This is a genomic window from Streptosporangium sp. OZ121, assembly GCF_051918885.1.
In the GTDB taxonomy this organism is placed as follows: domain Bacteria; phylum Actinomycetota; class Actinomycetes; order Streptosporangiales; family Streptosporangiaceae; genus Streptosporangium.
In genome coordinates this window covers 114073-229415 of record NZ_JBPXMC010000002.1, presented here as the reverse complement: position 1 = coordinate 229415, position 115343 = coordinate 114073, and the positions used below count along the sequence as shown (strand labels likewise).

Sequence of the window (115343 nt, the reverse complement as noted above, 5' to 3'; positions counted from 1 at the left end):
AGGAGATGGCGGCGTTCCGCGCCGCCCTGGAGGAGATTCTGTGAGCAGCATCACCGGCGGCGGTATCGCGACCGCGCCGCGTCGCGGTCGCGTCGAGCGTGTCACCAAGGAGACCTCGGTGCTGGTCGAGGTCGACCTCGACGGCACCGGAAACGTCGAGGTGTCCACCGGTGTCGGGTTCTTCGACCACATGCTGAACCAGCTCGGCAAGCACGGCCTGTTCGACCTGACCGTGAAGACCGAGGGCGACCTGCACATCGACGCCCACCACACGATCGAGGACACCTCGCTCGCGCTGGGGGCGGCGTTCCGCGAGGCTCTGGGCGACAAGTCGGGGCTGCGGAGGTTCGGCAACGCGTCCTGCCCGCTGGACGAGTCGCTCGCGGAGGTCACGGTCGACCTGTCGGGGCGCCCCTACCTGGTGCACAGCGAGCCCGAGGGCATGGCTCCCATGATCGGCCCGGAGTACGACACGACGATGACCAGGCACATCCTGGAGTCGTTCGTCGCCCAGGCCGCGATCTGCCTGCACGTGCGCGTCCCGTACGGCCGCAACGCCCACCACATCGTGGAAGCGCAGTTCAAGGCGCTGGCCAGGGCGCTGCGGGCGGCCTCGGAGCGCGACCCGCGCGCCACCGGGGTGCCCAGCACGAAGGGCGTGCTGTGACCGTCTCCCGTGCTGTGACCGTTTCCCGGGAGGGGAGGAGGACGCGCCGGTGAGTGACAACTGGACGGCCGTCGCGATGGCCTTCGTGGCCCTGTTCCTCGTCGGCGGGATCGTCTCATTCCTCAAACAGGGTCTGAGGAAGGGCGCGCTGCTGCTCGCCGCCCTCGCGGCCCTGGCGACCACGGCGGCGGTGCTCTGGTGGTGAAGAAGAAGGTGACCGTTCTCGACTACGGCTCGGGCAACCTCCGCTCGGCGGAGCGCGCGCTGGCCCGGGTCGGCGCGGAGGTCACGGTGACGGCCGACTACGAGGCGGCGATGGAGGCCGACGGCCTCGTCGTGCCGGGCGTGGGGGCGTTCGCCGCGTGCATGGCGGGGCTGCGCGCCGTGCGCGGCGAGCGGATCATCGCGCGGCGCCTGTCGGCCGGGCGGCCGGTCCTCGGCATCTGCGTCGGCATGCAGATCCTCTTCGAGACGGGCGTCGAGCACGGCGTCACGACCGAAGGCTGCGGGGAGTGGCCGGGCACGGTGGAGCGCCTGGAGGCTCCGGTCCTGCCCCACATGGGCTGGAACACGGTCAAGGCGCCCGCCGAGACCGTGCTGTTCGCCGGGCTCGAGGCCGACACGCGCTTCTACTTCGTGCACTCCTACGGCGTGCGCTCCTGGGAGCTCCAGGCGGGGCCGGGTTTCGCCGATCCGCTGGTCACCTGGTCCGAGCACGGTGTGCCGTTCGTCGCGGCGGTGGAGAACGGCCCGCTGGCGGCCACCCAGTTCCACCCGGAGAAGTCGGGCGACGCCGGAGCGCAGCTGCTCACGAACTGGCTCGGGACCGTCACGTGATCTCGCGGGCCGCGGGTGGGTTTCCGGCCGGAGGTCCGGCCGGGGTCTCGTCCGGGTTTCCGGTGCGCCCGGTGAGTTCCCGATGAGCAAGGAGCGGGCCAGGCGCAGGGCCGAGCGGGAGGCCGAGCAGGCGCGCCAGGCGGCTCTGCGCGCCGAGCGGGAGGCGCGGCTGGCGCGCCGGCGCGAGCGGGTCGGCAGGGTGGTCGCGCTGCTGCCGGGCAGGCCCGTCCGCATCGTGTCCCAGGGCGGCATCATGGCCCGCCGCCGCCGGACGCAGAACGGTGTCGCGGCGGTGCTGTTCCTGATCGTCCAGGTGATCGTCTGGCTGCTGTGGTCCTCGTGGGCGGCCCGGTTCGGGGCTTTCGTTATCTCTCTGCTGTTCGTACCGCTTTTCCTCACCCTTGTCTTCGACCGGAGGTCTTGAACCGATGTCGCTTGAGCTGCTCCCCGCCGTGGACGTCGCCGACGGCCAGGCGGTCCGCCTGGTCCAGGGCGCGGCCGGCACCGAGACGTCGTACGGCGACCCCCTGTCCGCGGCGCTCGCCTGGCAGGAGGCCGGTGCCGAGTGGATCCATCTGGTCGACCTCGACGCGGCCTTCGGCCGGGGCAGCAACCGCGAGCTGCTCGCCACCGTGGTCGGCGCGCTCGACGTCAACGTGGAGATGTCCGGCGGCATCCGTGACGACGCCTCCCTGGAGATCGCGCTGGCCACCGGCTGCCGCCGGGTGAACATCGGCACCGCGGCGCTGGAGAACCCCGCCTGGTGCTCCAAGATCATCGCTGAGTACGGTGACCGGATCGCGATCGGGCTGGACGTGCGGGGGACGACCCTGGCCGCCCGTGGCTGGACCCAGGAGGGCGGCGACCTGTGGGAGGTCCTCGCCCGCCTGGAGGGCGACGGCTGTCCCCGTTACGTCGTCACCGACGTCACCAAGGACGGCACGCTGCGCGGCCCCAACCTCGACCTGCTGCGCGAGGTCTGCTCCCGCACCGACAAGCCGGTGGTCGCCAGCGGCGGCGTCTCGTCCCTGGACGACCTGCGCGCCCTGGCCTCGCTGGTCCCGATCGGCGTCGAGGGGGCCATCGTGGGCAAGGCCCTGTACGCGCAGGCCTTCACCCTCGAAGACGCCCTCGCCGCCGTGAGTTCCTGAGGAGTCGCAGATGACTGTCGCGGTACGAGTGATTCCCTGCCTGGACGTGGACGCCGGGCGGGTGGTCAAGGGCGTCAACTTCGAGAACCTCCGTGACGCGGGCGACCCGGTCGAGCTGGCCCGCCGCTACGACGCGGAGGGGGCCGACGAGCTGACGTTCCTGGACATCACGGCCTCCAGCTCCGACCGGTCGACGATGTACGACGTGGTCAGCCGGACGGCCGAGCAGGTGTTCATCCCGCTGACCGTGGGCGGGGGGGTGCGCTCGGTCGAGGACGTCGACAGGCTGCTGCGGGCCGGTGCCGACAAGGTGGGCCTGAACACGGCGGCGATCGCCCGGCCCGAGTTGCTGACCGAGGCGTCGCGGCGGTACGGGGCGCAGTGCATCGTGCTGTCGGTGGACGCCCGCCGGGTCGTCGACGGGCCGCCGACGCCGTCCGGTTTCGAGGTGACCACGCACGGCGGCCGCCGGGGCACCGGCATCGACGCGGTGGAGTGGGCTCGCCGGGGCGAGGAGCTCGGGGTCGGCGAGATCCTGCTCAACTCCATGGACGGTGACGGCACCCGCGACGGCTACGACCTGGAGATGATCCGGGCCGTGCGGGCCGCGGTGTCGGTTCCGGTCATCGCCAGCGGCGGGGCCGGTTCCGTCGAGGACTTCCCTCCCGCGGTCGAGGCGGGGGCGGACGCGGTGCTGGCGGCGTCGGTGTTCCACTTCGGGCAGCTCAAGATCGGTGACGTCAAGGACGCGCTGCGCGGGGCGGGGCATCCGGTTCGCTGACGTCGTCGAGTGTCGCGGATGCCCTCACTCCACTTCCTCGGGTGCGAAGTAGTCGCGTAGCAGAGCGATCTTCCCGTCACGAAGGCGGAAGATCTGCACCAGCGACATGGTCGTGGGTCCGGCGCTTCCGTCGAAGGCGGTGTCGATCTCGGCGACGAACACGTCGGGGTCGGTGGTGGTGTGCAGCGCGTACCGGCTCCCGGCCACGTTCAACGTGCGGTCGGTGCGCACCGGCCGCTTGTAGTACGCGGCCATCGCCTCGCGGATCTCCTCGCGCCCCTCAAGGCGCCTGGGATAGGGATGGCCGGCCGGGACGAGCGGCGCCTCGATGACGCCGTCCACGGTGAACAGCTCGGCCAGTGCCGCGGCGTTCTGGGTCATGGCTCCGGCCCAGACGTACCGCTCGAAGATCTCCTGGGAGGTTTCGGGCACAGCGTGCTCCTTTGTTCGGGGGAAACGCGGGAATCGGCGCCACCCGGCCTGGCGGCGGTGTTGTCGACCGTACTGGATCTGTAGATCGCCAAATGATTTGCCGGCGTTACAGCGGGTTCATGGGCGACGTTCGGCGAGCGCGTTCCGCGAGTGGCTTTATGTGTCGCCTGCGATCTCGTCATGTCCCGGGGCGCCGTGTGGCGTGGTCCGCTTCCGCGTGGTCGAGCGCCTTGGCGGTACGCGATGGCCGGGTTCGGACTGGTCGGCGTCGCGGAACCGCAGTTTGGGGCGAGGCGGGGCGGCGTATCGTGTGCTGTGCCGGAATGGTGACGGCCTTGGCCGGGGGATATCATCCCCGGCGATTTTTCGGACGCCAGAATTTCTCGTCTAACGATGTCAGGTGCGAGTATATATGCCTGATCCAGCGGATTACAGAAAGAAGAGAGGATTCGTATGGGATCGACGCTTTCTTGATATCGGGAAATGCGCGCTTGTTATTACTCTGGGCGATCTGTTCGTCAACTGGACGACCGGTGACGTCGAGTTCCGGGTCGGGTTCTTCCTCTGCGCGCTGATCCTGGCCGGAGTCCTGGCCTGGTGGCAGGAGCGGGATCGGGCCGGCCGTGAGGTGGGGGCGGGTCCGGAGGCGGTGGTGCCCGTGTCGTTCGGGGTGTCGCGGCAGGGCGCCGTCGTGCTCTGTGTCGCCGGGGCGGTGGTGGTCACGCTGTGGGGCGCGGTCGCCGTGTCCCGGTCGCTGTCCGCGCCCGACTTCGAGGCGCGGGGGGTCACGGTCGTCTCCCGGTTCGCGGTGGGACAGCCCATGGTCTACGGCGGCGAGTCGGTGAAGCGGGTCCGGATCGGCGAGTCACTGGCCTACAAGGAGCCGAAACCCGAACGCAGCTGGGATCTTCAGCCTGTCCGGCACGAGGGGATCCTGCACCACCGGATCGTCAACGCCGAATCGAGGCTCTGCCTGGACGTGGAGGCCAGGGTCCCTCGCCAGTCCTCCCATCTCACCAACTCCCTGTGTGACGAAGCCTCTGACGGGCAACTGTGGCGTCTGATCGACGGCACCTCCCAGGGCAGGATCGCCTCCTACGGCGGCGAACTCTGTATCGACATCGATCAGGCGGTCCGCGATGCCGGGACCGCACTGGTCCTGCGGAACTGTTCCGACCGGGCCGGCCAGTACTGGCGGATCACCAGGGGCCTGCCGCCCGGCACGGGCAGCGCGATCGCCAGCGCCCAGAACGGGGACTGCGTCGACGTTCCCTTCACCGGCGGCCGGCTCCTGCGCTGGGACTGCCACGGCGAGTCCAACCAGGCGTTCACCTACCAGGAGGTCTCCCCGGGGCCGGGGGCGTACGTGATCCGCAACGGGTCCGGCTGCGTGGTCCCCCAGGCGGGCGGCGACGCGGCGGGGGTCGTCCGGCGGCCGATCTGCCCGAGAGGGGACCCTCCGGCCGACGCGATCTGGGACTTGGGCGCGCGGGACACCAGGCGCGAGTGGCAGTACTGGGAGATCAGGCATCGCCTGACCGGCCGCTGCCTCCGGGTGGAAGGCGAGTCGTACGAGACCGGAACGGAACTCACCCTCCGGGCCTGTGATCGCACGGACAACCACCAGCAGTGGCGCACCCCTCTATGGGCCCGCTACCCCGACGCGCCCCGCACGTGATCGGCCTGCGCGCGGGGTGGTTCGAGGGCTGGTCGCCGTAGCTGAAGCGCCCCTGCGGAAAGGAGCTCAGGGCTGAGCTCTTTGGCGTACAAAATGCCAGTGTGCGCGGATTTGACGGCATAAGGTGGCTCCGGTGAACATGATCGGCGGCTACGTGCTCAGGCGTGAGCTGGGCCAGGGCGGCATGGGCGTGGTGCACCTCGCCACGACCCCGACGGGGGGCCTGGCCGCGGTGAAGGTGATCCATCCGCAGCTGGCCCGCGACCCGGCCTTCCGGCGGCGTTTCGACCGCGAGGTCGCGGCGGCGCGCAGGGTGGCCAGGTTCTGCACCGCTCCCGTGCTCGACGCCGGGGTCGAGGACGGCGTCGCCTACCTCGTCACCGAGTACGTCAAGGGACCCGACCTTGCGCAGGCCGTACGCGAGCAGGGGCCGCTGACCGGTGCCAACCTGGAGGCGCTCGCGGTCGGGATCGCCACCGCGCTCCACGCGATCCACGGGGCGGGAGTGATCCACCGCGACCTGAAACCGTCGAACGTGCTGCTGTCGCCTCTCGGCCCGCGCGTGATCGACTTCGGCATCGCGCAACTCGTCGACACCCAGAGCCTGGCCAGCCAGACGATCCTGGGCACGCCGGCGTTCATGGCGCCCGAGCAGGTGCGCGGCGAGCCGCTGACGCCCGCGGCCGACGTCTACGCGTGGGGCGGGGTGATCGCGTTCGCCGGCACGGGACGGTTGCCGTTCGGCGGCGGCGCGCCGTCCGAGGTCCTCTACCGGATCGTCAACGAGGGACCGAACCTCGAGGGCCTCGACGAGCGCGTGCGCGCCGTCGTCGAGGGGGCCATGGCCAAGGACCCCGTGCGCCGGCCGAGCGCGCAGCGGCTGCTGGACGAACTGGTCGGCGGCCGGCCGACCCCGGCGACGGCCAGCCAGGCCGTCGAGCGCGCCTGGACCGGTGGCGGAGACGAAGGCGGGGGCGGCGGGGCGGGCGCGCCCGGCGGGCCGGCTGTGCCCGGGGAACCGGCCCCGCCCGGGAAACCCGCCGGGGCCGGCGCGGCGACCGGGAGGCGGCGGCGGTGGCCGTGGATCGCGGGTGCCGCCGCGCTCGTCGCGGTTCTGGCGGGCGGGTGGACGTTCTACGCCGGTCTCGGCACGTCCGCGTCCTCCTACCGGGCCGGCTTCGCCGACTCCTGGGCCGTCGGCGCGTCCGACGGCGGCAGGGCCCGGCTGGACGGCGAGACCTACCGGCTGACCGCCAACCCCGGATGGCGGCTGTGGAAGTCGGCCCCCTTCTCCGAGGGGCCCGCCGGGGGCGTCGTGGTCAGCTCCAGAATGCGGCTGGAGGGGGGCTCGGGGGAGTTCGGCGTGTGGTGCCGCGGCGACGTGGGCACCGGCGACCGCTACGAGTTCGCGGTGACCGCCTCGGGCGAGGCCTCGATCGTCAAGCGGCGCGGCGGGCGGGGTGTCGTCCTGCACGGACCGGTGCGGATGGGGAAGGCGGCCGACAACCGTGTCGTCGCCCGGTGCGCGCAGCGGGGTGAGCGGGTCGTCCTCGGCATGTGGCTCAACGAGGAGCCGGTGGGGGAGGCCGCCGACGCGGAGGACCCCTACGGCCCGGGGGCCACCGGCGTCTACGCGGCGCCGGACGCGGCCACGCCCGTCCGGGTCGGGTTCCACACGTTCGAGGTCCGCCCGGCGGAGGGATGAACGTGCGGTTCGGCGTGCTGGGAACCCTGCGGGTCGTCGAGGGGGAGCGTGACCTGACGCCCGGACCCGCCAAGCACCGCACGCTCCTGGCCGCCCTGTCGCTGAGGCCGGGACGCACGCTGACCGTCGACCGGCTGATCGCCGAGGTGTGGGGCGAGGAGCCGCCCGCCTCGGCGGAACCGGTGCTGCGGGTGTACGTCAGCGCGCTGCGCAAGGTGGTCGGCGGGATCCGCACCGTGCCCGGCGGCTATCTCCTCGACGTCGACCCCGACGAGGTGGACGCGCACAGGTTCGAGCGCCTGGTGAGCGCGGGCCGGCGGGCCAGGGACGCGGGCAGGACCGCCGAGGCGGCCGACGGCCTGCGTGCCGCCCTGGCACTGTGGCGGGGGCCCGCACTGGCCGATGTCGACTCGGCCGAACTGCGGCGGGCGTACGCCCTGCCGCTGGAGGAACTGCGGCTGACCGCTCTCGAGGAGCGCGTCGAGCTGGACGTGGCGCTCGGCCGCGGCGCCGAGGTGACGGGGGAGCTGCGAGCGCTCGTGGCCTCGCATCCCCTGCGGGAGCGGGCGTGGGCGCAGCTCGTCCTCGCGCTCGGCCAGGCGGGGCGCAGGTCGGAGGCGTTGGGCGCCTACCGGGAGGCGCGGCGGCTGCTCGTCGGGGAGCTCGGCCTCGAGCCGGGTCCCGAGCTGCGGGAGGCGCACGAGCGCGTGCTGGCGGGGGGCACTCCCGCGCGGGCCGTGCCGAACGCGCCGGTGGGGGGTGCCTCCGCGCGGGCCGTGCCGAACGAGACGCCGCCCGACGTCGCCGACTTCACCGGGCGCGAGCACGCGCTGGAGTGGATTCGCCGGTCCGTGCCCGTCGCCGGGACCGCGCCCGTCCACCTGGTGCTGCACGGTCCCGCGGGGACGGGCAAGTCCGCGCTGGCGGTTCACGCGGCCGCCGGGCTCGACTTTCCCGGCGGGCGGCTGCACGCCTCGCTCGGCGCCAGGACGCCGGGCGCGGTGCTGGAGGACCTGCTGCGCTCGCTCGGCTGCCCGGAGGGGGCGGTGCCCGCCGGTCTGGCCGAGCGGACGCGCCTCTACCGCAGCATGGTGAGCGGCCGGCGGCTGCTGGTGGTGCTGGACGACGCGGCCGACGAGGCTCAGGTACGCCCGCTGCTGCCCGCGGGGCCCGGCTGCATGACGCTGGTGACCAGCCGCTCGCCGCTGTCCGGCCTGGAGGCGGCGCGAGCCTTCGAACTCGGCGTGTTCGACGCGGACGAGTCCGTGGAGATGCTGGCACGGGTGGCGGGAGAGCGGCGGGTGCGGGCCGAGCCGCGGGCGGCCGCGCGGATCGCGACGCTGTGCGGGGGGCTGCCGCTGGCGCTGAGGATCGCCGGCTCCAGGCTCGCGCGGCGGCCGAGCTGGACGCTGGAGCACCTGGCGGGACGTCTGGAGGACGAGCGTGGCCGCCTCGACGAGCTCAGCGCGGGGGACCTGGCCGTGCGCGGCAGCCTGGCGCTCGGCTACCACGCGCTCTCGGAGCGGGAACGCCTGCTGCTGCGCCGTCTCGGCGCGCTGTCCGCGCCGCACGTCGCCCCGTGGGCGGCCACCGCCGTTCTCGGGGAGCCCGCCGGCCGTTCGCTGGAGGCGCTGGCCGAGGCGGGCCTGCTGCGGGCGCGCGGGCTCGACGCGAGCGGCCAGGAGAGGTACGACTGGCACGACCTGACCAGGCTCTACGCCGCCGAGCGGCTGGCCGCGGAGGAGGGGCCGCCCGCCCGGGTCCTCGCCGCGGCCACCGGGGAGATCCTCGACCGCGCCCGGCGGGCCAGGGCACTGCTCCTGCCCGCAGAACCGGGCTCCGGCCGGACCGTGGCCCGTACGGCGGAACAGGCCGCGGACCTGGACACCGCGCGGCTGCGGGAGTCGGCCCGCTGGCTCGCCGCCGAGCGGGGCTTCCTCGTCGCGACCGTCGCCGACCTCCGGCGGGCCGGCCTGGACGAGGCGGCCTGGCGGCTGGCCTTCTACCTGACCCCGTTCCTCGAACTGGGCGCGCACCGCGAGGACTGGCACGCGGTCGTGGAACTCGGCCTGCGGTCCGCGCGGCGCACCGGCCACCGCCACGGCGAGGCGCTGCTGCTGCGCTCTTCGGCCGACCTGCACCGTACGCAGGGCCGCCTGGAGGAGGCCGCCGACCTCCTGCAGCGTGCGCTTCCGCTGGCGGAGGCGCACGAGGTGCCCCGTACCCGCCACCGGCTCGGCCTGGTGCGTCTCGCGCAGGGACGGCGGCCGGAGGCGGAGGCCTGCTTCGTGGCCTGCCTGGCCGCGTTCTCGGCGGCGGGGGACCGGCGCGGCAGGGCCGACGCGCTGCGCGCGCTCGGCGGGGCGCGGCAGGCCGAGGACCTGCTGCACGGGAGCCTCGCGGCCTACCGCGAGCTGGGCGATCCGCGCGGCGAGGCGGCCGTCTCGCTCGACCTCGCCGGGCTCTACCTCGACCGGAAACGGCCCTCGGAGGCGCGTGAGCGGGCCGAACGCGGTCTCGGCCTGGTCAGGCGTCTGGGGGATCGGCTCCCCGAGGCCGCGGGACTGGTGCTCATCGCCAGGGTGGCCCTGGCCGAGGGACGGCCCGACGCCGCCCGCGGGGCCGCGGAGGAGGCGCTCGGGACGTTCCGCGAGTACGCGGACCGCCGGGGCGTCGCGCGGGCGCTGCTGACCCTGGCGGCGGCCCTGCTGGATCTCGATGAGGTGGCTGAGGCGGTTGATGCCGTATCGGGCGCTGTGGGAGAGTTTGACGCTCTCGGTGACCGGCACGGCCTCACCGAGGCCGAAGAGCTCGCCCGTGAGGCGTCGCGGCGCCGTGGCCTGCGCGTATAGCGCGCTATACGGGTCCTGAAGGTGGCCCGCGTACGGTCGGGCTCGATGCGATCCACGACGGGCGGAGAAGGACGAGATGCGAAGAGGGTTCACACCGGGGGCGGTCGCGGTGGTGCTGGCGGCCACGTTGAGCGGCTGCGGGATGCTTCCCGGGCAGCAGGGGGGCGGCGGGGAGGAGCGGGTGACGACGACGTCGGAGGTCGCGGACCCCGTTGACACCGCGAAGCCGACGGAGGCCACGGAGACGACGGAGACCGGCGATCCCGCCGAGCCCGCCGGGCAGGTGGACGCACCCGCCGAGAGCGAGCAGGTGATCGCCCGCAAGAAGGTCAAGGCGAGTGGCGCCGACCTGACCGTGGAGATCACCGGCATCCGGCGCCAGGGCCGGCTCTCCACGCTGACCTGGACGGTCACCAACAACGGTGACGACCGGTGGCAGATGAACAGCGACATGGGCGACACCCCGGGCGGTCTCGGCCTGACCGTGGCCGGGGTCAGCCTGGTCGACCCGGTCAACGGCAAGCGGTACGTCGTCGCGCGCACCGGGAAGTATCCGAGGGCCAAGTGCCTGTGCTCCGAGTACGACGTGTTCACCGAGGCCGGTGAGGTGCTGTCCCTGCACGCCACGTTCGCCGCTCCGCCGCCGGACGTCACGAAGATCAATGTGGACCTCAAGGTGCTGGGTGTGTTCACCGATGTCCCGATCTCCTGAACGCCTCACGATCCTGGCACTCGGGCTCGCCCTGGCCGCGGGCCCCGCGACGGCCGCGTGGGCGGATCCGGGAGGCGACGTCACGGCCGGGGTGGAGGACATCGTCGCTCCCGTCGAGGACGTCGTCGCCGAGGTGGAGTCGCTCGACGGCGCCGAGAGCGAGGCGCGGCAGGGCGAGCAGGTCACCGTGGCGATCGCCGGCGACGTGCTGTTCGTCCTCGACAGGGCCGTGCTGACGCCGCGGGCGCGGCAGCGGCTGGGGCGGGTCGCCGCGAGGGTCCGGGCGGACTCCGCGGGCGGGACGGTCAGGATCGAGGGGCACACCGACGACCAGGGCGACGACGCCTACAACACCGCGCTGTCGCTCAGGCGGGCGCAGGCCGTGCGGCAGTCCCTCCAGGGGACGTTGACGGGGGTGGTCTTCCAGGTCGCGGGCTTCGGCGAGAGGCGGCCCCGGGTGCCCAACGTCGTCCAGGGGCGGCCGCTGGAGGAGAACCGGGCGAAGAACCGGAGAGTGGAGATCGTCTTCACCGCGAGGGGGTGAGCCTCGGGGTAAGCCGAGTCGTGGTGCCTCGCGGTTGGGCGTGTTTTGCGGTGCGGCCGAATGTCGGATCTTCCCACGCTGGAGTTCGACCCCGTGACCGTCAACGACCCGGTGCGGCTGCACCAGTGGCCGTACGGGCTCGACGTCCCGCTTTGTGAGGAGGTGTGTTTTAGGCGGCAGTGGAAAGGGCGTGAAGCTGTTCGTCCAGGTCTCGGACGTGTTTGCTGTCCTCCCAGGGGCGGAGTCGGGCGCGGGCCTGGCGTATGGAGTCGACGAGCCTGGCGGAACTGTGGCCCGTGACAATCTGGGCGGTTTCGCCGATCATCGTGGCGGCCGAAGGAATCTCACGCTTCGTGATCAGCGGAAGCCGTGGTCACCGCGGTCTGAAGACGGTTCGTTCGATGCGGCGCCGCATCTCGTTCGCTGGCATCATTGGATGTGGGCGAAGTGAGGAGGGGCCGAGATGTCAGATGATTCGAGGACGTTCAGTGAGCTCCTCGCGTTGGCGGCGGAGCGTGACGGGTACAAGGTCGAGTGGTACGCCGGGAAGATCGTGATGCAGGCGTCCGCGTCGGCCTTTCACAATCTGATCGTCAGCGAGACGATCCGCCAGATTCCCTCCGACGCGTGGTGGGCCCTGCCCGACATGGGGGTCGGGACCCCGGGTGACCATCGGGGGCCGCAGCCAGACATCGTGATCATTCCTGCCGGAAGCCTCAGCGACGACGAGAACCCGGTCCGCAAGGAGATCGTGGCGGCCGTCATCGAGGTCGTGTCGAAGAACACCCGCTCCGAGGACTACGGCGACAAGCCGGAGGCGTACGCCTCGATGGGGATCCCTGTCTACGTGATCATCGATCGTGAGTGCGAGACCATCAGGGTGTTCAGTGAACCCGACGTCAACCGTTACACCCGCGAGAACGTGAGTTCCTTCGGCAAACCGTTCACGATGCCGGAGCCGGTGCTGCTGACGATCAGCACGGAAGGTTATCCGGCCGCCCTGTAGCGGCGGTGGTCTCGTCGGGCACCGGTGCCCTACCAGCCGCCGGTGCCGAAGGCGTTCTCGTCGCGGTCGCCGTCCGTCGCCCACCACGGCGACAGCGCTGATTATCGCGCCCTCCCGCATATCTAGGGATGTACGGCGATATTAGGGCTTAAAGGATTTAGAAGACCCGGGAGTGGTGGAACAGCTCGTAGGCGGCGTCCTGGGCGGCGAAGGACCTGGCCTCGGAGCGTTTGACGGCCAGGTAGGCGGAGGCGCGCAGGGGTCCGAGGGCGTTCATGAGGACGTCGTCGGCCTCCAGGGCGTCCAGGGCCTCGTCCAGGGAGGCCGGGAGGCGGCGGACGCGTCCGGCGGGGAGGGTGGCGGGGTCGACGTTGACGGGGTCGCCGGGGTCGAGGCCGCGGCGGATGCCGTCCAGGCCCGCGTGGATGACGGCGCCCAGCGACAGGTAGGGGTTGGCCGAGGAGTCGGAGGGCTTGAGCTCCAGGTTGGCGGACGCCGCGGCGTCGCGTCCGGTGGGGGAGCAGATCCGTACCGCCGCCTCACGGTTGTCCATGCCGTAGCAGGCGTACGCGCTCGACCACGACCTCGGTGTCAGGCGCCGGAAGCTGTTCACCGATCCGCAGGTCAGCGCGGTGAGTGCCGGGAGGTGGGCGACCAGGCCGCCGATGAAGCGATAGGCGGCGGCCGACATGCCGTAGCGGTCCGAGGGGTCGCCGAAGGCGTTGGCCCGGAGTCCGGGGTCCCAGAGGGAGACGTGGAGGTGGGCGCCGTTGCCCGGCTGGCCGGCGAGGGGCTTGGGAGCGAGGGAGGCCCACATCGACATGCGCGCGGCGACGCCCCTGACCGTCTCGCGGTAGATCACGTGGTTGTCGGCGGCCTGGAGGGCGGGGGCGTGGTGGATCGACAGCTCGTGCTGGCCGTGGCCGAGTTCGGGATGGTAGTGCTCGGGCCGCAGGCCCTGGCTCTCCAGGGCGTGGAGCAGGGTCATCGTGTAGTCGTGGAGCTGGTTGAAGCCGGTGGTGGAGTAACACAGGCTGTCGTCGGCGGGGACCAGCCGGTCCAGGCCGCCGGCGGGGTCGGGTTCGCGGCGGCCCAGGGTGAACTCGGGTTCGAAGGCGGCGACGAGGGCGTGCCCCTCGGCGGCCAGGGCGGCGACGGCCTCGCGCATGAAGGTGCGCGGGCAGACGGGCCAGGCGGAGCCGTCGACCTGGCGCAGGTCCGCCAGCATGGCCGCGGCGCCGGGAGCGTAGGGCAGGTGGACGAACGTGGCAGGATCGGGGACGAGGCGGACCTCTCCCACCGGGCCGAGGTCCTCGACGTCCTGGAGTTCGTCGAGCATGTTCATCGCCATCATCGCCACGGTGTGCCCGATGCCGGTGTGGAGCCGCTCCGCCAGCCGGGAGCGGGAGGTGGCCTTGCCCCTGATCACGCCGCCGTGGTCGGCGTACAGGAAGCGGACCAGCTCGGCGCCCTCGGTGTCGGCGCGTTCGACGACGCGGCGCGCCGCGGCGGTGTCGAGCGGGTGGGGGCCGGTCATGGCCTGCTGATCTCCCATGCCTCCTGCGTAACACGTCCTCGGGGGGAGGGGAAGCACCCGGGGACGCTCGCCCCGGGAGCGATCCGGGACGATCCGGGGCGGTCGCGAGATTCCGCCCGCGGTTATTCGGTGGTCACGTCACCGCCGGAGTCGCCGTCGGAGCAGGGCGCACCGGCGAGGGAGGGAGCCGGGGAGAGCGAGCGGGCGCACTCGCAGGTGACGGTGATCGTCACCGTGCCGGTGGCGCAGCCGCCGGAGGCGGCGCAGGCCTCGACCGGGACCGTCCAGGTGCCGGGTACCCGGGAGGCGCCGCCGAGCAGGCCGTCGGCGTCGAGCGTGATCCCGGCGGGCAGGAGGGCGGGGTTGACCAGCCTGAAGGCGATCGTCTCGCCGGTCGGGCCGGCCAGCGTGATCCTTCCCCGCAGCGGCCGGTCGACGGGAGCGCCGAAGTGGCCGAGGGACGGGTGGGCCGAGAGGGACGAGGAGCCTCCCGCGAGGGGCCGCCCGGTCCCGCCGCCGATCGATGTCCGTACGGAGGCCTGCACCGGCGCCGGGACGGGGGCCTGGACCGGCGCTTGGGCCGGTGCCGGTGCCTGGGCCTGGACGGGCGACGGTGACGGTGCCGGGGCCTGGACGGGTGCCGGAGCCGGAGGCGGGTCCGGCACCGGGATCGCGAGGGCGACCCGTGGGGTCGCCAGCACGCCGCACACGACGGCTCCGGCGACGATGGCCCCGATTCCGGGGAAACCCCGCTTGCCACGCATGAACGATCCTCCCGTACGAGAAACGGACTTCCCCCAGGGTGCCGGAAAGATCATCAAGGGAGTGCCGTGATGACTTCCGCGGTCATCCATGATCGGGTCAGGACGTTCGCCGTACGGGTGGTCTCCGTGTCATGTCACCTGGGTGGGGTCCGTACCGCCCTGGTTCCGTACCACTCTGTACGGCGTTTCCGTACCACTCTGTACGGCGGGGCCGCGCGACTTCGGGCGGCGGGGCGCGGAGGTGACCTCGTGGCTGGTTCGCGGGTACGGGGGTGCTGCGGCGGCTTCCGGTGATCGCCGCGATACGTTTCCGGGATCGGCGGGGCCGACGGCATGGCGTTCGACGCGGGGTGCGCGCTCCCCTGTGGGTCAGCCGGGAACGCGGGTGAAGCGGTTCGGGCGGGAGGACCCCGCCGGGCGGTTAGGTGAGCACTCGGGTGAAGAACAGAGCCAACTGGTCTGCTCCCCTGATGATCCCGTCGAAGACTCCGTTGACCGCATTCGCCGCTTCGGCGGGTTTGGTGAACAGATAGAAGACCACGAAAGCTACCGCGAGGTAGGTGAGGATCTTCTTGACCTGCATGGGGGCCTCCTGGCAGTTCCAATCCCAGCCGTATATACCCGAATTTTATCGATCTTTGGCATCTGCGGCCCGGGTGGCTCCCGGATTTTGATGATCATACCCGTCTCGCGGGGGCGAGCCGCGGTCTGGTCGCGAGTTTGGCATAGGTCACACCCGCCATCGTGCGGTCGCGAGACGCTCCTGTCCAATCTTCATTGCCAGGTATACCGGTAGGGCTAGCCCGGCGCTGGACGTACGCCGAGCGCGGGGGTTGTTTTTGCTGGTCACCACCGATCCGGTGACCGGTCGTTCACTCCGGGAATCCGGTTTTTCCAGCAGATGTCAGGAAACGCGCGGCCTGCCGCCGGGCGGGCCGGGGCACGCCCGGCGGGACCGTTCGCCGATCCCCGGTGGCGCCGGGGGGGGGGCGACGGGCGACCGGCATGCCCTTCCCGCTCCCGCCCGGGCCGCCGCGCGGGACGGGTGGCGCGTAGGCGGCTGATGCGGCGTTTGTGGCTACAAAAAGAGGGGAATTGGTCGATGTATAGTAACTATAGGTAATTATTCATAAGCAGGGAGTGAGAACAATGACATCACCCGTCGGAGGCCAGCCAGGTGATCGGCCGCGGGGCGGCGGCTCTCGCGGGTTGTCCGGTGAGACGAAACCGGCGTTCCAGACCACCGAGTTCATCGCCTACATCGTCATCCTGGTCGCGATCGTGATCACGGCCTTCGTGGTCGGCGGTGACTCGCGCGGTTACGGTGACCCCTTCGGGGCGGAACACGCCATCAAGTACATCACCGTTCTCACGATCGGTTACATGATCGCCCGAGGTCTGGCGAAGGCCGGAAGCCGGGACCGGGGCGACGGCGTCCGCTAGCCCGCCCGGTTTCCGGCCGCCGACCGGCGGCTGATCGCCGGTCGTCCGGCGACAGGCCGTCGGCCGTCAGCCGTGGTCGCGAACCGTCGGCACCCGGACCGAGGCGGTCCGGGTCGTCGCCCACGACCTCTTCCCGCTCCCCGGGGAGCGGTTCCGCTCAGACGCCCAGGGGGGCGTCCATCAGCTGGGCCACGGTCTCCTCGTCGCCGCTCACGTCGACCTTGGCGTGGGACTGGCGGCCGAAGCAGAACAGCAGCAGTTCCCCGGCCGTGCCCGTCACCTCGACCTGAGGCCCCTCCTTGGGGCCGCCGATGGCGACGCCCCCGCCGATGCGGTGCAGGACCACCCGGACGGGAGAGCGGCGCAGGAACAGCCGGGCGCCGCGGTGGACCTGCTTCCAGAACCTCTGCTCCAGCTCGGCGGGCAGCTCCCGCGGCTCCCAGACCCGCTGCGCCCGCCGCACGTCCTCGTGGTGGATGAAGAGCTCCGTCGTGTTGACCGCCTCGTCCAGGCCGGGCAGGCGGTAGACCCCGGAAGGCCCGGAACGCACGAGTTCGACCAGGCCCGCGTACCCCTTCCTGGTCTTCGTGGACTCCTGCACCTTGGCGGTGTACCCGGCCAGCGGCTTGAGGAGGATGCCTCCGGCGGCGTCGGGGCGGCTCTCGCGGACGACGAGGTGGGCGGCGAGGTCGAAGGTGGTCCAGCCCTCGCAGAGCGTGGGGGCATCCGGGCCGAGCTGGGCGAACAGGTCGCTGAGCGCGGATCGTTCGGCGCGGGCGTAGTTCATTTCAGGTCCTAACAAGCCGTTGTGTGAGCAACCGGAGGGGTGAGCGTGACACTACCGAAGGTGGTTCGGGAATAACCCGATGATCCACAGTGATAGGGACTTAGGTAACAACGTTCCCCGTCGAAAGGACACCCCCCGCGTGGCGAGCAAGATGACCACCGCAGTCATGCGCAGGGGACTCGGGGTCCTCGGGGTGGCCATCCGGGCGGAGAAGGCGATCTTCTCCGCCGCGGTGCTGTCCAGCGCCCTGTACGGCGTGATGACCGTCGCCGCGGCGTGGGCACTGGGCTGGGCCACCGACCACGTCGTGCTCCCGGCCTTCAGGGACGGGCGGATCACGACGGGCACCCTCACCCTCGGTGCGCTTCTCATCCTCGGGGTCTCCCTGCTCAAGGCGCTGGGAGTGGCCGGGCGGCGGTATTTCGCCGGGGTCATGCAGTATCGGATGCAGGCCCGCTCCCGCCGCGACGTCACCCGCCAGTATCTGAGGCTTCCCCTGGCCTGGCATCACAGGCACCCGACCGGGCAGCTGCTGTCCAACGCCGGGTCCGACGTGGAGGCCGCCTGGGCGCCGCTCGCCCCGCTGCCGATGGCCGTCGGCGTGGTCGTGATGCTGGTGACCGCCGCCGTCGCGATGGTGATCACCGATCCGATCCTCGCCCTCGTCGGTTTCCTGGTCTTTCCCGCGATCGCCGTGCTCAACCTGGTCTACCAGCGCAGGCTCAACCCGCTGGCCACCCGCGCCCAGCAGTTGCGCGCCGAGGTCAGCGAGATCGCCCACGAGAGCTTCGACGGCGCCCTGGTCGTCAAGACCCTCGGCCGCGAGGACGAGGAGACCGCCAGGTTCCAGGCCAAGGCGGGCGAGCTGCGCGACGCCAACATCGCCGTGGGCCGGGTCCGCGGCCTGTTCGACCCGATGCTTGAGGCGCTGCCCACCCTGGGCGTGCTCGCCGTGCTGCTGATCGGCGTGATGCGGCTGGAGAGCGGCGCGATCGGCTCGGGCGTGCTCGTCCAGGTCGCCTACCTGTTCACCCTGCTGGCCTTCCCCATCCGCGCGCTCGGCTGGGTGCTCGCCGAGCTGCCCAGGTCCGTCGTCGGCTACGAGCGGATCCAGGCCGTGCTCGAGGCCACCGGCTCCATGGAGCACGGCGCCGTCGAGCTGCCCGGCACCGAGCCCGCCAGGCTGGAGGTCCGCGACCTCGGCTACGCCTACGGCGACGGCGAGTTCCCCGTTTTGCGCGAGGTGAGCCTGGAGGTCGGGCCCGGCCGTACCGTCGCCCTGGTCGGACCCACCGGCTCCGGCAAGTCGACGCTCGCCCAGGCCCTCGTCCGCCTGGTCGACCCGGCGGAGGGCGTCGTGCTGGTGGACGGCACGGACCTGCGCGACGTCGCCAGGAACGGGGTCAGCGACGCGGTGGCGCTGGTGCCGCAGCAGACGTTCCTGTTCGACGACACCGTACGCGGCAACGTCACCCTCGGCCGGCCGATCGCGGACGAGGACGTCTGGGCGGCGCTGCGCCTGGCGCAGGCCGAGGGGTTCGTCAGCGCCCTGCCCTCGGGGCTGGACACCCGGGTCGGCGAGCGCGGCACCACCCTGTCGGGCGGCCAGCGCCAGCGGATCGCCCTGGCCCGCGCGCTGGTACGCCGCCCGCGGCTGCTCGTCCTGGACGACGCCACCTCCAGCGTCGACCCGCAGGTCGAGGCGAGGATCCTGTACGGGCTGCGGGACGCGGCCCAGGTCTCCACCGTGGTCGTCATCGCCTACCGGATGGCCACCATCGCCCTGGCCGACGAGGTCGTCTACCTCGACCACGGCCGGGTCGTCGACCGGGGCGGCCACGCGGAGCTGCTCGCCCGCTGCGAGGGTTACCGCAACCTGGTCACCGCCTACGAACGCCAGGGCGCCGAGCGCGAGGCGCTCGACGCCGAGCAAGAGGAAGAGGTCAGCGCGTGAGGAAGCACCACCGGCCGGGGGAGCACCCCGCCGGGACGACGCGGGGCGAGCGGGGCCGCGGTCCGCTGGGGCCGAGGCTGGGGCTGGGCCTGGGAGGACGGTGCCGGTGAGCTCGTTCCAGGGAGTCGAGCGCTCCGGGCTGGCCACCGTCAGGCACGGCCTGTCGCTCACGCCGGAGTTCCGCAAGGGGCTGGCCGGCACGCTCGCGCTGGCCGTGGTGGCCACGGTCGGCAAGATCATCGTGCCGATCGCCGTCCAGCAGACCATCGACACGGGGCTCGCGAAGGGGGCCCCGGACGTGGCCTACGTCCGCACCGCCGTGCTGCTGTGCGCCGCCGCCGTGGTGTTCACCGCGCTGTGCGCGTACCTGATGAACGTCCGCCTCTACCGGGCCACCGAGTCCTCGCTCGCCACGCTCAGGGTGCGCGGCTTCCGGCACGTGCACGACCTGTCGGTGCTCACCCAGAACTCCGAGCGGCGCGGCGCCCTCGTCTCCCGGGTCACCGGCGACGTCGACCAGATCAGCGTGTTCATGCAGTGGGGCGGGCTGATGATCATCGTCGCCCTGGGCCAGCTCCTGGTCGCCACCGGGCTGATGTTCGTCTACTCCTGGCAGCTCGCCCTGCTGGTGTGGCTGTGCTTCCTGCCGCTCATGGTCGTCCTGCCGCGCTTCCAGCGGTGGCTGTCCGGCGCCTACACGCGGGTCCGCGAGCGCACCGGCGACATGCTCTCCGCCGTCAGCGAGTCGGTCGTGGGCGCGGCCGTGATCAGGGCCCACGGCTCCGAGGCCCGTACGGCCGAGCGGCTCGACGTCGCGATCGACGCCAACATGGCGGCGCAGGCCCGCACCCAGCGGATCGTCGCGACCGTGTTCCCGCTGACCGAGATCGTCGCCGCCGTCACCCTGGCGGCCGTGGTGCTGGTCGGGGTGCGGCTCGGGCTGGCGCAGGACATCACCGAGGGGCGCCTGGTCGCCTTCCTGTTCCTCATCACGCTGTTCGTCTCGCCGATGCAGATCGCCACCGAGGTGCTCAACGAGGCGCAGAACGCCGTCGCCGGGTGGCGGCGCATCCTCGGCGTGCTCGACACCCCCGCCGACGTCGCCGACCCGGGCCCGGAGGGCGTCGAGCTGCCGCGCGGTCCCATCTCGGTCTCCTTCGAGGACGTGGAGTTCTCCTACCCCGGCGGGGTCCCGGTGCTGCACGGGGTATCGGCGGACATCCCGCCGCGCTCGCGGATCGCCGTGGTGGGGGAGACCGGTTCCGGCAAGACGACCTTCGCCAAGCTGCTCACCCGCCTGATGGACCCGGTCTCGGGGCGGATCACGGTCGACGGCCACGACCTGCGGACCGTCCGGTTCTCCTCGCTGCGCAGCCGCATCGTCATGGTGCCGCAGGACGGCTTCCTGTTCGACGGCACCCTGGCGGAGAACATCGCCTTCGGCCGCCCCTCGGCGACCGAGGCGGAGATCCGGCTCGCCATGACCGAGCTGGGGCTCACCGACTGGCTGGAGGGACTGCCCGCCGACCTGTCGACCAGGGTCGGCCAGCGCGGCGAGTCGCTGTCGGCGGGCGAGCGCCAGCTCGTCGCGCTCGCCCGCGCCTACCTGGCCGACCCCGACCTCCTGCTGCTGGACGAGGCCACCTCCGCGGTGGACCCGGCGACGGAGGTGCGGCTGGCCCGCGCCCTGGAGGGCGTCACGCGGGGCCGCACCGCCGTCTCCATCGCCCACCGGCTCTCCACCGCCGAGGCGGCGGACGAGGTGTTCGTCTTCGACAAGGGCCGGATCGTGCAGCGCGGCCCGCACGCCGAGCTGGTACGCCGGCCCGGCGTCTACGCGGACCTGCACGCCTCCTGGGTCTCGGCCGCCCGCTCCTAGCGGAACGGCCGCGCCCTCGGCCGGGACGGACCGCCCGGCGAAGAGGGGACGGACCACCCGCGAAGAAAGGGATGTCCGGGAAGGATTAGCCTTTTCAGAGGGTGGTAGGGGCAGTGCGGAGGCGGGCCCCACGCCCGCCCGAGGGAAGGGACCGATGGCAGAGTTGGTTGGCGGGGAGCCGTCGGAAGGCCAGTTCCCCGTGGTGGACGTTCACGCGGCGATAGACCGCAGCGATCTGCTCGACGAGCTGACCGACCTGCGGGTCAACGACGATGACGACGACGATCCCGTCCTGCTCCGCAAGGACGGCAGCCCGGTCGACACCTGGCGGGAGAAGTACCCCTACGGCGAGCGGATGGGGCGGGCGGAGTACGACCGGATCAAGCGGCTGCTCCAGATCGAGCTGCTCAAGCTCCAGTACTGGATCAAGGACACCGGGGGACGCATGGTCGTCCTCTTCGAGGGGCGCGACGCCGCGGGCAAGGGCGGCACGATCAAGCGATTCATGGAGCACCTCAACCCCCGGGGCGCGAACGTGGTGGCGCTGGAGAAGCCGAGCGAGCGCGAGAGCACCCAGTGGTACTTCCAGCGCTACATCTCCCACCTGCCCGCCGCCGGCGAGATGGTCTTCTTCGACCGCTCCTGGTACAACCGCGCCGGGGTCGAGCGGGTGATGCGCTTCTGCACCCCCGAGGAGTACCTGGAGTTCCTGGAGCAGGCCCCCGAATTCGAGCGGATGCTCGTCCGCGACGGCATCCACCTGGTGAAGTTCTGGTTCTCGGTCTCGCGGTCCGAGCAGCGCACCCGATTCGTGATCCGCCAGGTCGACCCGGTGCGGCAGTGGAAGCTGTCGCCGATGGACCTGGAGTCGCTCGACAAGTGGGAGGACTACACCGCCGCCAAGGAGGACATGTTCGTCAACACCGACACGGAGGAGGCCCCGTGGACGGTGATCAAGAGCAATGACAAGAAGCGGGCCCGGATCGAGGCCATGCGGCACGTCCTGAGCCTGTTCGAGTACGAGAACAAGGACCACGAGGTCGTCGGCGTCCCCGACCCCAAGATCGTCGTCCACGCCGCCGACGTGCTCGACGACGACCGCAGCCACTGAGGCGAAGACCGGCCGCGAGACCAGGCCGGACGCGACCCCTCCTCCCGGTTGCGGCACAATTGCCGCATGTCCCTTGACCTCGCCATCGCGGCCCGGCTGAAGCGCACCGCCGACGGGCTGGTTCCCGCCGTCGTCCAGCAGTACGACACCGGCGAGGTGCTCATGCTCGCCTGGATGGACGACGAGGCGCTGCACCGCACGCTCACCACGGGAAGGGCCACCTACTGGTCACGCAGCCGCGGGGCCTACTGGGTGAAGGGCGACACCTCCGGCCACGTCCAGCACGTCAAGTCCGCCGCGCTCGACTGCGACGGCGACACCATCCTGCTCAGGGTCGACCAGGTGGGCGCCGCCTGCCACACCGGCGACCGGACCTGCTTCGACGCCGGCGAGCTGACGGTGACCCGGGCGTGACGGGCAGGCGGGAGCTGTGGACCTGGCTGGCGGCGTGCGTGGCGGGCGCCGCGCTCGTGCTCCTCGCCGCCGGGCGCGACTGGTTCACCGTGACGTACGACACCCGCGAGGTGGCGGTCTCCGCCGCCGAACTGGTGCCCGCGCTCGGCCCCGCCGCCTGGGCGGCGCTCGCCGCGGTGGTCGCGGTCCTCGCCACGGGAGGCGTGTGGCGCGGGATCGTCGGAGCGGTGATGGCGCTCGGCGGGGCCGGGATGATCGCCGGTTCCTGGTGGGGGAGCGGCGCGAGCGCCGCGCTGCGGATCTCCGCCGAGCAGGCGCCGATGTCCGCCGGCACCGTCCCGCAGGTCGCGCCGGCCGTCGTCTGGCCGATCCTCGCCTCCGCCGGGGGGCTCCTGCTGCTGGCCGGAGGAGTGGCGGTGATCCTGCGCGGCGGACGCTGGCCGGGCATGTCCGGCCGCTACGACCGGCAGGGGCCCGGTCCCGGGGGTGCCGCGAACCGTCCCGCTCCCGCCGAGAGCGCCCTCGGCGAGCGGGCGCTGTGGGACGCCCTCGACGAGGGCACCGACCCCACGGCCGACCCGGACCCCCGCGAGCGCTGACCCCGGCGGTCGGCACCGACCAGATCGAGTCCGGCTCCCGGCGGACCCCCGCGAGCGCCGACCCCGGCGAGCGCTGATCCCCGTCCTGCGCTTTCGGCCACGACTTGCTCACAACGCGCTCACAAGCGCGAACGGATCCTCTCCTTCCGGGAGCATTTTCGCTAGGATTTCGCCCGCAACTCGGATAATTGGGGGTCATTCATGAGCTATGGCAATCACTCGGATGGCTATGGCCAGACCCCAGGGGGCGGCGGTTACGGCCCCCCGGGTGGCTACGACTCGTCCGGCGGTTACGGCACCGGAGGGCACGGCGGGTACGGCCAGCCCGGTGGCGGTTACGGCCAGCCCGGCGGCTACGACCCCTACGGGGGGTACGGCAAGCCGCCCAAGGGCAACAACGGCATGGCCATCGCCGCGCTGATCATGGGCATCGTGGGGTTGTTCAGCTGCGGGCTCCCCTCGATCGTGGGTGCGGTGCTCGGCCACATCTCGCTGGGACAGATCAACCGGACGGGCGAGGAGGGCCGGGGCATGGCCGTCGCGGGCCTGGTCCTGTCCTATTTCGGCATCCTGTGCTGGCTGGGCGTGGTGTTGCTGTTCTGGCTGATCGGGGCCGGCGCCCTCATCGGCAGCGGTGGGGGCTACTGACGCGGGGCCGGGCGTCCGGCGCCGCTCCCGCCGGGGCCCGCGACCGGTCCCGGTTCCCGCGGGGGTTCGCGCCAGGCGGCGCGGTGGCGGTGTGGGTAGGGTGACCGGTGAGGGCCGGTGAGAGATGGCCACCGGTGAAGGGTGCTGACGGGCCGGTTGATGGCATGGTGAGGGCACGACGACGGCACGGCGACGGCACGGTGACGGCGTGGTGACGGGGAAGACCGAGGGTCCGCGCGGGACGCGTGCGGCGGCCGTGCTGGCGCCGCTCGGCGTCGCGCTGGCGGCGGGCGCGGCGGTGGCGTTCGTGGGGGCGGTGGATCCCGGCGAGCCGGGCCACTACCCGACCTGCCCCTTCCTCATGCTCACCGGCCTCTACTGCCCCGGTTGCGGCGGCCTGCGAACGGTCTACGCGCTCGTCCACGGGGATCCCGTGGCGGCTCTGGGGCTCAATCCGCTCGTCGTGCTCATGATCCCGGTGCTGGTCGTTCTTTGGGGCCGTTGGACGCTGCGTGCCTGGTCGGGCGGTGTGCCCGCCGGGAAATCCATTCGCCCGGCGTACGTGTGGTCATTGCTCGCTTTGCTGGTCGTGTTTTGGATAGTGCGAAATCTTCCTTTTGGGGAATTCCTGGCCCCATAGTCACCGATAGGTCTCACCCCGTGGCGGAGCGACCCCGGCAGGGCCGATAGCATCGGCGGAACAAGGGCAGTCGATTCGGGAGGGGCCTTACTCGTGAGCGAGCGGAGCGAGCGAACCACGGATACGGCAGCGTTCGCGAACCTGGCCCCGGAGCTTCGCGAGGAGGGCAAGTGAGCGTGCTCGAGGAGATCCTCGAAGGAGTCCGCGCCGATCTGGCCGAGCGGCAGGAGAAGGTGACGCTGGCCGAGCTCAAGGAGCGGGCCGGGCGGGCACCGGCCCCCCGTGACGCGTACGCGGCGCTGGGCGGCGACCAGGTGGCGGTCATCGCCGAGGTCAAGCGCTCCAGCCCGTCCAAGGGCGCCCTGGCCGCGATCGCCGACCCCGCCGCGCTGGCGGGTGACTACGAGTCGGGCGGCGCCCACGTCATCAGCGTGCTCACCGAGCGGCGTCGCTTCGGCGGCAGCCTCGACGACCTGGCCGCCGTGCGCGCCGTCGTCGACATCCCGGTGCTGCGCAAGGACTTCATCGTCACCTCGTACCAGCTCTGGGAGGCCCGTGCCTACGGCGCCGACCTGGCGCTGCTGATCGTCGCGGCGCTCGACCAGAACGCGCTGGTCTCGCTGATCGAGCGGGCCGAGTCGATCGGGCTCACCCCGCTGGTCGAGGTGCACACCGAGGAGGAGCTCGACCGGGCGCTCGCCGCCGGAGCGAAGATCATCGGTGTCAACGCGCGGAACCTCAAGACCCTCGAGGTCGACCGCGAGGTGTTCGCCAAGCTGGCTCCCAAGATCCCCGACGGCGTCATCAAGATCGCCGAGTCGGGCGTGCGCGGCCCCCACGACCTGCTCGCCTACGCCAGGGCGGGAGCCGACGCCGTCCTGGTCGGCGAGAGCCTGGTGACAGGCAAGGACCCGCGGGCCGCCGTGGTCGACCTGGTCACCGCCGGTGCCCACCCCGCATCCCGACCCGAGGGGCAGTAAGCAGTGACAACGCACGACGGAACCGTCATCACCACCGCCGACCTCGCTGGCAACGCCGCGCACGGCGACGACCCCGACATCCACGGCAAGTTCGGCGTCTTCGGCGGGCGCTACGTGCCCGAGGCGCTCATCCCGGCGCTGGACGAGGTCGCGGCGGAGTACGACAAGGCGAAGAACGACGAGGCGTTCATCCGGGAGTTCGACCACCTGCTGCGCACCTACGCCGGGCGGCCGACCACGCTGACCGAGATCCCCCGCTTCGCCGAGCAGGCGGGCGGCGCCCGGATCATCCTCAAGCGCGAGGACCTGACCCACACCGGCGCCCACAAGATCAACAATGTGCTCGGCCAGGCCCTGCTGACCAAGCGCCTGGGCAAGACGCGGGTGATCGCCGAGACCGGCGCCGGCCAGCACGGCGTCGCCACCGCGACCGCCGCCGCCCTGATGGGCCTGGAGTGCGTCATCTACATGGGGGCCGTCGACTGCGAGCGCCAGGCGCTCAACGTCGCCCGCATGAAGCTGCTCGGCGCCACCGTCGTCCCGGTCACCAACGGCAGCCAGACCCTCAAGGACGCGATCAACGAGGCGTTCCGCGACTGGGTCGCCAACGTCGACCGTACCCACTACCTCTTCGGCACCATCGCGGGCCCGCACCCGTTCCCGGAGATCGTCCGCGACTTCGCCCGCATCATCGGCGTCGAGGCCCGCCGCCAGATGCTGGAGCTCACCGGCGGGCTGCCCGACGCGGTCGCCGCCGCCGTCGGCGGGGGATCGAACGCCATCGGCGTCTTCCACGCCTTCCTCGACGACAAGGACGTCCAGCTGCACGGCTACGAGGCGGGCGGCCGGGGCCGGGAGAGCGGCGAGCACGCCCTCACCCTCACCGAGGGCTCCATCGGCGTGCTGCACGGCTCGCGCACCTACGTGCTGCAGGACGACGAGGGCCAGACGATCGAGTCGCACTCGATCTCGGCCGGGCTCGACTACCCCGGCGTCGGCCCCGAGCACGCCTGGCTCAAGGACAGCGGCCGCGCCACCTACCACGGCATCACCGACGCCGAGGCGATGGACGCCTTCGCGCTGCTCGCCCGCACCGAGGGCATCATCCCCGCGATCGAGTCCTCGCACGCGCTCGCCGGAGCCCTCAAGCTCGGTCGCGAGATGGGTCCCGAGGCGACGATCCTGGTCAACCTCTCGGGCCGGGGCGACAAGGACATGAGCACCGCGATGAAGTACTTCAACCTCTGACCCTCTGACGACCGACTTGCTTCCCCTCCGGCGGCCCGGAGGGGACGAACCGCAACGGAAGTAACGATGACGACTCTCCAGACGGTGTTCGCCAAGGCTAAGGCGGACGACCGCGCCGCCCTCATCGGATACCTGCCCGCCGGGTTCCCCAGCAAGGACGGTGCGATCGCCGTCGCCACCGCCATGGTGGAGGCGGGCTGCGACGTGATCGAGATCGGCCTGCCCTACTCGGACCCGCTCATGGACGGTCCGACGATCCAGGACGCCGTCCACCGGGCGCTGACCAACGGCACCCGCATCGCCGACGTGCTGCGCACGGTCGAGGGCGTGGCCGCCACCGGTGCCGCCACCCTGGTCATGACGTACTGGAACCCGATCGACCGCTACGGCGCCGACCGCTTCGCCAGGGACCTGGCGAACGCGGGCGGGGTGGGCACCATCACGCCCGACCTGACCCCCGAGGAGGCCGGTCCCTGGCGCGAGGCCAGCGCCGCGGCCGGGATCGACACCGTCTTCCTGGTCGCGCCGAGCTCCACCGAGGCCCGCATCAAGGCCGTCGTCGACAGCTGCACCGGCTTCGTCTACGCGGCGTCGCTGATGGGCGTCACCGGTGCCCGCGAATCGGTCGGCGAGGCCGCGCAGGGCCTGGTCGAGCGCACCCGCCGGCACACCTCCCTGCCGGTGTGCGTCGGCCTGGGCGTCGGCACCGGGCGGCAGGCCGCCGAGGTCGCCGGCTACGCCGACGGCGTCATCGTGGGGTCGGCGTTCATCCGCCGCGTCCTGGACGCTCCCGACGAGGCCTCGGGTCTGGCGGCGGTCCGCGAGCTGGGCGCCGAGCTGGCGGCGGGCGTCCGAGGCTGAGAACCCACCAGGGCGCGGCCCCCTCGCGACGGGGCCGCACTCCGGTCTTTTGCCTGTCAGGCAGGCTTATTCAACGCTTATCCAGCCCGTGATGAGGTTTCCTTCGGATACCTTGCGTTCGCCGGAGACGTCCGTGCCCGGGGCCTGGAATAGGAGAATGGTGCTCGTGACCTCTGATAACCCCGCGCCCAATAGGTCGCGTATCGTGATTTCGGCGCTACCCTGGGTAACGACCGTCTCACGGCTGGTGCTGGCGGGCGTGCTGATCGTCGCGGGTTGGGGCAAGATCGGCACCCCGGTGCTCTCGGTTCAGGCGGTCGAGGCATATGAACTGCTCCCTGAATCGCTCGCCACGGTGGTCGGCTACGGCCTGCCGATCCTGGAGATCGTCGTGGGGGTGTTGCTGGTCGTCGGGCTGCTCACCCGGGCGGCGGGTGTCATCTCGGCACTGCTCATGCTGGCGTTCGTCATCGGGATCGCCTCGGCGTGGGCGCGCGGGCTGCGCATCGACTGCGGCTGCTTCGGCGGCGGCGGTCAGCTGGCGGCCGGGGTGGAGCCCGACTACCTCATCGACATCCTGCGTGACTTCGGTCTCTTCGTGCTCGGCGTGCTCGTCGCCTGGTTTCCTCCGGGCCGCTTCGCGCTGGACTCCGCCCTGGGACTCACCCCGGGACGGGAGCCGTACGACGACCTTGACGGCGACGACGAAGAGGAGCCCCAGGAAAAGGAGACCGTCTGATGGGCAAGGCCGCGCGGGAGCAGTCGGCGCGTGATCGGATCAAGGCACAGCGCGAAGAGCAGATGGTGAAGGAGAGGCGCAAGCGTATGGCGACCATCGGAACGGCCGCCGTCGTCGCGATCGCCGCCGTCGGGGCAGGCTGGTGGTTCGCCGCCCAGAGCAGCAGGTCCGAGCAGGTCGGCGCCGCGCTCGCGCCGGTCACCGTCGCCGCGGACGGCTCGGTGGTCATGGCCAAGGCGGGCGTGGAGAAGCCGGTCCTGGACGTCTTCGAGGACTTCCAGTGCCCCGCCTGCGAGGCGCTGGAGAGGACCAGCGGCGCCACGATCAAGAACCTGGCGGCCGAGGGTAAGGCCAAGGTCGTCTACCACCCGATCACGATCTTCTCGGAGCAGACCAACAAGGGCATCACCCGGGGCAACTCCGTGCGCGCCGGGGCCGCCTCCCGCTGCATCGCCGGAGGCGCGCCCTGGAGCAGGTTCCACGACAGGTTGTTCGAGGAGCAGCCGTCGGAGAGCGTGGAGGGCTTCACGATCCCCGACCTGATCGCCTGGGGCAAGGACGCCGGGGTGACCGACGCCGGCTTCGAGAAGTGCGTGACCAGCCAGGAGAAGGCGGCCGCGCACCTCGCCTACAGCGCCGAGGTTCTGAAGAGCCAGAAGCTCACGGGCACCCCGACGCTGAAGCTCAACGGCGCCGAGGTGGACACCGCGGTGGCTTTCAAACCGGCCGACCTACGCCAGGCCGTTCTTGATGCCGCCAAGTAGCGCGCGACACGGTAACGTCACCTGACATGCCCCTCGCCTCGATTCCCAGCCCCTCCCAGGGGGTCTGGCACCTTTTCGGCGTGGTCCCCATCCGGGCCTACGCACTGTGCATCGTGCTCGGCGTCGTCGTCGCGGTCGTCATCAGCGAGCGCCGCTGGCGCGCCCGCGGCGGCGTTCCCGGCACGATCGTGGATCTCGCCGTCTGGGCCGTGCCGTTCGGCCTGGTCGGTGGTCGCCTCTATCACGTCATCACCGACTGGCAGCTCTACTTCGGGCCGGACGCGCCCAACGAGCCGATCGAGGCGCTGTTCATCTGGAACGGCGGCCTGGGCATCTGGGGCGCCGTCGCGCTCGGCGGCGTGGGCGTCTGGCTGGGCTGCCGCGGCCGGGGCATCTCCCTGACCGCGGTGGCCGACACCGTGGCCCCCGGGATCGCGGTGGCCCAGGCCATCGGCCGCTGGGGCAACTACTTCAACCAGGAGCTGTTCGGCAGCCCCACCGACCTGCCGTGGGGCCTGGAGATCGACCCCGACCGGCCCGGCACGGTGCCCGGTGAGGACACCTACCACCCCACGTTCCTGTACGAGTCGATCTGGGACCTGGGCCTGGCGCTGGTCCTCATCTGGCTCGGCCGCAAGTTCGTGCTCCGGCACGGCCGCCTGTTCGCGCTCTACGTCGCCGGTTACACCGTGGGCCGCTTCTGGATCGAGGGCCTGCGGGTCGACACCGCCCACCACATCCTCGGCCTGCGGCTCAACCAGTGGACCTCGATCATCGTGTTCGTCGGGGCGATGGCCTACTTCTGGTACGCCAGGAACAAGACCGCCGAGGAGCGGGTCATCCCGGTGACCGGTCCCGCCGGCATCGAGGGCGGGGCCGTCGTTCCCGGTGAGGACGAGAGCGCGGATCCGGCGAAGGGCGAGGACGGGAACGCGGCCGCACCGGCCGGTGCCCTGGCCGCGTCGGATGTGGGAGACGGCACGGGGGGTCCCGTCGACCCGGCCCACCCGTCCGACCAGGCCGACCCTGCCGAGAACGACGGCGAGAGCGGGCAGGACACCGGGGCGCGGCCCGCCTCGGCGACGCTCGCGACCGGAGACCCGGGCCCGGCCGGAGGCGCGGTCGATCCCGCCCACCCGTCGGACCAGGCCGAGCCGGTGGAGAGCGGCCGGGACGGGGGCGACCCGGTCGACGACGAGCCGGGCGGCACGGTTCCGGCCGCCGCCTCGGACAAGATCACCCCGGAGAGTGCCGCCCCGGGTGACACCACCTCGGACAGCACCGTCCCGGAGAGCACCACTCCGGAGAGCACCGCCTCCGACAGCACCACATCGGGCGGGGCAGCTTCCGACGCGGAGAGAGACGATCTCCGCGGGGAGACCGCGACGAAGGGTGTTCCCGAAGGCGGGAAAGAACGACGTTGACGTTCTCCCCACGGTCGAGGCCCCGGGGCCCCGGACGCGCCGCCGGATCGTCCGGCACACCGGCGTATCCCTTCTCCGGGGCCGAGACCGGCGGCCCGCAGCCTCCCCCGCGCGCTGAGTCCCCGGGGCCGTCTCCCGAAGGACCGCAGTGAGCCCGGACGCCTTCGGGGGGCGCGCCGAGATGCACCACCGGCATCGCGACGTCAACGGCGGCTGGTTGCGGCCGTCGGTGTTCGGCGCGATGGACGGCCTCGTCTCCAACTTCGCCCTGATCGCCGGTGTCGCCGGCGGCGCCGCCGGCACCAGGGTCATCCTGCTGGCCGGCATCGCCGGACTGGCCGCGGGCGCGTTCTCCATGGCCGGTGGCGAGTACGTCTCGGTGGCCAGCCAGCGGGAACTCGCCCTGGCCGAGATCGACGTCGAGCGGCGCGAGCTCGAACGCCACCCCGAGGCCGAGCTGGAGGAGCTCGCCAAGCTCTACGAGGAGCGGGGCGTCGATCCCGAGGTGGCGGCCGAGGTGGCCAGGCAGATCTCCACGGACCCGGAAAGGGCCCTGGAGGTGCACACCGAGGCCGAGCTCGGCGTCACCCTCCGTGACCTGCCCTCGCCCAGGACCGCCGCGATCTCCTCCTTCCTGTCGTTCGGCGTGGGCGCGCTCCTGCCCCTCCTGCCGTACCTGCTCGGTGTCACCAGCCTGGTGGCCTCGGCGGTGATCTCCTGCCTGGCGCTGTTCGGCGCGGGCGCGCTGGTCTCCCGGGTCACCGCGCGCAGCTGGTGGTACAGCGGGCTGCGCCAGCTCGTCGTCGGCGCGGTCGCCGCCGGCCTGACCTTCGCCCTGGGCACCTTCCTGGGAGGAACCGCACTTTGACCCCTCCACCTCCGACCCCCACCCCGACCCCCGGGCGCAAGCGTCGCCGTACCTCCGGCAAGGCGCAGACCTGGAGTGTCCCCCTGCTGGAGGAGTGGGGGCTGACCCGGACCCAGCAGCGGCTGGTGCTGGTGTTCGGATCGCTGGCGGGCGTGCTGGTCGCCGCGCTCGCCCTCACCCTGGCGATCTCCGCGATCGGCAACGACTTCGAGCCCGAGCGGGCCACCGCCTCGGTCATCGGCACCGAACCCCGGCCGGACGTCTACCGGGGATGGCCCTCCTCCAAGGTGTTCGCGCCGATCGCGGAGAGCAGGGCCGACCCCAAGCCGCTGACGGTCAAGGACCTCTTCGCCAAGACCCTCAAGGAGGGCAGGACCACGCTGAGGCTGGCGGGCGCCCCCAAGCTGGAGAACGACTGCGTGGCGGCGACCTGGGGCCAGGGGCTCGCCGACCTGCTCACCCGGGGAGGGTGCACCCAGGTGGCGAGGGGCCTGTACGCCAGCGCCGACGGCCGTTACGTCGCCCAGTACACCATGTTCAACCTGCGCGACACCGCCTCCGCCGACGCGCTGGCGAACACGCTGACCACCCTGCACCGGGGCGGCTGGGTCCGGCCGCTCCAGACGCTCAAGGTCGCCTTCCCCGCCGGTGGCCACACCGAGGCCAGCGGTCACGCCATGGGGCACTACGCGGGCCTGGTCTGGATCGGCAGGGCCGACGGAGCGGAGCCGGGCCCGAGGGACGACTTCGTCTCGCTCTCCCTGACGGTCCGCGCCACGGAAAAGGCGATCTTCCGCCGCATCGTCGCCGCCTCCCCGGCGCCCGCTCCGGCCAAGTAGTTCCCGTACGCCGGGTCGTTCCCCGGATTTTCCGGCCGGGTGCCGCCGAACCGGCCGAGCCGGCGGTGTCCGGCCGCCCCGAAGGCCGCCACGGAGACCGCCCCGGAGGCCGGGCGGCGGCGCGGGGGAGCCCGCCGGCCGCCGGGCGGGGTCACCGACCGTGAGCCGCCGATTCCGGTCGGGAATCCCGGTTCTTCGGGGACCGGGGAGATCTCGAAGTAAGCTTTTTCCCCATGCGCAAGTGGATCATCATTGTCGTGCTGGCCGGGGTCGCCGGGGTGGGAGCCTTCCTGTGGCTGGGCAACGAGCCCGCCCCGCGCGCCGCGGTCCTGCGCGCGGAGTCCGGTACGGCCCACTACGCGCCCATAGCGACCCGTGCCCTCGATCCCCGGCCGCTCACCGTCGCCGAGATGTTCCCCGGCCCCTCGGTGTCGGCGGGCACGACCAGGCTCGCGCTCAGGAGCACCGAGGCCCTCGCCGACTGCGCCGAAGCGGTCTGGGGGAGCGCCGAGGACGCGCTCGGCGGGTGCACGCAGGTGCTGCGGGCTCGTTACGAGACCGAGGACGGAGCGGTCTCCGGCCAGTTCCTGATCTTCAATCTCGCCGACTCCGCCGCCGCCGACAGGCTCGTGGCGGCGCTCAAGGCCGGCGGCTTCGTCCGGCCCGCCCCCGACACCCCCGACGGCTTCGACGGCTCGCGCAGCTGGGCCCAGGTCCGCGGCCTCGGGCACTACGTCACGGTGAGCTGGGTCGCCCCCGTCGTGCCGGGGAGCAAGGTGGATCTCACCTATCCGCAGGTCGCGATGGACGGCCTCGGCCTGGTCATCCAGCGCCGGCTGGTGCCCTGAGGGAGCTCTCCACCGCGGCCCGCAGCTCCAGCAGCCGGTGGGCGGGCAGTTCGAGGACGGTGACGTCGCCCGCCCACGGGGCCACGGCGGTGACGACCGCCCTGGCCTGTCTCTTCGTCAGGTCGCCCCTGACCCTGATCAGGGCCTCGCGCCAGGTGTTGGCGAGCTTGCCGTGCGCGTTGTCCAGGACGCGGCGCAGGATCCTGGCCGCGTCGTCGCCGGTCTCGCCGTTTCCGGCGTTCCCGGTGGGCGGCGCCACCCGTACGGCGCGCACGGACGCGCCCTCGGCGGTGAGCTCGTAGACGGGGGCGAGCAGGTCGGCGGGGAGGTCCTTCGGGGCCGTGGCCAGCGTGACCCGGACCTCCGCGGCGCGGGTGGCGAGCAGCAGGCGGGGCAGCGCGGCCTCCAGACCGGCGGGTACGGCGATCGCCACCCTGGCCGGGTCGCTGGCGTAGGGCTTGGCCAGCCAGGTCGCCAGGCGCGCTCTGGGGGCCCTGGGCAGCACGTCACGGGGCCACTCGCCCACCAGCACCTCCGGGACGAACCCGTCGCCGGAGTCCGCGGCCGGGGCGGCGGAGGGAGGCGCCGACTCCACGGACTGCGGGCCCTGCGTGTAGATGGCGGTGCCGGACGCCTCGGTCCTGGCGGCCGCGGCGGGCCAGGTTCTCGTCGTGGGACGCAGGACGTACAGGTCGGCGGCCGACCCGATGGCCTCGGCGCCGAGGTAGCGGTTGAAGTCGGGATAGATCGCCTCGTTGACGAGGTTGAGCTGCGACAGGGCCTGCTGCACCTTGAGGGCGAGCGCGGGGGTGCGCTCGCTGGCGCCGTACGCCAGCATGATCCGGCCCTGCTCGCGGTCGCGCAGCCCCTCCGCGCAGCGGGCGACGAACAGCCCGACGCCCTCGGGGGTGTAGGGAGGGTCGGTGATCGCCAGATCGGCCCAGGACTGCGCGGAGGCGGGCAGTCCCAGGCGCAGGTCGGCCCACCGGGTCCGCACGGCCAGGCCGAGCCGGTCGGCCTGTCCTGCGATGTAGGCGAGGATGCGCTCGTCGAGGTCGACGACGGTCACCTCGACGCCCGGGTGCAGCATCGCGGTGGCCAGCGAGGTCAGGTCGTGGTCGCCCACGCACAGCAGCCTGGCGCCGTCCAGCCAGAACCGGGCGTCCAGCAGCAGCGCCCGCCTGACCACGGTCTCGCCGGTCGCGGCGACGTGGTCCAGCGTGTGGCGGCCCCGGGGCGCCTTGGCGATCAGCTCGTCCATGCGCGCGACCAGGTCCGCGTGGCCGGGAAGCAGGTGGGCCACGGGATCCGCCGGTCCCAGGGCGCCCCCTCCCGGTCCGGCGGGCGGGAAGGCGCTCTCCCGCCGGGCCGGGCCCGGTCGGTCCCGGTGCACCGGGACAGGACCCGGCCGGGCGGGATCCAGCCAGGCCGGCGGGGCCGGAAGCCGGAAGCGGTCGCCGGACCGCTCCAGCTCCCCGTCCACCTCGCGCAGCAGCGCCTCGACGGTCCGCCGCGACGTCGCGGTCTCCCTGACCAGGTCGGCGAGCGTCCACCAGCGGCCGTCGCCCAGGGCGGCGAGCGCGTTCCGCAGCCGCCTGCCGTCGACGCCCGCCCGCGCGACGAGCGCCTCGGCCCCGATCCCGGCCCCGGCCTCGCTCCCGGCTCCGGTCCCCGCCCCGGCCCGGGGCCCGGCTCCCGCGCCGGCTCCGGCCAGGTCACCGGTTTCGCCGGGGACGCCGGGGGTGCCGGGGGCGTCCGGTGCGCCGGACCGCCTCGACACGCCCGGGATGTCCGGAGTGCTGATGTCTGTCAGATCGGTGGGGCCACCCGGGCCGGCGGGGTCGCTCGGTTCCATTGGGCCACCATAGAGCCCGGACCTGGAATGTTGCGCCACCGTTATGTGTTAAACGAACCGGGCGAACCGGCACTAATTCGGCGCGATCTCACCGGGTAGGTAGGTATCCGGCAGGGTACGGTAATCTCTACCCACCACGCAGCAGGGCCAACGTCGTCCCTTGCTTGTTCGAAAGAAGCAAGACGACGGGAGGGATTCAATGCCTGCTGCCCACCTCGGCTTTCCCGAGCCTCAGGGCCTGTACCACCCCTCGCACGAGCACGACGCCTGCGGTGTCGCCATGGTCGCGGACGTCGCCGGCCGCCGGAGCCACGACATCGTCGCGAAGGCATTGACCGCGCTGTGCAATCTCGACCATCGGGGAGCCCAGGGTAGCGAACCGGACACCGGCGACGGGGCCGGGATCCTGACGCAGATCCCCGACACCTTCTTCCGCGTGGTGGCGGACTTCCCCCTGCCCGCGGCCGGTTCCTACGCCGTCGGCATGGCCTTCCTGCCCGTCGAGGCGCAGGCCCGCGAGACCGCCGTGCGGCTGATCGAGGAGATCGCCGCGGAGGAGGGCCTGACGGTCCTCGGCTGGCGCGACGTTCCGACCACCCCCGACCTTCCCGGGCCGAGCGCCCGCGCGGTGATGCCGTTCTTCGGCCAGCTGTTCGTGGCGTCCCCGGACGGCGAGACCGGTCTGGAGCTGGACCGGCTGGCCTTCTGCCTGCGCAAGCGGGCCGAGCACGAGGCGAACGTCTACTTCCCCTCGCTGAGCTCCCGGACCATCGTCTACAAGGGCATGCTCACCCCGCTGCAGGTCGAGCAGTTCTTCCCCGACCTGAGCGACGAGCGCTACGAGACCGCGATCGCGCTGGTCCACTCGCGTTTCTCCACCAACACCTTCCCCTCGTGGCCGCTGGCGCACCCGTACCGCTACGTCGCCCACAACGGCGAGATCAACACGGTCAAGGGCAACCGCAACTGGATGCGCGCCCGCGAGGCCATGCTGAAGACGGCGAACCTGCCGGGCGACCTGTCGAGGCTCTTCCCGATCTGCGACCCGGCCGGTTCCGACACCGCCTCCTTCGACGAGACGCTGGAGCTCATCCACCTCGCGGGACGCAGCCTGCCGCACGCGGTGCTGATGATGATCCCCGAGGCGTGGGAGAGCCACACCGAGATGGACCCCGCGCGGCGGGCGTTCTACGAGTTCCACTCCACGATGATGGAGGCCTGGGACGGCCCGGCCTCGATCACCTTCTCCGACGGCACCCTCGTCGGCGCGGTGCTCGACCGCAACGGCCTGCGTCCTGGCCGGTTCTGGGTGACCGCGGACGGCCTGGTCGTGCTGGCCTCCGAGGCGGGCGTGCTGGACATCGCCCCCGAGGACGTGGTCCGCAAGGGCCGCCTGCAGCCCGGCAAGATGTTCCTGATCGACACCGAGCTCGGCAAGATCATCGAAGATGACGAGATCAAGGCGGAGCTGGCGGCAGAGCTGCCGTACGCGGACTGGCTGCACGCCGGGCTGGTCCGCTTCGAGGAGCTGCCCGCACGCTCGCACGAGGTCCCCTCGCACGAGGCGCTGATCAAGCGGCAGCAGACCTTCGGCTACACCGAGGAGGAGCTGCGGATCATCCTGGCGCCGATGGCCAGGGCGGGCATCGAACCGATCGGCTCGATGGGCACCGACACCCCGGTCGCGGTGCTCAGCGAGAAGCCCCGGCTGCTGTTCGACTACTTCAGCCAGCTGTTCGCGCAGGTCACGAACCCGCCGCTGGACGCGATCCGCGAGGAGCTCGTCACCTCCCTGGCCAGCACCATCGGCCCCGAGGGCAACCTGCTCGACCCGGGGCCGGCCTCCTGCCGCCAGCTCGTGCTGCCCTACCCGGTACTCGACAACGACGAGCTCGCGAAGATTATCCACATCAACGACGAGGGCGCGCTGCCGGGCTTCCACCCGCACGTGGTCTCCGGCCTGTACGAGGTCGCGGGCGGCGGCGAGGCGCTGCTGCGCCGCATCCAGGAGATCCGCGCCGAGGTCTCCTCGGTGATCGAGGGCGGGGCGCGGATCATCGTGCTGTCCGACCGCGGCTCCTCCGCCGCCCTGGCGCCGATCCCCTCGCTGCTGCTCACCGGCGCCGTCCACCACCACCTGATCGCCGAGAAGACCCGCACCAAGATCGGTCTGGTCGTCGAGACCGGCGAGGCGCGCGAGGCGCACCACATGGCGCTCCTGGTCGGCTACGGGGCGGGCGCGGTCAACCCGTACCTCGCCATCGAGACCGTCGAGGACATGGTCGACTCCGGCGTCCTGAAGATCGACCGGCACAAGGCCGTGCGCAACCTCATCAAGGCGTACGGCAAGGGCGTGCTGAAGGTCATGTCCAAGATGGGGGTGTCCACGGTCGCCTCCTACACCGGGGCGCAGATCTTCGAGGCGCTCGGCCTGAGCCAGGAGGTGGTGGACGCCTGCTTCACCGGGACCACGTCCCGTCTGGGCGGCGTCGGCTTCGACGTCCTGGCCGAGGAGGCGGCGCAGCGTCACCTGCGCGCCTACCCCCGGGCCGAGAACGCCCACCGCCGCCTGGAGGTCGGCGGCGAGTACCAGTGGCGCCGCGAGGGCGAGCCGCACCTGTTCAACCCCGAGACCGTCTTCAAGCTGCAGCACGCCACCCGCTCGCGCCGCTACGAGATCTTCAAGGAGTACACCGGCCTGGTGGACTCCCAGGCGGAGAAGCTGATGACGCTGCGCGGCCTGTTCAAGCTGCGGGAGGGCGTCCGCGAGCCGGTGCCGATCGACGAGGTCGAGCCGGTCAGCGAGATCGTCAAGCGCTTCTCGACCGGCGCGATGTCGTACGGCTCCATCTCGATGGAGGCGCACGAGACGCTCGCCATCGCGATGAACCGGCTGGGCGGCAAGTCCAACACCGGTGAGGGCGGCGAGGACCCCGAGCGGCTGCACGACCCGGCCCGCCGCTCGGCCATCAAGCAGGTGGCCTCCGGCCGGTTCGGCGTGACCTCGGAGTATCTGGTCAACGCCGACGACGTGCAGATCAAGATGGCCCAGGGCGCCAAGCCCGGCGAGGGCGGCCAGCTGCCCGGCCACAAGGTCTACCCGTGGATCGCCAAGACCCGGCACTCCACCCCGGGCGTCGGCCTCATCTCGCCGCCGCCGCACCACGACATCTACTCGATCGAGGACCTCGCCCAGCTCATCCACGACCTGAAGAACGCGAACCCGGCCGCCCGGGTGCACGTCAAGCTCGTGGCCGAGGTCGGGGTCGGCACGGTCGCGGCGGGCGTGTCCAAGGCCCACGCGGACGTCGTGCTCATCTCCGGCCACGACGGCGGCACCGGAGCGTCCCCGCTGACCTCGCTCAAGCACGCGGGCTCCCCCTGGGAGCTCGGCCTGGCCGAGACCCAGCAGACGCTGCTGCTCAACGGCCTGCGCGACCGGATCGTCGTGCAGGTGGACGGCCAGCTCAAGACCGGCCGCGACGTGATCATCGCCGCGCTGCTCGGTGCCGAGGAGTACGGCTTCGCCACGGCCCCGCTGGTCGTCTCCGGCTGCGTGATGATGCGCGTCTGCCACCTGGACACCTGCCCGGTCGGCGTCGCCACCCAGAACCCGGAGCTGCGCAAGCGGTTCACCGGCAAGCCCGAGTTCGTGGTCAACTTCTTCGAGTTCGTCGCCGAGGAGATCCGCGAGTATCTCGCCGCGCTGGGCTTCCGCAGCATCGAGGAGGCCGTCGGCCACGCCGAGCTGCTGGACACCACCCCGGCCGAGAACCACTGGAAGGCCTCGGGCCTGGACCTGGCGCCGATCCTGCACCAGCCCGAGCTGCCCGAGGGCGCCTCGCTCCGCCGTACCGTGGAGCAGGACCACGGACTGGCCAAGGCGCTGGACAACACGCTGATCCAGCTCGCCGAGGGCGCGCTCAAGGGCGGTTCCCGGGTCACGCTCGACCTGCCCATCCGCAACGTCAACCGCACGGTCGGCACCATGCTCGGCCACGAGGTGACCAAGCGGTACGGCGGAGCGGGCCTGCCCGACAACACCATCGACGTGCGCTTCACCGGCTCCGCGGGCAACTCCTTCGGCGCCTTCCTGCCCAGGGGGATCACCCTGCGGCTGACCGGCGACGCCAACGACTACGTGGGCAAGGGCCTGTCCGGCGGCCGGATCACGGTCCAGCCGCACGACGCGGCCCCGCTCGACGGGCACATCATCGCCGGAAACGTCGGCCTGTACGGCGCGACCTCCGGTGAGGCCTTCATCCGCGGCGTCGTGGGAGAGCGGTTCTGCGTCCGCAACTCCGGCGCCACCGCGGTGGTCGAGGGCGTCGGCGACCACGGCTGCGAGTACATGACCGGCGGCAAGGTGGTCGTGCTCGGCCCGACCGGCCGCAACTTCGCGGCGGGCATGTCGGGCGGCGTCGCCTACCTGCTCGACCTCGACGCCGAGCGGGTCAACCGGGAGATGGTCGAGATCGAGGAGCTGGACGAGGCCGAGTCCGATGCGCTGCGCGAGATCGTCGAGGCCCACCTGACCGAGACCGGCTCCACGGTGGCCAAGGCGATCCTCGCCGACTGGGACCCGTCCCGGTTCGGCAAGATCATGCCGACGGACTACAAGCGGGTCCTGCGCGCCGCCGAGTCCGCCCGGCTGGAGGGCCGCGACATCGACGAGGCCGTCATGACCGCCGCGGTCCAGGGGTGAGGCCGATGTCCGTTCCGATGGCGAAGACCGTTCATGTCGCCCACGTTTCCCGGTCGTTCCAGGGGTTCCGGGGTTCCCGGGCTCTCCAGGCTTTTCACGGATTTCACGGATAAGGGAGGTACGACCGATGGCTGACCCCAAGGGTTTCCTCGCTCACGGACGCGAGCTGCCGGCGCGCCGCCCGGTGGACGTGCGCATCCGCGACTGGCGGGAGGTCTACGAGGACTTCCCCAAGCCCGCGCTGACCAAGCAGGCCGCGCGGTGCATGGACTGCGGCATCCCGTTCTGTCACAACGGCTGCCCGCTGGGCAACCTGATCCCCGAGTGGAACGACCTGGTCTACCGGGACGACTGGCAGGAGGCCATCGAGCGCCTGCACGCCACCAACAACTTCCCGGAGTTCACCGGCCGGCTGTGCCCGGCTCCGTGCGAGGCGGCGTGCGTGCTCGGCATCAACTCCGACCCGGTCGCGATCAAGCGGGTCGAGGTCGAGATCATCGACCGCGCCTTCGACGAGGGCTGGGTCACCCCCCAGATCCCCGCCTCGAGGACCGGTAAGCGGGTCGCGGTCGTCGGCTCGGGTCCCGCGGGCCTGGCCGCCGCGCAGCAGCTCACCAGGGCCGGGCACGACGTGGTCGTGTTCGAGCGGGCCGACCGGATCGGCGGCCTGCTCCGCTACGGCATCCCCGAGTTCAAGATGGAGAAGCGGCACATCGACCGCCGTCTCGACCAGATGCGGGCCGAGGGCACCGAGTTCCGTACCGGCGTCAACGTCGGCGTGGACATCACGGCGGCGCGGCTGCGCGAGGAGTTCGACGCGATCGTCCTGGCCGGCGGCGCGACCCAGTGGCGGGACCTGCCCGTCGCCGGGCGCGATCTGAAGGGCATCCACCAGGCGATGGAGTATCTGCCGCCCTCCAACAAGGTCCAGGAGGGCGACTTCCCGGTCTCGCCGATCAGCGCCGAGGGCAAGCACGTCGTCGTGATCGGCGGCGGTGACACCGGCGCCGACTGCATCGGCACCGCGATCCGCCAGGGGGCCGCCTCGGTCACCCAGCTGGAGATCATGCCCCAGCCCCCGGCGGCCCGCCCCGGCAGCCAGCCGTGGCCCACGTTCCCCATCCTGTTCAAGATGGAGAGCGCCCACGAGGAGCTGGCCGAGGGCGGCGGCGACCGGGTCTACGCGGTCTCCACCACCGAGTTCGTCGGCGACGCCGACGGCAACGTCCGTGCGCTGCGCCTGGTCGAGGTGGAGGGGCCCGCGGCGGGGTTCAAGCCGGTGCCCGGCTCCGAGCGGGAGATCCCGGCCGAGCTGGTCACGCTGTCGATGGGCTTCGTGGGCCCGGAGAAGAAGGGCCTGCTGGAGGAGCTCGCCGAGGTCGCCGGAGGCGAGTTCTTCGACGCCAGGGGCAACGTCGCCAGGGACAAGGGCTACATGTCCTCGGTCGACGGCGTCTTCGTCGCCGGGGACATGGGCCGCGGCCAGTCGCTGATCGTGTGGGCGATCGCCGAGGGCCGCTCGGCCGCCTCGGCCGCCGACCGCTACCTCACGGGCCAGACGGCCCTGCCGGTGGCGATCCCGCCGACGGCGCGGCCACTGGTCTGAGCGGCCGCCGGTCCTGGACGGTCGCCGGTCTTGAACGGCGACCGGTCCAAGCGGCCTCCGGCTGACATGTCATGGCCGGTCCGGGTGTGTCATGGTTGGTCAATGCACTCCCGGACCGGTTAATGCATGTCATGGCCGGTTCGTGGATGTCATGGCCGGCCCGGTCAGACCGGGCCGGTCCGGCGGGAACACGGCAGGAACACGGCGGGAACACGGCGGGTTCCGGCACGTCACGGTTCACCCGGGGGCGGCGTCGCCCGCCACGTCCGGGAACCGTCCGGCGTGGCAGGTGTCTTACCGGCGGCTTCAGGTAAAAATGCGCAGAGCGGGTGTTCAAATTGCTTTGTCGTACATATGCCTGAAAAATAATTCTTCTTGATCAGGCCAGGTGCGGAGGATCGATGAATCGCGGGATCAGAAGCCTGACGGGCACGGCGACGGTGCTCGCCCTGGCGGCGACCCTCACGGCGGGAGCCCTGGGCGGCGGGGCCACGACAGACGCGGGTCAGAACCGCGAGTATCTGGTCTTCTACGCGGACGGAGCCCGCGACCGGGCGATCGAGGCGATCACCGCGAGCGGCGGTACCGCCCTGTCGACCGACACCAGGATCGGCTACGTCCTCGCCGACGGTCCCGGTTCCCGCTTCGTGGAGAGCCTGGCCGGCAGCGACGCCGTCGAGGGGGTCTCCTCCGACCGCAGGATCGGCTCCGCCACCGCGATCGCCCCCTCCACGGCCGGGACACCCGGCACCGCGACCGCCCCCGGGACCGCCGCCTCCACGGCAGGGACGCCCGGCACCGCGACCACCACCGCGATCGCCGCCTCCACGGCAGGGACGCCCGGCACCGCGACCACCACCGCGATCGCCGCCTCCACGGCAGGGACGCCCGCCACTGAGATCGCCGCTCCCGCGGCCAGGGTTCCCGGCGCCGAGACCGCCTCCCAGGTCAGGACCCCGCTCGCCTTCCCCTCCGCGGACGCTCTCGGGCGGGCGGGCACCCCCAGCGCCCCCACGCCCTCCACCGGCACGCCGGAGCCGCTGGCCGGACGGCAGTGGGACATGAAGATGATCGGCGCCACCGTGGACGGCTCCTACGCCACCGAGCCCGGTGACAAGCGGGTGCTGGTCGGCGTCATCGACACCGGCGTCGACGGCAGGCACCCCGACATCGCCCCCAACTTCAACCGCGCCCTGAGCCGCAACTTCGTGACCGACCGGCCCAAGGACCCCAACGGCAAGACCCTCGACGGGCCCTGCGAGTTCAAGAGCTGCAAGGACCCGGTCGACTGGGACGACGACGGCCACGGCACCCACGTGGCCAGCACCATCGCCTCACCGCTCAACGGCGTGGGCATCGCCGGGGTCGCCCCCCAGGTGTCCCTGGTGAACCTGCGCGCGGGCCAGGACTCCGGCCTGTTCTTCCTCAAGCCCAGCATCGAGGCGCTCACCTACGCCGCCGACGCCGGGATCGACGTGGTCAACATGAGCTTCTACGTCGACCCGTGGCTGTTCAACTGCAAGGCCAACCCCGCCGACTCCAAGGCCGAGCAGCTGGAGCAGCGCGGCATCATCACCGGCATGCAGCGCGCCCTCGACTACGCGCGCAAGCGCGGCGTCACCCTCATCAGCGCCATCGGCAACGGCTCCACCGACCTCGGCAGGCCCAGCAAGGACGCGACCAGCCCCGACTACCCCAAGGACACCGAGCGCACCCGCAAGGTCGACAACTCCTGCCTGAACGTCCCGGCCGAGTCCAAGGGCGTCATCTCGGTCACCTCGGTGGGCCAGAGCGGGCGCAAGGCCTACTACTCCGACTACGGTGTCGAGCAGGCCGACCTGGCGGCCCCCGGCGGGGACGAGTTCGACGGCGGCGGCACGTACGACCCCACCCGGGGCATCCTGGCCGCCGCGCCGGAGAACGCGCTCAAGGCCAAGGGGCAGCTCGCCGCCGACGGCACGCCGAAGTCCCCGTCGATCGTGCGGGAGTGCGAGGGCGGCACCTGCGCCTACTACCAGTACCTCGTCGGCACCTCCATGGCCGCCCCGCACGCCACCGGCGTCGCCGCCATCCTGATCAGCCGCTTCGGCAAGCCGGGCAAGGGCGGCCTCGCGCTGCCCGCCGCGGACGTCCAGCGTCTGATGTACTCCACCGCCACCGAGAAGGCCTGCCCCTCGCCGCGCGAGTACGCCTACAAGATCGACCTCGTGATGGACGAGGTCCACAAGTGCGAGGGTCCGAAGACGCACAACGGCTTCTACGGCCGCGGCGTCATCAGCGCCGCCAACGCGGCCAAGGCCACCCCCTCCGCTCCCTGATCCGATCCCGCCTGTTGCGACATGTGGTCTCAAAGTCTGAGAAAAAGGGCGATTCGCAACCTGCCGTTCATCCGGGGTAGCTTTGTGTCACCGATTTTTTCATCGGCGCTCTGACCAACGTCACGACCAAGTGGTCTGTACCAATTAGGGTGGGATCCGTGACTCGTCGCGCGAAAATCGTCTGCACTCTCGGCCCTGCCACCTCCTCTCCCGAACGCCTCCGCGAACTGATCGCGGCCGGGATGGACGTGGCCCGTTTCAACCTCAGCCATGGCAGCCACGAGCTGCACAAGGAGGTTTACGACAGGGTGAGGGAGGCCGCCGCCGAGCTCGGGCGTGGCGTGGGTCTGCTGGCTGACCTCCAAGGCCCCAAGATCCGGGTCGGCAAGTTCGGTGAGGGCCCCGTCCGCCTCGGCTTCGGTGATGTCTTCACGATCACCACTGAGGAGGTTCCCGGCGACCGTGACCAGGTCTCCACGTCTTACCTGGGGCTTCCCAAGGACGTCAGTCCCGGGGACAGCATCCTGGTCGACGACGGTCGCGTCCGGCTGGAGGTGACCCGGGTCGACGGCCAGCGCGTCACCACCCGGGTGATCATCGGTGGCATGATCTCCGACAACAAGGGCCTCAACCTGCCCGGCGTCAACGTCAGCGCCCCCGTCCTGACCGACAAGGACGAGACCGACCTTCGCTGGGCCCTGCGCACCGGCTTCGACCTGGTCGCCCTCTCCTTCGTCAGGCGTCCCTCCGACGCCGACGTGGTGCGCAACATCATGGAGCAGGAGGGCATCCGCCTCCCGCTGCTCGCCAAGATCGAGAAGCCGCAGGCCGTGGAGCGGCTTCCGGAGATCATCGAGGCCTTCGACGGCATCATGGTCGCCCGCGGCGACCTCGGGGTCGAGCTGCCGCTGGAGGAGGTGCCCATCGTGCAGAAGCGCGCCATCGAGCTCTGCCGCGAGAAGGCCCGCCCGGTCATCGTCGCCACCCAGATGCTGGAGTCGATGATCACCTCCCCGCGGCCCACCCGCGCCGAGGCCTCCGACGTCGCCTACGCCGTCATGGACGGCGCCGACGCGGTCATGCTCTCCGGCGAGACGTCGGTCGGCAACTACCCCGTCGAGGTCGTCGAGACGATGAGCCGCATCGCCACGACCGCGGAGAAGAGCTCCCTGCAGGCCACGCACAGCCTCGACCGGCTGCCGGAGACCACCGGCGGCGCCATCGCCCGCGCCGCGGCGGAGGTCGGCGCCATCGTCGGCGCCAAGGCGCTGGTGGCGTTCACCATGTCCGGTGAGACGGCCCGCCGCCTGGCCCGCTACCGCTCGCCGATCCCGCTGCTGGCGTTCACCTCCGCCAGCCACGTCCGCAACCAGCTCGCGCTGACCTGGGGCGTGGAGACCTTCGAGGTGCCGTTCGTCCACCACACCGACGACATGGTCCGCCAGGTGGAGGCCTCGCTGCTCGCCAACTCCCGCCTGGAGAAGGGCGACAAGGTCGTCATCGTCGCCGGTTCGCCTCCCGGCACCGCGGGTTCCACCAACGCCCTGCGCGTGCACACCATCGGCGCGGCGGTCTCCAACCCCGGCTGATCTGCGCGATCGCGTACGGCCACCGCTGCGGCGGTGGCCGTACGCGTTTCCGGGGCCTTTTCACACGGCTACGGATTCAAAAATGCCGAAAAATACGCTCTTGTCGTGTCCGAATAGGTGTCAGAGGATCGGTGCATGGCGTGCCCGGACGGGGCCCGTCTGATGAACCGGACAAACTCAACGAAAGGCGCCGGATGATCCAGGGCAGTCGGCCGGTGGGAGCGGAGCGGCAACGCGAGGAGGCCGAGGGGCGACCTCCGGGTCCACCGGGGCCGCGCGCGTCGGCCGCCGACACGGTCGCGGAGATGATCGAGGCCCGCCTGGGCCGGACGGTCGACCCCGACGAGAACTTCTTCGAGGCCGGGCTCAACTCGATGGCACTGGTCGAGCTGCACGCGGACATCACGGGGGTGCTCGGTATCGACATCCCGGTCACCTCGATGTTCACCCGGCCGAACGTGCGGGCGCTCAGCCGCCTCGTCGAGGGCGCGCGGGAACCCGTCAGGAGCGAACCCGCGCGCCTGCGCCCCGTCGGGGGCAGCCGCAGGGACGTGCGCGCCCGCATCCGCAGGGACGGCGGGGCGCCTCGGTGACGGATACCGCGTCGATCGCCGTGATCGGCATGGGCCCGCGCGCCCCGCTCCCTCCTCCCGGTGTCGTCCTGGCGGAGACCCAGGAGGGCGCGCTGGAGAACGCCGGATACGACCCCATGCGCTCCCCGGGAGTGTTCGCCGTCTACGAGCCGGCCGAGGAGGCCTGCCTGGCCCTCGCGGTCGGCGACTGCGACCTCGTGGTCTCGGTATCGGGACCGAGCCTCGACGCTCTCGCGGAACGGGGCACCACGATCGTGCTCAAGCGCCTGGACGACGCTCTCCTCGACGGCGACCTCGTGAGCGCCGTGATCGAGGCAGTGATCGAATCCCCGCCCGGCCTCGCTCCCGCCCGCATCGTTTCCACCAGGACCGTTCCCGCCCGCACCGTTCCCACCCGCAGTGGGCGCGGTGGTCGGCGCGGAGGCGGCTCGACCGCGCGCCTGCGGGAACCGCTGAGGGTGAAGGAGGGTTTCCCGCCGGTCCACCTCCCGGGGGACTCCCGGCCCCGCGTCGTCGCCTGGTCGGGACGCACGCCGGCGGAGGCCGACGCCGTGAGGAAAGGCCTGGCGGGGTTCTTCGCCACCCTCGGCGCCGACCGGTTCGCCGACGCCGTGGCCGTCCTCCAGCTGGGCCGCCCCCAGCATCCCGTCCGGGGCGCGGTCGTGGCCGCCACCCCCGCCGAGGCGTTCGCGGCCCTCGCCGTGACTCCGGCGGCCGTCACCGTGACTCCCGAGGCCTCACCAGAAGGAACGACGCTCAGGTATGTGCCGCTCTTCACGAGCGCGGCAGGGGATGTGAGGTTCGTCTTTCCCGCCGGAGGCGCCGGGCGGCTGGGGGCCTCGCTGTACGGGGCCGAGCGGCTGTTCAGCGAGGCGATGGACGTCTGCCTGGAAGGTTTCGAGCGGCACGGCGTCGATCTCTACGACGCCTGGCTCGCCGGGGAGCGTGACGACGACCCGGTGACGTTCGCGGTGACCTACTCCCTGGCGGCGACCCTGACCGGCTGGGGCGTCACACCCGTGGGATGCGCGGGAGAGGGTGTCGGCGAGCTCACCGCCGCCGCCTTCTCGGGAACGCTGGAACTGGACGAGGCGATCGCCCGCGTCGCGGCCTCCGTCGTCGCCGTCTCCGTCGCGGTGCCCGAGCAGGTGCCCGAGCAGGCGCCGGAGCCGGTGGCCGAGCGGGCGCCCGGACAGGTGCCCGAACCGGTGGCGGACGACGCGATGGCGGTGTCCGAGCCGGTGCCGGCCGACCTGACGGTGCCCGAATCGGTGCCGGCCGACCTGACGGCGCCCGAGCCGGTGCCCGGCCATGAAACGTTCCACGAACCGGAGACCCGTCGCGAGACGGCCCCGGGGCAGGGGACCTCGCCCCGGGCGGGAACCGGACCGGGGACCACCGGCGCGGGAGACACGCTGTCCCTCCTGATCGGGACGGCGGAGGCGCCCTCGGACGAGGGGACGATCGACTGCGGGGACGACCGCCGGGGCCTGCTCGCTGCGCTCGCCCGGCTGTGGACACTCGGCTGCCCGGTGGACTGGGCCGCCCTCGACCCCGACCACCCTCTGCAGCGCCTGCCCGTCCCGGGAGGGCACCGCTACGCCCCGGCGTCGATCTCTCCCGGTCTCTCGCCGCGTCCTTCCGCGCCGGTTTCCGCACCGGCTTTCGCGTCGGCTTCCGTGTCGCGGGAACGCGAGGGCGCGCCACGGGCCCCGGAGGGCCTGCCCGAGCCCGCCGAGCCGCTCCGCAGGCCCGGGGCGGTCCCGTACTCGTTCTGGGTGCTGGAGCAGCTCGCCGGGTCGAGCGGGGTGTCCAATCTGGCGGTGGCGTTCAGGACCCGCGAGCCGCTGCGCAGGTTCCCGCTGCAGATCGCGGTGAACCGGCTGCTCAAGCGGCATCCGGCGCTGCGCCTGCGGTTCCCCGTGGTGGACGGCGCGCCCGTGCGGCACCTCACCGCCCCGCAGGACGCGCAGATCAAGCTGGTGAACGGGGAGACCACCGAGGAGACGCTCGTCTCCGACCTCCAGGGGTTCCTGGACGAGCCCTTCGACCTTGGCCGCGACCTGCTCTTCCGGGCCGGGCACTTCGCGCTGCCCGACGGCGGCGGGAGCGTGGTCTGCCTGGTGGCCCACCACATCGTCATCGACGCCACCTCGATGCAGTTCCTCGTCGAGGAACTGGGCGGCTTCTACGACGCGCAGACGAGCCAGGAGCCGCTCCCCGCCGCGCTCTCCGGCATCGCGCCCATGCTGGAGCCGGGGGAGGCGTCCCGGGAGTCGCTGGACTACTGGCTCGACCGGCTCAGGGACGTCGATCCGGCCGCGATGGTGCTCCCCGGCAGCAGGCCGTCGCCCGCCCGGCCCACCTTCGCCGGGCACACCTGCTCCTGGGAGGTGGACGCGGACACGCGGCGGGCGCTCGACACGCTGCGGACCGGCCTGCGCACCACCGACAACATCGTGCTGGCCGCCGCGTTCATGCTCACCCTGCGCGCCCACGGCGCGGGTCCCGAGCTGGTGGCCGCGATGCCGGTCACCACCAGGACGGCCGCGATGCGCGGCCATGTCGGCTACGGCGTCAGCACCCTGCCGATGCGGGTGCGCGCCGACCCGGACGAGGGTTTCGCCGCCCTGGTCAGGCGGGTCGAGGACGTCTTCTTCGAGGGGGTCGAGCACGCGGACGCCTCGGTGGAGGCGGTGCTGGTCGAGCGCGGGCAGCGAGGGTACGGTACCGGCGACTGGAGGGTGCCGCTGTTCCGGCACATGTTCAACTACCGGCCGTGGACCGACGACCAGGTCAGCATCCTGGGCTCCGTCCCCGAGTACGTCGAGGACCTGTTCGACCGCAGCCGCCTGGACCTGCAGTGCATCGCGGTGCAGGAGCCCGGCAGGCTCACGCTCAGGGTCTGGCACAGCACGGAGGTCCACGACGAGGCCGAGATCGCCGCGTTCGTCGCGCGGATGACCGCGCTGCTGCGGCGGGCCGCCGAGGACGCGCGGCGCCCGCAGCGGGAGCTGGACTCCCTCTCCGCGGCCGACCGGCGGCTGCTCGACCGGCTCAACGACACCGCGCGGACCTGGGAAGGACCGGCCACGCTGCTGGAGCGGATCGCCGCCCACACCGGAGGCGTCCACGAGCCCGGTAGCGGTACGGCGATCCGCGACGGCGACCGGGAGGTCACCTACGACGAGCTGCTCACCTGGGCGGCCGCCGTCAGGGACACCCTCGTCTCGCACGGCGCGGGCTCCGGCGACATCGTGGCGCTCGGCCTGAGCCGTTCGGCGGAGACGGTCGCCGCGGTGCTCGGCGTCTGGGCGGCCGGGGCCGCCTACCTGCCGCTGGACCCGCGCCAGCCCGAGCTGCGCCTGGCCTACCAGGTGGAGGACTGCGGGGCCCGCCTGGTCATCGCCGACTCCGAGGCTCCCTGGGCGGGGGAGGTCCCCGTGCTCTCCATGCCGCAGGCCCCCGGAGCCGGGGCGTCGGATCAGGCGGATCAGGCGGACCGCGCCGGCGCGCCCGCGCGCCGGCTGGATCCGGCCGAGGCCGCCGCGGCGGTCACCGGGGAGTCGATCGCCTACGTGATCTACACCTCGGGATCCACCGGGAGGCCCAAGGGGGTGGCCGTCACCCACGGCAACCTGGCCAACCTCGTCCTCGACTTCGCCGACAGGCTCGGGGCGGGCGCGGCCGACGCGGTGCTGTGGTCCACCACGACCTCCTTCGACATCTCGGCGCTGGAGCTGATGCTCCCGCTCACCGTCGGCGGCACCCTGGTCGTCGCCTCCGACGACGACCAGCTCCAGCCGCGCAGGTTCCTGGAACTCATCGCGGCACGGGACGTACGCGTCGTGCAGGCCACCCCGACGGCGTGGCGGCTCATCGCCCCCGAGGCGCGCGACGAGCTGGCCGGGCGCATCGTGCTCTGCGGCGGGGAGCCCATGCCCGCCGCGCTCGCCGCGGACCTGCTGGGCCTCGGCTGCCGGTTGTTCAACGTCTACGGGCCGACCGAGACGACCATCTGGTCCACCGCCGCCGAGATCCTCGGCCCTCCGGCCGACCCGGTGCCGATCGGGGTGCCGCTCGCCAACACCCGGATCTTCGTCAGGGACGCCGACGGGCGCGAGGCCCCGCCGGGCGTACCCGGCGAGCTGTGCGTGGCGGGCGCCGGGGTGAGCGCCGGGTACGTCAACCGGCCTGAGCTGACCGCCGAGCGGTTCGGCGAGCACCCCCGCCACGGGCGCTTCTACCGGACCGGGGACATGGCCAGGCTCAGGCACGACGGGGCACTGGAACTGCTGGGCCGCGACGACCGCCAGATCAAGCTGCGCGGGCACCGCATCGAGCTGGGCGAGATCGAGGCGGTGCTGCACCACCACGACGCCGTCAAGGTCGCGGCCGTCATCGTCCACGACGACAGGCTGGTGGCGTTCGTGCAGCCGACGGACCTGCCCGACGGGGAGACCGGGGCCGCGCTGCGCGAGGAGCTGTGGCGGTACGCGGGGACGCGGCTGCCGGACTACGCGGTCCCCTCGGGGATCGTCCTGGCCGACGAGTTCCCGACGACCGCCAACGGCAAGATCGACTATCGAGGGCTCACCGTCCCCGAGGACGACTCCTCGCCCGCCTCCCGCGCCCCGGCGAGCTCGGAACTCGCCGAGGGGGTGCTGCGGCTCTGGAGGGAGGCACTGCGCCGCCCGGGGCTCGGCGAGCACGACAACTTCTTCCTCAACGGGGGGCACTCGGTGCTCGCCGTACGGCTGATCGCCCCGCTGGAGGAGCTCGCGGGCCGGGCGATCAACGTCCGCGCGGTCTTCGACCATCCCACCCCGGCCGAGCTGGCCGCGTTCATCCAGGAAGGGGCGGGCTCTTGATCGTCTTCCCGGCGCCGGGGCCTGTCGTAGGACCCCCGGCGTTCTCCCGAGGGCTCGGAGGCCGGACCCGTGTGCCGGGAGCCCCGGAGCCCGCACCCGACGTCTTCACGCTGGAAGGACCCAGATGACCGCGCCGTGGTTCGTACCGGTGGGGGAGCGGCCGGGGGGCCGGATCCGCCTGTACACCTTCCCCAACGCGGGCAGCGGCCCCGCCTCGCTCACCGACCTGGCCGAGCGGTTCCCCGACGAGGTCGGCGTGTGGTCGGTGAACCTCCCCGGCCGCCAGGCCAGGCTGGCCGAGCCGCCGGTCGAGGACCTCGACAAGCTGGTCGACGACCTGGCCCGCGACCTGCTGGCGAACGCCCGCGAGCCGTACGCGCTGTTCGGCTACTGCAGCGGCGCGCTGCTCGCCTACCTGGTCTGCCGCCGCCTGGTCGAACTCGCCCCGGCCTCCGGAGCGATCGGGACCGGGCTCCCGGCGGACCTCGCGGGACCGGCTCCTTCGCCGGAGTCCGGGGGGCGGTGGCCGGAACGCCTGCTCGTGGGATCCTTCGCCGCGCCGGACGTCACGCTCCTGCTGCGCAGGCTGCCGTCCCTGCCGTCGTGGCTGTTCTGGGACCAGCTGATCGAGCTGGGCGGGGTCCCGGCGGAGGTGGCCGAGCGCGAGGTGCTCAGGCCGATCCTCGAACCCGCACTGCGCGCCGACTTCGGGATGCTCGCCAGGTACCGGCACCGGCAGGGGCCGCCGCTGCCCGTTCCCGTCACCGTCCTGTACGGCAGCCGCGACGGCTCCATGTCGCGCGGCGGGCTGCTCGGCTGGCGCAGGCAGAGCGTCGCGCGGCCGTCGATGCGCGAGCTCGACGCCTCGCACTGGCTGGCCGAGGAGACCCCCGACCTGCTCGCCACCGTCATCGCAGAGGAGATCGGATGCGTCTCGGTTACAGCATGAGCTACTGGGGCGGCGCCGGGCTCGGTCCCGCCGACCACCTCGCCCTGGTCCGCGAGGCCGAGCGGCTGGGCTACGAGTCGGTGTGGGCCGCCGAGACGTACGGCACCGACCCGGCGAGCCTGATGGCGTGGATAGCGGGGCAGACCGAGCGGATCGCGCTGGGCACCGGCGTGCTGCAGATGTCGGGCCGCAAGCCCGTGGTGGCGGCGATGACGGCCGCCACCATCGACCAGGTCTCCGGCGGCCGGGCCCGGCTGGGCGTGGGCGTTTCGGGGCCGCAGGTCGTGGAGGGCTGGCACGGGGAACGCTTCGACCGGCCGGTGGCCCGCGCCCGCGACTACCTGTCGGTGCTGCGGCTCGCCCTGGCCGGGCGCCCGGTGAGCTACTCGGGCCGGACCATGACGCTGCCGCTCCCCGGCGGGCAGGGCAAGGAGCTGTCCCTGGGCGTCTCCCCGGTCCAGAAGCACCTTCCCGTCTATCTCGGCGCGATGGGCCCGGAGACGACCGCGCTCGCCGGGGAGCTGGCCGACGGCTGGCTCGCGATCCACTTCCCGCCCGAGCACCTGGCCGAGCGCACGGCCCACCTGCGCGCGGGCGCGGCGCGGGCCGGTCGCAGCCTGGACGGCTTCGACGTCGCCCCGATGATCCTCACCCTCGTCGACGACGACGAGGAACTGGCCTACGACATGATGCGGCCCATGCTCGCCCTCTATCTGGGCGGCATGGGCTCGCGCCGTACCAACTTCTACAACCGCCTGGCCCGCTCCCTGGGCTTCGAGAAGGAGGCGGAGGCGATCCAGGAGGCGTTCCTGGCCGGGCGCCAGGGCGAGGCGATGTCGCTGCTGCCGGACGGCCTGGTCGACGCGATGACCATGTGCGGGCCGCCCGGCAAGCTCCGCGAACGCGTCGCCGCCTACCGCGAGGCGGGCGCCACCTCCCTGATCGTCGGCCTGGTCACCCCGACGCTCAGGCTCCGCCTGGAACAACTGGAACTGGTGGCGGACCTGGTCACCTGACGGTCCCTGTCGGGATCGTGCGGGTTGTGGCCCGTGCGATCCCGGCAGACCACCCCGGGGAATTACGCGTCGTTCTTCAGCTGTGTGACGAAGGTCGACCAGGTGTCGCGGGTGAAGACGAGTTTGGGGCCGCCGGGGTTCTTGGAGTCGCGGACGGCCACGACATCGCCCAGGTCCGCGACCTCCACGCAGTCTCCGTTGGCTCCGCTGAGCGAACTCTTGCGCCATGCGGCGTTGGTCAGGTCTACCGGTTTGGACATCGCGCGCCCCTTCGGCTGGACACTCACGCCAGGTTGTTCGGCGCGTTCATCAGCATAGTCGCGGTGTCGGCGGGACTGAGGGCCGCGGCCCTGAGGTAGTCGAACACCGAGACGTACCGCCGCGCACCGACAAGCGCGATCGGGTCTACCAGGGCACCATCGATGTCGCCTCGATCAGGAAGCCGGCTGCGTGACCCGGTTCAGTGACCCGTCGTGCTGGACGTCTCGGCGAAACGACGAGTGGCCACGAGTGCTGCCAGGTCCGGCGCGAGCCGAAGTTCCGTCGCATCCAGCCCAGGGTGATCGAGCCAGTGCATCCGCGCCTGGTCGACAGCGCCGTCGAATAGCGGTGGCCAGTGCCGGGCCGGGGTCAGGTCGTCGATGACCAGCGCGCCTCCTGGCCTGAGCAACCTGTGCGGATCAGCCGGCTTCTCACTGCTCTTGCCCTGGCCGCCTCCATCGAGCACGAGCAGGTCATACGGCCCGTCCCGATAGATCTCCCGCCAGTCACCACGGATCACCGAGACCTGCGGATGATCGAGGAAGACCTGGGCGGCCAGGGACGCTCGACGCGCGTCCTGTTCAACGCTGACCAGACGGGCCTCCGGCCGGGCGCCTGAGGCCAGCCATGCCAGGCCCACTCCGCACCCGGTTCCGGTCTCCCCGATAACGTCGGCGCCGGCCGCCAGAGCGTACAGCAGTCGCCCCTGCTCAGGACGGCAGGAAGAACCAAAGCCCGCCTGCTGTGCCGTTTGGAGCGCACGCTTGACCAGTGGGGGCAATCCCGCGAGATCGACATATGCCGCCGTACCGCTAACCGACATCGCCCCAGGTTAAGGTGATTGACGTCATAGATCCACGGGGCGGTCTCCAGTGCGTACGAATTGCCGGAGTCGCGATGTGATCGATCCTGCCTTCCCGGGAAGTGAGCGCGCGGGCTCGCCGCCCAATCCGTGGGTGCCCGCGCCAAGGGGCTCGTGAAGCGCCTGTAGCCAGGAGAAGGCGTCCCGCTTCGGTCTGGAGTGGGGCGTTTTCGAGTGTCCGAGGTCAAAGGAGTCTCGAAGAGACCCGCGCGCGTGGCCGGGGGAGATCGGCGGTTAGGTGGATGTAACAGCCGAGCGCGGACATCTGTGACATCTACGTAACGCCTGTTTCTTATGTTTCCGTCGTTGGATCCGCCCGATGCGGCTTTGGCGTCCCCGCTGTCCGGTGGAGGGCGTCAGGGGCCCCTGCTCAGGGAGAAGGGACCTAATGGCGGCGTCAGAGAGAGTGAAGACGGTCTGCTCGTACTGCGGCGTCGGCTGCGGGATCGTGCTGGAGGTGGACGGGCGGCGCCGGGTCGTCAAGGCCTCCGGCGACAAGAGCCACCCGGCCAACGCCGGCCGGCTGTGCACCAAGGGAGCCACCACCGCGGACATGCTCGCCGCCCCCGGCCGCCTCGAGAGCGGGCTGGTCAGGCCCGACCGGGGAGCCGAGCCCGTGCCGGCGAGCGTGGACGCGGTGATCAGCGAGACCGCCCGGCGTCTGCGACAGATCCTGGACGAGCACGGGCCGGACGCGCTGTCGTTCTACGTGTCCGGCCAGATGACGCTGGAGGCGCAGTACCTGGCCAACAAGCTCGCCAAGGGCTTCGTCGGCACCAACCAGATCGAGTCCAACTCCCGGCTGTGCATGGCCAGCGCGGGCAGCGGCTACAAGCTGTCGCTCGGGTCGGACGGCCCGCCCGGCTCGTACCAGGACTTCGACCACGCAGACCTGTTCTTCGTGATCGGCGCGAACATGGCCGACTGCCACCCGATCCTGTTCCTGCGGATGATGGAGCGGGTCAAGGCCGGGGCCAAGCTCATCGTGGTCGACCCCCGCCGTACCGCCACCGCCGACAAGGCCGACCTGTTCCTGCAGATCAGGCCCGGTACCGACCTGGCCCTGCTCAACGGGCTGCTGCACCTGCTGGTCGAGGGCGGCCACGTCGACCACGAGTTCGTCGAGCGTCACACCGACGGCTGGGAGGCGATGCCGGACTTCCTGCGGGACTACCCGCCCGAGACGGTCGCCGCCCTCACCGGCATCCCCGAGGACGACCTGCGGCAGGCGGCCGAGTGGATCGGCGCGGCGGGGGAGTGGATGAGCTGCTGGACGATGGGGCTCAACCAGAGCACGCACGGCACCTGGAACACCAACGCGCTGTGCAACCTGCACCTGGCCACCGGCGCGATCTGCCGCCCCGGCAGCGGCCCGTTCTCCCTGACCGGCCAGCCCAACGCCATGGGCGGGCGCGAGATGGGCTACATGGGTCCCGGACTGCCCGGCCAGCGTTCGGTGCTGGTGGAGGAGGACCGCCTCTTCACCGAGGAGCTGTGGAACCTGCCGTCCGGCACCCTGCGCACCGACGTCGGCCAGGGGACCGTCGAGATGTTCTCGCGCATGGCCGAGGGCGAGATCAAGGCGTGCTGGATCATCTGCACCAACCCGGTCGCCAGCGTCGCCAACCGCAGGACCGTCATCGCCGGCCTGGAGGCCGCCGAGTTCGTCGTCACCCAGGACGTCTTCGCCGCCACCGAGACCAACGCCTACGCCGACGTGGTCCTGCCCGCGGCCATGTGGGCCGAGACCGAGGGCGTGATGGTCAACTCCGAGCGGAACCTCACCCTGCTCAGGCAGGCCGTGGAACCGCCGGGACAGGCGCTGCCCGACTGGCAGATCATCGCCCGCGTCGCCTGCGAGATGGGCTTCGAGGACGCCTTCTCGTACGCCGGCGCGGAGGAGGTGTTCGAGGAGATCAAGCGGACGTGGAATCCCAAGACCGGCTACGACCTGCGGGGCGTCACCTACGAGCGGCTGCGCGAGACCCCCGTCCAGTGGCCGAGCCCGCCGGGCGGCGGTGACCGCAATCCCGTCCGTTATCTCAACGACGGCACCAGCCAGGCACCGCTCACCCGGCCCGACGGCAGCCGCCCGCGCCTCGCCTTCGCCACCCCGAACGGCCGGGCCGCCTTCTTCCCCCGCCCGCACCTGCCCGCCGCCGAGCTGCCCGACGACGCCTACCCTTTCGTCCTCAACACCGGCCGGCTGCAGCACCAGTGGCACACCCTGACCAAGACGGGAAGGGTCGCCAAGCTCAACAAGCTCAACCCCGGGCCCTTCGTCGAGATCCACCCGAGCGACGCGGCCGGGCAGGGGATCGGCGAGGGCGACCTGGTGGAGATCGCCTCCCGGCGCGGCAGGGCCGTGCTGCCCGCCCGGCTGAGCGACCGCGTCATGCCGGGCAACTGCTTCGCGCCGTTCCACTGGAACGACCTGTTCGGCGAGTACCTCAGCGTCAACGCGGTCACCAGCGACGCCGTCGATCCCGTCTCCTTCCAGCCCGAGTTCAAGGTGTGCGCGGTCTCCCTCACCAGGGTCGCCTCCGAGGCGTCCCCGGCATCCCCGGTGGCCTCGGAACCCGCGGGGACGGCGGGGTTCCCCGCGATCTCCGAGCAGGCCCGGGCGATCGCCTTCCCCACTGGGCCGGAGTACGCGGTTCCGGAGGCCGCCGGAACGGCGCCGGAGGCCGCTCAGCCCGCCCGGATCGCCGCGCTGGCCGGCCTGCTCGGGGTGGCCGACCTGCCGCCGCCGGTGCTCGCCGACCACGAGCGCCGCTACATGGCCGGTTTCCTGTCCGCCCTCGACAGCACGGCATCCGCCCCCGGGGGCACGGGGTCCGCCGGTACGGTCGTGCCGGTCCTGCCGGAGCACGCGCCCGTCGACCCCGCCCACGCCCTGTGGATCAACGGGGTGCTGGCCGGGATGTTCTCCCGCACCCTCGCGCCGCCACCCCGGCACGCGACCGGCGACCCGGTGCCGCCGGCGCGCGACATCGTCGTCCTGTGGGCCTCCCAGACCGGGAACGCCGAGGAGTTCGCCGCCGCCAGCGCCGACCGGCTGACCGGCGCGGGGCGAGTCCCCCGGCTGGTCAGCATGGCCGACTGCGCCCCGGACAGCATTCCCCGTGGCGCGGACCTGCTCGTCATCTCCAGCACCTTCGGCGACGGCGAGGCCCCCGACAACGGCGTCGGATTCTGGGAGGCCCTCATCGGGTCCGGCGCCCCCCGGCTCGACGGCGTGCGCTATGCCGTCCTCGCCTTCGGCGACTCCAGCTACGACGACTTCTGCGGCCACGGGCGACGGCTCGACCAGCGCCTCGAGGAGCTGGGCGCCCAGCGCCTGGCACCCCGCGTGGACTGCGAGCCCGACGACCACTCGCGGGCCCTGGGCTGGCTCGAGCAACTGCTCACCACCCTCACCGAGCCTTCCCCGCCCTCCGCGCCGTCCCCGGCGAGCTCGGAGCCCGAACCGACGCGGGCGGATCCCGGATCGACGCCGGGCCCCGGGCCGGTGTTCCCGGGCCGCACGGACCTTGGGGCGACCCCGGGCCCCGAGCCGGCACCTTCGGGCCCCGGATCGGCGTCCCCGGGTCCCGGGCGGCCCCTCCCAGGTATCGGGCCGACGTCCTCGGAGCCCGAGTCGTCGACGGGATTCGGCAGGACCGCGCCGTTCAGCGCCCCCCTGACCGGTAACCGGCTGCTCAGCCTGCCGGGATCGGCCAAGGAGGTGCGGCAGTTCACCTTCGACACCGGCGGCGAGCTGGCCTACCAGGCCGGTGACGCGCTCGGGGTGCTGCCGGTCAACAGCCCCGGCCTGGTCGCCGAGTGGCTGGCCGTGACCGGTCTCGACCCCGACGACGTCGTCGAGATCCCCGGCCTCGGCTCCGTCCCGTTCGGTGAGGCCCTGCGAAACCACCTGGAGATCACCAGGATCACTTCCGGCCTGCTCAGGTTCGTCGCCGAACGTACCCGCGACCGCGATCTCACCCGGTTCCTGCGTTCGGGCAACGGGGGAGAGCTGGCCAAGTGGACCTGGGGCCGCCAGGCCGTCGACGTGGTCGGCGAACTCCCCGTACGGGCCACGGCCCAGGAGTGGGCGGACGTCCTCAAGCGCCTGCGGCCGCGCCTGTACTCCATCTCCTCCAGCCCGCTGGTCGACCCCCACCGGGTGCGCCTGACGGTCTCGATCGTCCGCTTCGACAACCCGCGCGGTACGGCGCGCAAGGGGGTGTGCTCGTCCTTCCTCGCGGACAGCCCCGAGCACGCCTCCGTGCCCGTCTTCGTCCAGCGCAACAGGCACTTCCGCCCCCCGGCGGATCCGGCCACCCCGATGATAATGATCGGCCCGGGTACGGGCGTCGCGCCCTTTCTCGGCTTCCTGGACGAGCGCCGGGCACTGGGCCACTCCGGCCGCAACTGGCTCTTCTTCGGCGAGCAGCGGCGCTCCAGCGACTTCTACTACCGCGACGAGCTCAACGAGTTGTACCAGGACGGGCTGCTGACCCGGCTGGACCTCGCCTTCTCCCGCGACCAGCGTGCCAAGGTCTACGTCCAGGACCGGATGCGCGAGCACGGCGGCCGGCTCTGGTCCTGGCTTCAGGACGGCGCCCACCTGTACGTCTGCGGTGACGCCAGCCGGATGGCCAAGGACGTCGACCGGACCCTGCGCGAGATCGCCACCGTCCACGGCGGCCTCGGCGACGACGAGGCCGCCGTGTACGTCAAGCACCTGGCCACCAGCAGGCGCTACGTACGCGACGTGTACTGATCCTCGTCGTTCGCGCGGCCAGGCCGGGTGGCCGTCAGAAACCGGGGAACACCCGGCGGAGGTCGTCCAGGGTGACGTCGTCGCCGGTGACGGTCACCGACGGCGGGGTGTGCTCGGGCGCCAGCCTGCCGCTGAGCAGGCGCGTCCAGGCCTCGCTGGGAAGCGTCAGGGTGACGTCGGCCGGTTCCGGGGCCTCGCTGAAGCCGACGGTCTCCCCGAGGGTGAGTCCCTGGAGGTTCGCGGGGTCGGTCGTCTCGACCCGCAGGGTGGTGGCCAGGCGCGGGTCCAGGCCGTCCGGCCTGCCGATGAAGCCGATCAGGAAATCGAGCGGCCCGGCGTACAGGTCGGTCAGCACCCCGGCGGCGTCCCGCCCGACGGTGGCCTCGGGATCGAAGGCGACCTTGACGTCCCAGGCGTGCAGGGCGGCCTCGTTCAGGCGCATCCCGGCCACCAGCGCGACGCTGCCCGGCATGGGGAGGAATCCCAGCTTGATCTGCAGCCGCTCGCGGGCGCCGGCGTCGAGGCTCTCGAACGCCGAGACGATGTCGGCGTCGGCGGCGAGGAAGTCCTCGGCCTGCTCCTTGGGCTCCTTCGCGTTCCAGCGGTCCCACACCGGGTGGTTGAAGTCCTGGCCCGGCGCCTCCTCGCCGTCCTGCGCCGCGCGCAGCGTCGCCAGTCCGATCTCGGCGCCGCTGCCGAGGTGGCTGAGCACCTGGGCGACGCTCCACTCCGAGCAGCCGGAGGGCCGGGTGAGGTCGGCGGCGTCCAGCCCCCGGACGAAGGCCGCCAGCTCGTCGTGGGTGGTACGCAGAGCCGCGATGGTCCTGTCGGCGAGTGTGGTCATGGTTCTCCTACCGGATGGAAGCGGGATGTGAGGGACGACGGCACCGTAGGCCGCGCGATCGAGCCGGGCGGCCGCCTGGGATCCGCCCTCCGCCTGGCCTACCATCATCCTCTCCCGTACCGGCGCCCGTCCCCGGTGGGGTCCGGGGACGGGCGCCGTCGCGCGAGCGGTCAGGTGCCGGGGATCTCCTTCACCTTCGGGATCGGGGAGAAGACCAGCAGCAGGATCGGCAGGATGGCTCCGGCGATCACCGCGAACAGGATGGCCGGGCGCAGGCCGAGGGTCTCGCCGAGCAGGCCCGCGCCCAGGGCGCCGAGCGGGGCCGGGATCAGCCCGAGGGAGTAGATCGTGCCGATCACCCTGGCCTGGAGGTGCGGCGGGGTGATCGACTGCACCAGGGTCATGTTGCTGACGAAGAAGACCTGGTTGCTCGCCCAGACGACGAACTGGGAGAGGCCGAGCATCCCGGCGGCCAGCCAGACCGGTCCCGACGCGAACGGCACCAGCAGCAGCGCGCAGTTGCCGACGATCGTGCTCCACAGCAGCGTCGGGCCGATCCCCATGCGGCGCATGGTCCGCACCGACAGGGTCGCGCCGAGGATGGCGCCGACGCCGCCGGTCGCCATGACGATCCCCACCCACTCCACCGGCAGGTCGGGGCCGCCCCGCAGCAGGAACAGCACGTAGATCGACTGCATGGCGCCCATGACGAAGAACGAGTACAGCCCGCTGGCGATGGCCAGCGGCCGGATCATCGGCTGGTCCATCACCCACCGGAAGCCCGCCCAGATCGCCCGGTGCACGCTCACGGCCGTCTCGTCGTCCGGGGTGGGCACCTCCTCGCGCTTGCGGATGAGGAGGATGGCGATCGCGGAGAACAGGTAGGAGAGCACGTCGATCATGATCAGCAGCGGCGCGGCCACCACCTTGATCAGCGCCGCCGCCGCGCCGGGACCGGCGGTCTGCGCCAGCGACTCGCTCAGCTGCAGCTTGCCGTTGCCGTCGCCCAGGTGCCGCAGCGGGACCAGCGACGGGAAGTAGGAGCGGTACGCGACCTGGAACAGCACCGACAGCAGGCTCAGGACGAACACGACCGCGTACAGCACCCCGAGCGTGAGGCTGTCCATCACGTACAGCAGCGGCACCAGGGCGAGCACCGCGGCCCGGCCCAGGTCCGACCAGATCAGCACGGGCCGCTTGCGCATCCGGTCGATGTAGACGCCGAACAGCAGGAATCCGAGCATCGGCAGCCGGATCAGCGCCCCGAGGACGCCCATCTCGGTCGCGCTCGCGCCCAGGGTGACGACGGCGATCAGCGGGATCGCCACGTACGAGATCTGCGAGCCGAACTGTGAGAGGGTCTGGCCGGTCCACAGCCGCAGGAAGTCCTGGTTGCGCCAGAGACCGTCGTCGCCGCCGGTGCCCTCGGGCCGCTTCTCGCCTCCGGGGGTGCCGGGATCCCCGGACTCCCCGGGCCCTCCGGCGCCTCCCGAGCCCTCGGAGGTCTCGGGACCGCCGGAGGCTCCGGGAGTTTCCGAGGCTCCGGCGACCGGGGCGTCCTGGGGGACGTCGAGGACCTCGGGGCCCGCGGCGGGCTCGCCGTTCCCGGTGCTCCGGGCACCGCCGGCCGTTCCGGGCGCCCCGGCCGTCGCGGTGCTCCCGGTGCCCTGTGGCGGCCCCGCGCTCTTGGGGCTCTCAGTGTCCGGTGACGCCATGGTCGATCCAACTCCTCAGCTTGGCGGCCGCCTCGGCGACCAGGGGTTCGAACAGGATGACCACGCGCTCGCCGGGAATCGCCTCGATCGCGAGGTTCCCCTTCACCACGCCGCTCCAGCCCAGATCGGGCCGGTCACCGGCGGGGGCGAACAGCGCCACGTCACCGTCGTACGGCTCGTGCCGGTAGCGGCCGACCGCGTGGGCGTTGGCCCGGAACACCCGCAGGAAACGCCGGGCCTGCTCGACGTCGGCGGTGTCGGGCGCCAGCCGCTGCTCCCGCCCGGCGGCGGCGATGACCGCCATCAGCATCTCCTCGGGGTCGAGGCAGGCGAACTCCGCGGTGTCCGTCTCCAGCGGTCCTCCCGCCAGCGCGTGGGTCATGAGCGAGGCGTCGTCCTCCAGCGAGCTGGTGATCACCGGCTCGTCCGCGTCGGAGTAGAACAGCACCAGCAGCGGGACCTCCTCGCCGAGGTCACGCAGCCGCCTGGCCATCTCCAGCGCGATGTTCCCGCCGATGCAGAACCCGCCCAGCACGTACGGCCCGCTGGGACGGACGGCGCGCAACCGGTCGACGTAGTCCTCGACCATGTCGGCCATCGTGGTGTGCGGTTCCTCGCCGGGCGCCAGGCCGCTGGCCGCGATCGCGTAGACGGGCTGGTCGGGGCCGAGCCTGCGGGCCATCGGGTGGTAGCGGAAGACCTGCCCGCCCAGGGCGTGCACCAGGACGATCGGGACGCGGTCGCCGTCCGCGTTGAGCGTCACCACCCGCTGCTCGCCCAGGTCCTCCGGGCGGCGCAGCACGTCCGCCAGGCCCGCCACGGTCGGCGAGGCGAGCACGGTCGCCACGGGCAGTTCCCTGCCGAACTCCTGCCTGATCCGCACGGCCAGCCGGAGCGCCAGCAGCGAGTGCCCGCCCAGGTCGAAGAAGTCGTCGAACACCCCGACCATGGGGACGTCGAACAGCTCCTCCCAGATCGCCGCGATCCGTCCCTCGACCGGGTCCCTCGGCGGCACCCTGAACTCGTCCGCGCCCGTCCGGCCGGGGGCGGGCAGGGCGGCGCGGTCGAGCTTGCCGTTGGGGGTGACCGGCAGGGCGTCCAGCACCACCCACGCCGACGGGATCATGTGCTCGGGAACCCGGACGCGCAACCGCGCCCGCCAGTCGACCGAGGCACCGTCAGTGTCACCGCCGACGGCACCGTCGGTGTCACCGTCGGTGTCACCGCCGGTGACGACGTACCCGATCAGGCGCTCGCCGTCGGCGACGACCGCCGCGGCGCGTACCTCGGGCTGGTCGAGCAGGGCGGCCTCGATCTCGCCGAGTTCGACGCGCATGCCGCGGATCTTGATCTGGGTGTCGAGGCGGCCGAGATACTCGATCTCGCCGTCCGGCCGCCACCTGGCCTGGTCCCCGGTGGCGTACAGGCGGGAGCCTGGCGGGCCGTAGGGGTCGGGGACGAACCGTTCGGCGGTGAGGCCGGGGCGGCCCAGGTAGCCGCGGGCCAGTTGCACCCCGCCGATGAACAGCTGCCCCCGGGTTCCCACCGGGGCTCGCTCGAACCGGTCGTCGAGCACCTCCAGGCGGGTGTTGTCACCCGGACGGCCGATCGGGACCACCTGCTCGGCGGGGTCGCACCGGTGCGTCGAGACCTCCACGGCGGTCTCGGTCGGGCCGTAGAGGTTGTGCAGCTCCACCTCCGGCAGCCGTTCGGCGAAGCGCCGCACCAGGTCGGCGGGGAGCGCCTCGCCCGAGCAGACGACCCTGCGCAGCTCACCCGGGGCCAGTTCGGGCGTGTCGAGGAAGGGGTCCAGCATGGAGGGGACGAAGTGGGCGGTGGTGATCCGCTCGGAGACGATCAGCCGGGCGAGGTAGGAGGGCTCGTAGTGGCCGCCGGGCTTGGCGACCACCAGCCCGGCACCCGTGACCAGCGGCCAGAACAGCTCCCACACCGAGATGTCGAACGAGATCGGGGTCTTGTGCAGGACCCGGTCGGCCGGGGTGATGGCGTGGTCCGCCTGCATCCAGCGCAGCCGGTTGACGATCGCGCGGTGTGACACCCCGACGCCCTTCGGCCGCCCGGTCGACCCCGACGTGAAGATCACATAGGCCAGCGCGTCCTCGTGGCCCGGACCGTCCGGCGGGCTCAGGTCGCCCGGGCCGGCGGGCACGGCCGCCCCGTCCGGCAGCAGCACCGTGCGCTCGGCCCGCGGAGCCCGGCCGGCCAGGGAGGCGGACGTGAGCAGTACGGAGGCCCCGGCGTCGGAGAGCATGGTCCGCAGGCGCTCGGCCGGATGGCCCGGCTCGAGCGGCAGGTAGGCGCCTCCGGCGGCGAGGATGCCGAGCAGGGCGACGGGAAGGTCCGTGCTCCGTTCGAGGTAGACGCCGACCGGCTGGTCCCGTTCCACTCCCGACGCGCGCAGCTCCGCGGCGATCGCGACGGCCCGGGCGGCCAGCTCGCGGTAGGTGATCCACGTTCCCTCGAAACCCACCGCGGGCGCGTCGGGCGTCAGGGCGGCCTGGGCGAAGATCAGCCCGTGCAGGGTGCCGCCGGGATGGTCGCGACCGGTGGCGTTCCACCGGGTGATCGCCTCGGTCTCCGCCTCGCCGAGGCCCGGCTCGCCGGTCAGGGCCGCGAGCACCCGGCCGGCCAGGGCCTCGATCTGGTCACGGGGGAACTGGGTGCGGTCGTAGGAGATCGTGAGGGTCAGCCCGCCGCCGGGCACGCGGACGAAGGCCACCGTGCACGGCATGTCGGTCTGCTCGAAGAACTCCTGCCCGGTGATGGCCGCGCCCTCGCCGGGCAGCCCGCCGTACACGTGGAAGTCCCTGAAGTCGAACAACGTGTCCAGCAGCGGCGAGCGGCCCGCGGCCCGCTGGATCTCGAACAGCGGGTAGCTCCGGTGCGGGACGGCGGAGATCTCGGCGTCGAACACCCGCCGCACTAGGTCGGCGCGGCTCGCGGCGTCCAGGCGCACCCGGATCGGCAGCGAGTTGAGGAACAGTCCGAGGACCTCGCCGCCGTCCTCGTTCTCCGGCCTGCTGTGGCTGAGGACGCCGGTCATCACCTCGCGCTCGCCGGTGACCAGGCCCAGCGCCCGCAGGTGCGCCGTCAGCAGGATCGTGCGCAGGGGAACTCGCAGCTCGCGGCTCTCCCGTTCGAGCGCGGCCACCGTCTCCGCAGGTACGGGCACGGCCAGCACCGTGACGTCACGCGGCCCGTCGACGGGGAACCCGGGCAGCCGGGGCAGACGGCTCTCCGGGGCGTCGGTGACCCGTTCCCGCCAGAACTCCCTGGTCTCCGCCGAGGCCGTCGCCGACCGCTCGGCCGCCACCATGTCCCTGAACCGGGCCGACGGCGGCGCGAGGGGAGCGGACGCGTCCCTGGGCGGGGCGGCGTAGCGGTGCAGGATCTCGGTGACCAGCGTGGCGACGCTCCAGCCGTCGAGGAGCGCGTGGTGGAAGCTGAGGCTGAGGGCGAACTCGCCGCCGTCCAGGAGGTGGACGTGGACCCGCAGCAGCGGCGGGGACGACCAGTCGAACCCGGTGTGCTTCTCCCTCTCCCGCCACGCCGCGAGCCGTTCCCGCGACCCCTTCCCGTGCGGGGCCTCCGCGTCTTCCGAGTCTTCCGCGCCTTCCTCGTCCGGGATCTTCCCGCCAGGGTCGCCCCGGCCGGGCCCGGTCTCCCGTACGGCGCCCTCCCGCAGGTCGGCGACCTCCAGGGGGATGGTCACGGTGTCGTGGACGAGCTGCAGCGGCTCGCTGAACCCGGTCAGGTCGAACGAGGTGCGCAGCACCGGGTGCCTGGCCGCGACCTCGGCCAGCGCCCTGGTCAGCGCGGGGACGTCCGGCTCACCGCGCAGGGTGATCGTCATCAGGTCGTGGAACGTGGGGCTGTCCGGTTCGAGCTCGCTGTGGTACAGCATGCCCGCCTGCAGCGCGGCCAGCGGATACGCGTCCTCGATCATCGGCCGTCTCTCCTTAGCTTGGCCAGGTCGGCCGGATTGAGCAGGCCGAACGCCTCGACCGCCGGTTCGGGGGCCCGTTCCGCCTCCGCCGAGGGCCCGCGGCCGGGCGCGCGCAGCACACCGGCCAGTTCGGCCACGGTCTGGTGGGTGAACAGCTGCTGCAGGTCGAGCCCGTAGCCCAGGTCCCGCAGCCTGGCCACCACCGAGAGGCTGCGGATCGAGTCGCCCCCGACGCCGAAGAACCCGTCGTGACGGCCGACCTTGTCCAGGCCGAGCACGTCCTGCCACACCTGGGCGACGGCGCGTTCCGCGTCGGTGCGCGGCGGCTCCCAGGGAAGGTCGCCCCGGCCGGGCGGCGGCGGCAGGGCGGCCCGGTCGAGCTTGCCGTTGGGGGTGAGCGGGAGGGCCTCCAGCGTCACCCACGCGGTGGGGATCATGTGCTCGGGCAGCTCGCCCCTGAGCCACTCGCGGGGATCGGCGTCCACAGCGTCCGCAGCGTCCCCGGCGTCCGCAGCGTCCCCGGCGTCCGCAGCGTCCCCGGCGTTCGCTGTGTCCGCCGCGTCCCGCGCCCCCTCGCGCCGCACCCCGTACCCGACCAGCCGGGCTCCGGCGCCGTCGTGCCACACGCCGACGGCCACGGCGCTCAGGTCCGGGTGCCCGCCGAGCACGGCCTCGATCTCGCCGGGTTCGACGCGCATGCCGCGGATCTTGACCTGGGCGTCGAGGCGGCCGAGATACTCGATCTCGCCGTCGCGCCGCCACCGCGCCCGGTCCCCGGTGGCGTACAGGCGGGAGCCGGGCGGGCCGTAGGGGTCGGGGACGAACCGTTCGGCGGTGAGGCCGGGGCGCCCCAGGTAGCCGCGGGCCAGTTGCACCCCGCCGATGAACAGCTCGCCCGGCGTCCCCGCCGGTACCGGGCGCAACGCCCCGTCCAGCACGTACAGGCGGGTGTTGGCCACCGGGCGTCCGATCGGCACGACCTTCTCTCCCGGCGTGTAGCGGTGCCAGGAGACGTCGACCGCGGCCTCGGTCGGCCCGTAGAGGTTGTGCAGCTCCACCCCGGGCAACCGCGCGGTCAGCCGCTCCGCCGCCCCGGCCGTCAGCTCCTCGCCGCTGCAGATCACCCGGCGCAGCGAGCCGCACTCCTCGATCCGCTCCTCCGCGGTGAAGGCGGCGAGCATCGAGGGGACGAAGTGCACCGTGGTGATCCCCCGCTCGACGACGAGGTCGCGCAGGTAGGCGGTGTCCCGGTGGCCGTCGGGGCGGGCGAGCACCAGGCGGGCCCCGCTGATCAGCGGCCAGAAGAACTCCCACACCGACACGTCGAACCCGGCGGGGGTCTTCTGGAGCACGGCGTCGCCCGCGTCCAGGCCGTACGTGTCCTGCATCCAGCGCAGCCGGTTGACGATCGCCCGGTGCGGCACCCCGACGCCCTTGGGTCTCCCCGTGGACCCCGAGGTGAAGATCACGTACGCGAGCGAGCCGGGCGGACTCCCCGCCCGGCGGCCCGCGTCCGCCGGCTCCGCCGCGGAGCCGAGGGCGGCGGTGAGTTCCACGGCCCCGGCGTCGGCGAGCATGGCCTCGACACGGCGCTCGGGCAGCCCCGGATCGAGGGGAAGGTAGGCGGCCCCGGCCTTGAGCACGGCGAGCAGCCGTACGGGCAGGTCGAGCGAGCGCTCCGCCCGCACGGCGAACACCCGCTCGGTGTCCTCGCCGGCACCGGCGCGCAGCCGCGCGGCGAGCAGGTCGGCGCGGTCGTTCAGCTCGGCGTAGGTCAGCGTCTCGCCCTCGAAGACCACGGCCGGGGCGCCGGGAGTCCGCGCGGCCTGCGCCTCGACGAGACCGTGCAGCGTCTCCTCGGGCGGGTACGCGGTCTCGGTGGCGTTCCAGCCGTTCAGCACCAGGTCCCGCTCCCCGGGGGAGAGCATCTCCAGGTCGCCCACGCGGGTCCCCGGAGCGGCGACGGCCGCGCGCAGGAACGTCTCGAAGGACGCGGCGAGCCGCTCGACGGTCTCCGGCAGGAACAGGTCGCGGTTGTAGACGAACCTCGCCGCGAGACCGTCACCGGTCTCCGAGGCGTACAGCTCCAGGTCGAACCGGGTCGAGGTGGTGTCCGGCGCGAACGGCTCGGCCACCGGCCCTCCCGCCCGATCGGCCGCGGACCCGGCCCCCTCCCCGGTCGTGGCCCCGGTCACCCGCCCGGCCGCCGTCGTGGCCCCGGTCCCCTCCCCAGGGGTGGACGCCACAGGCCCGGCCGGAGATCCGGCCACCGGTGCGGACCGTCCTGCCGGGACCGTGCCGCCCAGGTAGTTCTGCAGGGCGAAGAGCACCTGCACCACGGGCGGGCGGGTGGCGTCTCTGGCCAGGTCCAGTTCGGCGACCAGCTTCTCGAACGGCAGCTCCTGGTGGCCGTAGACCTCCAGGGCCGCGTCGCGGGTGCGGCCGAGCAGCTCGGCGAACGTGGGATCGCCCGCGAGTCGGGCCCGGAGCGGCAGCAGGTTCACGAACAACCCGACCACGTCCTCGAACTCCGTCAGGTCGCGACCGGCGACCGGCGAGCCCACCGCGAAGTCGTGCTGCCCCGACCAGCGGGACAGCACGGCCTGGAACCCGGACAGCAGCGCCATGTAGAGGGTCGCGCCGCGTTCCCGCGCCAGGTCGCCGAGCGCCCCTGTGAGCCCGGCGTCCAGTCGCAGGTCGTGCCAGGCGCCTCGGTGCCCCTGCCGGGCCGGCCTGGGCCGGTCGAGCGGAAGGTCGAGCGGGGGCAGCGCGGTCAGCTCCTCCCGCCAGAACTCCAGGTGCCGTTCCAGGCGCGGTCCGGCCAGGCGCTCGCGCTGCCAGAGCGCGTAGTCGCCGTACCCGACGCGCGGCTCCGGCCGGCCGGCGCGCTCGTCGCGGCCGTCGGGCCCGGAGAGCAGCTCGTCCAGCAGGAGCTCCGCCGACCAGCCGTCGGCCACGATGTGGTGGACGGCGACCAGCAGCACGTGGTCCGCGGGGGCGAGCCTGACCAGGGTCACCCGGAGCAGCGGGCCGTCGCCGAGGTCGAAGGGGCGTGCCGCGTCGGCGCTGACGACCCGCCGCGCCTCCGCCTCCGCCGTCCCGGAGCCGGCCGTCGTGGCCGGTCCCGTCGAAGCGGTCCCCGCCTCGACGACGCGGATCGCGATCCGTGCCTCCGGATCCCCGGCCGGGACGACCCGCACCTCGGGCCTTCCGTCGGAGGAGGCGGGGAAACGCATCCGCAGGCTCTCGTGCCGCGTCACGGCGGCGTCCAGCCGCGCGTCCAGCGCCGCGAGGTCCAGCGGCCCGCGCAGCCGTGCCGCGGCGGGCAGCACGTAGGCGCCGGTCCCCGGGCTGAACTGCTCCATGAACCAGAGCCGTTCCTGCGCGAACGACAGCGGTGGCGCCGTGCCCTCGGGACGTCGTACCGGTCCGGGCCCCACCTCGGGACCCGCGCCGGGCCCGGCCTCCGCCAGCGCGTCCAGCGCCTGCGCCAGCCTCCGTACGGACGGGTGGCTGAAGGCCAGCTTCAGCGGCACGTCCAGCCCGGTCGCCGCGGAGAGCCTGGCGATCGTCCTGGTCGCCAGCAGCGAGTGGCCGCCGAGCTGGAAGAAGTCGTCGAGTGCCCCCACCCGCTCCACTCCCAGCACCTCGGCCCACACCGAGCACACCAGCTCCTGCGTGGCGGTCTCCGGGGGCAGGTACCCCTCGTCCGAGCGGTGCTCGGGGGCGGGCAGCGCGCCCTGGTCGACCTTCCCGCTCGGGGTGAGCGGGATGCGCGCGACCTCCACCACGGCACTCGGCACCAGGTGCGGCGGCAGCTCCGCCGCGAGGTACTCCCGCAGCTCCCCGCCGTCCGGCCGGTGCCCGGACCGCTCGCGGGCACCTTCCGCCCGCTCATCGGCCGCCCCCTCGCCTGTGGTCCGGTCGTGCCGTACGACGTAGGCGACCAGGCGGCGGTCGCCGGGGGTGTCCTCCCTGACCGTCACGGTCGCCCGGCCCACCCACGGGTGGGCCAGCAGGCGGGCCTCGATCTCGCCGGGTTCCACGCGGTAGCCCCGGACCTTCACCTGGCGGTCGAGGCGGCCGAGGATCTCCAGGCGCCCGTCGGGCCGGAACCTGGCCCGGTCGCCGGTGCGGTACAGGCGCGAACCGGCCGGGCCGTACGGGTCGGGCACGAAGCGTTCCGCCGTCAGGGCGGGCGAGCCCAGATAGCCGCGAGAGAGCCCGTCGCCGCCGACGCACAGCTCGCCGGGCGCGCCGGCGGGCACCCGGGCGCCGTGCTCGTCCAGCACGTGGACGCGGGTGGCGGACAGCGGGTGACCCACGGTCGGCCGCCTGGACGCCTCGGCGGGGTCGAGCTCCCCGGCGGTGGCGATGATCGTCGTCTCGGTCGGCCCGTAGCTGTTGACCAGGGTGACGCGCTCGCCGTGCGCCTCGTACCAGGCGGCGAGCGCCGGTCCCGGCAGCGGGTCGGCGCCCAGGATCAGCAGGCGCAGCGCGGGCGGCCAGGAGGCACGGGCGGCGACCAGCTCCTGCCAGTAGGAGGTGGGCAGGTCCATCACCGTCAGCGACGCGCCCCGCGGGGTCCGCAGGAAGTCGGGAAGCGGCTCGTCGGGGGCGAGCACCAGCTCGGCCCCCGAGGTGAGCGCCGGGTAGATCTCCTCGGCGTGCGTGTCGAAGCCCACGGAGGCGAACTGGAGCACCCGGTCGTCCGGCCGGATGCCGTACTCGGCGCGCATCCACGCCACCCGCGCGTCCAGCGCCCGCCGCTCGACCTGCACGCCCTTGGGGGTGCCGGTCGAACCGGAGGTGTAGATCACGTACGCCAGGTTCCCCGGCCCGCCGGGCCTCGTCACCCGGCCCTCCCCGGTGGACGCCGGGGCGCCGGGCTCGCCCGGCCCGTGAAGGCGCGCGCCGGACGGTGAGCCGTCCGAGGCCTTCGGATCCTCTGCGGCCTTTTGGTCCTCTCCGTCGGCGGGGCCGTCCGCGACGCCGTCGAGCGGGATCGTCGGCAGGTCGCACCCCGGCGGGCCGTCCTGGGCCAGCAGCAGCGCGGCCCCGCTGTCGCGCAGCATCCAGCGCAGCCGCTCGGCCGGGTAGGCGGGGTCGAGCGGGAGGTAGGCGCCTCCCGCCATGGCCGTCGCCAGCAGTGCCACGACCAGCTCGGGACCGCGCCGGGCGCACACCGCGACCACGGTCTCGGGGCCGGCCCCCTCGGTGGCCAGCCGCGCCGCCAGCCTCGCGGCGCGCTCGCGCAGCTCGGCGTAGCTCAGCCGCCGGTCGCCGTGGCTGACGGCGACCGCGTCCGGCGCCAGCCGCACCCGCTCCTCGAACAGCTCGACCACCCCGGCCGGACCGGAGGTATCGAGAGGTACGGGCAGCGCGGTGGACAGGGACGCGGTGACCGCGGGCAGGCGGTCCTCGGGGAGCAGCATCGCGGCCCGCAGCCGGGACAGCGGGATGTCGGGGTCGTCGGCGACGGCCTCCAGCACGCGCTCGTACCTGCGCAGCATCCTGGCCACCGTGTCCGGCTCGAACAGGTCGGCGTTGTAGGACAGCAGCGCGTACAGCGAGTCCGAGCGAGGCGTCACGTCGAGCATCAGGTCGAACTTGGCCTGCCGCGCCCCCGGATCGAACACGTCGGTCTCGATGCCGGGCATGACCAGCTCGGACGCCTCCTTGTCCTGCATCACGAACATCGCCTGGAACAGCGGCGTGGTGCTCAGGTCGCGCTCGACGCGCAGCTCGTTGAGCAGCCGCTCGAACGGGATGTCCTGGTGGGCGAAGGCGTCGAGCACCGTCGCCCGGACACGGCCCAGCAGCTCCCTGAAGCCGGGGTCGCCCGACAGGTCGCCGCGGAGCGCGAGCGTGTTGGGGAAGAACCCGACGATCTGCTCCAGCTCGGGGCGTTCCCGTCCGGCGATCACCGACCCCACGCACACGTCGTCCTGCCCGGAGTGGGCGCCGAGCAGCGTCTGGAAGGCGGCGAGCAGCACCATGAACTGGGTGCACCGCTCGTCCCTGGCCAGCCGGTCCAGCCGGGCGGTCAGCTCCCGCCCGATCCGCCGCGCCGCGTAGTCGCCGTTGGACGACTTCACCGGCGGCCTGGGCCGGTCGGCGGGGACGTCCAGCGCGGGCACCCCGGCCAGCTGCCCGCTCCAGTAGTCGAGCTGGCGGCGCACCCGCTCCTCGTCCAGCAGAGCGCGCTGCCAGGCCGCGTAGTCGGCGTACTCCAGCACCGGCGCGGGCAGGTCCGCCTCGCGGCCCTCCAGGTGCGCGCCGTAGCAGGCGGCGAGCTCGCCCAGCAGGATCTTCAGCGACCAGCCGTCGGCCACGATGTGGTGCAGCACCACGCACAGCACGTGGTCGGTCTCCGACATGGTGATCAGGTGGACCCGCAGCAGCGGCCCGGCCGCCAGGTCGAACGGGCGGTTGGTGAGGTCGGCGACCAGCTCGGTCGCGCGGGCCTCCCGCTCGGCGGCGGGCAGCCCGGTGAGGTCGATCAGGTCGGGCTCGACCGGCAGGGGCGGCCCGATCTCCTGCACCGGGCTGCCCTCGTGCGAGGTGAAGCGGGCGCGCAGGGTCTCGTGCCGCTCCACCAGCCGGCCGAGCGCGTACCGGAGCGCCTCGATCGAGACGTGCCCGCGCAGCCGCTGCACCATGAACATGTTGTACGAGGCGTCGGAGGGGTCCAGCTGCTGCAGGAACCACAGGCGCTCCTGGCCGAACGACAGGGGAGGCGGCCCCCCGCCGTCCGCGCGCCGGGGGATGCCCGACGGCCGCCGCGGCGGCGGTTGCCGCCGCAGCCTCTCCTCCAGCGCGGCCCGCTGTTCCGGGCTGAGCCGCGCCAGTTTGGCCCTCAGGTCACTCATCCGCGGGACCCTTCAGCGTGGCGAGCAGAGCCGCCGGTTCCTCTTTGGCCCTCAGGTCACTCATCCGCGGGGTCCTCCAGCGTGGCGAGCAGAGCCGCCAGCTCCTCGTCGTCGTCCCCGAGCTGCAGCTCCAGCACGGCGAGGGCGTGCTCGGTCACCGTGGTGATCTCGAAGCACCGCCGCAGCGGCATCTCCACGCCGTACGTCTCCCGGTAGCGGGTGACCAGCAGCACCGCCAGCAGCGAGTGGCCGCCGAGCTGGAAGAAGTCGTCCTCGACGCCGATGCGCTCGCGGCCGAGCAGCTCGCTCCACAGCGCGCACAGCTCGGTCTCCAGCGGGGTGCGCGGCTCCGTGTACGGCGTGCCGAGGTCGGCCCGGCCAGAACCGGTCGGCGCGGGCAGCGCGCCCCGGTCGAGCTTGCCGCTGGGACCGAGCGGGAGGTGGTCGATCCCGACGAACGCCTGCGGGATGAGCGCGGCGGGCAGCTTCTTGGCGAGCGTCCTGCGCAGCTCCGCGGTGAGCGCCGAGGCGTCTCCCGACCAGTCGACGTAGCCGACCAGCCCGCGCCCGCCGGGGGCGTCGTCGCGCAGCGCCACGACCGCCCGGCGCACCTTCGGGTGCTCGGCGATCACGGCCTCGATCTCGCCGAGCTCGACCCGCCAGCCGTGCACCTTCACCTGGTCGTCCAGTCGCCCCAGGAACTCGATGTCCCCGTCGGCGCGGACCCTGGCCAGGTCGCCGGTCGCGTACAGCCGCGAGCCGGGCGGCCCGTACGGGTCGGGCACGAACCGCTCGGCCGTCAGGCCGGGGCGGCCCGCGTAGCCGCGCGCCACCTGGACCCCGCCGATGTGCAGGTGCCCGGGTACGCCGACCGGCGCGGGCCGGAGCAGGTCGTCCAGGACGTGCAGGCGGTTGCCCGGCATCGGCGGGCCGATGGGCAGCGTGTGCAGCGCGTCGACCCCCTCGGGCTCGACCCGCCAGGCGGTCACGTCGACCGCCGCCTCCGTCGGCCCGTACAGGTTGTGCAGCTCCACCCCGGGCAGCCGCTCGAAGAAGCGGGCGGCCAGGCGCGGCGGCAGCTCCTCGCCGCTGCAGATCACCCGCTTCAGCGAGTGGCACGACTCGATGCCGGTCTCCTCCAGGAACAGGGCCAGCATCGAGGGGACGAAGTGCGCGGTGCTCACCGAGTGCGCCTTGATCAGGTCGCGCTGGTGGTTGGGGTCGCGGTGCCCGCCCGGCCGGACCGGCACCAGGGACGCCCCGGTGACCAGCGGCCAGAAGAACTCCCAGACCGACACGTCGAAGCTCGTCGGGGTCTTCTGCAGGACCGCCTCGGCCGGGGTGAGGCCGAACCTGTCCTGCATCCAGGCGAGCCGGTTGACGATGCCCCGGTGGGTGTTGACGACGCCCTTGGGACGCCCGGTCGAACCCGAGGTGTAGATCACGTACGCGGCGTCGTCAGGGCCGGTCGCGGGAAGCGGCGTTCCCGGGGGCTGCGGTCCCCAGGTGTCGGGCGCGTCCAGCAGCACCGGTTTGACGGCGCCCTCGGGGAGCAGGTCGCGCAGGTGACGCTGGGTCAGCATCACCCGGGCCCCGCTGTCGGCCAGCATGAACGCCAGCCGCGACGGCGGGTACTCCGGGTCGAGGGGGACGTACGCCCCGCCCGCCTTGAGCACCGCGAGCAGGCCGACGACCAGCTCGGCCGACCGCTCGGCGCACACCGCCACCGGGCTGCCCCGCCGCACCCCGATCCCGCGCAGCCAGCGGGCCAGCTCGGTGGCGCGCCCGTCCAGCTCCGCGTACGTCAGCGTGACGTCGCCGGTGACCACGGCGGGCGCGTCCGGCGTCCTGGCCACCTGAGCCTCGATCAGCGAGGTCAGCGTCGCACCGGCCCCGGAGGTCACGGCGTCCCGCGCGCCGGCGGGACCGGTCCCGCCCACCGTGCCCGCCACGCCCGCCGCGCCGGCCAGGAGGTCCACGACGCGCCCGGAGTCCTCACCGGTACCGAGCGCGACGACGTGGTCCCGCTGGGCGGGGGTCAGCAGCGGCAGCCGGGAGATCGGCGTCTCCGGGGCGGCGACCGCGGCCTCGACCAGCGTCTCCAGGCAGGCGCCGAACCGCTCGATCGTGGACCGGTCGAACAGGTCGGTGCTGTACTCCAGCCGGGTGTGCAGCCGCCCCTCGCGCATGTTGAGGTCCAGCTGCAGGTCCACCTTGGCGGTGCCGTTGGCGATCTGGCCCTCGTTGGTGTCGGCGGCCAGGTTGAACATCACCTGGTAGATCGGCGGCACGCTCAGGTCCCTGGTCGGCTGCAGCGCCTCCACCAGCCGCTCGAACGGCAGCTCCTGGTGGTCCAGGGCCTCGGCGACCGTGGTGCGCACCCGCCCGGCCGCCTCGGCGAACGTCGGGTCGCCGGTCAGGTCGGCGCGCAGCGCCACGGCGTTGACGAACATGCCGATGACGGGTTCGGTCTCGGGCAGCAGCCGCCCCGCGATGGGGGTGCCCACCACCACGTCGTACTGCCCCGACCAGCGGGCCAGCACGGTCGCGAACGCGGTGAGCATGACCGTGAACAGCGTCGAGTTCAGGTCCTTGGCCAGGCGCTGGATCCCGGCCGACACCTCGGGGGAGAACGCGCCCAGCTGCATCTCGCCCCGGTAGGAGCGGCTGCGCGGGCGCGGCCGGTCGGCGGGCAGGGCGAGGTCGGCCGGGATCCCGGCCAGCCTCTCCCGCCAGTGCGCCAGCTCGTCCTCGACGAACTGCCCGGTCAGCCTGCCCCGCTGCCAGACGGCGAAGTCGGCGAACTGGATGGGCAGCTCCGCCAGCTTGGGCTCGCGCCCCTCGCCGATGGCGTCGTAGCACTCCTCCAGCTCGTTGACGAAGACGTGGCTGGAGACGCCGTCGAACACGGTGTGGTCGAACACGCAGATCAGCCGCAGGTCGTTCTCGCCCATCCGCACCTGCCGCAGCCGCCACAGCGGCGCCTGGTCCAGCACGAACGGCGTGACCGAGTCCGACTTGGCCAGCCTGGCGAGCTCGGCCTCACGCTCGCCGGCGGGCAGGTGGGTGAGGTCGGTCTCGGTGAGCCGCACCGGGGGGACGGCGCCGCTGACGATCTGCACCACCTGGCCGTCCCTGAACTCGAAGACGGTGCGCAGCACCTCGTGGCGGCGTACCACGTGGGCGACGGCGGCCTCCAGCCGGCGCGGATCGACCGGCTGGCGGGCGCTCATCGGCATGAGCATGCCGATGTTGTAGACGGCGAGCTCGGGTTCGAAGCGGGCGAGGAACCACATCCGCTCCTGCCCTGAGGAGGACGGGAAGACGTCCACCACCTGTTCTGTCATCCCGCGTCTCCCGCTTTCATCGCCTCGCGCAGGCTGCGCGGACGCATGTCGGTCCAGACCTGCTCGATGTGGGCCAGGCACTCGTCCTTGGTGCCGGTGAAGCCCGCGTCGTGCCAGCCGTCAGGGTTGTCGCGGCCCGAGGGCCAGATGGAGTACTGCTCCTCGTCGTTGAGGACGACCTTGGTGTCGGGAAGGGGTTCGCTCACTGCTGCTCACTCCTGCGGGGGAGACGGGGGATCATGGTCTGGTTCGCGGCCGGGGCGGTCTCCGCCGCCGGCGCGGTGGCGCGTGCCTGCTCGATCAGCGCGGTGACGCCGGCCACCGTGGGCTCCTCGAAGAGGCTGCGCATCGGCAGCCGCACGCCCAGCTCCTTGCGGATCAGGGCGATGAGCTGCACGGCGATCAGCGAGTTGCCGCCGAGCTCGAAGAAGTCGTCGTCGACGCCGATGCGCTCGCCGCCGAGCACCTCGCTCCACAGCCGGGCGATGGCGGTCTCGACGTCGCCGCGCGGCGCCACGTAGTCGTCGGCCGCCGCGCCGCCGGGACGGGGGCGGTCCGACACGGCGGCCGGGTCCAGCTCCGTCTCGACCGTTTCCTGGGTGACCGACCCGACACCGGCCAGGTAGGCGGCCACCGGGGTCGCGGCGATCACCACCTGCGCGCCGAGCGGGGTGGCCAGCAGCCGGTGGAACGCCTCGGCGCCCTCGGCGGGGCGGATGCCGACCGCGTCGGGGCCTCCGGCGGTCGTCGCGACCTGGCCGCCCTGGTCGGGGACGGTGACCGTGCCCGCCCGCTGGGCTCCGGCGTCGGCCGTCACCCCGGCCACCACGGCGTCGGTGTTGATGCGGCGCAGCACGTAGTCGGAGATCTCGGTGACGATCCTGCCGTCCGCGTCGATGAGCGTCACGTCGACCGCCAGCACCTCGTCGGTGCCGCTGTCGCGGAAGCGCATGTGGCTCCAGAACCTGCCGGGCAGCCGGTCCCTGACGGTGATGCGGCCGTAGCCGAGCGGCAGGTAGTGGCCGACGACGTCGATCCAGGTGAAGGAGGTGGCGCTGTCCAGCAGCGCCGGGTGCAGGCCCCAGCCGTCCAGGTCCTCCGACAGCTCCGCGGGCAGCTCGAACAGGCCCAGGGCCTCGTTCTGGCCGATGTACCACTTGCTCATGTGGCCCCAGTGGGGGCCGAGCGTCAGCAGCCCGGACAGCGGCACGCCGCCCTGCTCGTCGGACGCGGGGGTGCAGCGCTCGATGATCGCCGCCACGTCGGCGTGCCCGGCCGGCCCGGCGTCGACCTTGGCCGCGGTGCCGCGCGCGTGGGTGCGCTGCTCGCCGCCGATGACGCTGCGCACCTGGAAGTCCGCGCCGTCGGCCTCGGTGCTGAACGTCACCCGTACCTCCGCGGAGGACCCGTCGGCCACCGACAGCGGCTCGACGAACACCACGTCGCGCAGCTCGACGGCGCCGGGGCCGGGCAGCACCACCTCACTGGCGCAGCGGGCCAGCTCCAGGTGGCCGGTGCCCGGCAGCACCGGCACCCCGGAGATGCGGTGCCCGTCGAGCGCCCAGTGGGTCTCGGGGGAGAGGCTGCCCCCGGCCCAGCCGAGCTCCTCGCCGTCGGCCTCGTGCCAGGCGGAGATCACGGGGTGGTCGACGGCCCTGATCCGGTCGCCGCGCTGCAGCGCCACGAACCCGGCGGGCGCGGCGACCTCGGCCGCCATGCCGACCTCCAGCCACTTGCCCCAGTTGGCGGAGACGACCGTGGCCGAGCCCCAGCCGTGCTCGCCCCTGGCGTGCGCGTCGAGGAAGTTGTTGGCCGCGCAGTAGTCGACCTGGCCGAAGCCGCCCGCGACCGCGGTGATCGACGAGCAGAGCACCACGGACTCCAGGTCGAGGTCGCCGAAGGCCTCGCGCAGCGCGAGCGTGCCGACCACCTTGGGCGCCAGCACCTCCTCGGCGGCGGCCCGCTCCTTGATCTCGGCCATGCCGCCGCCGGGCAGTCCCGCGGCGTGCACGATCACGTCCACCCGGCCGAACCCGGCGATCGTCTCCTCCCGCACCCTGCGCATGTCGGCGGGGGAGGTGACGTCGGCGGCGAGCACCAGGACCTCGGCCCCGGCCTCCTCCATCCTGCGGATCGCCGCGATCGCCCGGCCCGCGCGGCCGGCCTCGTGCGCGTCCCACTCCGCCCGGTCGGGCAGCCCGGACCTGGACAGCAGGACCAGCCGTACCCGGGCCCGCGCGGCGAGGTCCTCGGCGAGCGAGATGCCGATGCCGCCCAGGCCGCCGGTGATCAGGTAGACCTGCCCGTCCCGGGGGCCCGCCTGCCCGCCGGCCGCCTCGGCCGTCTCCGCCGTCTCCGCAGAAGACGCGGGCACCTCCAGCTGCTCGTAGTGCTGCAGCCAGCGGCGGCCGCCCCTGATGCTCACGGTGGGCAGCAGCCCCGCCTCGTCCGGCTCGGGCCTCCTGCCCAGCTCCGCGGCGGCGTGCCTGGCCCAGTCGCGTCCCTCGACGTCGACGTGGCGCACCCGCAGCCACGGGGTCTCCAGCGGCACCACCCGGGGGAACCCGGCGAGGGTCGCGTGCTCAGGGCGGAGCAGGTCGCCGCCGGTGACGTCCTGGGCCCCCGAGGTGAACAGCGTCAGCTCCACCCCGTCGGCGGCGTCGGCGGGCTGCGCCGCGGTCAGCGCCTGCACCAGGGCCAGCACGCTGAAGAAGCCGCGGTCCTGAGCCTTCCAGGTCCCCTCGGTCCCGGCGGCGGGCTCACCGCCGACGGTCCACGCGTGGACCACCCGTCCCGGCACCTCGCCCACGGCCGACAGCAGCGCGTCGTAGTCGGCCCGCTCGGCGGGACGCACGGTGTGAACGCCTTCCGGGTTCTCCGAGGAGAACCCGTCGCCGGGCCGTACCTCGATCACCTCGGTCCCCGTCGCGCGCAGCGCGTCCACCAGCCCGGCCGAGCCGTCGTCGGCGAACACCAGGGCCCGGGTGACCGGCGACAGCGGCGCCGGTCCCGGCGGGACCTGCCGCCACACCGGCACGCTGAACCAGCGGTCCAGCGGCAGGTCGTCCTCGACCGGCGCGGGGTTGGCCACGCCGCCGACGAACGCGCCCTGCGGGTCGGGGTCGATCCAGGCGCGCTGGCGCTCCCACGGGTAGGTCGGCAGCGAGACCCGGTTGCCCTCCTCGCCGAACGCCTCCAGCGCGACGCCGTTCACCCACAGGGTGCCGTACGCGGCCGACAGCACGGCAGTGTCTCCGGTGTCGCCACCGGCGTCCTTGGGGCCGGGCAGGGAGGGCAGCGGCGCGACCGCGCCCGGCGGGGTCTGCGCCCTGGCCAGCCCGGACAGCTGCCTGCCGGGGCCGCACTCGATCATGATCCAGTCGCCGTCGGCGAGCAGGGCCGCCACGCAGTCGCCGAACAGCACCGGCTCGCGCATGTGCCGGGCCCAGTACGACGGGTCCGTCGCCTCGTCCGCGGTGATCCAGGTGCCGGTCACGTTCGACAGGAACGGCAGGCTCGGCGCCGACCGCTCGACCCCGGCGACCAGCGCGTGGAACTCGCCCAGGATCGGGTCCATCATCGAGGAGTGGAAGGCGTGCGAGGTGCGCAGCTCCATCCTGCCGACGCCCTCCTCCTCCAGCAGGGCCGACAGCTCGGCGATCGAGGCCGGGGGGCCGGCCACCACGCACGTGCCGGGTCCGTTGACGGTCGCCACCGACACGCCGTCGGGCAGCAGCGGCCCGATCTCGTCCGGCGCGAGCTGCACGGCGAGCATCGCCCCGGCGGGCATGCCCTGCACCAGGCGGCCCCTGGCGGCCACCAGCCGCAGCGCGTCCGGCAGGCTGAAGACCCCGGCCACGGTCGCCGCGACGTACTCGCCGATGCTGTGGCCGATCATCCCGGCGGGCTCGACGCCCAGCGAGCGCCAGAGCGCGGCCAGGGCGTACTCCACGGTGAACAGGGCGGGCTGGGTCAGCGCGGTCTGCCGCAGCCGCTCGTCGGCCTCCTCGCCGGTGGCGAAGATCAGCTCGCGCAGGTCCTCGCCCAGCACCGGCCGCAGGATCTCGGCGCACTCGTCGACCGCGTCCCTGAAGACCGCCTCGGTGCGGTACAGCTCGGCGCCCATGCCCGCGTACTGCGAGCCCTGCCCGGAGAACAGGAACGCCGGGCGCGGGGTGCGGCGTGAGGCGGCACCGGAGACCGTGCGCTTGGGGTCGCGGAGCGCGGCGACCGCGTCGGCGACGTCGGAGGCCACCACCGCGCTCCTGCGCGACAGCTCCCTGCGCCCCACCCGCAGGGTGTGGGCGACGTCGGCGAGGTCGGCGTCGGGGTGGGCCTCCAGGTGCGCGGCCAGGCGCTCGGCGGCGGCGGCCAGCGCGGTGTCGGTCCTGCCCGACAGCCGCAGCAGGTGCGCCGGGCGGGGCTCGCGCCCCTCGCGCCCCTCGCGCTCCTGGCGGGAGGGCGCCGGCGCCTCCTCCAGCACGATGTGCGCGTTGGTGCCGCCGATGCCGAACGAGCTGACGCCCGCCCGCCGGGGGAAGCCGTTGCGCTCCCACTTGGTCGGCGTCCCCGTCACGTAGAACGGGCTCCGCGCGAAGTCGATCTTCGGGTTGGGGCTCTCGTAGTGCAGCGTCGGCGGGATCAGCCCGTTCTCCAGGGCCAGCACCGCCTTGATGATGCTGGCGATGCCCGCCGACTGGCCCAGGTGGCCGATGTTGCTCTTGACCGAGCCGATGCCGCACCACTGGGTGTCGTCGGTGTCCTGGCCGAACACGCTGCTCAGCGCCGCGACCTCGATCGGGTCGCCCAGCGCGGTGCCCGTGCCGTGCGCCTCGACGTAGGTGACGGTGCGCGGGTCGACCCCGCCCACCCCGAGCGCCTGGGCGATCACCGCGGCCTGGCCGTCCATGCTGGGCGCGGAGAACCCGACCTTGCTCGCGCCGTCGTTGTTGATCGCGTTGCCCAGGATGACCGCCCGGACGTTGTCGCCGTCCTCGATCGCCTCCGACAGCCGCTTCAGCACGATCACGCCGCCGCCGCTGCCCCAGATCGTCCCGGCCGCCTTGGCGTCGAAGGCCCGGCAGTGGCCGTCGGGGGAGACGATCCCGTCCTCGTCGTACACGTAGCCCTGGCCCTGCGGCAGGTCGAGCATCGCGCTGCCCGCCAGGGCCATGTCGCACTCGCCGTTGCGCAGGGCCTCGGCGGCGACGTGGATCGCGACCAGCGAGGTCGAGCACGCGGTGTGCAGGGTGTAGCTCGGGCCGCGCAGGTCCAGCTTGTACGACGACAGCGTGGCGCAGTAGTCGACGTGGTTGCCGACCATGACGGCGAGCCAGCCCGCGTTCGCGTGGGCCTGCGCGTTGCTCCTGATGTTGATCCACTGGTAGAAGTCCCCGCCGGAACCGGCGTAGACGCCGATCTCGCCCGGATACCTGAACGGGTCGTAACCCGCGTCCTCCAGGGCCGTGTGCGACAGTTCGAGGAAGAGCCGGTGCTGCGGGTCCCGGATCTCCGCCTCCCTGATCGACATGCCGAAGAACGCGGCGTCGAACCCCTGGTGGTCGTCGAGCATCATCGCGGCCGGTACGAAGTCCGGGTCGTCGAGAATGTGGTCGGGCACGCCGAGCGCCCGCTGTTCCTCGCGGGTGAAGTGCGTCAGCGACTCGACTCCGTCGGCGAGGTTGCGCCAGAACTGCCTGGCGTCCCCGGCTCCCGGCACCCGGCACGAGAGGCCGATGATCGCGATCGGTTCGACGGTGGGCTCCTCGGCCATGCGGGGGTCCCTTTCTTCCATGCCTGGCGCGGTCGGCGCCGGTGCGGGGGGTTGGACGGGGATCGGTGCGGTTTCCGGTGCGCGAGGTCGTGCGGGTGGCGACGGGATCGCCGGCTCGGTCGTCGGATGGGTCACCGGCCGGGTTCGCGCTCCGGGAGGTCGTGCGGTAGCCGGTTCGGTCTCGGATGTGAGGGGGTGGACGGGTGTCGGTCCGGCCCCGGGGGCCGAAGGGGGTGCGGATGTCGGTTCGGATGCGGGCCCTGGCCCGGATTCGGCTGCGGGGCCGCGTCCGGGCTCGGATTCGGGTGCGGGTGATGGCGCGGTTGTCAGCTCGGCTTCCTTGAGCGGTCCTTGAGGCGGTCCCGCCGCACGGCGAGCCGCCGTGCGGCGCGGTCGAGGCCCGGAGTGGGGCCTCCACCGTCGAGATGCGCGGCCAGCGCGCGGATGGTCGGGTGGCGGAACAGGTCCACGATCGGGATCTCCCGGCCGAGGGCCGAGCCCAGGCGGGCCTGGACGGCGGCGATCGCCAGCGAGTGGCCGCCGATCTCGAAGAAGTTGTCGGCCGCGCCCACCCGCGGCACGCCGAGCACGGCCCGCCACACCTCGGCCACGGCCCGCTCGGTCGGGCCGGACACCTCCCCGCCCGCCTCGCCTCCCGGCCGGGACGCGGGGCGGCGCAGCGCGGCGCGGTCGACCTTGCCGTTGGGGGTGAGCGGCAGCGTGGGAACCACGATCACCTCGGCGGGCACCGCGTGCTCGGGCAGCACCGCGCGCAGGTGGTCGAGCAGCCGCGGCGCGGCCAGCCCTGGCCTGCGGGGCACCGCGTAGGCGTGCAGCACCGTCTCGCGCCGCTCGTCCCGGTCGGCCACCGCGGCGGCGGCGCGGACCTCGGGGTGGGCGGACAGCGCCGCCTCCACCTCGCCGAGTTCCACCCGGAAGCCGCGGATCTTCACCTGGTCGTCGCGCCGTCCGGCGATCGTCACCGTGCCGTCGGGGTTGAGGCGGCCGAGGTCGCCGGTGGCGAAGGCGTCCCCGGTGAAGCGGAGCCGGGTGAGCCCGGCGTCGAGATAGCCGGTCGCCAGGTTGGCGCTGCGCACGACCACCTCGCCCAGCTCGCCCACCCCGGCCCGGCCGCCGTGCCCTGCGACCACGACCAGCTCGCTGCCCTCGATGCCGCGCCCGGCGGGGACGGGTTCCGCGCTCTCGCGCACCCCGGCGGGGATCTCGTACCAGGCGTGGGCCTGCGGGGTCTCGGTGGTGCCGTAGAAGGCCACCAGGCGGGCTGCCGGGACCAGGCGGCGCAGCCGCGCGGCGTCGGCGTGGGTGAGCCGGTCGCCGCCGGTCGCGACCAGCCGGACCTCGGGCAGCGTCGCGCCGGTCCCGCAGAGCATCCTGGCCAGCTGCGGGGTCAGGTGCAGGACGGTGACGCGGTGCTCGCGCAGCCACGCGACGAGCCGGACGGGGTCGCGGAGCAGTTCCCGCTCCGGCACGCACAGCCGGGCGCCGGTGGCGAGCGGCACGAACACGTCGCGTAGCGCGGGGTCGTGCGCCAGGCCCGACAGCAGGGCGAAGCGGTCGGCCGGGGTCACCGCGAAGGTCGCCGCGTACCAGGCGACGAAGTGCGCGAGCGGCCCCTCGCCGGTCACCACCGGCTTGGGGTCGCCGGTGGTCCCCGAGGTGAGCGACAGGTAGCCCCGCTCGGGGTGCGGCTCCCGCGGCGCCTCGCCCGTCTCCGGCGTCCGCGCGCCGGACGGCCCGGTTCCGGACGGCCCGGTCTCCGGGAACGTGATCTCCGGAAGGCCCTCCAGGGAGGGCGCGCCCGGGCAGCGCAGTGCCGCCACGGCCCCGGCGGCGGCGGCCTGGCGGGCCAGCACCGGCGCCGGGTGCGCCGGGTCGAGGATCACCCAGCGGGCCCCTGCGGCCAGCACCCCCAGCAGCAGCCCGGGAAGCTCGGGGACCCGCGCGGCGAGCACCGCGACGGCCTGGCCCGGCTCCACCCCGGCCGCGCGCAGCGCCGAGGTCGTGCGGTGGCGCAGCGCGGTGAGCCCGGCGTGCCCGAGGACCCGCCCCGCGCCCTCCACCACGACGTCGCCGTGCAGGGTGTCCAGCGGCCCGGGACCGTCCCAGACCGGCAGCGCGGCGGGCGGTTCCTGCGGGGCCAGCCGGGCCTCGCGCGCGGCCCCGCCCGGGTCGGCGAGCAGGTCGCCCAGCAGGTGCGCGTAACCGGCCAGCAGGGCGTCCATCCTGGCGGCGGAGAACAGGTCGGGGTTGTAGACGAGCTGCAGGGCGTATCCGTCGCCGCGTTCGCTGACGTACATCGTCAGGTCGAACAGCGCGCCCGGCAGCCCGGCCGGCAGCGGCTCGGTCACGCACCCCGGCAGGTCCAGCTTGGGCTCGGCGAAGTTGTACATGTTGAACAGCACCTGCGTCACCGGGTTGCGCCCCAGGTCGCGCGGCACGCGCAGTGCCTCCACGACGCGCTCCAGCGGCACGTCGCCGTGGGAGACGACCTCGGCGAGCTCGTCGCGGCAGCGGGCCACGTGCTCCTCGAACGAGGCCTCGGGATCCAGCCGCAGCCGCAGCGGCAGCATCCGCACGCACATGCCGATCAGCGACTCGAACGCGACGTGCCCCCGGTCGGCGTACGGGGTGCCGACGAGCAGGTCCCGCTGCCCCGACAGCCTGGCGAGCAGTTGCGCGAACGCCGCCAGCAGCACCGGGTACGGGGTGACCCCCAGCCGGACCGCCAGCTTCCTGACACGGCCTCCGATCTCGGCGTCAATCTCCGCTGTTCGGAGCGCTCCAAAAAAAGTTTGCACAGGTGGGCGGGGGGTGTCCCTGGGCAGGTCGAGCACCATGGGGGCGTCCCTGAGGTGCTCTCGCCACCAGTCGACCCCGTCGCCGTCCGAGCGCTCCCTCGACCAGCGCGCGTAGTCGGCGAACGACGCGCCCGCCGGCACCCGGGGCTCGCCGCGGTAGGCGGCGCTCAGGTCCCGGTAGAAGACGTCCTGGGACCAGCCGTCGAAGACGATGTGGTGCGCGGTCACCGCGAGCACGTGGTCGTCCTCGGCCAGCCGGATCAGCCTGGCCCGCACCAGCGGGTCGCGCGCCAGGTCGAACCGTGTCCGCGCCTCCTTCTCCAGCGCCGCCTCCAGCGCCGCCTCGGGGTGGGGGAGCGCGGAGAGGTCGTCGAGCGGGAGCGGCACCTCGCCGGGCGGGACGACCGTCACGTGGGGCACGCCGTCGCGGGAGGTGATCCGCCAGCGCAGCGTCTCGTGCCCGGCCACCACGGACTCCAGGGCGCCTCGCAGCGCGCGGTGGTCCAGCGGGCCGCGCACGCGCTCGGCCATCGCGATGTTGTGCGCGGGGGTGTCGGGGGCGAGCCGCTCCACGAACCACATGCGCCGTTGCGCGGGCGACAGCGACGGAGGCTCGCCCGAGGGGGAGGACCCCTCGGCGTCCCGCCGGGGGGCGTTCTCGACACCGGAGGAGAGGGCGCCGTAGGTGCGGGCCGCGTAGACGTCCTCGACCGAGATGTCCCGGCCGAGCTCCGCCCTGACGGCCGACACCAGGCGCATCGCCCGCAGCGAGTGCCCGCCGCGCTCGAAGAAGTCGTCGTCGGGGCCGGGGGAGGGGGCGTCGAGCACCCGCGCCCAGATCCCCGCCAGTCCCGATGCCTCGGCCGTGTTCCCGGTGGTGTTCCCGGCGGTGCCTCCGCTCGCGGTCCCGTTCGTGTCCCCGGGTGTCCCGGAGGCGTCCCTGGGGAGGGCGCGCAGGGCGGTGAGGTCGACCTTGCCGGAGGCGTTCAGCGGCAGGGAGGGAACGTGCACCACGCGGGTGGGCAGCATGTAGACCGGCAGCCGCCCGGCGCAGTGCACCCGCAGGGCGGCCAGCCCCGGCGCGTCCAGCGGCGCGACGTAGGCGACCAGCTCGCCGGGGGCGTCGACCACCGCCTGCGTCACCCCGGGGTGCGCCCGCACCACCGACTCGACCTCGCCGATCTCGACCCGCTGCCCCTGGATCTTCACCTGCCGGTCCAGCCGGCCCATGAACGCGATCCGGCCGTCCTCCTGCCAGGCGACGCGGTCGCCGGTGCGGTAGAGCCGCGCCCCGGGCACGCCGTCGAACGGGTCGGGCACGAACCTCTCGGCCGTCATGGCGGGCAGGCCCAGATAGCCGCGGCTCACCTGGGGCCCGCCGATGTACAGCTCGCCGGGAACGCCGACGGGACACTCGCGCATGTCCTCGTCCAGGACGTGCGCCCGGCAACCGCGCAGGGGGTACCCGATCGGCAGCGACCGCTCCCAGGTCCCCGACAGCTCGGTGCCGACCACGCAGACGGTGGTCTCTGTGGGGCCGTACCAGTTGTGGAAGCGGGTGTGCGCCGACCAGCGGGCCACCTGCTCGGGACCCGGCGGCTCGCCGGCCGTGACCAGGTCGCGCAGGTGCGGCAGCCGGGCCGGGTCGACCAGCGGCAGCAGGGCGGGCGGGACGAACCCCCAGGTGACGTCGTGCGCCTCCAGGAACCGCTGCAGGCGGCCCGGGTCGGTCCTGTCCTCGTCCGGCACCAGCTGCACGCAGCCGCCCACGGTGAGCGGCGCGAGCATGTCGAGCACCGAGACGTCGAACCCGAGCGCGGAGAACGCGATCGACCGGCAGGTGCCGTCCAGGCCGAAGTGGGCCGCCGCGGCCGAGGCGAACGCGACCACGGAGGCGTGGCTCACGACCACGCCCTTGGGCCGCCCGGTCGATCCGGACGTGTACAGAACGTAGGCGGCGTTCCCCGGCAGCGCCGGGCCGCCGCCGACGATCTCGGCGGCGCGTTCCGCAGCGATTTCGGTCAGGTTCCCGGCCGGGGTTCCGGCGGCGGTTCCGGAGCTGGTTTCGGACACGGTTCCGGTCGCGGCGCGCGTTTCCGGCTCGACCAGGGGACGCCCGCATCCGTCCAGCAGCATGCGGCCGTGGCCGTCGGCCACGACGACCGCGACGCCCGCGTCGTCGAGCACCTCCTCGAGCCGCCGGCGTGGATGCGCCGGGTCGAGGGGGACGTACGCGCCGCCCGCCATCATGATGCCGAGGACGGCGACGGTCATCAGCGGTGTGCGCCTGGCACAGAGGCCGACCCGGTCCTCGGGACGCACCCCGAGGACGCGTAGCCGCAGCGCAAGCGCGGTGGCGGCGCCGATCAGCTCGCGGTAGGTGAGGCTGGTCTCCCACTGGCGGATCGCCGGCGCGGAGGGCGTCCGCGCCGCCTGGGCGGCGACGAGGTCGCACAGCAGCGCGTCCGGGGCGATGTGGGACGGTCCGGCCGTCCAGGCGGCGGGAGCGGGAGCCGTCGGCGGCGCCGGTGGAGTGGACGACGGACCGTGCAACGAGGCGGACGACGAGTCCCCCCGCATCGCTTCGAGCATTCACCCCCCATAGCCCTAAACAGGGTTTTTGCCCTGTCAAGTATTCACAAGCGATAAGCCAGATCATTCCTATTATTTGCGTCATCGGCAGTCAAGGATTGAAAGTTAAACGTGTGTCGGAATGCCGGTTTCGGCCGCGCGGGAAGATCGTTGGCCGTTCTCACGCTCCGATATCGCCGCAGTTCACGGCGATATCGGGAACGGAAGGTGACCTGCCGCTTCCCTGCGTCGCAAGCCGTCTCACTCTGTGGACACCGAATGTGGCGGGAGGCTACCAAGAGCAAGTGTCCAAAATGCCAATTTCGGCCTTAGTTCACCGAGCTGTCATTTCGGTCGTACTCTCCGGCGATCCGCTCGGCCTCCTCGTCCGTGAGATCGTCGATCTCCGCGGCCAGGCACTCCTCCACCACCAGCGCCAGCCCGCGGACCGAACGCGTGGTGAACAGGGCGTTGAGCGGCAGATCGATGCCGACCGCCGAGCAGATCCTGGCGACGACCTTGGTGCCGAGCAGCGAGTGCCCGCCGACGTCGAAGAAGTCGTCGTCGATCCCGATGCCGTTCCTGCCCAGCACCTCGCACCAGATCTCGTGCACCAGCCCCTCACTCGCCGTGACCGGCCCGGCGGGCGCCGCCGACGCCCCCTCCGCGACGGGGGAGGGCAGCGAGGCGCGGTCGAGCTTGCCGTTGGGCAGCCGGGGGAAGTCCCGCACCGGCACGAAGAGGCTCGGCACCATCGTGGCGGGCAGCCGCGACGCCAGGAACGCCCGAAGCTCCCCGGCCGTCACCTCCCCGGCCACCGCCTCCGCGCCCGTTCCCGCGCCTGCCTCCGCGCCCGTTCCCGCGTCCGTGCTCGCGCCCGTTCCGTCGCCCAGGCCCGCGCCCGCACCCGTGTCCACGTACGCGACCAGCGCCCGGCCGCCTGGGGCGTCCTCCCTGACCGCGGCGACCGCCCGCCGCACGCCCGGGTGCGCCGCCAGCGCCGCCTCCACCTCGCCCAGCTCGATCCGCACCCCCCGCACCTTCACCTGGTCGTCCGCGCGCCCGAGGAACTCCAGGGTCCCGTCCGGCAGTCGCCGGACCAGGTCGCCGGTCCGGTAGAGACGCCCGCCCCGGCCGAACGGGTCGGGCAGGAACCGCTCGGCGGTCAGGCCCGGCCGTCCCCGGTAGCCGCGGGCGACCCCGTCACCGCCCAGGAACAGCTCCCCGGCCACCCCCGCGGGCACCGGCTCCATCGCCTCGTCGAGCACGTACGCGGTGGTGCCCGCGACCGGCATGCCGATCGACATCGACTCCGCGCCCTTCGGCACCCGGTGCGCCAGCGACCAGATCGTCGTCTCCGTCGGCCCGTAGAGGTTCCACAGCTCACCGGCGACCCGGTGGATCCGCCCGGCCAGCGACACCGGGAGCGGCTCCCCGCCGCTGAACACGCGCGGCAGCCCGGCGGGCAGCCGCTCCAGGATCTCCTCCAGCACCGACGGCGGCGCCTGCACCGTCGTCACCCCCGCCTCCGCCACCAGCTCGCCCAGCCCGCCGTTGCCGTACGGGGGAGCCAGGACCACCGCGCCGCCCGCCGTCAGCGGGCCGAAGATCTCCAGCGCCGCGATGTCGAACGACAGCGAGGTCAGCAGCAGCATCCGCTCCCGCTCGGTGAACCCGAGCCCGGTGACCAGGTTCACCACCCCGCGATGCGGCACCACCACCCCCTTGGGCACTCCCGTCGACCCCGAGGTGTAGATCACGTAGGCGGGCGAGTCGGGAGAGACCGGGCCGGGAACGAAGTCGGACGCCCCGTTCATCGGCAGCGCGTCCAGCAGGATCGCCGGGGGATGGTCCGACGGCAGCCGCTCCACCAGCGTCGAGCGGGTCAGCAGCAGCGGGCTGCCGGAGTCGGCCAGCATGAACCCCAGCCGCTCCGCCGGGTACTCCGGATCCAGCGGCACGTAGCAGCCGCCCGTCTTCAGCACCGCCAGCAGCGCCACGATCAGCTCGGGACTCCTCGGCAGGCACACCGCGACCGGCGTCTCCGCCCCCACCCCGCGCTCGCGCAGCCGCCGTGCCAGCGCGCCCGCCCGCTCCTCCAGCCGCCCGTAGGTGAGAGTCCCCTCGGAGGAGACGACCGCCGGGGCGTCCGGCGTCCGCTCCGCCCGCTCGGCGATCAGCTCGTGCAGGCAGCGCTCGGGGTAGGAGGCCCGCGGGCCGTGCCAGGAGGCCAGCAGCCTGGCCCGCTCCCGCCCGTCCATCAGCGGCAGCCGGGAGACCGGCAGCTCCGGGTCGTCGACGGCCGCGCCGAGCAGCGTCAGGAACGCCGACACCAGGCGGTGGATCGTGTCCTCGTCGAACAGGTCCGTGCTGTACTCGACCCAGCCCTCCATCCGCCCGTCCGGGTTGTGCAGCTCCATGGTGAGGTCGGCCTTGGAGGTGCCGTTGTTGTACCGGCCGCGCCCGTCCGCCGCGACCTGGTTGAAACCCACCTGGAACAGCGGCGTCCTGCCGGGGTCGCGGGGCGGGCTCAGCACCTCCACCAGCTTCGCGAACGGCACGTTCTGGTGGTCGAACGCCTCCAGCACGGTCGTGCGGACCCGGTCCAGCGCCTCGCCGAACGTCGGGTCGCCGCCCAGGTCGGTGCGGAGCGGCAGGGTGTTGACGAACATGCCGATCAGCCCGTCCAGCTCCGGCAGCTCCCGCCCGGCGACGGGGGAGCCCACCACGACGTCGGTCCGCCCGCTCCAGCGCGCCAGCAGCACCGAGAACGCCGTCAGCAGCACCGTGAACGGCGTGGTGCCCCGCCGCCTGGCCAGCGCGCCCACCCGCTCGGTCAGCTCCTCGGGCACGGCGAAGTCCAGCGCCGAGCCCACGTACCTCATCTCCGCCGGGCGCGGCCGGTCGGACGGCAGCTCCAGCGGGACGCTCCCGCGCAACCGCTCCCGCCAGTAGGCCAGGTCGCCGTCCAGCTCGCCGCCGCCCAGCCGGTCGCGCTGCCAGACCGCGTAGTCGGCGTACTGGATCGCCAGCTCGGGCAGCTTGGGCTCGCGGCCCTCGCGCAGCGCCCGGTAGACCTCGGTCAGCTCCCGCCACAGGACGCCGGCCGACCAGGCGTCGAAGATCGTGTGGTGCAGGACGAGCAGCAGCCGGCACTCCCCGCCGCCCAGCGTCACCAGCCGCACCCGCCAGAGCGGGGCACTGTCCATCCGGAACGGCGCGCGCGCCTCCTCCGCGGCGACCCGCTCGAACTCCTTCGCCGCAGCCTCGGCGGGCAGCTCGGACAGGTCGGTCCTGGCCACCGAGACCGGCACCCGGTCCGCGATCGTCTGCACCACCCGCTCGTCGCGCAGCTCGAACGCCGTCCGCATCGACTCGTGCCTGCCCGCGAGCACCGCCAGCGCCCGCTCCAGGAGGTCGGGGTCCACCGGCCGCAGGTCGGCCGCCTCCGAGCGGATCGCGGTGTTGTAGACGGCCAGGTCGGGCAGGAGCTCGTGCAGGAACCAGATCCGCTCCTGGGCGAACGAGGCGGGAAAGACGTCCATCTAGACTTTCTCCTTCAGGCACTCGCGAAGCTGTTCCGCGATCACGGGCAGGGCGGCCGTCTCGCCCAGGGTGGCCAGCCAGTGCCACTGCTCCAGGGCGTGGCAGAGCCGGTAGAAGGCGAGCCGCTCCGGCCAGTCGTCGGGCAGGTCGCCGTACCCCTCCAGCAGGTACCGCCGCCGCTCCTCGTCGCCCCTGACCGCGAAGTAGTCGGTCCGCGCCAGGTCCATCAGCGGGTCGCCGCCCAGCGCGTTCTCCATGTCGATCACCCCGGTCATCCGCAGCGGGCCCCCCGGCCCGCCCTCCTCGGCGACCATGACGTTGCGCTCGTGGAAGTCGTTGTGGCACAGCACGGGGGAGTCGCAGCGCGCCGTCAGATGGCGGTGGCGCGCGACGTACGCGGAGAGCTCCGCGTGCAGCTCCGGGTCCCCGCCGAACTCGGTGAACTGCGACAGCCTCAGGTCCAGCTGCCCGCCCACGTACGCCTCGTTGGAGCTCTCCTGCGGCCCGTCGATCGGCCCGAACCTCTCCACCCGCACGCCGTGCACCGCCCGCAGGGTCCGGCCCATCTCCCGGTACAGGACCGCGACCTCCTCGGCCGCGAGCCCGCCGGAGACCTCCGACAGCGGCCGTCCCGGCACCTTCGTCATCACCGCGTACGCGTGCGGCAGTTCGCGCCGCGAGACGTCCCAGTGCACCATCTCTGGGCAGGAGGCGCCGCTGCCGCGCAGCAGCTCGTAGACGCGCGCCTCCTTGTGCAGCCGCGCCGCCAGCACGTCCGGGTAGATCTTCACGATGAGGTCGCGGTCGGCGCACCTGACCTCGTACACCGCGCTGATCTCCCCGCCGGTCCGCAGCACCACCTCCCGCACCTCCGCGTCCGGGTACGGGGTGCGCAGCACCGCCTTCGCGCGCTCCAGCGGCAGCGGCATCGTGATGGCCTTGGCGAACGCCGGGGCGGTCCAGGACACGCTCACCCGGTTGCCCACCCGCTCGCGCAGGATCTGGGCCCCGACCAGGTCGTCCGCCGGGGCGTCCGGCATCTCGTCGTCGAACCGCGACAGCACCCGCGTGCGCATCGAGATCAGCACGTGCGCCGCGATGCCCAGGCCCAGCACGATGTACATGAGCGCCACGCCACGGCCCGGGCCGACGCCGATCACCGCGCCCACCGTCGGCGCCAGCGCGCCGCCGGGCACCAGCAGCGGGTTGAGCAGCCGCTCGCCCAGCGGCGCCACCACCGCCATGCCGATCGGCAGCGTCGACCACGACACCATCTGGTTGAACGACTGCACGCGGCCGTGGAAGCGCTGCGGCACCTTCGTGTGGATGATCGTCAGGAAGGTGCCGTTCACGATCGACAGGCAGCCCCACAGGCCGAACGCCCCGAGCCCCACCCCCCACGCGACGGGCTGCGACCCGGTGATCACCGCGAACACCGACAGTCCCAGCGTCGCCAGCATCACGCCGCGCATCCGCCGGCGCCTCGGCCCGCCCCACAGCGCGATCACCATGCCGCCCAGCGCCCCGCCCAGGCCGCCGACGAAGGAGATCTGCCCGGCGACGGTCAGCGTGGAGAACGACAGCACCAGCGGCGTGATCGACAGCAGCAGCGCCGAGAGCATCACGTTGAGCGTCGCGAAGTAGATCATCGCCGCCCGCAGGTGCCGGTTGCCGATCGACATCCGCAGCCCCTGCGCGATCTCCTTCGACAGGGGCTCCCTGGGGGAGTGCGCCATCGTGTCAGGGAAGCGGATCAGCAGCAGCGCGCCCAGCACCAGCGCGAAGCTCGCCACGTCGACCACGAGGATGCCGCCCAGGCCGATGGTGGACAGCAGCGCGACGGCCACCAGCGGCGCCGCGAACTGCGCCGTGCCGATCACCATCTGCACCACCCCGGCCGCGTGTCCCATGTACTCCTTCGGGACGAGCTGGGGGAGCGCGGTGGTGAAGCCCAGCCGCTGGAAGATCAGCGCGATCGACAGGCACGCGGTCAGCGGGTAGATGTGCCAGATCTGCAGGGTGTCCGTCCAGAACAGGGCACCCAGGACGAGCTGCGTGCCACCGGCCATGCAGTTGCCGAGGATCATCATCGAACGACGGCTCGACCGGTCCACGATCGCCCCGGCCAGCGGCGCGATCACCACCCCCGGCATGATCGACAACGCCACGAACAGGGCGAAGTCCACCAGAGACCCGGTGGTCAGGTAGATCCACACCGGGATCGCGAAGTCCGTGATCGCGGTGCCCACCATCGACACCAGCTGGAACGCCGCCACCACCAGGAACCGCCGCAGGCTGGGCGGCGGCGCCTTCATCCCGGCCCGCGCCCTGCGGGGACCGCCCGCCTTCCCGGGGCCGCTCCCGTTGGCCCTTCCGGCACCGCCCCCGCCCGCCGGGGCCGCCGCGTCCTTGCCGTCAGACCTGTCGGACCTCCTCCCGGAGCCCGGCGCTTCACGGGAGGCGGCGACCGTCACGGAGCCGGACGCGTCCTCACCGTCCTCACCGCCCCCTTCCTGAGCGGAATCCGTCGCCCCCTCCGAGAGATCCGGGGCGGGGGAGTCGACGGAGACCTCCTCGACCCACCAGCCCGCCCCGGGACCCCGCGAGGACCGGTCGAGCGTGCCCGCCGCGCCGTACCCCATGGCGATGTGTGTGTTGGTGAGGATCTCCGACAGCTCAGCAGCCCGATATTTCAGGAAATAGTGACCTGCCTCGTCCAGGATCACCAGCGCCGTCGTGTCACTCAGGAAGTGCCACTCCCGGTAGCGCTCCTGGTAGTAGTCGGTCGTCGGATCCTGCTCGCCCACCACCGAGATGACCGGCGCCCGCAGCCGCTCCACGCGCTCGGCCAGCACCCGCGTGAAGATCTCCTCCGCGATCAGGGTGTCACGCCGCTGGTTGCGCACCATGAACCGGATCTGCTCGTCGTCCAGCCCCGAGATGTCGGTGCCCATCGACTTCATCCGGTTCTCGTACACCCGGTCGCCGCGCAACCGGTCGTAGCGCGTCAGCCGCGCCAGCGGCCCGGCGATCCGGCCCCGCGGCCTGGCGAACGGGAAGATCGCCCCGATGTACACCGCCTCCAGCGCGCGGCCCCGCTCCTCCAGCCGGCGCGCCACCTCCACCACCAGCGCGCCGCCGATGCCGCAGTGCCCGTACAGGGCCAGGGGACCCTCGACGTTCTCCAGGATCTCGGTCACGCACAGGTCCGCGACCTCGTCGATCGGCCTGGTCTCCTCGTCCGGCAACCCGGGGTCGTGCCCGGGGAAGGCCAGCGCGTGCAGCGAGCACCCGTCGGGCAGCGCGTCGGCCAGCGGCTGGAAGATCAGCGGGCTGCCGCCGCCGTACGGCACGCACACGTACGTCATCAGCGCGGGTCCCGGCCTGGTCAGCTCGTACAGCAGGCTCCGCGGCCCCGCGGGACCCGCGGGCCGCTCCACCAGGGCCGCCAGCTCGCGCACCGTGGGGTGCTTGAACAGGTCCATCACCCCGACCGCGCGCCCGCCGACCACCGGCAGCGCCTTGCGCATCCGCGCCACCGCCTGGATCGCGACCAGCGAGTGGCCGCCCAGCTCGAAGAAGTCACCGTCGGCGCCGACCGACTCCACCTCGAGCAGCTCCCGCCAGATGTCGGCGATGGCCCGCTCCACCGGCGTCCGCGGCTCGGCCCCCGGCCCCGCCGACTCGGCGCCCCGCCGCTCCGGCGCGGGCAGCGCCTTGCGGTCCAGCTTGCCGTTCGGGCTCAGCGGCAGCGCCTCCAGCACCACGAACGCCGACGGCACCATGTGGTCGGGCAGCGTCACCTTCAGCGCCCGCCGCAGCTCCGCCCCGTCGAGCCCGTCGAGCCCGTCGAGTCCCGCCCCGGCCGCGTTCGCGTCCGTGCCCGTGTCCGTGCCTGTGTCCGTGCCTGCGTCCGTGGGCACCACGTACGCGACCAGCCGCCTGTCACCCGGCGCGCCGTCCTCCCGCACCGTCACCACCGCCTCGCGCACCCCCACGAGCCCGCGCAGCACCGCCTCGATCTCGCCCAGCTCGATCCGCTGCCCGCGGATCTTCACCTGGTGGTCGATCCGCCCCAGGAACTCGATCGCGCCGTCGCGGCGCAGCCGCACCAGGTCACCCGTCCGGTACAGGCGCGCCCCCGCCGTCCCGAACGGGTCGGGCACGAACCGCTCCGCCGTCAGGCCAGGCCGGGCGTGGTAGCCCATCGCCACCTGCGCCCCGCCGATGTGCAGCTCGCCGGGGACCCCGAAGGGCACCGGCCGCAGGTGCCGGTCCAGCACGTACAGCGAGGTGTTCTCCACCGGGTGCCCGATCGGCACCGTCGCGTCACCCGGGCGGCACCGCCACAGGCTCACGTCGATCGCCGCCTCCGTCGGCCCGTACAGGTTGTACAGCCCCGTCCCCGGCAACCGCCGGAAGAACCGCTCGGCCACGTGCGCGGTCAGCTCCTCGCCGCTGCACACCACCCGGCGCAGCGACCCGCACGCCTCGACGCCCTCCTCCTCCAGGAACGCCGCCAGCATCGACGGGACGAAGTGCGCCGTCGTCACCCCCCGGTCCACGATCAGGTCCCGCAGGTACGCCGCGTCCCGGTGCCCGCCGGGACGGGCCAGCACCAGCCGCGCGCCCGTCACCAGCGGCCAGAAGAACTCCCACACCGACACGTCGAAACCCGCCGGGGTCTTCTGCACCACCACGTCGTCGCCGGTCAGCCCGTAGACGTTCTGCATCCAGCCCAGCCGGTTGCGGATGCCCCCGTGCGTGTTGGGCACCCCCTTGGGCCGTCCCGTCGACCCCGAGGTGTAGATCATGTAAGCCGCGTCCGCCGACGTCGCCGACGGCTCCACGGGCGTGTCCGGCCCGTCGAGCGGGTCGTCCAGCACGACCGTCACCACCCCGCCGCCCGGGGGCGCCTCCCCCGGGCCCGCGCCCAGGTCCGGCACCTCGCGGGCGGCGTCCCGAGCCGCGCCCAGCGGGTCCCCGGGGAGCACGCCGAGCACCGCCCGCTGCGCCAGCAGCACCGGCACCGCCGCGTCGGCCAGCATGAACGCCAGCCGCTCCGGCGGATACTCCGGATCCAGCGGCACGTACGCCCCGCCGGCCTTCACCACCCCCAGCAGCGCCGCCACCAGCTCGACCGACCGCTCCGCGCACACCGCCACCAGAGTGCCCGGACCCACCCCCAGCCCCCGCAACCGGTGAGCCAGCCGGTTGGCCCGCGTCTCCAGCTCCGCGTACGTCAGGCGCTCGTCCTCGAACTCCACCGCGACCGCGTGAGGCGTCCGGGCCACCTGGGCCTCGAACATCCCGCCCAGTGTCGCCCCGTCCGCGTACGGCTCGCCGGGACCCGTCGCGCACGCCAGCACCCGCTCCCGCTCGTCGGCGGGAAGGACGTCCAGCTCCGAGATCCGCGCCGACGGAGCCGCCACCACCGCCCTCAGCAGCGTCTCCAGCTGCGCGGCCATCCCCTCGACCGTGGCCGCGTCGAACAGGTCGCGGTTGTAGACGAACAACCCGCCCATCCCGTCCGGCTGCTCGGTCAGGAACAGCTCCAGGTCGAAACGCGTCGCCCTGGCCTCGAACACGAACGGCTCCACCGACAGGCCGGGCCAGCGCGTCCCCTCCCTGCGCCCGTAGCTCTGCAGCGCGAAGACCGCCTGGAACACCGGCGACCTGCTCACGTCCCGCTCGATGCCCAGCTCCCCGACCAGTTGCTCGAACGGCAGCTCCTGGTGCGCGTACGCCTCGGTCGTGGTCCGCCTGACCCGCTCCAGCAGCTCCAGGAACCCCGGGTCGCCCGACAGGTCCGCGCGCATCGCCAGCACGTTCACGAACATGCCGATCGCGCCCTCCAGCTCCCGCCGGGGACGCCCGCCCACCGGGGAGCCGACCGCGAAGTCGTCCTGGCGCGCGTACCGGCCCAGCAGCACCTGGTACGCCGCCAGCAACACCATGTACAGGGTCGTGTCGGACCTGCGCGCCAGCCGCGTCAGGCCCTCCACCAGCTCCCGGCCCATGTCGAAACCGTGCGAGGCTCCCGCGAACGTCTGCTCGCCCCGCCGCCGCCCGTCCACCGGGAGTTCCAGCGGGACCACCCCGGCCAGCTGTGACCGCCAGTACGACAGGCCGGCCTCGGAGACGGGCCGGTCCCGCTGCCACAGCGCGTAGTCGCCGTACTGCAACGGCGGCTCGGGAAGCTCCGTCCCCGAGTAACAGGCCCGCAGCTCCTCGGCGAGGATGTCGGTGGACCAGCCGTCGCCGCAGATGTGGTGCAGCGCCACCAGCAGCACGTGATCCTCGGCGCCCGCAGCGTCCTCGCCGTCCTCGCCGTCCTCGCCGTCCCCGCCGTCCTCGCCGCCCACCCGCACCAGCAGCGTCCGCAGCAGCGGTCCCCGCGCCAGGTCGAACGGCAGCGCCGCCGCGTCGCTCACCAGCCGTATCGCCGTCCGCTCGCCGTCCGCCTCCGCCCTCTCCAGCGGAATCTCGACCCGCTCCTCCACGACCGCCGTCGGACGCCCGTCCTCGTCGGCGGGAAAACGCGTCCGCAGGCTCTCGTGCCTGGCCACCACCGTCCCGATCGCCCGCTCCAGCGCCGCGACGTCCAGCGGCCCCGTCAACCGCAACGTCATCGGGATCGTGTACGCGGCGGTGCCGGGAGCGAACTGGTCCATGAACCACAGCCGCTCCTGCCCGAACGACAGCGGCGCGTCCTGTCCCTGCGGCCGCCGGGGGATCGTGAAGACCGGATCCGGCACGCGACGGCGCAGCCGTTTCTCCAGCAGTGCTCGCTTGGCGTCGGAAAGCTGTGTGCTGCTCAGGGACCGGCCAGGCGAGGACGTCACACGTGGCTCACTTTCCGCAGGGGGCTGAGACGCGCTCCGCGGACGGGAAACGCGTCAGGTCTCTCCTAAACCGCTTACCTTTCCTCAGGATTAATGACATTCATACATATCTGTCTGACTGAGTCGAGATCAACAACACAACCCGATTACCCGCGGGGCGGCTGTCTCCCGCGCCGTCACGCACGCGTCGTCACCCGCGAGGATCGGTCTCCTCGTACTCCCACGTCCGCAACACCAGCGACCGGCCCTTCTCCTCGGAGGGGACGGGCGGCGCGTCCGTCAGGCGGTATCCCGCCGCGCGGGCCACCGCCACGCTCGCCGCGTTACCGGCCTCGATCTCCAGCAGCAGCCGGGACACCCCCACCGTCTTGCGGGCGAACTCCGTCATCACCCGCACCGCCCCCGACGCCAGCCCCCGCCCCCGGTAGGCGGCCCCCAGGCCGTAACCGATCTCCGCGACGTCCAGGCCCAGCCCGCTCAGCATCAGCAACACCTCGCCCGCCGGCTCGCCTCCGTCCACGGTGATCGCCAGCTGCACCCGCTCCCCGGCCGCCCGCCGCCGCCGGGCCCGATCCAGGTAGGCCCGCGCCGCCTCCGGGTCGAACGGCGAGGCCAGCGGCGTCCAGTAGGCCACCTCGGGGTCGTCGAACAGCTCCACCATGGCCGCCAGGTCGTCGTCCTCCCATTCGCGCAGCACCACCCCGTGCCCGCTCAGCCTCACCCGCTCGGGAAGGCACACCCGCCCGACACCGAGATCGCCCCGCTCCGTCCGGCCGTCCCCCGCAGTTCCCACGCCGCCACCTTCCGTCACACCACTTCATGCCACTTCCGAGCAACCTACTCCGCTCGCGGATCCGGCATTCGTGGCCGGTGTCAGGCGTCGCCGGTGCGCCGTTCCCGGACCGCTTCCGCGGGGGCACCGCAGGGTCCGGCCACCCGTCGGCCAATGAGGCCGGGGGCAGGGCGCCGAGCGGTGAGCGCCGAGCAGTGATCGTCGAGGGACGGAGAGCGCGGTCGACGGTTTCGCGGGAGTGCGGGGAGGGGGCCACCGTGCCGGGCGCCGGCGACGGTTTTCCGGCCGCCACGTGCCGTGCGGGAGATGTCCGGACCAGCCGGTTCCGGATCGGCCGAATCGGACGGTGGTGCCCCGAGTGGGATTCGAACCCACACTGAATGGATTTTGAGTCCATCGACTCTGCCGATTGGTCTATCGGGGCATTTTTCGTTATTTGTCCGGATCTTGCGCGCCAGCTAAGAGCTTACCTAGAAGTAGATCACTCTCGGGCACCGGCGTGGTCCCAATCTAGCGGACGTCGGTACTCTCTTGCTCGTGAGTACGCAGCGGCGAGTGGTGATCGCGGAAGACGAGGCACTGATCCGCCTCGACCTCAAGGAGATGCTGGAGGAGGAGGGGTATGCGGTCGTCGCGGAGGCCGGGGACGGGGAGTCCGCGGTCAAGCTGGCGATGGAGCAGCGGCCGGATCTGGTGATCCTGGACGTGAAGATGCCCATCCTGGACGGGATCTCGGCGGCCGAGCAGATCGTGTCGCAGCGGATCGCGCCGTGTCTCATCCTCACGGCCTTCTCGCAGCGCGATCTGGTCGAGCGGGCGAGGGACGCCGGCGCGATGGCGTACCTGGTGAAGCCGTTCACGAAGTCGGACCTGGTCCCGGCGATCGAGATGGCGGTCAGCAGGCACGAGGAGATCGCCGCGCTGGAGCGGGAGGTCGGGACGCTCTCGGAGCGGCTGGAGACGCGCAAGCTGGTGGAGCGGGCCAAGGGCCTGCTGATGGAGCGGCACGGGTGGAGCGAGCCACAGGCGTTCCGGTGGATCCAGAAGGCCTCGATGGACCGCCGGCTGAGCATGCGGCAGGTGGCGCAGATCGTGGTGGCGGACGGGGCGGAGCCCGAGGTGGAGACCCCGGAGGCCTGATCGGGGTCTTTCGTCCCCTTTGGGGGGTCACGCCCGCCAGGCGTCCGCAGAGCGCGTTCCAGAGGGTGCGGCGCGGACCTCCGGGCGGTCGGAGCGATCCCCGTGGAGACCCTAAGGTTGCCAGTGACCACGGCTTTTGCATCTGATAGCCGAAAAGGATCGGTGTTATAACGAAGCGGCAACGGTGGGCCGTCCTGTATCGACCCGTGACATCCGCTAGTTGTACTAACCGACACAACCCCTGGCCACCCGCCAGGGAAGGGCATCTGTGAACTCGGTCTCGACGAGGGACCGGGCGAAAGGAAGGCAACCTTGCGGCCTAAGACTGCACGCCTCGGTGGAGTGCTTGCCGCCGGTGTGGCGCTCACCCTCGGTCTCGCTGCCTGCAGCAGCGGTGGCACGGAGGCCACGCCGGCTGCTGAGGGTGGCTCCAGTGCTGCCGCCCCCAGCACCGTCAAGCTTGGCTTCATGGGTGACCTGACCGGTGCCAACGCCGGCATCGTCATTCCCCCCCGGAACGGTGCGAAGCTCGTCATCGACGAGTACAACAAGACCAACCCGGCTGTGAAGATCGAGCTTGTCGAATACGACAGCCAGGCGGACCCGTCCAAGGCGGTCGCCCTGGCCCAGCAGGCCATCAAGACCGACAAGATCGTCGGTATGATCGGCCCCGCTTTCTCCGGTGAGTCCGCCCAGGTGGCGCCGGTGCTGGAGGAGGCGAAGCTGCCGAGCATCTCGGCCTCCGCCACCAACGCCGCGCTGGCGACGAACGGCTGGAAGTACTGGCACCGCGTGCTGCCCAGCGACAGCATCCAGGGCCCCGGCATCGGTGACTTCATCGCGACCGGCGTCGGCGCGAAGAAGGTCTTCGTCATCGACGACAAGTCCGAGTACGGCAAGCCGCTGTCCGACGCGGTCAAGGCCGCGCTCGAGGCCAAGGGCGTGACGCCGGAGACCGACTCGCTCGACCCGGCCGAGAGCGACTTCTCCTCCGTGGTGAACAAGGTCGCGGCGGCCAAGCCCGAAGCGATCTTCTTCGGCGGTTACTACGCCGCGGGCGGCAACCTGCTCAAGCAGCTCCGCGACAAGGGCGTGACCGCGAAGTTCCTGTCCGGCGACGGTTCGCTGGACAAGGGCCTGATCGACGGCGCCGGTGCCGAGAACGCCGAGGGCGCCCTGGTCGGCTGCCCCTGCTACATCGCCACCCCGGACGTCACCGACGCCAAGGTGAAGGCCTTCGCCGACGCCTACAAGGCCGCCTACAGCGCCGACCCGGCCATCTACGCGGCCGAGGGCTACGACGCCGCGACGGTCTTCGTCGACGCCATCAAGGCGGGCAACGTCACCCCCGACAAGATCAACGAGTTCATCGCCACGGTGGACCTCGCGGGTGTCTCGAAGCAGGTCAAGTTCGAGGCCAACGGTGAGGTCTCGGCGAAGGACATCTACATCTACCAGGTCAAGGATGGCGCGATCGGCCTCCTGGGCAAGGCCACAGAGGCCAAGCTGGGTTAGTCCGGCGCTGAAGGAGATTAGGTAGTCGACGCGCGGGGAGCGGGAACGCCGCGAATGCGTTCCCGCTTCTCGCGTACTTCCAGAGAGTCCACGAGGTTCTGCTGGAGGCGGTGTGCTACCCGGACGTGCAGGCGACCCCCGCTAGAAGTGGTAATCCCTAGTGCTCAATGACTTCATCAATCAGTTCTGGCCGGCGACGATCGACGGCCTGGCCTTCGGCTCGATCTACGCCCTGATCGCGCTCGGTTACACCATGGTGTACGGCGTGCTGCGGCTGATCAACTTTGCGCATTCCGAAGTTTTCATGATCGGCACCTTCGGTGCGATGTTCGTACCGTTCGTGTTCGGCATCAACTCGCCCCTCACGGGCATCGCGCTGGTCGGCCTCATCGTGGCGATGATCCTGGCCGGCATGCTCGCCTCGGCGGGCACCGCGGTGGCGCTGGAGCGAATCGCCTACCGGCCGCTGCGCCAGCGCGGCGCGTCCCGGCTGGCGGCGCTGATCTCGGCGATCGGCGCTTCGATCTTCCTGCAGGAGCTGTTCGCGCTCCTGGTGATCCCGAACGTCTTCGACCGTCCCGAGCAGGGCAGGATCCAGATGGGTCTGCCCCGCATCATGGAGCGGACCGAGCTTTTCTCGATCTTCGGCCATTCGGTCCGGGTCGACCAGATCTTCGTCATCGTCGCCGCGATCGGCATGATGATCGCGCTGGACGCCCTGGTGAACCGGACGAAGATCGGCCGGGGTATCCGCGCCACCGCGCAGAACCCCGAGGCGGCCGTCCTGATGGGCGTCGACATCAACAGGATCGTCCGTATGACCTTCCTCATCGGCGGCAGCATGGCCGGTGTGGCGGGGGCGCTCTACCTGATCTCGTACGAGAACACGAACTACTACATCGGATTCCTCTTCGGTATCAAGGCGTTCACCGCGGCGGTCCTGGGTGGCATCGGTAACCTGCGCGGCGCCCTGGTCGGCGGAATCACGCTCGGGCTGGTGGAGAACTACGGGGCCATCTTCTTCGGCTCCGACTGGAAGCACGTGATCTCCTTCACCATCCTCGTCTTGGTCCTGATGTTCCGCCCCACCGGCATCCTCGGTGAATCACTCCAGCAGGCGCGCGCATGAACCAGAAGAATCCCCTGGCAGGCTTCCGCAACGGCCTCGGCCGCTTCGGCGACGTCATGCACGATCGCTGGCAGGACACTCCCGGCTGGCAGCGCTGGATCCTCTATGTGGTCCTGATCGTCGCGGCGCTGCTGTTGCCGTCGGAGAGCCTCGCCCCCTTCATGTCGCCCTACACCGACTGGGCGAGCATCCTGTTCTTCCCGATCGGGACGTACGTGGTCCTGGCGATCGGCCTGAACGTGGTGGTCGGCCAGGCGGGCCTGCTCGACCTGGGCTTCGTCGCGTTCTACGCGGTCGGCGGCTACGCGATGGCGCTGATCGGCACCCGGCTGGGCTGGAACTTCTGGCTCATCCTGCTGGTCGGCATCGGGATCTGCGCCCTGTCGGGCATCACGCTGGGCGCTCCGACGCTGCGGTTGCGCGGTGACTATCTGGCGATCGTCACGCTGGGCTTCGGTGAGATCATTCGCATCACCGCCCGCAACACCGACGAGATCGGCGGCCCGAACGGCATCCGCGGCATCCCGCACCCGCCGAGCTACGAGGACCTGCACCTGTTCGGGATCAGCATCCCCAACGTGTTCGGGGTCGATCCGTTCAAGTACGGCGTGCTGGATCCGCGACCCTACTACTACCTGCTGGTCGCACTGGCCGTCATCGTGATCATCCTGGTGAAGCGCTGGGAGAAGAGCCGGGTCGGGCGAGCCTGGGCGGCGATCCGCGAGGACGAGGACGCGGCCGAGGTCATGGGCGTGCCGACGTTCCGCTTCAAGATGCTCGCCTTCGCCATCGGCGCCTCCATCGGTGGCGCGATGGGCGTGCTGTGGGCGGCGAAGGCCATCTCGATCAACCCGAACGACTTCCAGTTCCTGCTGTCGGCGACGATCCTGGCCGCGGTGGTCATGGGCGGCGCGGGCAACCTGCCGGGTGTCATGCTGGGCGCCTTCGTGGTCGCGTGGCTGCCCGAGCGGTTCCGCGGCCTGCAGGAGTACCGCATGCTGATCTTCGGCGCGGTGCTCGTGGCGCTGATGATCTTCCGTCCGGAGGGTCTGCTGCCATCGCGCCAACGCAAGGCGGAGCTGAAAGAGGGGTCAGGCGGGATGGGTACGCTCGGAGCCGAGGTTCCCGGGCCCGAGTCGCATGGTGAGGAGGTGGCTTCCAAGTGAGCGCCGAAGTGAACCCGGCCGAGGTGAATCCGGCCGGTACGAACCCCAAGGCGGTCCAGGCGGAGCGCGGCGGCCGCGTCATGCTGGAACTGAAGAACCTCGTCATGCGGTTCGGCGGTGTCACGGCCCTGCGCGAGGTCAACCTGACCATCAACGAGGGAGAGATCTTCGCCCTCATCGGCCCGAACGGCGCCGGAAAGACCACGGTCTTCAACGTGGTGACCGGCGTCTACCAGCCGACCGAGGGTGAGGTCCGCTTCCTGGACGAGAAGATCAGCGGCGTCAAGCGCTTCAAGATCACCAAGCGGGGCATCGCCCGCACGTTCCAGAACATCCGGCTGTTCCACAACATGACGGCCATCGAGAACGTCATGGTGGGCGCGGACGCGCACCACAAATCGGGCATGGTCAGCGTGGCGCTGGGGCTTCCCTGGCACCGCCGGGCCGAGAAGGACGGGCGAAAGCTCGCGATGGAGCTGCTCGACTTCGTCGGCATCTCGCACCGCGCCAACGAGCACGCCAAGAACCTGCCCTACGGTGACCAGCGCCGCCTGGAGATCGCCCGCGCGCTGGCGACCGACCCGAAGCTGCTGCTGCTGGACGAGCCCGCCGCCGGTATGAACCCGGCGGAGAAGGTGGCGCTGCAGCAGCTGATCCGGGACATCCGCGACGCGGGCCGGACGATTCTGATCATCGAGCACGACATGAGCCTCATCATGGGCATCAGTGACCGCATCGCGGTGCTGGACTTCGGCCAGAAGATCGCCGATGGCCTGCCGGACGAGGTGCGGACCGACCCCCGGGTCGTCGAGGCGTATTTGGGAGCTCCCGCCGATGCTTCTTGAGGTCAAGGACATCCGTGTCCACTACGGCAAGATCGAGGCGCTCAAGGGCATCTCGGTCGAGGTGAACGAGGGCGAGATCGTCACGCTCATCGGGGCGAACGGGGCGGGCAAGACCACGACCCTGAAGACCATCTCGGGCCTGCGCGGCCTGTCGTCGGGGAGCATCACCTTCGACGGCAAGGACATCAGCAAGATGCCCGGCCACAAGCGGGTCCTCGCGGGCCTGGGGCAGGCGCCCGAGGGCCGGGGCGTGTTCCCCGGCATGACGGTGCACGACAACCTGCTCATGGGGGCGTACACCCGCTCGGGTGACTTCAGCGCCGACCTGGCCGAGGTCTACGAGCTGTTCCCCCGCCTGGCGGAGCGCAGGACCCAGATGGGCGGCACGATGTCCGGCGGCGAGCAGCAGATGCTCGCCATCGGCCGCGCGCTGATGGCCAAGCCCAAGGTGCTGCTGCTCGACGAGCCGTCGATGGGCCTGGCGCCGCTGCTGGTGCAGCAGATCTTCGAGATCATCGAGGAGATCAACCGCCGCGGCACCACGGTGCTGCTGGTGGAGCAGAACGCCCAGCAGGCGCTCAAGCTGGCCCACCGCGCCTACGTCCTGGAGACCGGGAAGGTGGTCAAGAGCGCGCCCGCGGACGAGCTGCTCAACGACCCCGCCGTGCAGGCCGCCTACCTGGGCGGCGGCGCGGAGCTCGACCTGGAGGCGGAGGCGGCGCAGGCCGCGCCCGCTCCGGCGGTCCCGCCTCCCGCCGCCACCCCGCAGGAGAAGCAGGACTTCACGAAACCGGAAGAGCTGCCCTGACCCGGTGATCTCCCGCCTCCGTGGGGCTCCCACGGGGCCTTCACCGGCCCGACGGCAGGTGACGGGCCCGTCGCGCGCTCGCGCGGCGGGCCCGTCCACGCCGGTACGGGGATCTCCCGCCGGGACGGCGTCACAGGTCCAGGAGCGGCCCCGGGCGGCACCCGGGGTGAAGGCGGCTCAGGGCAGCGGCACCCGCACGCCTTCGGTGCCGCCGGTCACGCCGAGGGGCGGGTCGCCGAACAGCCGGATCGCGGAGACCTTCGCCTCCTTGGGGATGTCGTACCAGAGGTCCAGCTCGACCCTGACCTGGGCGCCGAGCGGGAGCTCGTCGGGCTGCCGCTTGATGGCCTGCGCGAACTTGTCGATCGCGTACGTGGTGCCGTCGGAGGCGACGAGTCTCTGGCGCTTGGCGTCGAAACGGGCGTTGGTGCGGCCGGGGTTCTCCACCAGGATCCGCACGACCACGTACTGCCCCTTGGCCTGCCACTCGGCGTGGCTGCCGAAGAAGCCGCTCAGGCCCTTCTGCAGGCCGATCACCTGGAACCGGGTGTCGCCGTCGGTGACCGGCGCGGACCTGACGGGGTTCTCGCCCGGCCGTACCGGACGCGGCGGGAGCTCGTAGGTCGGGGTGGGCGTGACCGGGGGAGAGGCGGGAGGGTCCGGCTCCGCCCCGGCGCAGCCGGACAGGAGGGCGGCGGCGAGGGCGGCACCGGTGAGCAGGATCAGGGGGTCACGCACATCCGGCAACGTAACCGAGGTAGATCCTGAAGTTCAACGGCTCCCCCCGACGGGGGTCGTCGATCCGGCAAGTGCCGGCGCCCGGATCCGCGTGGCGGCAGGGTATTGAACAGAAAACTCCGGACGCGGTTGTTGTCCGAATTGTGTCGTACTGGTGATCTGCATGATTATGCAGGTGATGAAGCATGACCTGCACTGAGGTATCCATACAAGAAGCGACATTGACCGTAAGGAGGCCTTCGTGGGCCTGAGTTTTGTTTCCCGTCGTGCGATGGCGGTGGGCGCCATGGTCGTCGCCGGTGCGCTCGGCCTTTCGGCCTGCGGCGGTGGCGGCGAGGCCACCTCCGCCAGCCCGAGCGATGGTGCCTCGGCAAGCGCCCCCGCGGCCGCGGAGGGCCCCAAGCTCGTCACCCCCGGCAAGCTGACCACCTGCACCAACCTTCCGTACGAGCCCTTCCAGTTCAAGGAGGGCGACAAGGTCGTCGGCTTCGACGTCGACATCGTCGACCTGGCCGCCAAGAAGCTCGGTCTGACGCAGGAGATCGTCGACATCGACTTCGCCGTCATCAAGAGCGGCGCGGCGATGGCCACCAACAAGTGTGACGTCGCCGCCGCCGGCATGACGATCACCGAGGAGCGCAAGGCCAACATCGACTTCTCCGAGCCCTACTTCGACGCCACGCAGGCTCTGCTGGCCAAGAAGGGCCTTGGCGTCAAGACCCTCGACGAGGTGAAGGCGAAGGGCCTCAAGCTCGGCGCCCAGGCCTCCACCACGGGCCTCGACTACGTCAAGGAGAAGGGCCTCGACCCGAAGGAGTTCGCCGACTCCTCCAAGGAACTGCTGGGCCTGCAGTCCGGCCAGGCCGACGTGATCGTCCAGGACCTCCCGGTCGTCCTGACCTGGCTGAAGAAGCCCGAGATCGCCGACAAGTTCGAGCTGGTCGCCAGCCTCGACACCGGCGAGCAGTACGGCATCGGCCTGAAGAAGGGCTCCGACCCGATCCTGCTCAAGGCGATCAACGACTCGATCGCCGAGGCCAAGTCCGACGGCACCTACGAGCAGATCTTCGTCAAGTGGTTCGGTAAGAAGCCCGGGGAGCTCGGTTAATCGATGACCGACCAGCCAACGACGACCGAGCCCACTCCCGCCGGGGGCGCCCCCGGCGGGAGCGGGCTCAGTCCCCGCAAGAGGCAGCAGATCAGCAGGGGCGTCCAGTACGCCGTGCTGGTGGCCGTGGTCGTCTTCCTCGTCCTGCGCATCGAGTGGGGCAAGCTCGGGGAGAACTTCACCAAGCTCGACGTCGCCGAACAGACGCTTCCCGACCTGTTCACGATCGCGCTGAAGAACACGATCATCTACTCGGTCGGCGGTTTCGTCTTCGCCTTCCTGCTCGGCCTGCTGTTCGCGCTGATGCGGCTGTCGTCGGTGCGGCCCTACCGGTGGATCGCGGTCGCCTACATCGAGATCTTCCGTGGCCTGCCCGCCCTGCTGATCTTCCTGCTCATCCTGTTCCTGCCGCTGGCCATCACCGGCTTCGAGGTGCCCGGCGGCACGTACGGCCAGGGCATCCTGGGCCTGACGATCGTCGGCTCGGCCTACATGGCCGAGACGCTCCGCGCCGGGCTCCAGGCGGTGCCCAAGGGGCAGATGGAGGCGGCGCGCTCGCTGGGCATGTCGTACTCGCGGGCCATGGTCACCATCGTCATCCCGCAGGCCGTGCGCATCGTCATCCCGCCGACGACCAACCAGTTCGTGTCCCTTCTCAAGGACTCCTCGCTGGTGCTGTTCCTCGGCGTCTCCGGCGACTACGTCGAGCTCACCAAGTTCGGCAACGACATGGCCTCGACCTATGCCAACGCCACGCCCATCCTGGTCGTAGGTGTGACGTATCTACTGGTCACCATCCCGCTGGGTTACCTCGCGTCCCGGCTGGAACGGCGACAGGCGAGGGGACGGTGACAGTGACTCCGACGACTTCAGAGACTCCGGCGACCCCGGCGACCCACGCGGTCGAGATCCGTGACCTGCACAAGTACTTCGGGAAGAACGAGGTCCTGCGGGGCATCGACTTCGCCGTCGACCCCGGCCAGGTGGTCTGCGTCATCGGTCCCTCGGGGTCGGGCAAGTCCACGCTGCTGCGCTGCGTGAACCTGCTGGAGCAGCCCACGTCGGGCAAGGTCGTCGTCAACGGCGTGGAGCTGACCCACCGCGACGTCGACATCGACGCCGCCCGCCGCGGCGTCGGGATGGTCTTCCAGCAGTTCAACCTGTTCCCGCACATGACCGTCCTGCAGAACGTGATGATCTCGCAGCGCCGGGTGCTGAAGCGGGGCAAGGCGGAGGCCGAGCGGATCGCCAGGGAGAACCTGGACAAGGTCGGCATCGGGGAGAAGTGTGACGCCTTCCCCGCCCAGCTCTCCGGCGGGCAGCAGCAGCGCGTGGCCATCGCCAGGGCACTGGCCATGAGCCCGGCGCTGATGCTCTTCGACGAGCCCACCTCGGCGCTCGACCCCGAACTCGTCGGAGACGTGCTCACCGTCATGCGCAAGCTCGCCGAGGAGGGGATGACCATGCTCGTGGTCACCCACGAGATGGCGTTCGCCCGCGACGTGGCCGACCGGGTCGTGTTCATGGACGGCGGCGTGATCGTGGAGGACGGCACCGCGGAGCAGGTGATCAGCGCTCCGCGGCACGAGCGCACCAAGGCCTTCCTGCGCCGCGTGCTCGACCCGACGCACACCGACATCTGAGTTTCGCCGTCACGGCCCGCGCCCGCCCGGCGCGGGCCGTACACGTGCCGGGGTACGTGTTGTGCCGCGAGGGTCCGTGTGCCGGGGTCCGCATGTCGCGAGGGTCCGTGTGCCGCGAGGGTTTCGCATGGGGACGGGCCGCGGAAAGGCCGGTGGGAACGGTGAGGGGCGGGAACGGATCCCGGCCGGCCCGCGGGTCTCGCGGGCGTCGTCGAGGTGGCGCCGAACGTGGCGAGCCCGGGGGAGGCCTTTGGCGCCATACGGAGCTTCCCCGACCCCGTACGTTTTCTACTCGGCCTCCCCACGGGCATCGCCGTCACCCACCGTAGCGGACTCGTTGCTCCAGGTGGGCAAAAAGGCGGTCCGAATATGATCGAGGACGAGATGTGATCAGACGATCGGCCGACGTGATCAGGGGCCGTCAGGCGTCGCGCAGCATGCACGTCAGACGCGAGGTGCACACCCGGCGGCCCCGCTCGTCGACGATCTCGATGTCGTAGGTGGCGAGCGTACGGCCGCCGTGGATCCGGGTGGCCACCCCGGTGACCAGCCCGGACGTGGCCGAGCGGTGGTGGGTGGCGTTGATCTCGACGCCCATGGCGATCCGCCCGGGACCCGCGTGGATCGCCGCGCCCGTCGAGCCCAGGGTCTCCGCCAGCACGCACGAGGCGCCGCCGTGCAGCAGGCCGTACGGCTGGATGTTGCCCTCGACCGGCATCGTGCCGACCACCCGTTCGGCGGTGGCCTCGGTGATCTCGATGCCCATCCGGTCCACCAGGGTGTTCCTGTGCGACGCGCCGAGCGCCTCTTCGATGCGCCGGGCGGTTTCTTCGCGGTCTGTCACGGTCAAGGGGGCGTCTCCTGTCGTACGGGGCCAGGTTTTCTGTCGCACCAGGAGACTAGGCTTTCGGTGTGCCGAAGAGCGAAGCGACCCCCACTCGTCCGTGTCTCCTGCTGCTGGATGGGCATTCACTGGCCTATCGGGCGTTCTATGCCCTGCCGGAGGAGAATTTCTCCACCAGCACGGGGCAGACGACCAACGCGGTCTACGGGTTCACCTCGATGCTGGTCAACGTGCTCCGCGACGAGCGGCCGACCCACGTGGCGGTCTGCTTCGACCGCTCGGAGCCGACGTTCCGCCACGAGGAGTACGCCGACTACAAGGCGAACCGGAGCGCGAGCCCCGACAGTTTCCGCAGCCAGATGAGCCTGATCCACGAGGTGCTCGACGCGTTGCGCGTGCCGCACCTGTCGCTGGCCGGATACGAGGCCGACGACCTGATCGCCACCCTCGCCACCCGCGCAGCCGAGCAGGACATGAACGTGCTGGTCGTCACCGGCGACCGCGACGCGCTGCAGCTCGTCGACGAGCGGGTCACCGTGCTGATGACCCGGGTCGGCATCAGCAACATGACCCGGTTCACCCCCGAGGCCGTGCTGGAGAAGTACGAGCTCACCCCGGCCCAGTATCCCGACTTCGCGGCCATCCGCGGCGACTCCAGCGACAACCTGAAGAACATCCCCGGCGTGGGCGAGAAGACCGCCGCCAAGTGGATCCGCGAGTTCGGCTCGCTGGAGGAGCTGGTCAACCGGGTCGACGAGGTCAAGGGCAAGGTCGGCGACAAGCTCCGCGACCACCTCGACCAGGTGCTGATGAACCGGCGGCTGACCCAGCTGATCCGCGACGTGCCGCTGGAGCGTGAGGTCGCCGCCCTGCAGATCGGCGCCGCCGACCGCGAGGAGATCAACAAGATCCTCGACACGCTGGAGTTCCGCGGTGAGATCCGCGACCGGCTGTTCAAGACGATCGGCTCGGCCGAGGCGGAGGCGGAGGAGGGCTTCGAGGTCGAGGCCGTCACCCTGGGCCCCGACGAGGTGGGTCCCTGGCTGCGCGCGCTGCCCGAGGGCCGCGCGGGCCTCGCCTTCAAGGGCGCGTACGGCAGCGGCACCGGCCGCGTCGACAGCATCGCCGTCGCGGCGGCCGGAGCGGGCGCCGGCCCGGAGGCGGGCCGGGCGGCGAAGGGCGGGCCGGGCGCCGCGTTCATCGACCCGACCACGCTCACCGAGGCCGACGAGGCGGCCCTGCGCGAGTGGCTGGCCGACGCCTCGAAGCCCAAGGCCGTGCACGACGCCAAGGGCCCGATGCTCGCGCTGTGGGCGCAGGGCATGGAGCTGCGCGGCCTCACCTGCGACACCGCGCTCGCCGCCTACCTGGCGATGCCGGGGCAGCGCTCGTTCCCGCTGGAGGACCTCGTGCGGGTCTACCTGCGGCGCGAGCTGCGCAGCGAGGCCGACAACGGCGGCCAGGCCAGCCTCTTCGACGACCAGGACGACGACGGCGCCCGCGACCTCGCCCTGCGGGCGCTGGCGGTCGGCGAGCTCGCCGACGCGCTGGAGGCGTTCCTGGAGCCGCTGGGCGGCACCCACCTCATGCGCGACGTGGAGCTGCCGCTCGTCACCGTGCTGGCCGAGCTGGAGCGGGCCGGCATCGCCGCCGACCGGGAGCATCTCGGAGCCCTGGAGGCCGAGTTCGGCGCCGCCGTCAAGCAGGCCGTCGAGGCGGCGCACGCCTCCGTGGGCGGCGAGCAGTTCAACCTGGGCTCGCCCAAGCAGCTCCAGGAGATCCTGTTCGTCAAGCTCAACCTGCCCAAGACGAAGAAGACCAAGACGGGCTACACCACCGACGCCTCCGCGCTGGCCTGGCTCGCCGCCCAGACCGAGCACGAGCTGCCGACGATCATGTTGCGCCACCGCGACCAGGCCAAGCTGAAGGTCACGGTCGAGGGCCTGATCAAGGAGATCGCCGACGACGGCCGCATCCACACCACGTTCAACCAGATCGTGGCGGTCACCGGGCGGCTCAGCTCGGAGAAGCCCAACCTGCAGAACATCCCGATCCGCACCGCCGAGGGCCGCCGCATCCGGCAGGGCTTCGTGGTGGGCAAGGGCTTCGAGACCCTGCTGACCGCCGACTACAGCCAGATCGAGCTGCGCGTCATGGCCCACCTGTCGGGGGACGAGGCGCTCATCGCCTCCTTCGAGTCCGGGCACGACTTCCACATGGCCACCGCGGCCAGGGTCTTCGACGTCGAGCCGCAGAAGGTCACCGGGGAGATGCGGGCCAAGATCAAGGCGATGAACTACGGCCTCGCCTACGGACTGTCCGACTTCGGGCTGTCGGAGCAGCTCAACATCGCGGTCTCCGAGGCGCGGGCGCTCAAGGAGGAGTACTTCGAGGAGTTCGGCGGCGTCCGCGACTTCCTCAACGCGATCGTCGCGCAGGCCAGGAACGACGGCTACACCGAGACCATCCTCGGCCGCCGCCGCTACCTGCCCGACCTCAACAGCGACAACCGCCAGCGCCGCGAGATCGCCGAGCGGATGGCGCTCAACGCGCCCATCCAGGGGTCCGCGGCCGACATCATCAAGGTCGCCATGCTCAACGTGCAGAGCGCGCTGAAGGAGGCGTCGCTCGGCTCCCGGATGCTGCTGCAGGTCCACGACGAGCTCGTGTTCGAGGTGGCGCCCGGCGAGCTGGAGACCCTGCGGGAGCTGGTCACCGACCGGATGAACGCCGCGTACTCCCTGCGCGTCCCGCTGGCCGTCTCGGTGGGCGTCGGCCGCACCTGGGAGGACGCCGGGCACTGACCCCTCTCGGGAGGCGCTCCCCGGAGATCGTCTCCCAGGAGAGTCGGCGGTCGCTCCCGCGAGGTGTGCTCACCGGAGCGCCTCCCGGGGACGATCGCCCCCGCGAGGCGTTTCTCGGAGGGTCTCCCGGGGAGGGGACGGTCGCTCCCGCGAGGTGCTTCCCAGGGCGCCTTCTGGAGGCGGAGACCGGTCGCGGGATGCCGGACTTCGCTGATTGGCCGGGCCTGTCCGAGTCTGTTCTAGGCTGGTGATCCAAGCCGAGAAGCTCGACGGGCACGGGAGTTCTGTGCGGAGTCCAATCCCCCTGACGAAGGTCATTTTACTGGCCAACGTGCTGGTCGTCGTGGTGGCGGTGGTGGTGCTCCTGGTGCTCCCGCCGGCCTCCGCGCCACCCGGCGCCCGGCCGGGCACGGCGGCGAGCGGCCCGGCGTCCTCACCGCCCTCCGCACCCCCCTCGCCGGCACCCGACCTGCCCTCGGCCGAGCTGCCGCCGCCGATCACGGCGTCGGAGGAGTTCGCCCGGCAGGTGAAGGCCAACGAGGCCGGAGCGGTCCCGATCCTGATGTACCACCGGATCACCCGCAAGAGGCTGGCCTCCATCGACCGCACCCCCGCCCAGCTGCGCAAGGAGCTGGAGCGGCTCGCCAGGGGTGGCTACGTGCCGGTCACCGCGCGGGAGTTCGCCACCGGGAGGATGGACATCCCGGCGGGCAGGCACCCTGTCGTGCTGACCTTCGACGACGGCCACCCCAGCCACTTCGCCCTCGACGCGAACGGGGCCCCGGCCAAGGACACCGCGGTCGGCATCATCTACCAGGTGGCGGTGAAGCATCCCGGATTCCGGCCCGTCGCCACCTTCTGGGTCAACCGGGACCCGTTCGGCCTGCGCGAGCGCAAGGACCAGGAGCGGGCCGTGCGGTGGCTGGCCTCGCGGGGCTTCGAGGTGGCCAACCACACCTGGGGCCACCCCCACCTGCCGCGCCTGTCCAAGAAGAAGGTCGTCGAGCAGGTGGCCAGGATCGAGCGGCTGCTGAAAGGACTCGGCGTTCCCCCCTCCGAGACGATGGCGCTGCCGTTCGGCGCGATGCCCCGCAAAAGATCTACCGTGCAGACGGGAAAATGGCACGGAGTGTCGTACCGGTTCAAGGGCGTCTTCCTGGCCGGTGCCGAACCGTCGGTCTCGCCGTTCGTCAAGGACTACGACTGGCGCGCGATCCAGCGGATCCAGAGCAACGGCAGGAAGGGGGAGTGCCGCAAGTGGTGCTCCGAGTACTGGCTCGGATGGCTGGACAAGCATCCCCGTGAGCGCTATACGGCTGACGGCGACCCCGATCGGATCTCCATCCCTCGCGGGCTTCGCGGTAATATCAGGGCGGACCGGGAGCAGAAGATCAACGCTTATTGAGCGAGATCGTTATCCTTTCGGCACGCGGGCGCGTAGAGTCGTTGGATTGACCATACCCGTCTGGTCTCATATGCTGATCGCTGCGTTGTGGGCTCGCGCGCGTCTCGGACGGAGTGGGCTCGCGCTCGATCACGCCGATGAATTCTTCGGCTGACGGTAAGAGGCCTGCCGCGCGTTCGCCACATCGACATCTGTCCGCGTTCGGAGCAACTCCACACATGACGAGCAGCACTGAGGCCACCTCGAGCACCCCGCAGGTAGCGGTCAACGACATCGGCTCTGAGGAAGAGTTCCTCGCAGCGATCGACCTGACCATCAAGTACTTCAACGACGGCGACATCGTCGAGGGCACCGTCGTCAAGGTCGATCGAGACGAAGTTTTGCTCGACATCGGCTACAAGACCGAGGGTGTCATCCCCTCGCGCGAGCTCTCGATCAAGCACGATGTCGACCCGGCGGATGTCGTCGAGGTTGGCGAGCACGTCGAGGCCCTCGTCCTCCAGAAGGAGGACAAGGAAGGCCGCCTGATCCTGTCCAAGAAGCGCGCTCAGTACGAGCGGGCCTGGGGCACGATCGAGAAGATCAAGGACGAGGACGGCATCGTCACCGGCACGGTCATCGAGGTCGTCAAGGGTGGACTCATCCTCGACATCGGCCTGCGCGGCTTCCTGCCGGCGTCCCTGGTCGAGATGCGGCGCGTCCGCGACCTCCAGCCGTACGTGGGCCGCGAGCTCGAAGCGAAGATCATCGAGCTCGACAAGAACCGCAACAACGTGGTTCTGTCCCGCCGCGCCTGGCTCGAGCAGACCCAGTCCGAGGTTCGCCAGACGTTCCTCAACACCCTGCAGAAGGGTCAGGTCCGCAAGGGCGTCGTCTCCTCGATCGTCAACTTCGGTGCGTTCGTCGACCTCGGCGGCGTCGACGGTCTGGTCCACGTCTCCGAGCTCTCCTGGAAGCACATCGACCACCCCTCCGAGGTCGTCGAGGTCGGCCAGGAGGTCACCGTCGAGGTGCTCGACGTCGACATGGAGCGCGAGCGCGTCTCCCTGTCGCTCAAGGCGACGCAGGAAGACCCCTGGCAGCAGTTCGCCCGCACCCACCAGATCGGTCAGGTCGTCCCGGGCCGCGTCACCAAGCTGGTGCCGTTCGGTGCGTTCGTCCGCGTCGAGGAGGGCATCGAGGGCCTGGTCCACATCTCCGAGCTGGCCGAGCGCCACGTCGAGATCCCCGAGCAGGTCGTTCAGGTCGGCGACGAGATCTTCGTGAAGATCATCGACATCGACCTCGAGCGCCGCCGGATCTCGCTGTCGCTCAAGCAGGCGAACGAGGGTGCGATCGGCGCCGACGTCGAGTTCGACCCCACGCTGTACGGCATGGCGGCGACCTACGACGACTCGGGCAACTACATCTACCCCGAGGGTTTCGACTCCGAGACCGGCGAGTGGCTCGAAGGCTTCGACAAGCAGCGCGAGGAGTGGGAGCGGCAGTACGCCGAGGCTCAGACCCGCTTCGAGGCTCACAAGAAGCAGGTCGAGGAGGCCCGCAAGGCCGAGGCCGAGGCGGGCGAGGCCGCCCCCACGTCCTACTCCGGCGAGACCCCGTCCTCGGGTTCCACCGGCGCCTCCAGCAGCAGTGGCTCCTCCGCTCCGGCGGCGGGCGCGCTGGCCTCCGACGAGGCTCTCGCGGCTCTGCGCGAGAAGCTCGCGGGCGGCCAGAACTGACGGTGCCGACGGCGCCGAGCTGACAACGCGGTAGAAGATCGACGGAAGGGCCCCGCTCCGGCGGGGCCCTTTCCGCGTTCTCGGGGGTTTCCGGGGGTTCCCGGGGCGCTCTTTCCGGACCTCCGTGGACTCCGGGCCTGGCATCCATGGAGTCCGTGAGATCTCTGGGACGGTTCCCGGGATGGAATCCGCGGGACCTCTGGGACGGCTCTCGGGATGGAATCCGTGAGATCTCTGGGACGGCTCCCGGGATGGAATCCGCGGGACACCTGAGACGGCTCCCGGTGGGACCGCTCCGCACCCGGCCGCCCGCCCGGCCGCTAGGGTGACGCCGTGATCGTGATCGAGGTGGCGGAGCCCGGGGACGCGGGCGAGATCCTGACCGTGCAGCGCGCCGCCTACGTGGGCGAGGCCCAGCTCTACGGCGACCCGTTCATCCCGCCGCTCGTGGAGTCGGCCGCCCAGGTCAGAAAGGCCGTCGAGACGGCCATCGTGCTCGTCGCCCGCGACGGGGCGAGGATCGTGGGGGCGGTCCGCGGCCGGATGTCCGGCACGACCTGCCTGGTCGGCCGCCTGGTGGTCGCCCCCGACCGGCAGGGCGAGGGCATCGGCGGAGCCCTGCTGGCGGCCCTGCACGACGAGGCCGCCACGGCACTCGCCTTCGACCTGTTCACCGGCCACCTGTCGGAGGGCAACCTGCGCCTCTACCGCCGCCACGGCTACCGCGAGACCCGCAGGGAGCCGATGAGCGACCACCTGACGCTGGTGCACCTGCGCAGGGAGCTGTAGCAGCCCCAGGCGCGTTCCCGCACGTCGTTCGGTGCCCGAGTGAGGGCCGCGGCCCGAGGGGCGGCAGGCGTCGTCTCCGGCGCCGCGGGGGCGATTCTCGCCGGCCTGCGGGAGGGCGGCGCCGAGCGCGCCCGGCGGCGACCGCTCCGGAGCGCGGCCCGTACGGCGTATGCTGCGGATCATGTTGAAGGTGGGGCTTACCGGTGGCATAGGGTCGGGCAAGAGCGAGGTCTCCCGTCGGCTGGGCGCCCGCGGCGCCGTGGTCATCGACGCCGACAAGATCGCCAGAGAGGTGGTCGAGCCGGGAACCCCCGGGTTGGCGCGCGTGACCGGGGTCTTCGGCACGGGGGTCCTGCGCGAGGACGGTTCGCTCGACCGGGAGAAACTCGGCTCGATCGTCTTCGCCGACTCCGAGAAACTCGCCTCCCTCAACGCCATCGTCCACCCCCTCGTCGGTGCGAGGGTCGGCGAGCTGCAGGAGCAGGCGCCTC

Annotated in this window: 75 protein-coding genes and 1 tRNA gene (2 of these 76 only partly in view); 54 read left to right on the top strand and 22 right to left on the bottom strand. The window is 72.1% G+C overall.

Translation table 11 applies throughout. The annotated features are described in order from the left end of the window. The 7 genes from ACTOQ1_RS05920 to hisF all read left to right on the top strand — a co-directional run. On the top strand, window positions 1–44 hold the end of the coding sequence (locus ACTOQ1_RS05920; protein ID WP_440065023.1) for a histidinol-phosphate transaminase. It extends 1027 nt beyond the left edge of the window; 44 of the gene's 1071 nt are visible here — the last part of the coding sequence; the start codon falls outside the window, past its left edge; the stop codon is at window positions 42–44. A gap of 5 nt (window positions 45–49) precedes the next feature. Then, window positions 50–667: an imidazoleglycerol-phosphate dehydratase HisB gene (gene hisB, locus ACTOQ1_RS05915; RefSeq protein ID WP_440065460.1), complete on the top strand. Its 618-nt coding sequence runs from the start codon at window positions 50–52 to the stop codon at window positions 665–667. Between the two features lie 49 nt (window positions 668–716). Further along, entirely contained in the window at window positions 717–872 is a 156-nt protein-coding gene (locus tag ACTOQ1_RS05910; protein ID WP_440065022.1) for a hypothetical protein, read from the top strand. Continuing rightward, the gene (hisH, locus tag ACTOQ1_RS05905) at window positions 869–1504 is read left to right on the top strand and encodes an imidazole glycerol phosphate synthase subunit HisH (RefSeq protein ID WP_440065458.1); all 636 of its coding nucleotides are present in this window, start codon (window positions 869–871) and stop codon (window positions 1502–1504) included. Before ACTOQ1_RS05910 ends, hisH begins: the two co-directional genes overlap by 4 nt. A gap of 82 nt (window positions 1505–1586) precedes the next feature. Then, the gene (locus ACTOQ1_RS05900; protein ID WP_440065021.1) at window positions 1587–1928 is read left to right on the top strand and encodes a hypothetical protein; all 342 of its coding nucleotides are present in this window, start codon (window positions 1587–1589) and stop codon (window positions 1926–1928) included. A gap of 4 nt (window positions 1929–1932) precedes the next feature. Beyond that, entirely contained in the window at window positions 1933–2655 is a 723-nt protein-coding gene (priA, locus tag ACTOQ1_RS05895; RefSeq protein ID WP_362676282.1) for a bifunctional 1-(5-phosphoribosyl)-5-((5-phosphoribosylamino)methylideneamino)imidazole-4-carboxamide isomerase/phosphoribosylanthranilate isomerase PriA, read from the top strand. A gap of 10 nt (window positions 2656–2665) precedes the next feature. Beyond that, window positions 2666–3436, top strand: coding sequence for an imidazole glycerol phosphate synthase subunit HisF (gene hisF / locus ACTOQ1_RS05890; protein WP_362676280.1), 771 nt, complete (start codon window positions 2666–2668; stop codon window positions 3434–3436). Between the two features lie 24 nt (window positions 3437–3460). Here hisF and ACTOQ1_RS05885 read toward each other — a convergent pair whose 3' ends face one another. After that, complete coding sequence (locus ACTOQ1_RS05885) at window positions 3461–3868, bottom strand: nuclear transport factor 2 family protein (protein ID WP_440065019.1); 408 nt, start codon at window positions 3866–3868, stop codon at window positions 3461–3463. A gap of 412 nt (window positions 3869–4280) precedes the next feature. Here ACTOQ1_RS05885 and ACTOQ1_RS05880 point away from each other — a divergent pair, with 412 nt between their 5' ends. From ACTOQ1_RS05880 to ACTOQ1_RS05850, 7 genes are all read left to right on the top strand, one after another. After that, the gene (locus ACTOQ1_RS05880; protein ID WP_440065017.1) at window positions 4281–5546 is read left to right on the top strand and encodes an RICIN domain-containing protein; all 1266 of its coding nucleotides are present in this window, start codon (window positions 4281–4283) and stop codon (window positions 5544–5546) included. Window positions 5547–5685: 139 nt separating this feature from the next. Next, entirely contained in the window at window positions 5686–7251 is a 1566-nt protein-coding gene (locus ACTOQ1_RS05875) for a protein kinase domain-containing protein (RefSeq protein WP_440065457.1), read from the top strand. Beyond that, entirely contained in the window at window positions 7248–10103 is a 2856-nt protein-coding gene (locus tag ACTOQ1_RS05870) for a BTAD domain-containing putative transcriptional regulator (protein ID WP_440065015.1), read from the top strand. The genes ACTOQ1_RS05875 and ACTOQ1_RS05870 overlap by 4 nt, the downstream gene beginning before the upstream one ends. A gap of 76 nt (window positions 10104–10179) precedes the next feature. Beyond that, the gene (locus ACTOQ1_RS05865; RefSeq protein WP_440065013.1) at window positions 10180–10815 is read left to right on the top strand and encodes a hypothetical protein; all 636 of its coding nucleotides are present in this window, start codon (window positions 10180–10182) and stop codon (window positions 10813–10815) included. Further along, entirely contained in the window at window positions 10799–11359 is a 561-nt protein-coding gene (locus ACTOQ1_RS05860; RefSeq protein ID WP_440065011.1) for an OmpA family protein, read from the top strand. The genes ACTOQ1_RS05865 and ACTOQ1_RS05860 overlap by 17 nt, the downstream gene beginning before the upstream one ends. A gap of 190 nt (window positions 11360–11549) precedes the next feature. Further along, on the top strand, window positions 11550–11810 hold the full coding sequence (locus ACTOQ1_RS05855) for a hypothetical protein (protein ID WP_440065010.1): 261 nt from the start codon (window positions 11550–11552) through the stop codon (window positions 11808–11810). 12 nt (window positions 11811–11822) lie between these two features. Then, window positions 11823–12365, top strand: coding sequence for a Uma2 family endonuclease (locus tag ACTOQ1_RS05850; protein WP_440065009.1), 543 nt, complete (start codon window positions 11823–11825; stop codon window positions 12363–12365). Window positions 12366–12522: 157 nt separating this feature from the next. Here ACTOQ1_RS05850 and ACTOQ1_RS05845 read toward each other — a convergent pair whose 3' ends face one another. From ACTOQ1_RS05845 to ACTOQ1_RS05835, 3 genes are all read right to left on the bottom strand, one after another. After that, window positions 12523–13920 (bottom strand): glutamine synthetase family protein, encoded by a 1398-nt coding sequence (locus tag ACTOQ1_RS05845; protein WP_440065008.1) that lies wholly within the window; start codon window positions 13918–13920, stop codon window positions 12523–12525. 104 nt (window positions 13921–14024) lie between these two features. Continuing rightward, window positions 14025–14666 carry a putative Ig domain-containing protein gene (locus tag ACTOQ1_RS05840; RefSeq protein WP_440065007.1) on the bottom strand — a complete coding sequence of 214 codons (642 nt, stop codon included), beginning with the start codon at window positions 14664–14666 and terminating at the stop codon, window positions 14025–14027. A 421-nt stretch (window positions 14667–15087) separates the two neighbouring features. Then, window positions 15088–15249, bottom strand: coding sequence for a hypothetical protein (locus tag ACTOQ1_RS05835; protein ID WP_362676260.1), 162 nt, complete (start codon window positions 15247–15249; stop codon window positions 15088–15090). A 566-nt stretch (window positions 15250–15815) separates the two neighbouring features. On the opposite strand from ACTOQ1_RS05835, the gene ACTOQ1_RS05830 reads away from it, so the two are divergent. Further along, the gene (locus ACTOQ1_RS05830; RefSeq protein WP_440065006.1) at window positions 15816–16109 is read left to right on the top strand and encodes a hypothetical protein; all 294 of its coding nucleotides are present in this window, start codon (window positions 15816–15818) and stop codon (window positions 16107–16109) included. A 157-nt stretch (window positions 16110–16266) separates the two neighbouring features. On the opposite strand, the gene ACTOQ1_RS05825 is transcribed toward ACTOQ1_RS05830, so the two are convergent. Further along, window positions 16267–16896, bottom strand: coding sequence for a TIGR03085 family metal-binding protein (locus ACTOQ1_RS05825; protein WP_440065005.1), 630 nt, complete (start codon window positions 16894–16896; stop codon window positions 16267–16269). Window positions 16897–17047: 151 nt separating this feature from the next. Between ACTOQ1_RS05825 and ACTOQ1_RS05820 the strand changes: the two genes are divergently transcribed. The 16 genes from ACTOQ1_RS05820 to ACTOQ1_RS05745 all read left to right on the top strand — a co-directional run bounded on the left by ACTOQ1_RS05820 (window position 17048) and on the right by ACTOQ1_RS05745 (window position 32712). Further along, on the top strand, window positions 17048–18850 hold the full coding sequence (locus ACTOQ1_RS05820) for an ABC transporter ATP-binding protein (RefSeq protein ID WP_440065455.1): 1803 nt from the start codon (window positions 17048–17050) through the stop codon (window positions 18848–18850). Between the two features lie 106 nt (window positions 18851–18956). Continuing rightward, window positions 18957–20729, top strand: a complete 1773-nt coding sequence (locus tag ACTOQ1_RS05815) for an ABC transporter ATP-binding protein (RefSeq protein WP_440065004.1) — start codon at window positions 18957–18959, stop codon at window positions 20727–20729. A 154-nt stretch (window positions 20730–20883) separates the two neighbouring features. After that, window positions 20884–21840: a polyphosphate kinase 2 gene (gene ppk2 / locus ACTOQ1_RS05810; protein WP_440065002.1), complete on the top strand. Its 957-nt coding sequence runs from the start codon at window positions 20884–20886 to the stop codon at window positions 21838–21840. Between the two features lie 66 nt (window positions 21841–21906). Then, complete coding sequence (hisI, locus tag ACTOQ1_RS05805; protein WP_440065001.1) at window positions 21907–22254, top strand: phosphoribosyl-AMP cyclohydrolase; 348 nt, start codon at window positions 21907–21909, stop codon at window positions 22252–22254. Next, on the top strand, window positions 22251–22853 hold the full coding sequence (locus tag ACTOQ1_RS05800) for a Trp biosynthesis-associated membrane protein (RefSeq protein ID WP_440065000.1): 603 nt from the start codon (window positions 22251–22253) through the stop codon (window positions 22851–22853). The genes hisI and ACTOQ1_RS05800 overlap by 4 nt, the downstream gene beginning before the upstream one ends. A 201-nt stretch (window positions 22854–23054) precedes the next feature. Then, a complete protein-coding gene (locus tag ACTOQ1_RS05795; RefSeq protein ID WP_440064999.1) occupies window positions 23055–23501 on the top strand; it encodes a DUF4190 domain-containing protein in 447 nt (148 codons plus the stop codon). A 208-nt stretch (window positions 23502–23709) separates the two neighbouring features. Next, window positions 23710–24141 (top strand): DUF2752 domain-containing protein, encoded by a 432-nt coding sequence (locus tag ACTOQ1_RS05790; RefSeq protein ID WP_440064998.1) that lies wholly within the window; start codon window positions 23710–23712, stop codon window positions 24139–24141. 170 nt (window positions 24142–24311) lie between these two features. Next, window positions 24312–25121: an indole-3-glycerol phosphate synthase TrpC gene (trpC, locus tag ACTOQ1_RS05785; protein WP_362842743.1), complete on the top strand. Its 810-nt coding sequence runs from the start codon at window positions 24312–24314 to the stop codon at window positions 25119–25121. A gap of 27 nt (window positions 25122–25148) precedes the next feature. Then, window positions 25149–26369: a tryptophan synthase subunit beta gene (trpB, locus tag ACTOQ1_RS05780; RefSeq protein ID WP_440065454.1), complete on the top strand. Its 1221-nt coding sequence runs from the start codon at window positions 25149–25151 to the stop codon at window positions 26367–26369. Window positions 26370–26435: 66 nt separating this feature from the next. Then, window positions 26436–27230 carry a tryptophan synthase subunit alpha gene (gene trpA / locus ACTOQ1_RS05775; protein WP_440064996.1) on the top strand — a complete coding sequence of 265 codons (795 nt, stop codon included), beginning with the start codon at window positions 26436–26438 and terminating at the stop codon, window positions 27228–27230. A 205-nt stretch (window positions 27231–27435) separates the two neighbouring features. Next, window positions 27436–27969 (top strand): MauE/DoxX family redox-associated membrane protein, encoded by a 534-nt coding sequence (locus ACTOQ1_RS05770; RefSeq protein ID WP_440064994.1) that lies wholly within the window; start codon window positions 27436–27438, stop codon window positions 27967–27969. After that, window positions 27969–28733 carry a DsbA family protein gene (locus ACTOQ1_RS05765; RefSeq protein WP_440064993.1) on the top strand — a complete coding sequence of 255 codons (765 nt, stop codon included), beginning with the start codon at window positions 27969–27971 and terminating at the stop codon, window positions 28731–28733. Before ACTOQ1_RS05770 ends, ACTOQ1_RS05765 begins: the two co-directional genes overlap by 1 nt. A gap of 26 nt (window positions 28734–28759) precedes the next feature. Next, on the top strand, window positions 28760–30157 hold the full coding sequence (lgt, locus tag ACTOQ1_RS05760) for a prolipoprotein diacylglyceryl transferase (RefSeq protein ID WP_440064992.1): 1398 nt from the start codon (window positions 28760–28762) through the stop codon (window positions 30155–30157). Between the two features lie 148 nt (window positions 30158–30305). After that, on the top strand, window positions 30306–31025 hold the full coding sequence (locus tag ACTOQ1_RS05755; protein ID WP_440064990.1) for a VIT1/CCC1 transporter family protein: 720 nt from the start codon (window positions 30306–30308) through the stop codon (window positions 31023–31025). Then, a complete protein-coding gene (locus ACTOQ1_RS05750; RefSeq protein WP_440064989.1) occupies window positions 31022–31864 on the top strand; it encodes a hypothetical protein in 843 nt (280 codons plus the stop codon). The genes ACTOQ1_RS05755 and ACTOQ1_RS05750 overlap by 4 nt, the downstream gene beginning before the upstream one ends. Window positions 31865–32097: 233 nt before the next feature. After that, window positions 32098–32712, top strand: coding sequence for a hypothetical protein (locus ACTOQ1_RS05745; protein ID WP_440064987.1), 615 nt, complete (start codon window positions 32098–32100; stop codon window positions 32710–32712). On the opposite strand, the gene ACTOQ1_RS05740 is transcribed toward ACTOQ1_RS05745, so the two are convergent. Then, window positions 32687–34567: a bis-aminopropyl spermidine synthase family protein gene (locus tag ACTOQ1_RS05740; RefSeq protein ID WP_440064985.1), complete on the bottom strand. Its 1881-nt coding sequence runs from the start codon at window positions 34565–34567 to the stop codon at window positions 32687–32689. The genes ACTOQ1_RS05745 and ACTOQ1_RS05740 overlap by 26 nt on opposite strands. 199 nt (window positions 34568–34766) lie before the next feature. Between ACTOQ1_RS05740 and gltB the strand changes: the two genes are divergently transcribed. The 8 genes from gltB (at window position 34767) to ACTOQ1_RS05700 (ending at window position 52214) form a co-directional block, all read left to right on the top strand. Beyond that, the gene (gltB, locus tag ACTOQ1_RS05735; RefSeq protein WP_440064983.1) at window positions 34767–39272 is read left to right on the top strand and encodes a glutamate synthase large subunit; all 4506 of its coding nucleotides are present in this window, start codon (window positions 34767–34769) and stop codon (window positions 39270–39272) included. A gap of 127 nt (window positions 39273–39399) precedes the next feature. After that, entirely contained in the window at window positions 39400–40878 is a 1479-nt protein-coding gene (locus tag ACTOQ1_RS05730; RefSeq protein WP_440064982.1) for a glutamate synthase subunit beta, read from the top strand. Window positions 40879–41279: 401 nt separating this feature from the next. Further along, a complete protein-coding gene (locus ACTOQ1_RS05725) occupies window positions 41280–43196 on the top strand; it encodes a S8 family peptidase (protein ID WP_440064981.1) in 1917 nt (638 codons plus the stop codon). 158 nt (window positions 43197–43354) lie between these two features. Continuing rightward, complete coding sequence (gene pyk, locus ACTOQ1_RS05720; RefSeq protein ID WP_440064980.1) at window positions 43355–44785, top strand: pyruvate kinase; 1431 nt, start codon at window positions 43355–43357, stop codon at window positions 44783–44785. A 194-nt stretch (window positions 44786–44979) separates the two neighbouring features. Next, window positions 44980–45378, top strand: a complete 399-nt coding sequence (locus ACTOQ1_RS05715; protein ID WP_440064978.1) for an acyl carrier protein — start codon at window positions 44980–44982, stop codon at window positions 45376–45378. Next, window positions 45375–50249 carry an amino acid adenylation domain-containing protein gene (locus ACTOQ1_RS05710; RefSeq protein ID WP_440064977.1) on the top strand — a complete coding sequence of 1625 codons (4875 nt, stop codon included), beginning with the start codon at window positions 45375–45377 and terminating at the stop codon, window positions 50247–50249. The genes ACTOQ1_RS05715 and ACTOQ1_RS05710 overlap by 4 nt, the downstream gene beginning before the upstream one ends. 124 nt (window positions 50250–50373) lie before the next feature. Then, the gene (locus ACTOQ1_RS05705) at window positions 50374–51198 is read left to right on the top strand and encodes a thioesterase II family protein (RefSeq protein ID WP_440064975.1); all 825 of its coding nucleotides are present in this window, start codon (window positions 50374–50376) and stop codon (window positions 51196–51198) included. Then, the gene (locus tag ACTOQ1_RS05700) at window positions 51177–52214 is read left to right on the top strand and encodes an LLM class F420-dependent oxidoreductase (protein WP_440064974.1); all 1038 of its coding nucleotides are present in this window, start codon (window positions 51177–51179) and stop codon (window positions 52212–52214) included. The genes ACTOQ1_RS05705 and ACTOQ1_RS05700 overlap by 22 nt, the downstream gene beginning before the upstream one ends. Before the next feature lie 62 nt (window positions 52215–52276). Here the strand turns inward: ACTOQ1_RS05700 and ACTOQ1_RS05695 are convergent, their stop codons facing one another. Both ACTOQ1_RS05695 and ACTOQ1_RS05690 read right to left on the bottom strand, forming a co-directional pair. Continuing rightward, entirely contained in the window at window positions 52277–52474 is a 198-nt protein-coding gene (locus ACTOQ1_RS05695; RefSeq protein WP_440064973.1) for a DUF397 domain-containing protein, read from the bottom strand. Window positions 52475–52674: 200 nt separating this feature from the next. Then, window positions 52675–53298, bottom strand: coding sequence for an O-methyltransferase (locus tag ACTOQ1_RS05690; RefSeq protein ID WP_440064971.1), 624 nt, complete (start codon window positions 53296–53298; stop codon window positions 52675–52677). Between the two features lie 427 nt (window positions 53299–53725). Between ACTOQ1_RS05690 and ACTOQ1_RS05685 the strand changes: the two genes are divergently transcribed. Further along, the gene (locus ACTOQ1_RS05685) at window positions 53726–58105 is read left to right on the top strand and encodes a molybdopterin-dependent oxidoreductase (RefSeq protein ID WP_440064969.1); all 4380 of its coding nucleotides are present in this window, start codon (window positions 53726–53728) and stop codon (window positions 58103–58105) included. 34 nt (window positions 58106–58139) lie between these two features. On the opposite strand, the gene ACTOQ1_RS05680 is transcribed toward ACTOQ1_RS05685, so the two are convergent. From ACTOQ1_RS05680 to ACTOQ1_RS05625, 12 genes are all read right to left on the bottom strand, one after another. Beyond that, window positions 58140–58949 carry a maleylpyruvate isomerase family mycothiol-dependent enzyme gene (locus ACTOQ1_RS05680; RefSeq protein ID WP_440064967.1) on the bottom strand — a complete coding sequence of 270 codons (810 nt, stop codon included), beginning with the start codon at window positions 58947–58949 and terminating at the stop codon, window positions 58140–58142. Window positions 58950–59119: 170 nt separating this feature from the next. Continuing rightward, entirely contained in the window at window positions 59120–60664 is a 1545-nt protein-coding gene (locus ACTOQ1_RS05675; RefSeq protein WP_440064965.1) for an MFS transporter, read from the bottom strand. Further along, complete coding sequence (locus ACTOQ1_RS05670; RefSeq protein WP_440064963.1) at window positions 60645–64631, bottom strand: amino acid adenylation domain-containing protein; 3987 nt, start codon at window positions 64629–64631, stop codon at window positions 60645–60647. The genes ACTOQ1_RS05675 and ACTOQ1_RS05670 overlap by 20 nt, the downstream gene beginning before the upstream one ends. Beyond that, a complete protein-coding gene (locus tag ACTOQ1_RS05665; protein ID WP_440064961.1) occupies window positions 64628–71503 on the bottom strand; it encodes an amino acid adenylation domain-containing protein in 6876 nt (2291 codons plus the stop codon). Before ACTOQ1_RS05665 ends, ACTOQ1_RS05670 begins: the two co-directional genes overlap by 4 nt. Before the next feature lie 56 nt (window positions 71504–71559). Beyond that, window positions 71560–74850, bottom strand: coding sequence for a non-ribosomal peptide synthetase (locus ACTOQ1_RS05660; RefSeq protein ID WP_440064960.1), 3291 nt, complete (start codon window positions 74848–74850; stop codon window positions 71560–71562). Next, window positions 74847–75056, bottom strand: coding sequence for an MbtH family protein (locus ACTOQ1_RS05655; RefSeq protein ID WP_362676169.1), 210 nt, complete (start codon window positions 75054–75056; stop codon window positions 74847–74849). Before ACTOQ1_RS05655 ends, ACTOQ1_RS05660 begins: the two co-directional genes overlap by 4 nt. Continuing rightward, on the bottom strand, window positions 75053–80623 hold the full coding sequence (locus tag ACTOQ1_RS05650; protein ID WP_440064958.1) for an SDR family NAD(P)-dependent oxidoreductase: 5571 nt from the start codon (window positions 80621–80623) through the stop codon (window positions 75053–75055). Before ACTOQ1_RS05650 ends, ACTOQ1_RS05655 begins: the two co-directional genes overlap by 4 nt. Before the next feature lie 326 nt (window positions 80624–80949). Beyond that, complete coding sequence (locus tag ACTOQ1_RS05645; RefSeq protein WP_440064956.1) at window positions 80950–86034, bottom strand: amino acid adenylation domain-containing protein; 5085 nt, start codon at window positions 86032–86034, stop codon at window positions 80950–80952. Between the two features lie 308 nt (window positions 86035–86342). After that, window positions 86343–89558 (bottom strand): non-ribosomal peptide synthetase, encoded by a 3216-nt coding sequence (locus ACTOQ1_RS05640; protein WP_440064955.1) that lies wholly within the window; start codon window positions 89556–89558, stop codon window positions 86343–86345. Beyond that, a complete protein-coding gene (locus ACTOQ1_RS05635; protein WP_440064953.1) occupies window positions 89559–96404 on the bottom strand; it encodes an amino acid adenylation domain-containing protein in 6846 nt (2281 codons plus the stop codon). It lies immediately after the preceding gene. Between the two features lie 190 nt (window positions 96405–96594). After that, entirely contained in the window at window positions 96595–97197 is a 603-nt protein-coding gene (locus ACTOQ1_RS05630; protein ID WP_440064952.1) for a GNAT family N-acetyltransferase, read from the bottom strand. Between the two features lie 347 nt (window positions 97198–97544). Continuing rightward, window positions 97545–97621, bottom strand: a tRNA-Leu gene (locus ACTOQ1_RS05625). Between the two features lie 113 nt (window positions 97622–97734). Between ACTOQ1_RS05625 and ACTOQ1_RS05620 the strand changes: the two genes are divergently transcribed. The 6 genes from ACTOQ1_RS05620 (at window position 97735) to ACTOQ1_RS05595 (ending at window position 103800) form a co-directional block, all read left to right on the top strand. Continuing rightward, on the top strand, window positions 97735–98337 hold the full coding sequence (locus tag ACTOQ1_RS05620; protein ID WP_440064950.1) for an ANTAR domain-containing response regulator: 603 nt from the start codon (window positions 97735–97737) through the stop codon (window positions 98335–98337). Between the two features lie 342 nt (window positions 98338–98679). Beyond that, window positions 98680–99852 carry a branched-chain amino acid ABC transporter substrate-binding protein gene (locus ACTOQ1_RS05615; protein WP_440065452.1) on the top strand — a complete coding sequence of 391 codons (1173 nt, stop codon included), beginning with the start codon at window positions 98680–98682 and terminating at the stop codon, window positions 99850–99852. Between the two features lie 160 nt (window positions 99853–100012). Beyond that, window positions 100013–100981 carry a branched-chain amino acid ABC transporter permease gene (locus tag ACTOQ1_RS05610; protein ID WP_440064949.1) on the top strand — a complete coding sequence of 323 codons (969 nt, stop codon included), beginning with the start codon at window positions 100013–100015 and terminating at the stop codon, window positions 100979–100981. Next, a complete protein-coding gene (locus ACTOQ1_RS05605; protein ID WP_440064947.1) occupies window positions 100978–102147 on the top strand; it encodes a branched-chain amino acid ABC transporter permease in 1170 nt (389 codons plus the stop codon). The genes ACTOQ1_RS05610 and ACTOQ1_RS05605 overlap by 4 nt, the downstream gene beginning before the upstream one ends. Next, window positions 102144–102992 carry an ABC transporter ATP-binding protein gene (locus ACTOQ1_RS05600; protein ID WP_440064946.1) on the top strand — a complete coding sequence of 283 codons (849 nt, stop codon included), beginning with the start codon at window positions 102144–102146 and terminating at the stop codon, window positions 102990–102992. The genes ACTOQ1_RS05605 and ACTOQ1_RS05600 overlap by 4 nt, the downstream gene beginning before the upstream one ends. Beyond that, window positions 102982–103800, top strand: a complete 819-nt coding sequence (locus ACTOQ1_RS05595; RefSeq protein ID WP_440064944.1) for an ABC transporter ATP-binding protein — start codon at window positions 102982–102984, stop codon at window positions 103798–103800. The genes ACTOQ1_RS05600 and ACTOQ1_RS05595 overlap by 11 nt, the downstream gene beginning before the upstream one ends. Before the next feature lie 177 nt (window positions 103801–103977). Here the strand turns inward: ACTOQ1_RS05595 and ACTOQ1_RS05590 are convergent, their stop codons facing one another. Next, entirely contained in the window at window positions 103978–104538 is a 561-nt protein-coding gene (locus ACTOQ1_RS05590) for a DUF4352 domain-containing protein (RefSeq protein ID WP_440064943.1), read from the bottom strand. A gap of 241 nt (window positions 104539–104779) precedes the next feature. Between ACTOQ1_RS05590 and ACTOQ1_RS05585 the strand changes: the two genes are divergently transcribed. Genes ACTOQ1_RS05585 through ACTOQ1_RS05575 form a run of 3 tightly spaced genes read left to right on the top strand, consistent with a single transcriptional unit; the run spans window position 104780 to window position 107289 of the window. Further along, window positions 104780–105646: an ABC transporter substrate-binding protein gene (locus ACTOQ1_RS05585; RefSeq protein WP_440064942.1), complete on the top strand. Its 867-nt coding sequence runs from the start codon at window positions 104780–104782 to the stop codon at window positions 105644–105646. Between the two features lie 3 nt (window positions 105647–105649). Continuing rightward, complete coding sequence (locus ACTOQ1_RS05580; protein ID WP_440064941.1) at window positions 105650–106498, top strand: amino acid ABC transporter permease; 849 nt, start codon at window positions 105650–105652, stop codon at window positions 106496–106498. Window positions 106499–106500: 2 nt separating this feature from the next. Next, window positions 106501–107289 carry an amino acid ABC transporter ATP-binding protein gene (locus tag ACTOQ1_RS05575; RefSeq protein WP_440064940.1) on the top strand — a complete coding sequence of 263 codons (789 nt, stop codon included), beginning with the start codon at window positions 106501–106503 and terminating at the stop codon, window positions 107287–107289. A 421-nt stretch (window positions 107290–107710) separates the two neighbouring features. Here ACTOQ1_RS05575 and ACTOQ1_RS05570 read toward each other — a convergent pair whose 3' ends face one another. Further along, entirely contained in the window at window positions 107711–108055 is a 345-nt protein-coding gene (locus ACTOQ1_RS05570) for a PaaI family thioesterase (RefSeq protein ID WP_440065451.1), read from the bottom strand. Between the two features lie 146 nt (window positions 108056–108201). Here ACTOQ1_RS05570 and polA point away from each other — a divergent pair, with 146 nt between their 5' ends. The 5 genes from polA to coaE form a co-directional block, all read left to right on the top strand. Then, window positions 108202–110937, top strand: a complete 2736-nt coding sequence (polA, locus tag ACTOQ1_RS05565) for a DNA polymerase I (RefSeq protein WP_440064938.1) — start codon at window positions 108202–108204, stop codon at window positions 110935–110937. A gap of 286 nt (window positions 110938–111223) precedes the next feature. Next, window positions 111224–112342 carry a polysaccharide deacetylase family protein gene (locus ACTOQ1_RS05560; protein WP_440064937.1) on the top strand — a complete coding sequence of 373 codons (1119 nt, stop codon included), beginning with the start codon at window positions 111224–111226 and terminating at the stop codon, window positions 112340–112342. A gap of 218 nt (window positions 112343–112560) precedes the next feature. Next, entirely contained in the window at window positions 112561–114063 is a 1503-nt protein-coding gene (gene rpsA / locus ACTOQ1_RS05555; protein ID WP_344750198.1) for a 30S ribosomal protein S1, read from the top strand. Between the two features lie 333 nt (window positions 114064–114396). Continuing rightward, window positions 114397–114852, top strand: a complete 456-nt coding sequence (locus ACTOQ1_RS05550) for a GNAT family N-acetyltransferase (protein WP_440064935.1) — start codon at window positions 114397–114399, stop codon at window positions 114850–114852. Window positions 114853–115033: 181 nt separating this feature from the next. Beyond that, window positions 115034–115343: the 5' portion of a dephospho-CoA kinase gene (gene coaE, locus ACTOQ1_RS05545; RefSeq protein ID WP_440064934.1), read on the top strand. It continues 290 nt past the right edge of the window; the window shows 310 of its 600 coding nt (coding positions 1–310); the start codon lies at window positions 115034–115036; the stop codon falls past the right edge of the window.

What these genes read in the sequence shown, in the direction of transcription:
- ACTOQ1_RS05900 (WP_440065021.1), top strand. Translation starts at nt 1,587, where the DNA reads ATGAGCAAGGAGCGGGCCAGGCGCAGGGCCGAGCGGGAGGCCGAGCAG.
- priA (WP_362676282.1), top strand. Translation starts at nt 1,933, where the DNA reads ATGTCGCTTGAGCTGCTCCCCGCCGTGGACGTCGCCGACGGCCAGGCG.
- hisF (WP_362676280.1), top strand. Translation starts at nt 2,666, where the DNA reads ATGACTGTCGCGGTACGAGTGATTCCCTGCCTGGACGTGGACGCCGGG.
- ACTOQ1_RS05880 (WP_440065017.1), top strand. Translation starts at nt 4,281, where the DNA reads ATGCCTGATCCAGCGGATTACAGAAAGAAGAGAGGATTCGTATGGGAT.
- ACTOQ1_RS05875 (WP_440065457.1), top strand. Translation starts at nt 5,686, where the DNA reads ATGATCGGCGGCTACGTGCTCAGGCGTGAGCTGGGCCAGGGCGGCATG.
- ACTOQ1_RS05870 (WP_440065015.1), top strand. Translation starts at nt 7,248, where the DNA reads ATGAACGTGCGGTTCGGCGTGCTGGGAACCCTGCGGGTCGTCGAGGGG.
- ACTOQ1_RS05865 (WP_440065013.1), top strand. Translation starts at nt 10,180, where the DNA reads ATGCGAAGAGGGTTCACACCGGGGGCGGTCGCGGTGGTGCTGGCGGCC.
- ACTOQ1_RS05860 (WP_440065011.1), top strand. Translation starts at nt 10,799, where the DNA reads ATGTCCCGATCTCCTGAACGCCTCACGATCCTGGCACTCGGGCTCGCC.
- ACTOQ1_RS05850 (WP_440065009.1), top strand. Translation starts at nt 11,823, where the DNA reads ATGTCAGATGATTCGAGGACGTTCAGTGAGCTCCTCGCGTTGGCGGCG.
- ACTOQ1_RS05845 (WP_440065008.1), bottom strand. Translation starts at nt 13,920, where the DNA reads ATGGGAGATCAGCAGGCCATGACCGGCCCCCACCCGCTCGACACCGCC.
- ACTOQ1_RS05840 (WP_440065007.1), bottom strand. Translation starts at nt 14,666, where the DNA reads ATGCGTGGCAAGCGGGGTTTCCCCGGAATCGGGGCCATCGTCGCCGGA.
- ACTOQ1_RS05835 (WP_362676260.1), bottom strand. Translation starts at nt 15,249, where the DNA reads ATGCAGGTCAAGAAGATCCTCACCTACCTCGCGGTAGCTTTCGTGGTC.
- ACTOQ1_RS05830 (WP_440065006.1), top strand. Translation starts at nt 15,816, where the DNA reads ATGACATCACCCGTCGGAGGCCAGCCAGGTGATCGGCCGCGGGGCGGC.
- ACTOQ1_RS05825 (WP_440065005.1), bottom strand. Translation starts at nt 16,896, where the DNA reads ATGAACTACGCCCGCGCCGAACGATCCGCGCTCAGCGACCTGTTCGCC.
- ACTOQ1_RS05820 (WP_440065455.1), top strand. Translation starts at nt 17,048, where the DNA reads ATGACCACCGCAGTCATGCGCAGGGGACTCGGGGTCCTCGGGGTGGCC.
- ppk2 (WP_440065002.1), top strand. Translation starts at nt 20,884, where the DNA reads ATGGCAGAGTTGGTTGGCGGGGAGCCGTCGGAAGGCCAGTTCCCCGTG.
- hisI (WP_440065001.1), top strand. Translation starts at nt 21,907, where the DNA reads ATGTCCCTTGACCTCGCCATCGCGGCCCGGCTGAAGCGCACCGCCGAC.
- ACTOQ1_RS05795 (WP_440064999.1), top strand. Translation starts at nt 23,055, where the DNA reads ATGAGCTATGGCAATCACTCGGATGGCTATGGCCAGACCCCAGGGGGC.
- trpA (WP_440064996.1), top strand. Translation starts at nt 26,436, where the DNA reads ATGACGACTCTCCAGACGGTGTTCGCCAAGGCTAAGGCGGACGACCGC.
- ACTOQ1_RS05765 (WP_440064993.1), top strand. Translation starts at nt 27,969, where the DNA reads ATGGGCAAGGCCGCGCGGGAGCAGTCGGCGCGTGATCGGATCAAGGCA.
- lgt (WP_440064992.1), top strand. Translation starts at nt 28,760, where the DNA reads ATGCCCCTCGCCTCGATTCCCAGCCCCTCCCAGGGGGTCTGGCACCTT.
- ACTOQ1_RS05745 (WP_440064987.1), top strand. Translation starts at nt 32,098, where the DNA reads ATGCGCAAGTGGATCATCATTGTCGTGCTGGCCGGGGTCGCCGGGGTG.
- ACTOQ1_RS05740 (WP_440064985.1), bottom strand. Translation starts at nt 34,567, where the DNA reads ATGGAACCGAGCGACCCCGCCGGCCCGGGTGGCCCCACCGATCTGACA.
- gltB (WP_440064983.1), top strand. Translation starts at nt 34,767, where the DNA reads ATGCCTGCTGCCCACCTCGGCTTTCCCGAGCCTCAGGGCCTGTACCAC.
- ACTOQ1_RS05730 (WP_440064982.1), top strand. Translation starts at nt 39,400, where the DNA reads ATGGCTGACCCCAAGGGTTTCCTCGCTCACGGACGCGAGCTGCCGGCG.
- ACTOQ1_RS05725 (WP_440064981.1), top strand. Translation starts at nt 41,280, where the DNA reads ATGAATCGCGGGATCAGAAGCCTGACGGGCACGGCGACGGTGCTCGCC.
- ACTOQ1_RS05715 (WP_440064978.1), top strand. Translation starts at nt 44,980, where the DNA reads ATGATCCAGGGCAGTCGGCCGGTGGGAGCGGAGCGGCAACGCGAGGAG.
- ACTOQ1_RS05705 (WP_440064975.1), top strand. Translation starts at nt 50,374, where the DNA reads ATGACCGCGCCGTGGTTCGTACCGGTGGGGGAGCGGCCGGGGGGCCGG.
- ACTOQ1_RS05700 (WP_440064974.1), top strand. Translation starts at nt 51,177, where the DNA reads ATGCGTCTCGGTTACAGCATGAGCTACTGGGGCGGCGCCGGGCTCGGT.
- ACTOQ1_RS05695 (WP_440064973.1), bottom strand. Translation starts at nt 52,474, where the DNA reads ATGTCCAAACCGGTAGACCTGACCAACGCCGCATGGCGCAAGAGTTCG.
- ACTOQ1_RS05690 (WP_440064971.1), bottom strand. Translation starts at nt 53,298, where the DNA reads ATGTCGGTTAGCGGTACGGCGGCATATGTCGATCTCGCGGGATTGCCC.
- ACTOQ1_RS05685 (WP_440064969.1), top strand. Translation starts at nt 53,726, where the DNA reads ATGGCGGCGTCAGAGAGAGTGAAGACGGTCTGCTCGTACTGCGGCGTC.
- ACTOQ1_RS05680 (WP_440064967.1), bottom strand. Translation starts at nt 58,949, where the DNA reads ATGACCACACTCGCCGACAGGACCATCGCGGCTCTGCGTACCACCCAC.
- ACTOQ1_RS05675 (WP_440064965.1), bottom strand. Translation starts at nt 60,664, where the DNA reads ATGGCGTCACCGGACACTGAGAGCCCCAAGAGCGCGGGGCCGCCACAG.
- ACTOQ1_RS05670 (WP_440064963.1), bottom strand. Translation starts at nt 64,631, where the DNA reads ATGATCGAGGACGCGTATCCGCTGGCCGCGCTGCAGGCGGGCATGCTG.
- ACTOQ1_RS05665 (WP_440064961.1), bottom strand. Translation starts at nt 71,503, where the DNA reads ATGAGTGACCTGAGGGCCAAACTGGCGCGGCTCAGCCCGGAACAGCGG.
- ACTOQ1_RS05660 (WP_440064960.1), bottom strand. Translation starts at nt 74,850, where the DNA reads ATGACAGAACAGGTGGTGGACGTCTTCCCGTCCTCCTCAGGGCAGGAG.
- ACTOQ1_RS05650 (WP_440064958.1), bottom strand. Translation starts at nt 80,623, where the DNA reads ATGGCCGAGGAGCCCACCGTCGAACCGATCGCGATCATCGGCCTCTCG.
- ACTOQ1_RS05645 (WP_440064956.1), bottom strand. Translation starts at nt 86,034, where the DNA reads ATGCTCGAAGCGATGCGGGGGGACTCGTCGTCCGCCTCGTTGCACGGT.
- ACTOQ1_RS05640 (WP_440064955.1), bottom strand. Translation starts at nt 89,558, where the DNA reads ATGGACGTCTTTCCCGCCTCGTTCGCCCAGGAGCGGATCTGGTTCCTG.
- ACTOQ1_RS05605 (WP_440064947.1), top strand. Translation starts at nt 100,978, where the DNA reads ATGAACCAGAAGAATCCCCTGGCAGGCTTCCGCAACGGCCTCGGCCGC.
- ACTOQ1_RS05595 (WP_440064944.1), top strand. Translation starts at nt 102,982, where the DNA reads ATGCTTCTTGAGGTCAAGGACATCCGTGTCCACTACGGCAAGATCGAG.
- ACTOQ1_RS05580 (WP_440064941.1), top strand. Translation starts at nt 105,650, where the DNA reads ATGACCGACCAGCCAACGACGACCGAGCCCACTCCCGCCGGGGGCGCC.
- ACTOQ1_RS05570 (WP_440065451.1), bottom strand. Translation starts at nt 108,055, where the DNA reads ATGGGCATCGAGATCACCGAGGCCACCGCCGAACGGGTGGTCGGCACG.
- rpsA (WP_344750198.1), top strand. Translation starts at nt 112,561, where the DNA reads ATGACGAGCAGCACTGAGGCCACCTCGAGCACCCCGCAGGTAGCGGTC.